102 protein-coding genes (2 of these 102 running past the window's edge) are annotated in these 114,782 nt (G+C 60.8%); 61 read left to right on the top strand and 41 right to left on the bottom strand.

Annotated features, from left to right (window positions below; genetic code table 11):
- The 6 genes from ACYZUM_RS01295 to yaaA all read right to left on the bottom strand — a co-directional run.
- Positions 1-1,057 carry the 5' portion of an alginate export family protein gene (locus ACYZUM_RS01295; protein ID WP_108181746.1) on the bottom strand. 425 nt of this gene lie to the left of the window's left edge, so only the first 1,057 of its 1,482 coding nucleotides appear in the window; its start codon is at positions 1,055-1,057; its stop codon lies off the left edge, out of view.
- On the bottom strand, positions 1,054-2,559 hold the full coding sequence (gene algK / locus ACYZUM_RS01300) for an alginate biosynthesis TPR repeat lipoprotein AlgK (protein WP_473061228.1): 1,506 nt from the start codon (positions 2,557-2,559) through the stop codon (positions 1,054-1,056). Before algK ends, ACYZUM_RS01295 begins: the two co-directional genes overlap by 4 nt.
- Before the next feature lie 15 nt (positions 2,560-2,574).
- Positions 2,575-3,744: an alginate biosynthesis protein Alg44 gene (locus ACYZUM_RS01305; RefSeq protein ID WP_047292670.1), complete on the bottom strand. Its 1,170-nt coding sequence runs from the start codon at positions 3,742-3,744 to the stop codon at positions 2,575-2,577.
- Between the two features lie 35 nt (positions 3,745-3,779).
- Positions 3,780-5,261: a glycosyltransferase family 2 protein gene (gene alg8 / locus ACYZUM_RS01310; RefSeq protein ID WP_217436834.1), complete on the bottom strand. Its 1,482-nt coding sequence runs from the start codon at positions 5,259-5,261 to the stop codon at positions 3,780-3,782.
- A gap of 196 nt (positions 5,262-5,457) precedes the next feature.
- Positions 5,458-6,774, bottom strand: a complete 1,317-nt coding sequence (locus tag ACYZUM_RS01315; protein WP_007965217.1) for a nucleotide sugar dehydrogenase — start codon at positions 6,772-6,774, stop codon at positions 5,458-5,460.
- A gap of 811 nt (positions 6,775-7,585) precedes the next feature.
- On the bottom strand, positions 7,586-8,365 hold the full coding sequence (yaaA, locus tag ACYZUM_RS01320; protein WP_108181747.1) for a peroxide stress protein YaaA: 780 nt from the start codon (positions 8,363-8,365) through the stop codon (positions 7,586-7,588).
- A gap of 298 nt (positions 8,366-8,663) precedes the next feature.
- Between yaaA and ACYZUM_RS01325 the strand changes: the two genes are divergently transcribed.
- The 6 genes from ACYZUM_RS01325 to ACYZUM_RS01350 all read left to right on the top strand — a co-directional run bounded on the left by ACYZUM_RS01325 (position 8,664) and on the right by ACYZUM_RS01350 (position 13,936).
- Positions 8,664-9,740, top strand: coding sequence for a polysaccharide deacetylase family protein (locus ACYZUM_RS01325; RefSeq protein ID WP_420094611.1), 1,077 nt, complete (start codon positions 8,664-8,666; stop codon positions 9,738-9,740).
- 337 nt (positions 9,741-10,077) lie between these two features.
- Positions 10,078-11,472, top strand: coding sequence for a PhoH family protein (locus ACYZUM_RS01330; protein WP_041064814.1), 1,395 nt, complete (start codon positions 10,078-10,080; stop codon positions 11,470-11,472).
- 249 nt (positions 11,473-11,721) lie between these two features.
- Positions 11,722-12,195 carry a cyclic pyranopterin monophosphate synthase MoaC gene (moaC, locus tag ACYZUM_RS01335; protein WP_008080206.1) on the top strand — a complete coding sequence of 158 codons (474 nt, stop codon included), beginning with the start codon at positions 11,722-11,724 and terminating at the stop codon, positions 12,193-12,195.
- A complete protein-coding gene (gene moaD, locus ACYZUM_RS01340; RefSeq protein WP_108181749.1) occupies positions 12,192-12,434 on the top strand; it encodes a molybdopterin converting factor subunit 1 in 243 nt (80 codons plus the stop codon). The genes moaC and moaD overlap by 4 nt, the downstream gene beginning before the upstream one ends.
- A gap of 3 nt (positions 12,435-12,437) precedes the next feature.
- Complete coding sequence (moaE, locus tag ACYZUM_RS01345) at positions 12,438-12,890, top strand: molybdopterin synthase catalytic subunit MoaE (RefSeq protein WP_108181750.1); 453 nt, start codon at positions 12,438-12,440, stop codon at positions 12,888-12,890.
- Positions 12,891-13,159: 269 nt separating this feature from the next.
- Complete coding sequence (locus tag ACYZUM_RS01350) at positions 13,160-13,936, top strand: ABC transporter substrate-binding protein (RefSeq protein WP_041064800.1); 777 nt, start codon at positions 13,160-13,162, stop codon at positions 13,934-13,936.
- Between the two features lie 109 nt (positions 13,937-14,045).
- Here the strand turns inward: ACYZUM_RS01350 and ACYZUM_RS01355 are convergent, their stop codons facing one another.
- The 5 genes from ACYZUM_RS01355 to ACYZUM_RS01375 form a co-directional block, all read right to left on the bottom strand.
- Positions 14,046-14,672, bottom strand: coding sequence for a helix-turn-helix transcriptional regulator (locus tag ACYZUM_RS01355; protein WP_047292678.1), 627 nt, complete (start codon positions 14,670-14,672; stop codon positions 14,046-14,048).
- Between the two features lie 92 nt (positions 14,673-14,764).
- Complete coding sequence (locus ACYZUM_RS01360; protein WP_108181751.1) at positions 14,765-15,892, bottom strand: NAD(P)/FAD-dependent oxidoreductase; 1,128 nt, start codon at positions 15,890-15,892, stop codon at positions 14,765-14,767.
- A 135-nt stretch (positions 15,893-16,027) separates the two neighbouring features.
- The gene (locus ACYZUM_RS01365) at positions 16,028-16,972 is read right to left on the bottom strand and encodes an ornithine cyclodeaminase family protein (protein WP_108181752.1); all 945 of its coding nucleotides are present in this window, start codon (positions 16,970-16,972) and stop codon (positions 16,028-16,030) included.
- 137 nt (positions 16,973-17,109) lie between these two features.
- The gene (gene rhlB, locus ACYZUM_RS01370; RefSeq protein ID WP_108181753.1) at positions 17,110-18,582 is read right to left on the bottom strand and encodes an ATP-dependent RNA helicase RhlB; all 1,473 of its coding nucleotides are present in this window, start codon (positions 18,580-18,582) and stop codon (positions 17,110-17,112) included.
- 96 nt (positions 18,583-18,678) lie between these two features.
- Complete coding sequence (locus ACYZUM_RS01375; protein WP_108181754.1) at positions 18,679-19,335, bottom strand: alpha/beta hydrolase; 657 nt, start codon at positions 19,333-19,335, stop codon at positions 18,679-18,681.
- 468 nt (positions 19,336-19,803) lie between these two features.
- Between ACYZUM_RS01375 and ACYZUM_RS01380 the strand changes: the two genes are divergently transcribed.
- The 9 genes from ACYZUM_RS01380 (at position 19,804) to ACYZUM_RS01420 (ending at position 28,162) form a co-directional block, all read left to right on the top strand.
- Complete coding sequence (locus ACYZUM_RS01380) at positions 19,804-20,835, top strand: amino acid ABC transporter substrate-binding protein (RefSeq protein WP_007965188.1); 1,032 nt, start codon at positions 19,804-19,806, stop codon at positions 20,833-20,835.
- Positions 20,836-20,900: 65 nt separating this feature from the next.
- On the top strand, positions 20,901-22,082 hold the full coding sequence (locus ACYZUM_RS01385) for an amino acid ABC transporter permease (RefSeq protein WP_041064783.1): 1,182 nt from the start codon (positions 20,901-20,903) through the stop codon (positions 22,080-22,082).
- Positions 22,083-22,092: 10 nt separating this feature from the next.
- On the top strand, positions 22,093-23,190 hold the full coding sequence (locus tag ACYZUM_RS01390) for an amino acid ABC transporter permease (protein ID WP_108181755.1): 1,098 nt from the start codon (positions 22,093-22,095) through the stop codon (positions 23,188-23,190).
- Positions 23,191-23,203: 13 nt separating this feature from the next.
- Entirely contained in the window at positions 23,204-23,968 is a 765-nt protein-coding gene (locus ACYZUM_RS01395; RefSeq protein WP_003221897.1) for an amino acid ABC transporter ATP-binding protein, read from the top strand.
- A 232-nt stretch (positions 23,969-24,200) separates the two neighbouring features.
- Positions 24,201-24,860, top strand: a complete 660-nt coding sequence (locus ACYZUM_RS01400) for a FadR/GntR family transcriptional regulator (RefSeq protein ID WP_108181756.1) — start codon at positions 24,201-24,203, stop codon at positions 24,858-24,860.
- The gene (locus ACYZUM_RS01405) at positions 24,850-26,136 is read left to right on the top strand and encodes a CynX/NimT family MFS transporter (RefSeq protein ID WP_108181757.1); all 1,287 of its coding nucleotides are present in this window, start codon (positions 24,850-24,852) and stop codon (positions 26,134-26,136) included. The genes ACYZUM_RS01400 and ACYZUM_RS01405 overlap by 11 nt, the downstream gene beginning before the upstream one ends.
- Before the next feature lie 193 nt (positions 26,137-26,329).
- Positions 26,330-26,800 carry a nuclear transport factor 2 family protein gene (locus tag ACYZUM_RS01410; RefSeq protein ID WP_108181758.1) on the top strand — a complete coding sequence of 157 codons (471 nt, stop codon included), beginning with the start codon at positions 26,330-26,332 and terminating at the stop codon, positions 26,798-26,800.
- Positions 26,801-26,839: 39 nt separating this feature from the next.
- Positions 26,840-27,142: a GIY-YIG nuclease family protein gene (locus ACYZUM_RS01415; RefSeq protein WP_108181759.1), complete on the top strand. Its 303-nt coding sequence runs from the start codon at positions 26,840-26,842 to the stop codon at positions 27,140-27,142.
- Positions 27,143-27,226: 84 nt separating this feature from the next.
- On the top strand, positions 27,227-28,162 hold the full coding sequence (locus ACYZUM_RS01420; protein WP_108181760.1) for a glutathione S-transferase family protein: 936 nt from the start codon (positions 27,227-27,229) through the stop codon (positions 28,160-28,162).
- 89 nt (positions 28,163-28,251) lie between these two features.
- On the opposite strand, the gene ACYZUM_RS01425 is transcribed toward ACYZUM_RS01420, so the two are convergent.
- Both ACYZUM_RS01425 and yejK read right to left on the bottom strand, forming a co-directional pair.
- Positions 28,252-28,602 carry a glutaredoxin family protein gene (locus ACYZUM_RS01425; protein WP_108181761.1) on the bottom strand — a complete coding sequence of 117 codons (351 nt, stop codon included), beginning with the start codon at positions 28,600-28,602 and terminating at the stop codon, positions 28,252-28,254.
- Positions 28,602-29,606 (bottom strand): nucleoid-associated protein YejK, encoded by a 1,005-nt coding sequence (yejK, locus tag ACYZUM_RS01430; protein ID WP_047292700.1) that lies wholly within the window; start codon positions 29,604-29,606, stop codon positions 28,602-28,604. The genes ACYZUM_RS01425 and yejK overlap by 1 nt, the downstream gene beginning before the upstream one ends.
- Before the next feature lie 531 nt (positions 29,607-30,137).
- Between yejK and ACYZUM_RS01435 the strand changes: the two genes are divergently transcribed.
- Positions 30,138-30,419: an HU family DNA-binding protein gene (locus ACYZUM_RS01435; RefSeq protein WP_003221909.1), complete on the top strand. Its 282-nt coding sequence runs from the start codon at positions 30,138-30,140 to the stop codon at positions 30,417-30,419.
- 225 nt (positions 30,420-30,644) lie between these two features.
- On the opposite strand, the gene rlmF is transcribed toward ACYZUM_RS01435, so the two are convergent.
- The 5 genes from rlmF to ACYZUM_RS01460 form a co-directional block, all read right to left on the bottom strand.
- On the bottom strand, positions 30,645-31,664 hold the full coding sequence (gene rlmF, locus ACYZUM_RS01440) for a 23S rRNA (adenine(1618)-N(6))-methyltransferase RlmF (RefSeq protein ID WP_142580161.1): 1,020 nt from the start codon (positions 31,662-31,664) through the stop codon (positions 30,645-30,647).
- 226 nt (positions 31,665-31,890) lie between these two features.
- Positions 31,891-34,737 carry a valine--tRNA ligase gene (locus tag ACYZUM_RS01445; protein ID WP_108181764.1) on the bottom strand — a complete coding sequence of 949 codons (2,847 nt, stop codon included), beginning with the start codon at positions 34,735-34,737 and terminating at the stop codon, positions 31,891-31,893.
- A 251-nt stretch (positions 34,738-34,988) separates the two neighbouring features.
- A complete protein-coding gene (locus tag ACYZUM_RS01450) occupies positions 34,989-35,375 on the bottom strand; it encodes a hypothetical protein (protein WP_041064751.1) in 387 nt (128 codons plus the stop codon).
- A gap of 8 nt (positions 35,376-35,383) precedes the next feature.
- On the bottom strand, positions 35,384-35,812 hold the full coding sequence (locus ACYZUM_RS01455; protein ID WP_108181765.1) for a DNA polymerase III subunit chi: 429 nt from the start codon (positions 35,810-35,812) through the stop codon (positions 35,384-35,386).
- A 60-nt stretch (positions 35,813-35,872) separates the two neighbouring features.
- Positions 35,873-37,363 (bottom strand): leucyl aminopeptidase, encoded by a 1,491-nt coding sequence (locus tag ACYZUM_RS01460; protein WP_047292705.1) that lies wholly within the window; start codon positions 37,361-37,363, stop codon positions 35,873-35,875.
- A gap of 308 nt (positions 37,364-37,671) precedes the next feature.
- Here ACYZUM_RS01460 and lptF point away from each other — a divergent pair, with 308 nt between their 5' ends.
- The 8 genes from lptF to pdxJ all read left to right on the top strand — a co-directional run bounded on the left by lptF (position 37,672) and on the right by pdxJ (position 46,092).
- Positions 37,672-38,793, top strand: a complete 1,122-nt coding sequence (gene lptF, locus ACYZUM_RS01465) for an LPS export ABC transporter permease LptF (RefSeq protein WP_108181766.1) — start codon at positions 37,672-37,674, stop codon at positions 38,791-38,793.
- A complete protein-coding gene (lptG, locus tag ACYZUM_RS01470; protein ID WP_108181767.1) occupies positions 38,786-39,847 on the top strand; it encodes an LPS export ABC transporter permease LptG in 1,062 nt (353 codons plus the stop codon). Before lptF ends, lptG begins: the two co-directional genes overlap by 8 nt.
- A 172-nt stretch (positions 39,848-40,019) precedes the next feature.
- Positions 40,020-41,816 (top strand): translation elongation factor 4, encoded by a 1,797-nt coding sequence (gene lepA, locus ACYZUM_RS01475; protein ID WP_041064736.1) that lies wholly within the window; start codon positions 40,020-40,022, stop codon positions 41,814-41,816.
- 9 nt (positions 41,817-41,825) lie between these two features.
- The gene (gene lepB / locus ACYZUM_RS01480; RefSeq protein ID WP_041064734.1) at positions 41,826-42,680 is read left to right on the top strand and encodes a signal peptidase I; all 855 of its coding nucleotides are present in this window, start codon (positions 41,826-41,828) and stop codon (positions 42,678-42,680) included.
- Positions 42,681-42,863: 183 nt separating this feature from the next.
- On the top strand, positions 42,864-43,553 hold the full coding sequence (gene rnc, locus ACYZUM_RS01485) for a ribonuclease III (protein WP_024011703.1): 690 nt from the start codon (positions 42,864-42,866) through the stop codon (positions 43,551-43,553).
- Positions 43,546-44,448 carry a GTPase Era gene (era, locus tag ACYZUM_RS01490; RefSeq protein ID WP_041064729.1) on the top strand — a complete coding sequence of 301 codons (903 nt, stop codon included), beginning with the start codon at positions 43,546-43,548 and terminating at the stop codon, positions 44,446-44,448. Before rnc ends, era begins: the two co-directional genes overlap by 8 nt.
- A 168-nt stretch (positions 44,449-44,616) precedes the next feature.
- The gene (recO, locus tag ACYZUM_RS01495; RefSeq protein WP_108181768.1) at positions 44,617-45,306 is read left to right on the top strand and encodes a DNA repair protein RecO; all 690 of its coding nucleotides are present in this window, start codon (positions 44,617-44,619) and stop codon (positions 45,304-45,306) included.
- A 39-nt stretch (positions 45,307-45,345) separates the two neighbouring features.
- The gene (pdxJ, locus tag ACYZUM_RS01500) at positions 45,346-46,092 is read left to right on the top strand and encodes a pyridoxine 5'-phosphate synthase (protein WP_108181769.1); all 747 of its coding nucleotides are present in this window, start codon (positions 45,346-45,348) and stop codon (positions 46,090-46,092) included.
- An 85-nt stretch (positions 46,093-46,177) separates the two neighbouring features.
- On the opposite strand, the gene mltF is transcribed toward pdxJ, so the two are convergent.
- On the bottom strand, positions 46,178-47,638 hold the full coding sequence (mltF, locus tag ACYZUM_RS01505; RefSeq protein WP_080963251.1) for a membrane-bound lytic murein transglycosylase MltF: 1,461 nt from the start codon (positions 47,636-47,638) through the stop codon (positions 46,178-46,180).
- A 285-nt stretch (positions 47,639-47,923) separates the two neighbouring features.
- Between mltF and purL the strand changes: the two genes are divergently transcribed.
- The 4 genes from purL to ACYZUM_RS01525 all read left to right on the top strand — a co-directional run bounded on the left by purL (position 47,924) and on the right by ACYZUM_RS01525 (position 54,052).
- A complete protein-coding gene (gene purL, locus ACYZUM_RS01510) occupies positions 47,924-51,820 on the top strand; it encodes a phosphoribosylformylglycinamidine synthase (protein ID WP_108181770.1) in 3,897 nt (1,298 codons plus the stop codon).
- A 5-nt stretch (positions 51,821-51,825) separates the two neighbouring features.
- Entirely contained in the window at positions 51,826-52,137 is a 312-nt protein-coding gene (locus tag ACYZUM_RS01515) for a YqfO family protein (RefSeq protein WP_108181771.1), read from the top strand.
- 1,011 nt (positions 52,138-53,148) lie between these two features.
- Positions 53,149-53,511 carry a DUF6124 family protein gene (locus ACYZUM_RS01520; RefSeq protein WP_108181772.1) on the top strand — a complete coding sequence of 121 codons (363 nt, stop codon included), beginning with the start codon at positions 53,149-53,151 and terminating at the stop codon, positions 53,509-53,511.
- A 244-nt stretch (positions 53,512-53,755) separates the two neighbouring features.
- The gene (locus ACYZUM_RS01525) at positions 53,756-54,052 is read left to right on the top strand and encodes a hypothetical protein (protein WP_108181773.1); all 297 of its coding nucleotides are present in this window, start codon (positions 53,756-53,758) and stop codon (positions 54,050-54,052) included.
- Positions 54,053-54,132: 80 nt separating this feature from the next.
- Here ACYZUM_RS01525 and nagE read toward each other — a convergent pair whose 3' ends face one another.
- The 7 genes from nagE to ACYZUM_RS01560 all read right to left on the bottom strand — a co-directional run bounded on the left by nagE (position 54,133) and on the right by ACYZUM_RS01560 (position 62,853).
- A complete protein-coding gene (nagE, locus tag ACYZUM_RS01530; protein ID WP_108181774.1) occupies positions 54,133-55,848 on the bottom strand; it encodes an N-acetylglucosamine-specific PTS transporter subunit IIBC in 1,716 nt (571 codons plus the stop codon).
- 35 nt (positions 55,849-55,883) lie between these two features.
- Complete coding sequence (ptsP, locus tag ACYZUM_RS01535) at positions 55,884-58,397, bottom strand: phosphoenolpyruvate--protein phosphotransferase (protein WP_473061229.1); 2,514 nt, start codon at positions 58,395-58,397, stop codon at positions 55,884-55,886.
- A 142-nt stretch (positions 58,398-58,539) separates the two neighbouring features.
- Entirely contained in the window at positions 58,540-59,562 is a 1,023-nt protein-coding gene (locus ACYZUM_RS01540; protein WP_108181776.1) for an SIS domain-containing protein, read from the bottom strand.
- Positions 59,543-60,649 (bottom strand): N-acetylglucosamine-6-phosphate deacetylase, encoded by a 1,107-nt coding sequence (nagA, locus tag ACYZUM_RS01545; RefSeq protein WP_108181777.1) that lies wholly within the window; start codon positions 60,647-60,649, stop codon positions 59,543-59,545. Before nagA ends, ACYZUM_RS01540 begins: the two co-directional genes overlap by 20 nt.
- 30 nt (positions 60,650-60,679) lie before the next feature.
- Entirely contained in the window at positions 60,680-61,411 is a 732-nt protein-coding gene (locus ACYZUM_RS01550) for a GntR family transcriptional regulator (RefSeq protein ID WP_108181778.1), read from the bottom strand.
- 282 nt (positions 61,412-61,693) lie between these two features.
- Complete coding sequence (locus tag ACYZUM_RS01555; RefSeq protein ID WP_041063109.1) at positions 61,694-62,209, bottom strand: L,D-transpeptidase family protein; 516 nt, start codon at positions 62,207-62,209, stop codon at positions 61,694-61,696.
- Positions 62,210-62,301: 92 nt separating this feature from the next.
- Entirely contained in the window at positions 62,302-62,853 is a 552-nt protein-coding gene (locus tag ACYZUM_RS01560) for an NUDIX hydrolase (RefSeq protein ID WP_041063112.1), read from the bottom strand.
- A 146-nt stretch (positions 62,854-62,999) separates the two neighbouring features.
- On the opposite strand from ACYZUM_RS01560, the gene ACYZUM_RS01565 reads away from it, so the two are divergent.
- From ACYZUM_RS01565 to purT, 5 genes are all read left to right on the top strand, one after another.
- Positions 63,000-63,599, top strand: a complete 600-nt coding sequence (locus tag ACYZUM_RS01565) for a CoA pyrophosphatase (protein WP_007967803.1) — start codon at positions 63,000-63,002, stop codon at positions 63,597-63,599.
- Positions 63,600-63,646: 47 nt separating this feature from the next.
- Entirely contained in the window at positions 63,647-64,171 is a 525-nt protein-coding gene (locus ACYZUM_RS01570; protein WP_084321873.1) for a gamma carbonic anhydrase family protein, read from the top strand.
- The gene (locus ACYZUM_RS01575) at positions 64,168-64,383 is read left to right on the top strand and encodes a DUF1289 domain-containing protein (protein ID WP_108181779.1); all 216 of its coding nucleotides are present in this window, start codon (positions 64,168-64,170) and stop codon (positions 64,381-64,383) included. Before ACYZUM_RS01570 ends, ACYZUM_RS01575 begins: the two co-directional genes overlap by 4 nt.
- A 136-nt stretch (positions 64,384-64,519) precedes the next feature.
- Complete coding sequence (locus tag ACYZUM_RS01580; RefSeq protein WP_086792211.1) at positions 64,520-64,987, top strand: preQ0 transporter; 468 nt, start codon at positions 64,520-64,522, stop codon at positions 64,985-64,987.
- A 99-nt stretch (positions 64,988-65,086) separates the two neighbouring features.
- Positions 65,087-66,268: a formate-dependent phosphoribosylglycinamide formyltransferase gene (gene purT / locus ACYZUM_RS01585; RefSeq protein ID WP_041063124.1), complete on the top strand. Its 1,182-nt coding sequence runs from the start codon at positions 65,087-65,089 to the stop codon at positions 66,266-66,268.
- A 114-nt stretch (positions 66,269-66,382) separates the two neighbouring features.
- On the opposite strand, the gene ACYZUM_RS01590 is transcribed toward purT, so the two are convergent.
- From ACYZUM_RS01590 to ACYZUM_RS01600, 3 genes are all read right to left on the bottom strand, one after another.
- The gene (locus tag ACYZUM_RS01590) at positions 66,383-67,699 is read right to left on the bottom strand and encodes an MFS transporter (RefSeq protein WP_086792209.1); all 1,317 of its coding nucleotides are present in this window, start codon (positions 67,697-67,699) and stop codon (positions 66,383-66,385) included.
- 357 nt (positions 67,700-68,056) lie between these two features.
- Positions 68,057-69,289, bottom strand: a complete 1,233-nt coding sequence (locus tag ACYZUM_RS01595; RefSeq protein ID WP_108181781.1) for an HlyC/CorC family transporter — start codon at positions 69,287-69,289, stop codon at positions 68,057-68,059.
- A gap of 12 nt (positions 69,290-69,301) precedes the next feature.
- A complete protein-coding gene (locus ACYZUM_RS01600) occupies positions 69,302-70,114 on the bottom strand; it encodes a cytochrome C assembly family protein (RefSeq protein WP_041063136.1) in 813 nt (270 codons plus the stop codon).
- Between the two features lie 195 nt (positions 70,115-70,309).
- On the opposite strand from ACYZUM_RS01600, the gene ffh reads away from it, so the two are divergent.
- From ffh to ACYZUM_RS01630, 6 genes are all read left to right on the top strand, one after another.
- Positions 70,310-71,686: a signal recognition particle protein gene (gene ffh / locus ACYZUM_RS01605; RefSeq protein ID WP_041063139.1), complete on the top strand. Its 1,377-nt coding sequence runs from the start codon at positions 70,310-70,312 to the stop codon at positions 71,684-71,686.
- A gap of 249 nt (positions 71,687-71,935) precedes the next feature.
- Complete coding sequence (gene rpsP / locus ACYZUM_RS01610; RefSeq protein WP_003185073.1) at positions 71,936-72,187, top strand: 30S ribosomal protein S16; 252 nt, start codon at positions 71,936-71,938, stop codon at positions 72,185-72,187.
- A gap of 5 nt (positions 72,188-72,192) precedes the next feature.
- A complete protein-coding gene (gene rimM, locus ACYZUM_RS01615; RefSeq protein ID WP_108181782.1) occupies positions 72,193-72,729 on the top strand; it encodes a ribosome maturation factor RimM in 537 nt (178 codons plus the stop codon).
- Positions 72,730-72,732: 3 nt separating this feature from the next.
- On the top strand, positions 72,733-73,485 hold the full coding sequence (gene trmD / locus ACYZUM_RS01620) for a tRNA (guanosine(37)-N1)-methyltransferase TrmD (protein WP_095138289.1): 753 nt from the start codon (positions 72,733-72,735) through the stop codon (positions 73,483-73,485).
- Between the two features lie 45 nt (positions 73,486-73,530).
- Positions 73,531-73,881, top strand: coding sequence for a 50S ribosomal protein L19 (rplS, locus tag ACYZUM_RS01625; protein WP_003175895.1), 351 nt, complete (start codon positions 73,531-73,533; stop codon positions 73,879-73,881).
- Positions 73,882-74,026: 145 nt separating this feature from the next.
- Positions 74,027-74,440, top strand: a complete 414-nt coding sequence (locus ACYZUM_RS01630) for an acyl-CoA thioesterase (protein WP_108181783.1) — start codon at positions 74,027-74,029, stop codon at positions 74,438-74,440.
- 100 nt (positions 74,441-74,540) lie between these two features.
- Here ACYZUM_RS01630 and ACYZUM_RS01635 read toward each other — a convergent pair whose 3' ends face one another.
- Positions 74,541-76,349 (bottom strand): cation:proton antiporter, encoded by a 1,809-nt coding sequence (locus tag ACYZUM_RS01635; RefSeq protein WP_108181784.1) that lies wholly within the window; start codon positions 76,347-76,349, stop codon positions 74,541-74,543.
- Between the two features lie 108 nt (positions 76,350-76,457).
- On the opposite strand from ACYZUM_RS01635, the gene xerD reads away from it, so the two are divergent.
- The 7 genes from xerD to ACYZUM_RS01670 all read left to right on the top strand — a co-directional run bounded on the left by xerD (position 76,458) and on the right by ACYZUM_RS01670 (position 83,686).
- Entirely contained in the window at positions 76,458-77,354 is an 897-nt protein-coding gene (gene xerD / locus ACYZUM_RS01640) for a site-specific tyrosine recombinase XerD (RefSeq protein WP_108181785.1), read from the top strand.
- A gap of 237 nt (positions 77,355-77,591) precedes the next feature.
- On the top strand, positions 77,592-78,323 hold the full coding sequence (gene dsbC / locus ACYZUM_RS01645; protein ID WP_007967782.1) for a bifunctional protein-disulfide isomerase/oxidoreductase DsbC: 732 nt from the start codon (positions 77,592-77,594) through the stop codon (positions 78,321-78,323).
- Positions 78,324-78,454: 131 nt separating this feature from the next.
- Positions 78,455-79,759 carry a homoserine dehydrogenase gene (locus ACYZUM_RS01650; protein ID WP_007908972.1) on the top strand — a complete coding sequence of 435 codons (1,305 nt, stop codon included), beginning with the start codon at positions 78,455-78,457 and terminating at the stop codon, positions 79,757-79,759.
- A 66-nt stretch (positions 79,760-79,825) separates the two neighbouring features.
- On the top strand, positions 79,826-81,235 hold the full coding sequence (gene thrC / locus ACYZUM_RS01655) for a threonine synthase (protein ID WP_108181786.1): 1,410 nt from the start codon (positions 79,826-79,828) through the stop codon (positions 81,233-81,235).
- 119 nt (positions 81,236-81,354) lie between these two features.
- A complete protein-coding gene (locus ACYZUM_RS01660) occupies positions 81,355-82,707 on the top strand; it encodes a transporter substrate-binding domain-containing protein (RefSeq protein WP_108181787.1) in 1,353 nt (450 codons plus the stop codon).
- A gap of 127 nt (positions 82,708-82,834) precedes the next feature.
- Positions 82,835-83,242 (top strand): response regulator, encoded by a 408-nt coding sequence (locus ACYZUM_RS01665; protein ID WP_086792202.1) that lies wholly within the window; start codon positions 82,835-82,837, stop codon positions 83,240-83,242.
- A gap of 162 nt (positions 83,243-83,404) precedes the next feature.
- Positions 83,405-83,686 (top strand): DUF3509 domain-containing protein, encoded by a 282-nt coding sequence (locus tag ACYZUM_RS01670; RefSeq protein WP_041063178.1) that lies wholly within the window; start codon positions 83,405-83,407, stop codon positions 83,684-83,686.
- Positions 83,687-83,862: 176 nt separating this feature from the next.
- On the opposite strand, the gene ACYZUM_RS01675 is transcribed toward ACYZUM_RS01670, so the two are convergent.
- Positions 83,863-84,822 (bottom strand): TIGR02285 family protein, encoded by a 960-nt coding sequence (locus ACYZUM_RS01675; RefSeq protein WP_232966780.1) that lies wholly within the window; start codon positions 84,820-84,822, stop codon positions 83,863-83,865.
- Positions 84,770-85,969, bottom strand: coding sequence for a CaiB/BaiF CoA transferase family protein (locus ACYZUM_RS01680; protein WP_108181788.1), 1,200 nt, complete (start codon positions 85,967-85,969; stop codon positions 84,770-84,772). The genes ACYZUM_RS01675 and ACYZUM_RS01680 overlap by 53 nt, the downstream gene beginning before the upstream one ends.
- A 146-nt stretch (positions 85,970-86,115) precedes the next feature.
- Between ACYZUM_RS01680 and ACYZUM_RS01685 the strand changes: the two genes are divergently transcribed.
- From ACYZUM_RS01685 to ACYZUM_RS01700, 4 genes are all read left to right on the top strand, one after another.
- Positions 86,116-86,658: a YaeQ family protein gene (locus ACYZUM_RS01685; RefSeq protein WP_041063193.1), complete on the top strand. Its 543-nt coding sequence runs from the start codon at positions 86,116-86,118 to the stop codon at positions 86,656-86,658.
- 55 nt (positions 86,659-86,713) lie between these two features.
- Positions 86,714-88,423 (top strand): single-stranded-DNA-specific exonuclease RecJ, encoded by a 1,710-nt coding sequence (gene recJ, locus ACYZUM_RS01690; protein ID WP_041063196.1) that lies wholly within the window; start codon positions 86,714-86,716, stop codon positions 88,421-88,423.
- A gap of 266 nt (positions 88,424-88,689) precedes the next feature.
- Positions 88,690-89,796, top strand: a complete 1,107-nt coding sequence (locus ACYZUM_RS01695; RefSeq protein WP_108181789.1) for an NADH:flavin oxidoreductase/NADH oxidase — start codon at positions 88,690-88,692, stop codon at positions 89,794-89,796.
- Positions 89,797-89,879: 83 nt separating this feature from the next.
- The gene (locus ACYZUM_RS01700) at positions 89,880-90,413 is read left to right on the top strand and encodes a GNAT family N-acetyltransferase (protein WP_108181790.1); all 534 of its coding nucleotides are present in this window, start codon (positions 89,880-89,882) and stop codon (positions 90,411-90,413) included.
- Between the two features lie 152 nt (positions 90,414-90,565).
- On the opposite strand, the gene ACYZUM_RS01705 is transcribed toward ACYZUM_RS01700, so the two are convergent.
- Positions 90,566-92,194: a glucan biosynthesis protein D gene (locus ACYZUM_RS01705; protein WP_108181791.1), complete on the bottom strand. Its 1,629-nt coding sequence runs from the start codon at positions 92,192-92,194 to the stop codon at positions 90,566-90,568.
- A 393-nt stretch (positions 92,195-92,587) separates the two neighbouring features.
- On the opposite strand from ACYZUM_RS01705, the gene ACYZUM_RS01710 reads away from it, so the two are divergent.
- Entirely contained in the window at positions 92,588-92,773 is a 186-nt protein-coding gene (locus ACYZUM_RS01710; RefSeq protein ID WP_041063212.1) for a hypothetical protein, read from the top strand.
- A gap of 106 nt (positions 92,774-92,879) precedes the next feature.
- Here ACYZUM_RS01710 and ACYZUM_RS01715 read toward each other — a convergent pair whose 3' ends face one another.
- From ACYZUM_RS01715 to ACYZUM_RS01750, 8 genes are all read right to left on the bottom strand, one after another.
- On the bottom strand, positions 92,880-94,364 hold the full coding sequence (locus ACYZUM_RS01715; protein WP_108181792.1) for an APC family permease: 1,485 nt from the start codon (positions 94,362-94,364) through the stop codon (positions 92,880-92,882).
- A gap of 225 nt (positions 94,365-94,589) precedes the next feature.
- A complete protein-coding gene (locus ACYZUM_RS01720) occupies positions 94,590-96,014 on the bottom strand; it encodes a gamma-aminobutyraldehyde dehydrogenase (protein ID WP_108181793.1) in 1,425 nt (474 codons plus the stop codon).
- A gap of 162 nt (positions 96,015-96,176) precedes the next feature.
- Positions 96,177-96,986, bottom strand: a complete 810-nt coding sequence (locus ACYZUM_RS01725) for an ABC transporter permease (RefSeq protein ID WP_007967757.1) — start codon at positions 96,984-96,986, stop codon at positions 96,177-96,179.
- Positions 96,976-97,911 carry an ABC transporter permease gene (locus ACYZUM_RS01730; RefSeq protein WP_041063224.1) on the bottom strand — a complete coding sequence of 312 codons (936 nt, stop codon included), beginning with the start codon at positions 97,909-97,911 and terminating at the stop codon, positions 96,976-96,978. The genes ACYZUM_RS01725 and ACYZUM_RS01730 overlap by 11 nt, the downstream gene beginning before the upstream one ends.
- 1 nt (position 97,912) lies before the next feature.
- Entirely contained in the window at positions 97,913-98,950 is a 1,038-nt protein-coding gene (locus ACYZUM_RS01735) for an ABC transporter ATP-binding protein (RefSeq protein ID WP_108181794.1), read from the bottom strand.
- Between the two features lie 146 nt (positions 98,951-99,096).
- Complete coding sequence (gene ydcS, locus ACYZUM_RS01740) at positions 99,097-100,248, bottom strand: putative ABC transporter substrate-binding protein YdcS (protein WP_095667415.1); 1,152 nt, start codon at positions 100,246-100,248, stop codon at positions 99,097-99,099.
- Positions 100,249-100,331: 83 nt separating this feature from the next.
- The gene (locus ACYZUM_RS01745; protein ID WP_108181795.1) at positions 100,332-101,789 is read right to left on the bottom strand and encodes a gamma-aminobutyraldehyde dehydrogenase; all 1,458 of its coding nucleotides are present in this window, start codon (positions 101,787-101,789) and stop codon (positions 100,332-100,334) included.
- 130 nt (positions 101,790-101,919) lie between these two features.
- The gene (locus ACYZUM_RS01750) at positions 101,920-102,834 is read right to left on the bottom strand and encodes a LysR family transcriptional regulator (RefSeq protein WP_007954670.1); all 915 of its coding nucleotides are present in this window, start codon (positions 102,832-102,834) and stop codon (positions 101,920-101,922) included.
- Between the two features lie 177 nt (positions 102,835-103,011).
- Here ACYZUM_RS01750 and ACYZUM_RS01755 point away from each other — a divergent pair, with 177 nt between their 5' ends.
- From ACYZUM_RS01755 to lysS, 10 genes are all read left to right on the top strand, one after another.
- Positions 103,012-103,734, top strand: coding sequence for a tellurite resistance TerB family protein (locus ACYZUM_RS01755; protein ID WP_108181796.1), 723 nt, complete (start codon positions 103,012-103,014; stop codon positions 103,732-103,734).
- A gap of 417 nt (positions 103,735-104,151) precedes the next feature.
- Entirely contained in the window at positions 104,152-105,774 is a 1,623-nt protein-coding gene (locus ACYZUM_RS01760) for a methyl-accepting chemotaxis protein (protein WP_098967409.1), read from the top strand.
- A complete protein-coding gene (locus tag ACYZUM_RS01765) occupies positions 105,774-106,292 on the top strand; it encodes a chemotaxis protein CheW (protein WP_041063245.1) in 519 nt (172 codons plus the stop codon). The genes ACYZUM_RS01760 and ACYZUM_RS01765 overlap by 1 nt, the downstream gene beginning before the upstream one ends.
- Positions 106,289-107,557, top strand: a complete 1,269-nt coding sequence (locus tag ACYZUM_RS01770) for a CheR family methyltransferase (protein WP_108181797.1) — start codon at positions 106,289-106,291, stop codon at positions 107,555-107,557. Before ACYZUM_RS01765 ends, ACYZUM_RS01770 begins: the two co-directional genes overlap by 4 nt.
- Positions 107,554-108,249 (top strand): chemotaxis protein CheW, encoded by a 696-nt coding sequence (locus ACYZUM_RS01775; protein WP_108181798.1) that lies wholly within the window; start codon positions 107,554-107,556, stop codon positions 108,247-108,249. Before ACYZUM_RS01770 ends, ACYZUM_RS01775 begins: the two co-directional genes overlap by 4 nt.
- Complete coding sequence (locus tag ACYZUM_RS01780) at positions 108,246-110,549, top strand: hybrid sensor histidine kinase/response regulator (RefSeq protein ID WP_108181799.1); 2,304 nt, start codon at positions 108,246-108,248, stop codon at positions 110,547-110,549. Before ACYZUM_RS01775 ends, ACYZUM_RS01780 begins: the two co-directional genes overlap by 4 nt.
- Positions 110,546-111,556 carry a chemotaxis response regulator protein-glutamate methylesterase gene (gene cheB, locus ACYZUM_RS01785; protein WP_041063258.1) on the top strand — a complete coding sequence of 337 codons (1,011 nt, stop codon included), beginning with the start codon at positions 110,546-110,548 and terminating at the stop codon, positions 111,554-111,556. Before ACYZUM_RS01780 ends, cheB begins: the two co-directional genes overlap by 4 nt.
- A gap of 48 nt (positions 111,557-111,604) precedes the next feature.
- Positions 111,605-112,606 carry a response regulator gene (locus ACYZUM_RS01790; RefSeq protein WP_047292797.1) on the top strand — a complete coding sequence of 334 codons (1,002 nt, stop codon included), beginning with the start codon at positions 111,605-111,607 and terminating at the stop codon, positions 112,604-112,606.
- A 203-nt stretch (positions 112,607-112,809) separates the two neighbouring features.
- Positions 112,810-113,905, top strand: a protein-coding gene (prfB, locus tag ACYZUM_RS01795; RefSeq protein WP_096795805.1) for a peptide chain release factor 2 whose coding sequence is annotated in 2 segments (ribosomal slippage) — positions 112,810-112,881 and positions 112,883-113,905 — 1,095 coding nt in all. Because the reading frame shifts where the segments join, the coding sequence is not laid out codon by codon here.
- A gap of 112 nt (positions 113,906-114,017) precedes the next feature.
- Positions 114,018-114,782 carry the 5' portion of a lysine--tRNA ligase gene (gene lysS / locus ACYZUM_RS01800; protein ID WP_041063265.1) on the top strand. It continues 738 nt past the right edge of the window, so the window shows 765 of its 1,503 coding nt (coding positions 1-765); the start codon lies at positions 114,018-114,020; its stop codon lies off the right edge, out of view.

Below are 114,782 nucleotides of genomic sequence, written 5' to 3' on the forward strand. Positions count from 1 at the left end.
CGCCGAAACGGTGCACCCGCGAACGGGTGCCGGTGTAGTTGGAGCGGTTGCTCTCCAGACCGTTCTGTTGGTAATCGGCGCTGGCGCGGGCGTAGGCCGCACCGACCTGCCATTGCGGATCAAGGCGCAAACGCACGCCAAGGTCGGTGGCCCAGCCGTTGATGTCATCACTGCGCTTGGCTTGCGCCGGACGACTGCCATCGGCGTTCAGCGGATTGACCGAATCAAGGTCGCCGCTCATGCCGGTGATGCTGCCCCAGTAGTTGACGGTGTTGGTGTTGCGCCAGTTGTAGGCATCGCTGTCGGCGGTCAGACCGAGCCAGCTGATGTCGCCGTTCTGGGTTTTGTCGAGGGTGTCGCGGGGCACGCCCGGTTCGGCGTAATCGAGCTTGCCGTTGTCGTGGGTGTGATGACCGCGAATGCCGACCCAGTTGCCCGGTGTCCACTGATAGGCGGCATCGGCGTAGGCGTGCAGGCGATCCTTGTCTTTCGGCGCGAGCTCTTTGAGGTCGGTGCGGTATTCGCTGAAGCGTTCGGCGACACCGACGTTGGCGCGCAGCAGGGTGGTGTCGAAGGTCCAGTTCAGCGCTTCGATGTTGGTGTCGCGCCATTGGCCGTCGTCATTGCGCAGGCGCTGGCGACCGAACTTGAGCATCTCGCCGGGGTACGGCGTCAGGCCGCTGTAGCCGACCCAGAATTCGCGTATCGCCAGGTAGTTTTTCTTGGTTTTGCGGTCGCTGTTGTCGGTGGTTTGTTCACCGTCGGACTGCTGCAGGGTGTCGGTTTCGATAATGTCGGTCGAGGTCACGGCCTGGCCCATGGCGTAGGCACTCCACGCACCGCTTTCGCCGTAGATCCATGGACGCAGGTCCAGGCCCACACCGTTGACGTCGCCGCCGCTGGCGGTGCCGAGGTCGCGGTCGTCTTCGGACTGGCCGGTGATTTTCACTTCCAGGCCGAAGTTCTTGGTTTCCGTGATCGCGGCCAGTGTCGGGCAAGACCAGATCAGCGCGAACGTGAGGCCAATGCCAGCCTTCACAAAGGGATTCAACTTCATAGGGATTCCTCGCCGTCTTCTTCTTGCAGGGCGTGCAGTTGCAGCGTGTTCTGGTTCAGGGCGCCACGGCTGGCCTGTTCCTGTTGCAGCAGGCGCTGGGCTTCGGCCAGACGCTCGGGCGGCAATTGCGCGGCCAGGGTGGTCGCCAGTTCATCGGCTTGCGGGGTGTTCTGCGCCTTGGCCAATTGGCTGAATACATAGGCGTTGAGCGGGTCGGGCTTGGTGCCCTTGCCTTGGGAAAACAGTTGGGCGATGGCGAAGTCGGCGCTGTTCTGGCCGTTGCGCGCAGCGGTCAGCAGGTGGTCGAGAGCCTTCTGCGGATAGACCTTGCCCAGGTAACCACGGCGATAGATCTGGCCGAGGTAGTAGTCAGCGGCGACTTCGCGGCCGACGGCTTTCTGGAAGTGTTCTTCGGCGACTTTCGCGTCGGCCGGCACCAGTTTGCCTTCGTAGTAGAGCTTGCCCAGCAACAGTTCGGCGCGCGGCTGGTCGGCGGCGCGGCCGTTGTCCAGGTACTTCATCATCTGATCGACGTCGCCCAGTTCCGGGAAGTCGTAGAGCAGCTGCGCGAGGCTCACCCACGATGCCGGGTAGCCCGGGGCGATCGGTTCGAGCAGCGACTGCGCGGTCTTCTCGTCGGTCTTGCCGAGGGTCGAATCGGCCAGCACGCGGGCCACCGAATCGACGCGCTGCGCGCTGACCGTGCCGCGGCTGTAACCGGCCTGCATCTGCTTGAGCAGCGCGGCCTGTTGCTCCGGCTGGGCCCGTTTTTGATAGACCGTGGCCAGTTCGACGTAGCAGATGTCGGTGGTGTTGAGCGCGGCCTTGCAGATCTTTTCCACGTCATCCAGATGCTGGTCGTAAGTGCCTTGGGTGCGATACAGCAACACCTGCGCCAGACCCGCTTCCGGGTAACCGGATTTGCGCCACTGATCGATCTGCTGCTGCGCGTTGATATTCGGGAAGCTGTGCGGGAATTGCAGGTACAGCATCGCCAGCGGGATCAACGTGTTGCCTTCGCCGTTGGCGGCGGCTTTTTTCAGCAGGCTTTCAGCTTCGTGGTGCTCGGCTTCGGTGGAACCGGGCTTGGCCACCAGCAGGCGACCGAGACGGGCCTGGGCCCGTGGCGACACGTCGGCGGCGGCGCGGTAGGTCGCTTCGGCCTGTTTGATCTGCTCGGGGTCGCGGCTGTCGACCTGGATATCGGCGAGACCGACTTGCGCCTCGCTGTAACCCAGATCCGCCAGCGCACGGTAGTTCTGCGCGGCAGTGGCAGTGTCGCCGCGCTTGAGCGCTTCGTTGGCCAGGCGCTGGTCGGGCAGGCCGGCGCAACCGGCGAGGCTGACGGCCAGTGCCAGCGAGCACACCATATGACCTTTGTGGGAGCTGGCTTGCCAGCGATTCAGGCGGCTCGGTGTGTCAGACAGACCGCGTTGATCCAATCGCTGGCAAGCCAGCTCCCACAGGGATCGCGGTGTTCTCAGGAGACTGATGATGGTCACAGGCATGTCCTCGACTTAAAGACCGGCAGCCATGGCTTTGTCGATCAGCCAGTTCAGGTTCGGGCCACGGTCGCTGTTCACTTCCACCGGACGGCCGGCGAAGCTGCTGTCCAGCGGCTCGTCCGGCTGGATCTGCACGCGAATGTCGGAGGACAGGTCGGCGCTTTTCAGGCTGGTGCTGCTGACGATCTTGCCGGTGCGGGTCTGGTCTTCGCCGGCGATCTGGAAGCTCACTGGCGTCCCCGGACGCACGTCGCCGAACTGGCGATAGGAGAAGCGTGCATCGACGGTGGCCTGGGTGTTGCGCGGTACCAGGGTGAAAATCACGTCGCCTTTGCTTGCGTACTGACCGTCAGCCACCAGTTGCTGGGCCACGGTGCAATCGCACGGCGAGGTCAGGGTGCCGGTCATCTGCTTGCCGAACAGTTCTTCCACCTTGGCCGGTTGCAACTGGTCTTCGTCGAGATGGCCCTTGAGCACGTCGAGCATGCTGGTGCTGAAGGTCGCCAGCGGGGCGCCTTTGGCGGCGACGCCGTCGGACTTGACCAGGCTCTGCACGGTGCCGTCACGCGGCATGGTGATGTTCATTCCCGGTACGCTGACCAGACCGGCCTGCGCATGGCTGACGAAGTACATGCCGTACACCGACTTGAAGACGAAACCGAACGCCACCAGGCCGATGGCGAATACCCCGGCGCTGAAGGTCACCGCTTTCAGACGCCCGAACGGGGTCATGCCGCTGCCGCCGTCCTTGACCTTGCGCGCCTTGGTGAAGTTGTCGCGCTGCAGCGTCGCCAGCACTTCACCCATGCTGACGATGTCGCCGGCCAGGTGCGACGTGATCAGGTGACGCAGGGTCGAGATGTCTTGCGGTTCGAGGTTCTGGAACTGGCAACCAACGCGGCCGCTCTGGCGGTCGTAGGAGCGCACTTGCAGTTCGACGTCCATGGCCAGGCCGAGGTTGTCGATCACGAATTGCAGGCGTGCCTTGTACACGTCGCCGGTCTTGAGCGGCAGTTGTCCGGCGTTGAACGCCAGACCACCGGCTGACAGGTCCAGGACCCGCGCCTCGACCGGCGTCCGGTCCGGGCCGAAGAAGCGCAGTTTGGCCGGGATTTTCACTCGGGCGTGCTGACGCTGGGCTTCGGATTCATGCACTACGTTGGCGTTGACGGCGGTATTCATGGGGGCGATTTCCTTGTTAATTCAATAGGGGCAGGTCAGACCATCATCAGCAGCACGGCGACGAAAATGCTGCCGGCGGAGAAGGTCATGGTCCGAGACGACCAGGTGTTGAACCAACGTTGAAAGCTGGCGAGATCACGGGTCAGGGAAGTGGGTTGGCGCGTCCAGGATTGCTGGTCGAGGCGGAAGAACACGTAGATCTTCACCAGCGCACCGACGATCTGGTTGTAATACAGAATCACGGGATAGGCCGGGCCGATCCGGTGACCGGAGCACGACAGCAGCAAGGTCAGAATCAGGCGCGTGATGCCGATCCACAGCAGGTAGGCGAGGATGAATGCACCGCCGTACTTGAAGCTGGCGATGATCGCCACGGTCAGGCCCAGCAGCGAGGTCCACATCGAAACACGCTGGTCGAACAGCACCACCGAAGTGAAGGCGCCGAGGCGTTTCACACCCAGGCCCAGCGCTCGCGAGTTCTGGCGCAGGTTGTTGCCGTACCAGCGGAACATCAGTTTGCGGCTGGCCTTGATGAAGCTCTTTTCCGGCGGGTGTTCAACGGTGTTGATCGCGGCGTCCGGCACGTAAAAGGTGTCGTAACCCAGACGCATCAGGCTGAACCAGCTCGATTTGTCGTCGCCGGTGAGAAACTTGAAACGGCCCAGGCGCCAGTGTTGCAGCGAGTCGCTTTCGACGTCGGCGATGAATTCCGGATCGGTCACCACAGTGGCGCGGAACACCGACATACGCCCGGTCATGGTCAGCACGCGCTTGGACAGGGCCATCGAGCACATGTTGATGTGGCGCTGAGCGAAACGCAGCTTGTGCCATTCGCTCATGATGTAGCCGCCGCGCACTTCGCAGAACTCGTTGGTGGTCAGGCCGCCGACGTTGCCGAACAGCTGGAACCACGGCACGGTCTTGCGCACGGTGCCTTCGCCGAGCACGGTGTCGCCGTCGATCACGGCCACCACGGCACGGTCGTCTGGCAGGTGACGGGAGATTGCGCGGAAACCGTAGGCCAGGCCATCGCGCTTGCCGGTGCCGGGAATGCGCACGAAGTCGAGCTTCACGCGGTCTGGCGGATTCATCCGCGCCCACAGCGCCTTGACCAGCAGCTCATCGGACATTTCGACGATCGAGCAGACCACGGTGGTCGGCAGTTCGCAGTCGATGGCTTCGCGGATCACCGAGCTGTAGACCTGCGCGGTGGTGAGCGCGTCGATACGGAAACTGGTGACCATCAGAAACACATGCGACGGGTCCGCCGCTTTACCCAGCTTGCGCACTTTGCGGCGCAGGTGCGGGTAAACGATGTAGAGAAAAATCATGCCGCGCACAAAGTGCGTTGCACCCATCGAGTAGCGCCAGATACCCACGGCGCCAATCAGGAAAATGAAGTCCTTCGACTCGGAGTCGAATGTGGACGTGGGCAGCATCAAGGCCAGGCCCATCAACAAACTGAGGTAAAACAGCCAACCGGCGGCCTGAAGTAGGCCGTGCTTTAGCCTGTGCATAATCTGCATCCGTCTCTATCTCGGGCGAGCCTGTCGGGTGGCCCGGTGGGGTTAAGGCAGGCATACAAAAACTTGCAAGGACATGTAGGAGCTGCCGAAGGCTGCGATCTTTTGATCTTTGCGGGTTCACTCAAGACTCAAGTGGCCGGGGTAAAGATCGCAGCCTCGTTTCACTCGTCAGCTCCTACAGGGCTGTTTACCAGCAGATACCTTCAGTGCGAGTACCTGGATTGGTGGCTTTGGCCATGAAGCCGACCAGGTCGATGACCTGTTTGCCCTGCGGTGCTTCCTGGGCCAGCGAGCGGAACTTCTCGTCGCGGTTGCCGAGGATGATCACGTCGGAGTTGTCGATCACCGAATCGAAGTCCGAATTGAGCAGGGACGACACGTGCGGGATCTTCGACTCGATGTAGTCCTTGTTCGCGCCGTGAACACGGGCGTACTCGACGTTGCTGTCGTAGATGCTCAGGTCGTAACCCTTGCCGATCAGCATTTCGGCCAGTTCCACCAGCGGACTTTCGCGCAGGTCGTCGGTACCGGCCTTGAAGCTCAGGCCGAGCAGGGCGACTTTGCGTTTGTCGTGGCTTTCAACGATGTCGAAGGCGTTCTGCACTTGCGATTCGTTACTGCGCATCAGCGAGTTGAGCAACGGTGCTTCGACGTCAAGCGAACCTGCACGGTAGGTCAGGGCGCGCACGTCTTTGGGCAGGCACGAACCACCGAAGGCGAAGCCCGGGCGCATGTAGTACTGGGACAGGTTGAGCGTCTTGTCCTGGCAGACCACGTCCATCACTTCACGGCCATCGACGCCGACCGCTTTGGCGATGTTGCCGATCTCGTTGGCGAAGGTCACTTTGGTTGCGTGCCAGACGTTGCAGGTGTACTTGATCATCTCGGCGACCGCGATGTCCTTGCGGATGATCGGTGCGTCGAGTTCTTCGTACAGCGATTGCAGAACGTCGCCCGAGGCCTTGTCGAACTCGCCGATGACGGTCATCGGTGGCAGGTCGTAGTCCTTGATCGCGGTGGATTCACGCAGGAATTCCGGGTTGACCGCGACGCCGAAGTCGACACCGGCCTTCTTGCCCGAGCAGTCTTCGAGGATCGGGATCACCACGTTGGCGACGGTGCCCGGCAGCACGGTGCTGCGTACCACGATGGTGTGGCGGGTGGTTTTTTCACGCAGTACGAAACCGATCTCGCGGCACACCGCCTCGATGTAGTTCAGTTCCAGGTCGCCGTTCTTCTTACTCGGCGTACCGACGCAGATCATCGACAGGTCGGTGTCACGAATCGCCTCGGCGAAGTTGGTCGTACCGCGCAGACGACCGGTCTCGATACCCTGAGCCAGAAGTTCGCCCAGACCCGGTTCCACAATCGGCGACTTGCCGGCGTTGATCATGTCGATCTTGTCTTTGGCAACATCGACGCCAACCACGTCATGGCCCCGTGCAGACAGGCAACCGGCACACACTGCGCCAACGTAACCCAAACCAAATATGCTGATGCGCATCGCAATTACCTCTGTGTTTTATCAAGCCATTAGATGGCCGGAGTTAATGGTGTTCAGCGGTCATAGTGCACTCGAAAGTGCGGCATACAGGCGCCACAATGCCGTGTGCAGGCATACTAAGTTCCGAGTGTCTAAATAAGTGCACTCAAGATGTGCGCAACTAGGCCTTAGTTGTTATGACTTGCCCTGTTATGCAGCGGATCTTCTTGCTGGAAGACTCTTGTGCATGTGTTCAGTCCACCTGATGTCGGACGAAAGGCCCGTAGATCAAGCGGTTGGGTGCTCAGGCGAGCACAATTACAGGGGCGCAGCCTTGGCCTTGTAGAGGATGTTTATGGTGCGTATCACCTATCCATCGTTAGTTGATCAGATGAGTGAACCATCTAGGCAAGTTGCTATGACAACTTGGTTACATGGTTCTCCGCTCTGCGTAAGTTATCTCGTACAAACTCGGCGAGAATCGTTACCGGTGGTATGAGCTATGCATTTGGACATAGTTCCTACCCGCTCATCGCGAAATCTGAAATTTTTTGAAATATTGACACAGATGGCACTGGTCTCAAATTGATAGCACTTTCGATTTGGGCCTTTATTAATCGGTGCGCAATCGAGCTAGATAGTTTTGTGCCACTACCGTAAAAAAAATTACGTGCCACTACTGAAAAAAAGTGCGGCTGTCGAGTGAAACTAAAATTAGAATTGGGTGGGACGATTTTATGGCGCCAATAAAACGGCGAAATGTGGCGGGGGATTTTTGACGTCGTGCGAGCTGCACGACTCTTTACAGAAAGAGTCGTGCAATGGGCATGCTTTATTCCGGGGCGTGGTCGCGCAGAAACACCAGATTGTCCGGTTTCGATTGCTCGGCGCTGTAGCGATAACCCTGCACATCGAACTGCTTGAGCAGGGCAGGATCGTTGATTTTTTCCTGAATCACGAAACGGCTCATCAGGCCGCGGGCCTTCTTCGCGTAGAAGCTGATGATCTTGTACTGGCCGTTCTTCAGGTCCTTGAAGTCGGTGTTGATGATCCGCGCGTTCAGGGCGCTGCGTTTGACCGCCGAAAAGTACTCGTTGGAGGCCAGGTTCAGCAGCACATCGTCGCCCTGATCGGCCAGCGCTTCGTTGAGCCATTCGCTGATGCGCGTACCCCAGAACGCGTACAGGTCCTTGCCACGGGCGTTGGCCAGTTTGGTGCCCATTTCCAGACGATACGGCTGCATCAGGTCCAGCGGACGCAGCAGGCCGTAGAGGCCGGAGAGCATGCGCAGGTGCTTTTGCGCGTAGTCGAACTGAGCTTCGCTGAACGATTGCGCGTCGAGGCCGGTGTACACGTCACCCTTGAACGCGAGCAGCGCCTGCTTGGCGTTTTCCGGGGTGAAGGCGGGCGTCCAGCTGCCGAAACGCGCGGCATTCAGGCCGCCGATCTTGTCGGACACGTGCATCAGTTCGCTGATCTGTGCCGGGCTCAGTTCGCGCAGCTGCTGGATCAGCTCCTGAGAGTGATCGAGGTATTGCGGCTGGGTAAAGCGCTGGGTCGCCGGCGGTGTTTCGTAATCGAGGGTCTTGGCGGGGGAAATCACCATCAGCATGAAGTCGTCTCCTTTAATCGTGGGGGCGATTCTAGGGGGTTGGCCGGGTTGACTCCAGCTATCAAGCCCATAGGTGATCGATGGTGTGCTGGAAAAGATCGCAGCCTTCGGCAGCTCCTACAGGTTACGGTCGATTGTTGGCTGCTTTTGTAGGAGCTGCCGAAGGCTGCGATCTTTTGATTTTTCTTTTGATCGTCCTGCGATCACCCGCGATATAGTGCCGCGCGGGTTTGGTTATGGAGACACCCCTTTGCGCATTGTTCTTTTATTCACCGCGTGGCTGTTGAGCTTCGGGGCCATGGCGGCGCCGGGCGATGTGGCGACGCTGGATCGCAGCACCTGGCCGGAGCAACTGAGCAGCCCGACGCTGTTCGACGTCGCCTCGCGCGCGGAAATCCTCATGTTCGCCCGGGGCCTGCTCGGCACCGAGGCGCTGGACGAGGCCGCGCTGGCCCAGCGACTTGGGCTGCGCACGGTCAACGTCGACGCGATCAGCCACCTGCGTCAGCGGCTTTGGGAACGTCTGTTGGCCAACTACAACTTCGCCCAGCAGAGCTGCGATCAGGATGCCTCGTTCTGCTTCCTCGTCGAAGACCTGCCGACCCTGCGCGAGCAGGCCGCCAAGTTCGTGGTCAGCGACGACAGTTATTACACCAAATGGGCCGAACCGAGCCGGTTGTTTCATCTGCAGTACCTGGACGAGCTGATGCGCAAGGCCGCGCTGTCGCCGCAGACCAGCAGTGAAGTCGATCGTTTCGGCGACTATGAACGCAGCGGCGACGAGATGCATGACCGGCTGTTTCTGCTGAGTTTCGACAGCGCTGCAAACCTGCAGCCGGACAACACCGACTGGATCGCCGACTACCTGCGCAAAGCCAATCTCAGCGGCACGTTCTTCCTGTTGGGCAAGGACGTGCAGGCGCGACTGGCGGATCGCTCGGTGAGCAATCTGCAATCGGAGTTCTCGAAACAGTGTGTCGGCGTGCAGGGTTGGGAGTTCCGTTCCCACAGTTATTGGCAGGACTGGCAGGACTCGGTGCGCCGCAGCAGTGACTTGGTGAAGAACAAGTTGCCGGAAAACTACGTGCCGCTGTTCCGTCCGCCGGAGGGGCAGCGTCGCTCTGATGCCGGCAGTTTCTTGCGCAATCAGGGCCTGCAAGTGGCGCTGTGGGACATCGATGCCCAGGATGGTGCCGGCAAGCTGAAGGGCGCGCAGAGCGCGCAGCGAGTGCTGACCCTGATGCTGCTATGGCGTCACGGGGTGATCAATTTCAACATGAAACAGGATGCGGTGAAGACCGCGTTGCCGTGGCTGATCACGCAAACTGCGCAAAGCGGCATCGGCTTTGAGGATTGTCAGGACGGGTTTCGCTGAAAAACGAAAAAAGCCCGGAAACATTGGGCTTTAGGTGATTTTTTTTAAGAATTCGATGCTGGAGGACTTCCGACTTTAGCGGGGTCTGAACGGTCCGCCAAGGGCTTTTCGTCACTCTGCAAAATAAACTTAAAAAAACCGTCAAAGTGCTTTTTTATGTCATGGGTTTTGGAGTATTACGAAGACAGACCGCCGAAACCTGCAACACAGGTGGCGTCTTCCAAGACTCCTTTTGTGTGCAGTTCATTCAGGTCCTCGCGGATGAATTCGGCAGTCACTTCGAGGCGCAGCACCGCCCAGGTATTGCGTCGAATGGCTCCCACAAAGGTGACCGAGTATGGATGATCACGGACGTAGCCCTTCTTCCAACCAGCCAATCCTTTATGTACTCGATACCAACGTATTGATTCACGATCCAAATGCCCTGCTGAATTTCGAAGAACACCACGTCGCGATCCCGATGACTGTGCTTGAGGAGCTGGACAAGCTCAAGAGCGGCCATCACAGCGTTGCTGCCGAATGCCGCCAGGCGATCCGCCTGATCGACAAGACCCTGGGCGATGCCTCCCCCGAGGACGTCGAGCTGGGGGTGCCGATCCAGCGCGGCAAGGGCGGGCCGAAAGGCTTGCTGTCAATTCTGATGAGCAAACAGGCCGAATCGAACCTGATTCTGCCCGAGCACCTGAACGACAACAAAATCATCAACCAGTTGATCGACCTGCACACCCGTGATCCGCAGAAGGCGGTGGTACTGGTCACCAAAGACATCAACATGCGCCTCAAGGCACGCGCCTGCGGCATCGATGCCGAGGATTACAGCACCGACCAACTGGTCGACGACGTGTCCCTGCTGCCCAACGGCTACCACAACATGACCGGCTCCTTCTGGGACCGCGTGAGCAAGGTCGATACCCGTCAGGATCATGGCCGCACCTGGCATCAGGTGCAGTTGATCGACAACCTGCCTGCGGTGCACATCAATGAGTTCATCATTGACGAACAAGGCTTTGTCGGCTGGATCAAGGAAATCCAGGAAGACAAGCTGCTGATCCTCGACCTGCACCAGGAACCGCTGCTGCACCAGGAAGCCTGGGGCCTCAAACCACGGGACATCTATCAGAGTCTGGCGCTCTACGCGCTGCTGGATCCGGACATTCATCTGGTCAACCTGTCGGGTGCGGCAGGTTCCGGTAAAACCATTCTGGCGCTGGCCGCGGCGATCGAGCAGACCATGGTCAGCAAGCGCTATCGCCGCATCATCGCGACCCGCAGCGTGCAGGGCCTGGACCAGGAAATCGGCTTCCTGCCCGGCACTGAAGCGGAAAAAATGGAGCCTTGGCTGGGCGCCATCACCGACAACCTCGAAGCCTTGCACATGGATGATGAAAACACCCATGGCAGCGTCGATTACATCCTCAGCAAAGTGCCGTTGCAGTTCAAATCGCTCAACTACATTCGCGGTCGCAGCTTCCAGCAGAGCCTGATTCTGATCGACGAATGCCAGAACCTTACGCCGCACCAGATGAAAACCATCATCACCCGGGCCGGCGCCGGTTCCAAAGTGGTGTGCCTGGGCAACCTGGCACAGATCGACACCCCTTACCTGTCCGCGACCAGCTCCGGGCTGACCTACCTGACCGAACGCTTCAAGGATTTCCCCAATGGGGTGCACATCACCCTGCAGGGCGTGCCACGCTCGATTCTGGCCGAATACGCCGAATCGCATTTGTAACCCTTCCAACAAAACCGGGCGGCCCAAAATCCGCCCGGTTTTTTATGCCTGAACCACAAATCCCTTGATTGATGCACCACTGATCCGATGTAGGAGCTGCCGAAGGCTGCGATCTTTTGATCCTGCTTTAAAAATCAAAGTCAAAAGATCGCAGCCTGCGGCAGCTCCTACACAAAGAGCGTCATATTCGTGGATGCGGAAATTTGACCCACAGGTTTACAATCCCTGCTCCTGATCAGGAGTAATCCCGTGCTGACTCATCTCGATTCCCAAGGTCGCGCCAACATGGTCGACGTCACCGAAAAAGCCGTGACATTCCGTGAGGCGACGGCCCAGGCGCTGGTGCGCATGCTGCCCGAAACCCTGCAGATGATCGTCAGCGGCGGCCACCCCAAGGGTGACGTGTTTGCCGTCGCTCGCATTGCCGGCATTCAGGCCGCGAAGAAAACCAGTGATCTGATCCCGTTGTGCCATCCGCTGATGCTCACCGGTGTCAAGGTCGAACTCAGTGCAGAAGGCGAAGACAGCGTACGCATCGTCGCCCGCTGCAAGCTCTCCGGGCAGACCGGCGTGGAGATGGAAGCACTGACCGCTGCCAGCGTTGCCGCGCTGACCATCTACGATATGTGCAAGGCCGTGGATCGGGGCATGACCATCGAAAGCGTGCGTTTGCTGGAAAAGGTCGGCGGCAAGAGCGGGCATTTTCAGGCGGAGCAACCATGAAACTGACGGTTAAATTCTTTGCGCGTTATCGTGAAGCGCTGGGCGTGGACTCGGTCAAGGTCGAAGGCGATTTCGCCACGGTCGACGATGTCCGTGCGCTGCTCGCGCAACGCGATGGCGCCGAGGTCTTGAGCGAGCAGAACCTGATGTGCGCGCGCAACGAAGACCTGTGCCAGCTCGACGAGCCGGTGAGCGACGGCGACGAAGTGGCGTTTTTTCCCACCGTGACCGGAGGCTGACGGATGGCGATTCGTGTGCAGTCCACGGCGTTCGATCCCGGCGCTGAAGTCAACGCGATGCACGCGGCGAATGTCGGTGTCGGCGCGGTGGTGAGTTTTGTCGGCTACGTGCGCGACTTCAATGACGGGCTGGATGTGGCCGGGATGTTCCTCGAACACTATCCGGGCATGACCGAAAAAGCCCTTGGCAAGATCGCCGTCGAGGCCGAGCTGCGCTGGCCGCTGCTGAAGCTGGAACTGCTGCACCGCATCGGCGCGCTGGAGCCGGGCGAGCCGATTGTGTTTGTCGGCGCGGCCAGCGCCCATCGCCAGGCGGCATTCGACGCCTGCGCCTTTGTCATGGACTACCTGAAAACCCGCGCGCCGTTCTGGAAAAAAGAAAACACCCGCGACGGCCCGCGCTGGGTCGAAGGGCGTGACAGTGATCATGCTGCGGCGGATCGCTGGAAGAAGTAATTTCTGCATCGCCCTCTAGTCAGTCATCGCTGGCAAGCCAGCTCCCACAGTGTTTTGTGTCATGCACATATTCATGTACACCACTGAACCCTGTGGGAGCTGGCTTGCCAGCGATAAGGCCATCCGCAACACCAAATACCTTTCTTCAGCTAATTGACGATTTGTACGTGCGAGTCCAATATGGATTTATAAGTACAAAAAAGGCATTCCTCTTTCCAGCTCTTTTCTTCTGTCTTGCCAAACCAACAACAACCCGCGAGAGAACGAACATGAAGAAACTCCCCCTCATCACCGGTCTGGCCCTGAGCCTGTTGGCGTGCACCCATTCGTTTGCTGCGGAGAAAACCCTGCGCATCGGCATTGAGGCCGCTTATCCACCGTTCGCCTCGAAAACCGACAAGGGCGAGATCGTCGGTTTCGACTACGACATCGGCAACGCCCTGTGCGCGCAGATGAAGGTCAAGTGTGTGTGGGTCGAGGGTGAGTTCGATGGCCTGATCCCTTCGCTGAAAGTGAAGAAAATCGACATGGCGCTGTCGTCGATGACCATCAACGAAGACCGCAAGAAGTCGGTGGATTTCACCCACAAGTACTACTTCACTTCGTCGCGGCTGGTGATGAAGGAAGGCGCCACGGTCGACGACCAATACGCCAGCCTCAAGGGCAAGACCGTCGGTGTGCAGCGCGCGACCACCACCGATCGTTATGCCACCGAGGTGTTCGAGCCCAAGGGCATCATCGTCAAGCGCTATGGCAATAACGAAGAAATCTACATGGACCTGGCAGCAGGGCGGCTCGATGCGATTTTTGCCGACACCATTCCGCTGACCGACTTCCTGTCGATGCCACGCGGCAAGGGTTACGCGTTTGTCGGGCCGGAACTGAAGGATCCGAAGTACGTGGGCGAGGGCGCGGGGATTGCGGTGCGCAAGGGCAATACCGAGCTGGTCAGCGAGTTGAACACGGCCATCGACGGGATTCGTGCCAGCGGCGAATATCAGAAGATTTCCCAGAAGTACTTCAAGTCTGACATTTACGGCGACTGATCTACCGCTTTCGCGAGCAGGCTCGCTCCCACATTGGATCTATGGCATTCACAAATCCCTGTGGGAGCGAGCTTGCTCGCGAAGAGGCCGGAGCTACCGATGAAGATCTCTAGCCCTTCAATTCCTTCAAATGCTTGTACACCGTCGCCCGCCCCATGTTCAGCACATTGGCCACATAGTTCGAGGCACTTTTGCCCTTGAACGCGCCTTCGGCGTGTAGCGCCAGCACCAGTTCGCGCTTGTGATCGCGGGTCAGCAGATTCAGGCTCAGCTGGCGCTCGCGCAGCCAGGCGTGGAGGAAGGTGTTGATGCGTTCCTGCCAGTCATCGCGAAACAGTGAATCCGGCTGCGGGATCAGTTTGCTCGGCGACAGGAACAGGTCCAGCGCAGCCTTGGCATTCTCGAACAACGAAATATTCAGGTTGATGCACAGCACCGCCAGTGGCCGCTCTTCGCTGTCGCGCAGCACGGTGCTCAGGCTGCGTATCTTCTGGCCGTCCCAATTGAGCTTTTCGTACGGACCGATGTTGCGCTCACTGACCTCCTCGCTGAGCATGTCTTCAAGCGATGAATCGTCGCCGATCTCGCGTTTGGACAAGTTGTTGGCGATGTAGTCGACCTTCTGCGTGCGCAAGTCGTGCAGCACCACTTCGGCGTGGGGAAAGAACAGCGTGGCGATGGCGTCGGCGATGGCGCGGAAATTATCCAGTGCCGGATCGAATTCGGGGGCGGTCATGTTTGTGGAGCTCCAGGCGGCGTCAACGCCCCCGTGCACGGGGGCGCTGCGAGTGTGCCGCAATCCGTTGGGCGCGTCATCCGCCAAGGGGTTCAGCCGAGCCTTGCGAGGGAGAGCATGGCGCTGCTCAGGCCGAACTGCTGCAGATGTTCAGGCAAGGCTTCACCGCGTACCAATGCCGCACTGGCCTGGCCCATGGCCGGTGAGGTCTGAATACCGTAACCGCCTTGGGCCGCGACCCAGAACAGCCCGGGCACCTGCGGATCGAAACCGCTGAGCAGATCACCGTCGGCGACAAAGCTGCGCAAACCGGCCCAGGTGCGGGTCGGACGGCGGATGGTCAGGGTCGTGGCTTCTTCGATCTGGTAGATGCCCATGGCGATGTCCAGCTCTTCCGGCTGCACGTCGTGGGGTTCGACCGGGTCGGCGTTGGCCGGCGAGCCGAGGAACATCCCGGCGTCGGGCTTCATATAGAACGACTCATCGAGGCTGACCAGCATCGGCCAGTGATGAATGTCCACGCCCTCGGGACCGGCGAAAATGAACGCCGCGCGGCGCTTGGGTTGCAGGCCCAGCGCTTGGGCACCGGCCAGTGCGCCGATCTGGTCGGCCCAGGCGCCGGCGGCGTTGATGATGACCGGCGCGCTGAAGGTCTGACCGTTGGTCTGCACTTGCCACTGGCCGTCAGTGTCACGACGCAGGCCCAGCACTTCGCAATCGGTGTGCACCTGGCCGTTGTTGCGGCGGATACCGCGCAGGTAGCCCTGATGCAGGGCGTCGGTGTCGATGTCGCTGGCGGTCGGGTCGTAGATCGCGCCGTGGACTTTTTCCCGACGCAGTATTGGCAGGCGAGCGCAGGCTTCATCGGCGCTGAGCAGTTGCATTTCCGGCACCGTGGCTTTGGCACTGAGGTACTGGTTGTTCAGCTCGGCGGCATCACCGGTGAAATCCACGGTCATTTCGCCGCGCGGCGTGAGCAATGGGTGCTCACAGAAACCGCTCGGCGGATGGTCGAAAAACTCGCGGCTGGCCAGCGTCAGCGCGCGCACCTGCGGCGTGCCGTAGGCAGCGGTGTACAACGCCGCCGAGCGCCCGGTTGAGTGATAGGCCGGGTGTGATTCACGTTCGAGCACGATCACTTTGGCGTGGCGCGACAGCCAGAAACCGGTGGAAGCGCCGGCAATCCCGCCGCCGATGATGATGAAATCTGCCTGGCTCATGAAATCTCCCAATTTATCTGGAATCCTGTAGGAGCTGACGAGTGAAACGAGGCTGCGATCTTTTGATCTTGTCTTCTGAAAATCAAAAGATCGCAGCCTCGTTTCACTCGTCAGCTCCTACAAGGGATCGAGGTGTCAGTGCTTGAGGTGATAAATCGCATTGGCCAGCGCAATGTCTTCCAGGCCCAGGCCTATTGAACGGAAAAATACGTGACGGTCGTAACCGGGACGCGGCACTTTCTCGCTGAGCAGATCGGCCAGGTCGCCGATGATCAAATCCTTGTTCCAGCCATGCTGATCGGCGGCGATCAGCATTTCACCCGCCGAGCCCGGCGTGGTCAGCCGATAGTCACAGAACACCTGCATGTCGCCCAAGCTCTGTGGGGGCACCTCATGGGCGCGTGGTGCGTTGGTGCTGATGGAGGTGATCAGTGCCGGTTTGCTCAAGCTGGCCGGGTCGATGACCGGGCCGGCGGATGACGTGCAGAGCATGATCACGTCCGCGTCCGTGAAGGCGACATCGCGGCTGTCGGCAATCTTCACCCCGGGGTAGATCTCTTTCAGCAGCGCCCGGGTTTCAGCGTCTTCAGACAGACTCGGCGAATACACGCTGATGCGCTGCCAGTCGCGCAGCCCTTTCACGTAATGCAGATGCGCCTGGGCAACCTTGCCGCTGCCGATGATCGCCAGTCGTGTGGCATTCAGCGGGGCGAGGGCATCGACCGCCACGGCGGTGGTCGCAGCGGTACGGGCGGTGGTCAGTTCGCCGGCGTCGCACAGCAGCAGTGGCTGGCCGGTTTGCATCGACATCAACAGCGTCCACGCCGTCACCAGCGGCCCTTGTTCGCGGACGATGTACGGCGAGGTCTTGACCCCGTACACACCGTCCTCGGCCAACACCCCCAGGTAGTTGATGAAGTCGCCGGCGCCCTGCGGAAACTCCACCAACTGCTGCGCCGGTTGCACGGCGTGGCCGGCGGCGAGGTCGCGGAACAGTTTGCGCAGGATTTGCGGTACGTCGATGCGCGCCAGCAGCTCGCGGGCCTGGGTGTGGTCGATCACGTAGGGTGTACTGGTCATGTCAGGCTCCACGCTCTGGATATAAACTAATTTGTCCATTATGGACTTTTAGTTGTCTACCGCAAGCGCCTGGTGAAAACGTCGGGCAAAAAAAAGCGCAGTCCGTTGCCGGCTGCGCTTTTTGCGTTACAAGTTGCTTACTGCGGCTGCGGACGCTTGCGTTCGACTGCGCGCAGCAGGTGCGTCGGCGGTGTTTCGCAGCTGATCTTGCGGCCGAGCTTCTCTTCGATGGACGGCAACTGGTACGAGTCGTCCTCACCGGCGAAGCTGATCGACACGCCATCGGCGCCCGCGCGACCGGTACGGCCGATGCGGTGTACGTAATCGTCCGGGACTTCCGGCAGGGTGAAGTTGATCACGTGGCTGATGCCGTCGATGTGGATGCCGCGACCGGCGACATCGGTGGCCACCAGCACGCGGATCTTGCCTTCGCGGAAGCCTTCCAGGGTCTTGATGCGCTTGTGCTGCGGCACGTCGCCGGACAGTTGCGCAGCGTTGATGCCGTCACGCACCAGGCGCTCTTCGATGCGGCGCACTTCGTCCTTGCGGTTGGCGAAGACGATCACGCGCTCCCAGCCGTTGTCGTTGACCAGGTTGAACAGCAATTTGTACTTGTCCGCACCGGCTACCGCGTAGATGTGCTGCTCGACGTTTTCGTTGGCCACGTTGGTGACTTCGATTTCGACGATTGCCGGATCGGTGGTCCATTGCTTGGCCAGGTTCATCACGTCTTCGGTGAAGGTCGCGGAGAACAGCAGGGTCTGACGCTCGGACTTCGGCGGGGTCTGGCGAATGATCTGCCGCACTTGCGGGATGAAGCCCATGTCGAGCATGCGGTCGGCTTCGTCCAGCACCATCACTTCGACCATGTCCAGGTGCACGTCGCCGCGCTGGTTGAAGTCGAGCAGACGGCCCGGAGTGGCGACGAGAATGTCGCAGTGGCGCGCTTCGAGGTGCTTGAGCTGTTTGTCGAAGTCCATGCCGCCAACGAACGTCATGACGTTGAGGCCGGTGTACTTGGTCAGGTCGGCAGCATCCTTGGCGATCTGCACCACCAGCTCACGGGTCGGCGCGATGATCAGTGCACGGGGTTCGCCCATGTAGCGTTCTTTCGGCGGCGGGGTCTGCAACAGCTGGGTGATGATCGAGATCAGGAACGCGGCGGTCTTGCCGGTACCGGTCTGCGCGCGACCGATGGCGTCTTTGCCGGCGAGGGTGAAACCCAGCACCTGCGCCTGAATCGGTGTGCAGTATGGAAAGCCCAGGTCCTGAATGGCGTGCATCAGTTCCGGAGCGAGTTTGAAATCGTGGAAGCGGGTTTTGCCTTCCTGGGGTTCGACGACGAAATCTTCGAGTTTCCAGGGAATGACCGGTGCCTTGGGCTTCGGTTCGCGGCGCGGCCGAGGCGGTTTCGGTGCTTCGGCGCGGACCGGTTCGGTGGCGATGGCAGGCTGCGGCTCGGGCTGGGGTGTCGCTACCGGAGCCGGACGTTCAGCCTTGGGCGCATCGCTGCGAGGGCCGGGGACGTGCGACGGCGCACTGGGGACTGGCGCGAGCTGCTCAGCCTCGCTTTTACCGAACATTTTCTTGAGTGCTTTGAGCACGGTCATCTCATCAATTGGTTAAGGAATGTACGCCGGCCAGTGTAATGCAAGAAGCGGGCTCGGCGTAGTGGGATGATCAAAGGGACGTTCGAACTGAAACGATCAACGCAGGCGTTCACCCAGCCAGGCCCCGATATCGCGAATTTCTTCGGGTAACACTTCATGCTCCATTGGGTATTCCTGCCATGTCACGGTGACACCATGCTTCACCAAATGCTCATAGGCACTTCGCCCCATCGAGTTCTGCACCACGCCGTCGAACTGGCCGTGCAGGCACAGCGCAGGAATACGCTGCTGACTGGCTGAAAGCTCCATCTCGTCAGTGAAGGTCGGGGCGTAGGTGGACAGGGCAAGTACGCCACCCAACGGACCTTGCCACTTTATATAAGCGGTGTGCAGAACGACGGCGCCGCCCTGGGAAAACCCGGCGAGAAAAATCCGCGAGGCGTCTATTCCGCTGGCGCGCTCCTTTTCGATCAATTCGATGATGCGACCCGCCGACACTTCCAATTGGTCACGGTCAATCGACCGCGCCGGGCTCATGGCCTTTATGTCGTACCAGCTCGGCATCGCGTAACCGCCGTTGATGGTGACGGGCAGGGTTGGCGCTTGCGGTAATACGAAGCGCGTACTCAGCAGGCTTTCCTGCAGCGCTTCAGCCACTGGCAGGAAGTCATAGCGGTCCGCGCCGAGGCCGTGCAGCCAGATTACGCAGGCGTCTGCGGGCTTTTCGGGTTGAAGAATCAGGGGCTCGGTCATGGCTGCTCCAAAAATGTGCGGGCGCTCTCAATAAGTGCGTGATTTGCGTGCGCGCCCGGTCGATCCGTTAAGAAGATGTCGCAAGGCTACAAGTTTTGCTATTGACCTGTCGCGCAACCGCTTCAGCAAGCGGTGTGGTACGGGCTTTGCTATGGAGGATTCTGTATGAAGCGTCCTACGCCTTGCGGTAACACTATCAGTGTACGTCGTGCGAAGGGATTGCAAAGAATCCGGTGATGGATGTTCGCCAATGGCCGCTACGGGCAACGCGAACGTGAAAGGGCTACAGCCCGTTCGGCCGACTGGTGAGAAGTGAGTTGTCCATGATGTGGATTTTCTCCTACTAGACTCATAGCGAAGGTCTTACGTCGGTTGACCCCAAAAAAAGCCAACACGGGTCAACAACGCCTCAAAAGGGTGCGACTGGACTCAAGCTCCGACACAACAAGAGCAAAACTGGAGGTTTGAATGAAGATGTTGAAATCCACTCTGGCGGTCGTGACTGCTGCAGCAGTACTCGGCGTCAGCGGGTTCGCTCAGGCGGGTGCAACCCTGGATGCCGTGCAGAAGAAAGGTTTCGTGCAATGCGGCGTGAGCGACGGTCTGCCGGGTTTCTCGGTGCCGGACGCCTCGGGCAAGATTCTCGGGATCGACGCTGACGTTTGCCGCGCTGTGGCCGCTGCCGTATTCGGCGACGCCAACAAGGTCAAGTTCAGCCAGTTGAACGCCAAGGAGCGCTTCACCGCGCTGCAGTCCGGCGAAATCGACCTGCTCTCGCGCAACACCACCATGACCAGCTCGCGTGACGCCGGTATGGGCCTGAAATTCCCGGGCTTCATCACTTACTACGACGGTGTGGGCTTCCTGGCCAACAACAAGCTGGGCGTGAAAAGTGCCAAGGAACTGGACGGTGCAACCATCTGCATCCAGGCCGGTACCACCACCGAACTGAACGTCTCCGACTACTTCCGCGCCAACGGCCTGAAGTACACCCCGATCACCTTCGACACCTCCGATGAAAGCGCCAAGTCGCTGGAATCCGGTCGTTGCGACGTGCTGACCTCCGACAAGTCGCAGCTGTACGCACAGCGCAGCAAACTGGCGTCGCCGAAAGACTACGTGGTGCTGCCGGAAACCATCTCCAAAGAACCACTGGGCCCGGTCGTGCGTAATGGCGACGACGAGTGGCTGGCGATTGTTCGCTGGGTTGGCTACGCGCTGCTGAACACTGAAGAAGCCGGCGTGACTTCGAAAAACGTGCTGGAAGAAGCCAAATCCACCAAGAACCCGGACGTCGCTCGACTGCTGGGTGCTGACGGTGAATACGGCAAGGACCTGAAACTGCCGAAGGACTGGGTTGTGAAAATCGTTTCGCAGGTCGGTAACTACGGTGAAATCTTCGAGAAAAACCTCGGCAAGAGCACTCCGCTGGAAATCGACCGTGGCCTGAACGCGCTGTGGACCAACGGCGGCATTCAGTACGCACCACCAGTGCGCTAATGGTTCTATCACCCGGCGGGCCAACCGCCGGGTGATGTTCTGTTCCATTTTTTCCGGGGCACTTCATGCAAAATTCAATCGGCGCACCAAAGCAGAGGTTCAGCCTCAGCGATCCGCGAGTGCGTGCGTGGCTGTTTCAGATCATCACCGTCGTGGCGGTGGTCGCCATGGGCTGGTATCTGTTCGACAACACCCAGACCAACCTTCAACACCGGGGCATCACGTCCGGTTTCGACTTTCTCGAGCGCAGTGCCGGGTTCGGCATCGCTCAGCACCTGATCTCCTACACCGAAGCGGACAGTTACGCTCGGGTGTTCGTGATCGGCCTGCTCAACACGCTGTTGGTGACCTTTATCGGTGTGATCCTGGCGACCCTGCTGGGCTTCATCATCGGTGTGGCGCGGCTGTCGCCGAACTGGATCATCAGCAAACTGGCGACCGTGTATGTGGAAGTGTTCCGCAACATTCCGCCGCTGCTGCAGATCCTGTTCTGGTACTTCGCGGTGTTCCTGACCATGCCGGGACCGCGTAACAGCCACAACTTCGGTGACACCTTCTTTGTCAGCAGCCGGGGCCTGAACATGCCGGCCGCGCAAATGGCTGACGGCTTCTGGGCATTCTTCATCAGCGTGGTGCTGGCCATCGTCGCCATCGTGCTGATGTGCCGCTGGGCCAACAAGCGATTCGAAGACACCGGCGAACCATTCCACAAGTTCTGGACCGGCCTGGCGATCCTGCTGGTGATCCCGACCTTGTGCGCGCTGATCTTCGGTGCCCCGCTGCACTGGGAAATGCCGCAACTCAAGGGCTTCAACTTCGTTGGTGGCTGGGTGCTGATCCCGGAACTGCTGGCGTTGACCCTGGCGTTGACCGTGTACACCGCAGCATTCATCGCGGAAATCGTTCGTTCCGGGATCAAGTCGGTCAGCCATGGCCAGACCGAAGCGGCGCGTTCGCTCGGCTTGCGCAACGGCCCGACCCTGCGCAAGGTGATCATTCCGCAAGCCCTGCGGGTCATCATTCCGCCGCTGACCAGCCAATACCTGAACCTGGCGAAGAACTCGTCGCTGGCCGCCGGTATCGGTTATCCGGAAATGGTTTCGCTGTTCGCCGGCACCGTGCTCAACCAGACCGGTCAGGCGATCGAAGTCATTGCCATCACCATGAGCGTGTACCTGGCGATCAGTATCAGCATTTCCCTGCTGATGAACTGGTACAACAAGCGCATTGCGCTGATCGAGCGGTGAGGAATAGCGCATGACAACCCATACTTTCAAACCCGACATGCCACCGCCGGCCAAGGTTTTCGGCCCGATGGCGTGGATACGCGCCAACATGTTCTCCAGCTGGCTCAACACCCTGCTGACCCTGTTTGCGTTTTACCTGATTTATCTCGTCGTGCCGCCGATCCTCAGCTGGGCGATCCTCGACGCCAACTGGGTCGGCACCACCCGCGCCGACTGCACCAAGGACGGCGCCTGCTGGGTGTTCATTCAGCAGCGTTTCGGCCAGTTCATGTACGGCTACTACCCGGTGGAACTGCGCTGGCGTGTAGACCTCACTGTTTGGCTGGCAGTGCTCGGCGTGGCGCCGCTGTTCATCTCGCGCTTCCCGCGTAAAGCGGTGTACGGCCTGAGTTTCCTGGTGATCTACCCGATCGTCGCCTGGTGCCTGCTGCATGGCGGCGTGTTCGGCCTCGATGCCGTGGCAACCAGCCAGTGGGGCGGCCTGATGCTGACCCTGGTCATCGCCACCGTCGGTATCGCCGGCGCCTTGCCGCTGGGGATCGTTCTGGCACTGGGCCGTCGCTCGAACATGCCGGCGATTCGCGTGGTCTGCGTGACGTTCATCGAGTTCTGGCGCGGCGTGCCGTTGATCACGGTGCTGTTCATGTCCTCGGTGATGCTGCCGCTGTTCCTGCCCGAAGGCATGAACTTCGACAAGCTGCTCCGGGCGCTGATCGGGGTGATTCTGTTCCAGTCGGCCTACGTCGCCGAAGTAGTGCGCGGTGGTCTGCAAGCGATCCCCAAAGGTCAGTACGAAGCGGCTGCGGCGATGGGCCTCGGTTACTGGCGCGCCATGGGTCTGGTGATTCTGCCGCAAGCCCTGAAGCTGGTGATCCCGGGCATCGTCAACACCTTCATTGCGCTGTTCAAGGACACTAGCCTTGTGATCATCATCGGCCTGTTCGACCTGCTCAACAGCGTCAAGCAAGCCGCTGCCGATCCGAAATGGCTGGGCATGGCCACCGAAGGCTACGTGTTCGCCGCCCTGGTGTTCTGGATTTTCTGTTTTGGTATGTCGCGCTATTCCATGCATCTGGAACGCAAGCTCGACACTGGCCACAAGCGTTAGGAGTTCTCTGTAAATGAGCGAAGCAATCAAAAAGCCTGTGGGCCCTGAAGGCATTATCCAGATGCAGGGCGTGAACAAGTGGTACGGCCAGTTCCACGTGCTGAAAGACATCAACCTCAACGTCAAACAGGGCGAGCGTATTGTTCTGTGCGGCCCGTCGGGTTCCGGCAAATCGACCACCATCCGCTGCCTCAATCGCCTGGAAGAACACCAGCAGGGCCGCATCGTGGTTGATGGCGTGGAGCTGACCAACGACCTCAAGCAGATCGAAGCGATTCGCCGCGAAGTCGGCATGGTGTTCCAGCACTTCAACCTGTTCCCGCACCTGACCATCCTGCAGAACTGCACGCTGGCGCCGATGTGGGTGCGCAAGATGCCCAAGCGCAAGGCCGAGGAAATCGCCATGCATTACCTGGAGCGTGTACGCATCCCGGAGCAGGCGCATAAATTCCCGGGGCAACTGTCCGGCGGTCAGCAACAGCGTGTGGCGATTGCCCGCGCGCTGTGCATGAAACCGAAAATCATGCTGTTCGACGAACCGACCTCGGCACTCGACCCGGAGATGGTGAAAGAGGTACTCGACACCATGATCGGCCTCGCCGAAGACGGCATGACCATGCTCTGCGTGACCCACGAAATGGGCTTCGCCCGCACCGTGGCCAACCGCGTGATCTTCATGGACAAGGGCGAAATCGTCGAACAGGCGGCGCCGAACGACTTCTTCGACAACCCGCAGAATGACCGCACCAAACTGTTCCTGAGCCAGATCCTGCATTGATTCAGGTTGATGCACCAGACAAACCCGGCCCTGTGCCGGGTTTTCTTTTGCCTGCGATTTTCATTTTCCCCTGTAGGAGCTGCCGCAGGCTGCGATCTTTTGACGTTGATCGTTAAGCACAAGATCAAAAGATCGCAGCCTGCGGCAGCTCCTACCCGGGGTTGTGTGAACTGGAGCATCTGACTAAGATGTCAGAAAATTCATCCTATGATTGGATGAAAGGGCGAATTTCATGACAGACACTTCACCTTTGATCAAGCGATCCCTGGTCGATCAGGCCCTGGATCAGTTGCGCCAGCGCATCACCGATGGCGTGTGGCAGGTCGGCGAACGGCTGCCGACCGAGCCTGAGCTGTGCGCCGAGCTCGGCATCAGCCGCAACACCGTGCGTGAAGCCATGCGCGTGTTGGCGTTTTCCGGGTTGATCGAAATCCGGCAGGGCGATGGCAGTTATTTGCGCGCAGTGGTCGATCCGATGGACACGCTCAAGGCGTTGTCCCGCTGCTCGCTGGAGCAGGCGCGCGAAACCCGGCACATCCTCGAAGTCGAGGCGATTGGCTTGGCCGCGTTGCGTCGCACCGATGAAGATCTCGCCGCATTGCGCGCAGCGCTCGGCACCAGCGGCAGCCACTACCACGGCGATCTCGACACTTACATTGCCTGCGATCTGGTGTTCCACCGCCGTCTGGTGGACGCCGCGCACAACCCGACCCTCAGCGAGCTGTATCGCTATTTCTCCAGCATCGTCGGCGCGCAATTGCGCCAGACGCTGAACATCGTCCCGCGCCGTCAGGAAGTGTTCGACCTGCACATCGAGTTGCTCGATGCGGTCGAACAACGCGACCCGGAACGGGCCAAAGCCATATCGAGGCAGTTGATCAATGAACCTTGAAAGCGAGAAAAACCTCCCAATCCCCAAGCGCACGGCGGAGCTCGAAGAGCTGCTGATCGACGCCGAGGCCGACGACGAACACGTGCAGCAAAGCCATCCGCTGGTGCGCCGGCCATGGCTGTTGCTGCTGGGGCTGATTCTGGTGGCGCTGAACCTGCGCCCGGCGCTGTCGAGCATGGCGCCGTTGCTCAGCGAAGTGTCGAAAAGCCTTGGCCTGTCTGCGGCGCAGGCCGGTTTGCTGACCACGTTGCCGGTGTTGTGCCTGGGCTTGTTCGCACCGCTGGCGCCGATTCTGGCGCGGCGTTTCGGCGCTGAACGAGTGGTGCTGGGGATTCTGCTGACCCTGGCCGCCGGGATCATTGTGCGCAGCAACTTCGGTGAGATCGGGCTGTTTGCAGGTAGCGTGCTTGGTGGCGCGAGCATCGGCATCATCGGTGTATTGCTGCCGGGTATTGTCAAACGCGACTTCGCCAAACACGCCGGAACCATGACCGGCGTGTACACCATGGCCCTGTGCCTGGGCGCGGCAATGGCAGCGGGTTCCACCGTGCCATTGAGCGAACACTTCGACCACAGCTGGGCGCTGGGCCTGGGTTTCTGGGTGATCCCGGCGCTGGTGGCGGCGCTGTTCTGGCTGCCGCAAGTCGGGCAGAAACACGGCGCGCACAACGTTGCCTATCGGGTGCGTGGGCTGCTGCGCGATCCGCTGGCGTGGCAAGTTACCTTGTACATGGGCCTGCAATCGTCGCTGGCGTACATCGTGTTCGGCTGGTTGCCGTCGATCCTGATCGGCCGCGGCCTGACTCCGACCCAGGCCGGCCTGGTGCTGTCCGGCTCGGTGATCATCCAGCTCGCCAGCTCCCTCGCGGCGCCGTGGCTGGCGACCCGGGGCAAGGATCAGCGTCTGGCGATCGTGGTGGTGATGGCGCTGACCCTCGGCGGTCTGTTCGGTTGCCTGTATGCGCCGATTGAAGGGCTGTGGGGCTGGGCGATTCTGTTGGGGCTGGGGCAGGGCGGTACGTTCAGTCTGGCGCTGACCCTGATCGTGCTGCGCTCGCGGGATTCGCACGTGGCGGCGAACCTGTCGAGCATGTCCCAAGGCTTTGGCTACACGCTGGCGTCGATGGGGCCGTTCGCCGTCGGCGTGGTGCATGACTGGACTGGCGGCTGGAATGCCGTGGGCTGGATTTTCGGCATCATCGGCACCGGTGCGATCATTGCCGGGCTGGGTGCGGGCCGGGCGCTGTACGTGCAAGTGCAAAGCGAGAAAATCTGACACCTGTAGGAGCTGCGGCACGCTGCGATCTTTTGATGTTGATCTTGACGGTCTTGAAGATCAAAAGATCGCAGCGTGCCGCAGCTCCTACAGGATTTGTGTGCTCCGGGTATTCGGTGCACGAATGCCGATAGTGTTTCTGCGATTTGCAGCTTATCGTGCTGGCAATCTGTCCATTTCCCGGAGTTTGCCCATGAGCGAAGCCCACGCCGCCCTGATCACCCGCTTCTACCAAGCCTTCCAGCGCCTCGACGCCGAGGCCATGGCCGCGTGCTACACCGATGACGTGGTGTTCAGCGATCCGGCCTTCGGCGAGTTGCGCGGGCGCGATGCCGGGGACATGTGGCGCATGCTCACCACTCGCGCCAAGGACTTCTCCCTGACCTTCGACAATGTCCGCGCCGACGAGCGCAGCGGTGGCGCGCACTGGGTGGCGACGTATCTGTTCAGCCAGACCGGCAACGTGGTGATTAACGATATTCAGGCGCGCTTCGTCTTTCGTGACGGCAAGATCTGCGAGCATCACGATCACTTCGACCTGTGGCGCTGGTCGCGTCAGGCGTTGGGTTTCAAGGGCTTGCTGCTGGGCTGGACACCGCTGGTGCGCAATGCCGTTCGCGCACAGGCGCTGAAAGGGCTGAAGGTATTTCAGGCCGGTCGCTGATAAGATCGCGGCCTGTTTCCTGCACGTCCAGATCCCGAAGTGACCAGCCTCAGCGAAAAACCGATTGATGTTGTCGAACCCGTGAGCAAATCCTGGTTCGTCTATCTCGTGCGCGCGGCCAACGGCTCGCTGTATTGCGGGATCAGCGACGATCCGGTGCGGCGCTTTGCCAAGCATCAGAGCGGCAAGGGCGCGCGGTTCTTCCTGTCCAGCCCGGCGATGGCGCTGGTCTTCACCGAACGTTGCCGCGACAAGAGCGATGCGTTGCGCCAGGAACGCTTGATCAAGAAGCTGCGCAAAAGCGCCAAGGAATGCCTGGTCGCGTCTTATCAATCTGACTGATCGGTTCCCATCAGCCAGATCTGTAGGCTGCTAATCAAATGCACGCTAAGCTGCCGATTCACTTTCTGTGCGGCGGAGCCGAGCATGTCCGAGTTGATTCTGCATCATTACCCGACCTCTCCATTTGCCGAAAAGGCTCGTCTGCTGTTGGGCTTCAAAGGCTTGTCCTGGCGCTCGGTGCACATCTCGCCGGTGATGCCCAAGCCGGATCTGACCGCGCTGACTGGCGGCTACCGCAAGACTCCGGTGTTGCAGGTCGGCGCGGACATCTATTGCGACACCTCGTTGATCGCCCGTCGCCTGGAGCAGGAAAAAGCCCTGCCGGCGTTTTTTCCGGAGGGTCAGGAAATGATCAGTGCCAGCTTCGCGGCATGGGCCGATTCGGTGGTGTTCCAGCATGCGGTCAGCCTGGTGTTCCAGCCAGAATCGGTGGCGGTGCGTTTCGGCAAGTTGCCGCCGGAAGCGATCAAGGCGTTCATGGCTGACCGTGCCGGTCTGTTCAGTGGTGGCAGCGCCACGCGGTTGCCGGCCGAACAGGCCAAACACCAATGGCCAACGATCATGTCGCGCCTGGAGCAGCAGTTGCAGCGCGAGCAGGGCGACTTTCTGTTCGGTGAGCCGTCGATTGCCGACTTCGCCCTGGCGCATCCGCTGTGGTTCCTCAAGGCGACGCACGTCACTGCGCCGTTGGTCGATGAATATCCGGCCGTGACGGCCTGGCTTGGGCGTGTGCTGGGCTTTGGCCATGGCGCCGCGAGCGAAATGAGCGCCGAGGAGGCGCTGCAAGTGGCGCGCACCTCGACGCCGGCGGCGCTGCCGGATGAGCGATTTGTCGATCCGAACGGGTTCAAGGCCGGGCAGCAGGTGGCGATTGCTGCGGTCGATTACGGGGTTGACCCGGTGGTGGGGGAGTTGCTGTTTGCTGGCCGCGAAGAGCTGATCCTGCGCCGCGAAGACCCGCGTGGTGGCGTGGTGCACGTGCACTTCCCGCGCTTTGGTTTCCGCATCGAAGCCCGCTAAAAGCAAAAGATCGCAGCCTCCGGCAGCTCCCACACCGATCTCATGTAGGAGCTGCCGAAGGCTGCGATCTTTTGATCTTGATCTTGCTGTTACTGCAGGGCAGCGAGGATTTCGTCCGGGTCGAATCCGCGAATCAGCGTGCCATTCACGTCGATCAGCGGAATCCCGCGCCCGCCCAGCGCCTCGTACGCTTTGCGCGCCTCGGCGTCCTTCTCGATATCGAATTCCCGGAAAGGAATCCCCTTGCTGTCGAGAAAGCGCTTGGTCTGTTTGCAGTAGCCGCACCAGTCGGTGGCATACAGCACGACACGGGCCTGCGCCCGCGTCAGCTCAGAGACCATCTGCGACGGGTTGAACACCCGCTCGATCTTGCCCCAGTTCTGATAGATCACCACCACCAGCAGAACCAGCGCAACCTTCTTCAGCACATTGCCCAGCATCAGTTGCGGCGCTTGAGCTGATCGGTGAGCGAGGTCGGCAGGCCCTTGATGATCAGGGTGCCGGCCTCTTCGTCGTATTCGATCTTCGAACCCAGCAGGTGCGCTTCAAAGCTGATTGACAGGCCTTCGGCGCGGCCGGTGAAGCGGCGGAACTGGTTGAGGGTGCGTTTGTCCGCCGGAATTTCCGGCGACAGACCGTAGTCCTTGTTGCGGATGTGATCGTAGAAGGCTTTCGGCCGTTCTTCGTCGATCAGCTCCGACAGCTCTTCCAGGCCCATTGGCTCGCCGAGCTTGGCCTGACTGCTGGCGTAATCGACCAGAGTCTTGGTTTTCTCGCGGGCGGAATCTTCCGGCAGGTCTTCGCTCTCGACGAAGTCGCTGAAGGCCTTGAGCAGGGTGCGGGTCTCGCCCGGGCCGTCGACGCCTTCCTGGCAGCCGATGAAGTCGCGGAAGTACTCCGAAACCTTCTTGCCGTTCTTGCCCTTGATGAACGAGATGTACTGCTTGGACTGCTTGTTGTTCTGCCACTCGGAGACGTTGATCCGCGCCGCCAGGTGCAGTTGGCCGAGGTCGAGGTGACGCGACGGGGTGACGTCCAGCTCGTCGGTCACCGCCACGCCTTCGCTGTGGTGCAGCAGGGCGATCGCCAGGTAGTCGGTCATGCCTTGCTGATAGTGGGCGAACAGCACGTGGCCGCCGACCGACAGGTTCGACTCTTCCATCAGTTTCTGCAGATGCTCGACCGCGACTTTGCTGAACGCAGTGAAGTCCTGGCCGCCTTCCATGTATTCCTTCAGCCAGCCGCTGAACGGAAACGCGCCGGATTCCGGATGGAACAGGCCCCAGGCTTTGCCTTGCTTGGCGTTGTAGCTCTCGTTGAGGTCGGCAAGCATGTTCTCGATGGCCGCAGACTCAGCCAGTTCGGAGTCGCGGGCGTGCAGAACTGCGGGCGTGCCGTCGGGTTTTTTGTCGATCAGGTGGACGATGCAATGACGGATCGGCATGGGCTTCTCGGCTGGTGGAAGGGAGGAGGGCGGGCTCCCCCGAAAAAGCGCCCAGTGTACCGCAAACTCCATCCGAGGCTCCCTGTAGGAGCTGCCGAAGGCTGCGATCTTTTGATCTTGTTTTTGAAAAATCAAAGTCAAAAGATCGCAGCCTTCGGCAGCTCCTACATGAATGGGGGATGACTTGAAAATTGTGGCCCGTGGTCGCGTAATCACGGGGTTGAAGGCTAAATCCGGGGCAAGCGCCTGTGCTTATGCAGTTTTTTACCGATTTAGAGCAATAAACCTGACCAAATGGGTAGCTAGAGGCGGATATTTCCCCGTCTCTGTGCTAGTTTTGCCCGGTCTTACGCGAAGTCACTGCGTTAAGCGTGCAATCAGCATTTGTCAGGTCGAACCAAACCCTGATTTCGGTATCTATAACCCGACTCGTCGTGGTTATCGCCGAGGGTGCCAGATCCAGAAGATCGGGCTCGATGGCTGACACTGCACTCTGCAATCCATATGAATTTGATAGGGAAGGAACACTACATGGCTCTTACTAAAGACCAACTGATCGCCGACATCGCTGAAGCTATCGACGCGCCGAAAACCACCGCGCGTAACGCTCTGGACCAACTGGGCCAAATCGTTGCCGATCAGCTGGAAAACGGCGGCGAAATCACCTTGCCAGGTATCGGCAAGCTGAAAGTGACCGAGCGTCCTGCCCGCACTGGCCGTAACCCTTCGACTGGCGCTGCCATCGAAATCCCTGCCAAGAAAGTGATCAAGCTGGTTGTGGCCAAAGGCCTGACCGACGCTGTGAACAAGTAAGACGCAGCGATAAAAAAACCGTGCACCGGAGCGATCCGGGCACGGTTTTTTTGTGCCTGCGATTTGGCGACTGACTCCTGAACTCCGCAAACCTTTGTGGGAGCGAGCTTGCTCGCGAAAGCAGTGTGTCAGTCAAAGTCGAATTGACTGATGCGCCGCATTCGTCGGAGCGCCGCCCGGAGCAAGCTCGCTCCCACAATTGATTTGTGTCCGGCGATGCAATGTTTAGCGGACCCAGCGCTCGCGACGCCAGATCTGCTGCTCGGACTTGGTCTGGAAGGTCCACGCCACGAAGCGGCTCTGTTTCTGCCCCTGCGACATCTCCACCACCTGGCTTTCCAGCACGCCGGCCTTTTTCAGGGCGGTTTCGATGGCCGGCAGGTTCGAGGCTTTCGAGACCAGGGTGCTGAACCACAGCACCTTGTGCTGGAAGTTCGCGCTCTCGGCGATCAGTTGGGTCACGAAACGCGCTTCACCACCTTCACACCACAGCTCGGCAGACTGACCACCGAAGTTCAGCACCGGCAGTTTGCGTTTCGGATCAGCCTTGCCCAGTGCGCGCCATTTGCGCTCGCTGCCCTTGGTTGCCTCCTCCATCGAGGCGTGGAACGGCGGGTTGCACATGGTCAGGTCAAAGCGCTCACCCGGTTCCAGCAGGCCAATCAGGATGTGTTTGCGGTTTTCCTGCTGGCGCAGCTGGATCACCTTGTTCAGGCCGTTGGACTGGACGATGGCTCGGGCGGCAGCCACGGCGGTCGGGTCGATTTCCGAACCGAGGAAGTGCCAGCGGTATTCGCTGTTGCCGATCAGCGGATAAACGCAGTTGGCGCCCATGCCGATGTCCAGCACGTTGACGATCGCACCGCGCGGCACCTTGCCGTCGTTCATGCTGGCCAGCAGGTCGGCGAGGAAATGCACGTAATCGGCACGGCCCGGCACCGGTGGGCAGAGGTAATCGGCCGGGATGTCCCAATGCTCGATGCCATAAAACGCCTTGAGCAGCGCCCGGTTGAACACGCGCACCGCGTCGGGGCTGGCGAAGTCGATGCTTTCCTTGCCGTACGGGTTGGTGATCACGAACTTCGCCAGTTCCGGCGTGGTCTTGATCAGCGCCGGGAAGTCGTAGCGACCCTGATGGCGATTGCGCGGGTGCAGGCTGGCCTTTTCACGCGGCTCGACGGCTTTGGCCGGGGTCGCGGCATCAGGCTTGTTGCGCGCAGGTTTGGGGGGGCGGGGGGCGTTCATGGGTGTGATCGATTCGGGTATGGCTGAAAGTGGCGGGTATTGTCCCACATTGATGAGTCATGCGCCGAACGCATGTAGGAGCTGCCGAAGGCTGCGATCTTTTGATCTTGTTTTTAAAAAAATCAAATTCAAAAGATCGCAGCCTTCGGCAGCTCCTACAGGGGATTGGTGTTCTGGAATAAAAAAGGGAGGCCACTTGGCCTCCCTCTTTCATTGCGGCTTGCCCTTACAGGCTGGAAATCCGCGCATGTTGCTCGGCCAGTTTGCCCAAGGCCTGTTCAGCCTCGGCCAGTTTGGCGCGTTCCTTCTCGATGACTTCGGCCGGCGCCTTGTCAACGAAACCGGCGTTGGACAACTTGCCGCCAACGCGCTGGACTTCACCTTGCAGACGCAGGATTTCCTTGTCCAGACGCGCCAGCTCGGCGCCCTTGTCGATCAGACCGGCCATCGGCACCAGCACTTCCATCTCGCCAACCAGCGCGGTGGCCGACAGTGGCGCTTCTTCGCCGGCGGCGAGTACGGTGATCGATTCCAGACGCGCCAGCTTCTTCAGCAGCGCTTCGTTCTCGGTCAGACGACGCTGGTCTTCAGCGCTGACGTTCTTCAGGTAGATCGGCAGCGGTTTGCCCGGGCCGATGTTCATTTCGCCACGGATGTTGCGCGTGCCGAGCATCAGGCCTTTGAGCCATTCGATGTCGTCCTCGGCGGCCGGATCGATGCGCTCTTCGTTGGCCACCGGCCAAGGCTGCAGCATGATCGTCTTGCCTTGAATACCGGCCAGCGGCGCGATGCGCTGCCAGATTTCCTCAGTGATGAACGGCATGAACGGATGCGCCAGGCGCAGCGCCACTTCCAGCACGCGCACCAGCGTGCGACGGGTGCCGCGCTGGCGCTCGACCGGCGCGTTTTCGTCCCACAGCACTGGCTTGGACAGTTCCAGGTACCAGTCGCAGTATTGGTTCCAGATGAACTCGTACAGCGCTTGCGCGGCGAGGTCGAAACGGAACTGATCCAGTTGACGGGTCACTTCGGCTTCGGTGCGTTGCAGTTGCGAGATGATCCAGCGATCCGCCAGCGACAGCTCGTAGGCCTCGCCGTTCTGGCCACAGTCTTCGCCCTTGTCCAGAACATAACGCGCGGCGTTCCAGATCTTGTTGCAGAAGTTGCGATAGCCTTCGACGCGGCCCATGTCGAACTTGATGTCGCGACCGGTCGAGGCCAGCGAGCAGAAGGTGAAGCGCAGGGCGTCAGTGCCGTAACTGGCGATGCCGTCGGCGAACTCGTCGCGGGTCTGCTTCTCGATCTTCTTCGCCAGTTTCGGCTGCATCATGCCGGAGGTGCGTTTCTGCACCAGGGCTTCCAGCTCGATACCGTCGATGATGTCCAGCGGGTCCAGGACGTTGCCCTTGGACTTGGACATCTTCTGGCCCTGGCCATCACGCACCAGACCGTGCACGTAAACGGTCTTGAACGGTACTTGCGGGGTGCCGTCCTCGTTCTTGATCAGGTGCATCGTCAGCATGATCATCCGGGCAACCCAGAAGAAAATGATGTCGAAACCGGTGACCAGCACGTCGGTGGAGTGGAATTTCTTCAGGAACTCGGTCTTTTCCGGCCAGCCCAGAGTGGAGAACGTCCACAGGCCCGAGCTGAACCAGGTGTCGAGCACGTCGTTGTCCTGTTGCAGCGCAACGTCCGGACCGAGGTTGTGCTTGGCCCGGACTTCGGCTTCGTCGCGACCGACGTAGACCTTGCCCGCCTCGTCGTACCAGGCCGGAATCCGGTGGCCCCACCACAGCTGACGGCTGATGCACCAGTCCTGGATGTCGCGCATCCACGAGAAGTACATGTTTTCGTACTGCTTGGGCACGAACTGGATGCGGCCGTCTTCAACGGCAGCAATCGCCGGCTCGGCCAGAGGCTTGGTCGACACGTACCACTGGTCAGTCAGCCACGGCTCGATGACGGTGCCGGAACGGTCGCCTTTCGGCACTTTCAGGTTGTGATCGTCGACGCTGACCAGCAGGCCGGCGGCGTCGAACGCAGCGACGATCTGCTTGCGCGCTTCGAAACGCTCGAGACCGGCGTACTCGGCCGGGATCTTGCCGTCGATGCTGTCGTTCAGCGTGCCGTCGAGGTTGAACACCTGGGCTGCGGGCAGCACGTTGGCGTTCTTGTCGAAGATGTTCAGCAGCGGCAGGTTGTGGCGCTTGCCGACTTCGTAGTCGTTGAAATCGTGGGCCGGGGTGATTTTCACGCAGCCGGTGCCGAATTCAGGGTCGCAGTAATCGTCGGCGATGATCGGGATGCGGCGGCCAACCAGTGGCAGCTCGACAAATTTGCCGATCAGGGCTTTGTAGCGCTCATCGTTCGGGTTAACCGCGACGGCGGAGTCGCCGAGCATGGTTTCCGGACGGGTGGTCGCGACGATCAGGAAATCGTTGCCTTCAGCAGTTTTCGCGCCGTCGGCCAGCGGGTACTTGAGGTTCCACAGGAAACCTTTTTCGTCGTGGTTTTCCACTTCGAGGTCGGAAATCGCCGTGTGCAGCTTGGTGTCCCAGTTGACCAGACGCTTGCCGCGGTAGATCAGACCGTCTTCGTGCAGGCGTACGAAGGCTTCCTTGACCGCTTCCGAGAGGCCGTCGTCCATGGTGAAGCGCTCGCGGCTCCAGTCCACGGACGAGCCGAGGCGGCGGATCTGACGGCTGATGTTGCCACCGGACTGATCCTTCCACTCCCAGACTTTCTCGAGGAATTTCTCGCGGCCCAGGTCGTGGCGGTTCTGGCCGGTGGCTTCCAGTTGACGCTCCACCAGCATCTGCGTGGCGATACCGGCGTGGTCGGTGCCCGGCTGCCACAGGGTATTGCGACCCTGCATGCGGCGGAAACGGATCAGGGCGTCCATGATCGCGTTGTTGAAACCGTGACCCATGTGCAGGCTGCCGGTGACGTTTGGCGGCGGGATCATGATGGTGTAGGAATCGCCCGCGCCTTGCGGTGCGAAATAGTTCTCGGACTCCCAGGTGTTGTACCAGGAAGTTTCAATGGCGTGCGGCTGGTAGGTCTTATCCATGCGCGGCGGGACCCTATTGGCATTTATTCAGGAAAAGCCGGGAAGTATAGCGGGGCATGGGGCCGAGGGCGAGCGGGGGGAGGCTGGGCGGACACTAATGTTGGGGGGAACCCTTGTGGTGAGGGGATTTATCCCCGATGGGCCGCGCAGCAGCCCCAAATAACTCAATCACGCTGCGTATTCGCAGGGTTCACGACTGCTGCGCAGCCGATCGGGGATAAATCCCCTCGCCACAAGGGGATCCATCCGGTTTATTCGTACTGGCTGAGCAACCGCTCCATCCGCGCCTCGAGGCGGCGTTTGATTTCGGTTTCGATGTGCGGTGCGAAGTCGTCGATCACGTCCTGCATGATCAATTGCGCGGCGGCGCGAAGTTCGCTGTCCAGGTGCAGCAGGGCGTCCGGGCCTTTATCCACAGGTGCGGCAGCGGGTGCCGGAGCCGGAGCAGGTGGCGGTTCGATGGTCGGCGGCGTGGCGTCGACGGCCTCGAACAACATCGGAATCTGTTCCTGTTCACCGTCATCGACCGTGTCGGTCAGCAGCGGCGGTTGCAGGTTGTCATCGCCGAGCAACTGACGGATCGATTCGAGATCGTCCAGCAGGTGCGCAGGCTTTTGCAGCGGTTTTGGAGTGTCCATCGGCGTACTCAGAGTCGCTGTAAACGGTGATCTTGCAGAGGATAGCCCTGTTCGCGGTAGAAACGGAAACTCTCCCGTGCCGCCGCGCGAATCGTCGGATCTTCCACCACCACTTCCGCCACGCGGGCGAATTGGCTGGCAAAAGCCGGGACTGTCAGGTCGAGATTGACCAGCAGATCCTGATGCGCGCCGCAGTCCGCGCCCACTCCCAGCACAATCAAACCGTCCGGTTCGCTCTCGGCAGGGCCATGAGGGACGAAGGTTTCGCCCTTGAATGCCCACAGGCGCGCATCGAGATCATCACGCTGAGCAGCATCGCTGCAATGCAGGTAGATGCGGTGGCCCATGCGCCAGGCTTTTTCGGTGAGCTTGCAGGCAAAGTCCAGGCGAGCCGAAGGATCGGCGCTGGGCAGGATATAGAAGTCGACTTTGGTCATTGCGGTTCCTGAGCCTGGAACGGCGTCACCGTAGAGTGACGCCGCCCAGGTTCATCGGTTTCAGGCTTTGGCGCGGTCCAGCAGGTATTGGGTCAGCAGCGGAACCGGACGGCCAGTGGCGCCCTTGTCCTTGCCACCGCTGGTCCACGCGGTGCCGGCGATGTCCAGGTGCGCCCAGTTGAGGTTCTTGGTGAAGCGCGACAGGAAGCACGCGGCGGTGATGGTGCCGGCCTTCGGCCCGCCAATGTTGGCGATGTCGGCGAACGGGCTGTCGAGCTGCTCCTGGTATTCGTCGAACAGCGGCAGTTGCCAGGCACGGTCGTCAGCGGCTTTGCCGGCGCTGAGCAGTTGCTCGATCAGTTCGTCGTTGTTGCCCAGCAGGCCCGAGGTGTGGGCGCCCAGGGCAACCACGCAGGCACCGGTCAGGGTGGCGATGTCGATCACCGCTTGCGGCTTGAAGCGCTCGGAGTAGGTCAGCGCGTCGCACAGCACCAAGCGGCCTTCGGCGTCGGTGTTGAGGATTTCCACGGTCTGGCCGCTCATGGTGGTGACGATGTCGCCCGGACGCGACGCAGTGCCGCTCGGCATGTTTTCCGCACAGGCGAGGATGCACACCAGATTGATCGGCAGCTTCAGCTCAAGGACGGCACGCAGGGTACCGAACACGGAGGCCGCGCCGCCCATGTCGTACTTCATTTCGTCCATGCCGGCGCCAGGCTTGAGGCTGATGCCGCCGGTGTCGAAGGTGATGCCTTTACCGACCAGCGCGTAAGGCTTCTCGGACTTCTTGCCACCGTTGTATTGCATGACGATCAGGCGCGGTGGCTGGGCGCTGCCCTGACCGACGGCGTAGAAAGAACCCATGCCCAGGGACTTGATCTTCTTCTCGTCGAGCACTTCGACTTTCAGATCCTTGAACTCTTTGCCGAGATTCTTCGCTTGCTCGCCGAGGAAGGTCGGGTGGCAGATGTTCGGCGGCAGGTTGCCCAGATTACGGGTGAAGGCCATGCCGTTGGCGATCGCGGTGGCATGGTTCACGGCGCGCTGCACTTCGGCCTGCGCAGCCTTGATGGTCAGCAGGGTGATTTTCTTCAGGGCGCGCGGTTCGGCTTTCTGGCTCTTGAACTGGTCGAAGGTGTATTCGCCGTCCACCAGGGTTTCCGCCAGCAGACGGGTCTTGCCGTAGCTGTCGCGGTTCTTGACGATGATTTCATCCAGGGCCAGCACGGCATCGCTGCCACCCAGACCTTTCAGGGTGTTGAGGATGCCAGCCACGATTTTACGGAACGGACGGTCGCCCAGTTCTTCATCCTTGCCCACGCCGACCAGCAGCACGCGCTCGGCCTTGAGGTTCGGCAGGCTGTGCAGCAGCAGGCTTTGACCGACCTTGCCGGCCAGATCGCCACGCTTGAGCACGGCGCTGATCGCGCCACCGCTCAGCTCGTCGACCTGTCTGGCGGCGACGCCGAGTTTGCGGCCTTCGCCGACGGCAACCACCAGGGTGGCGGTTTTCAACGTTTCTGGGCTAACGCTTTTTACAACCAGTTCCATGTCCGGATCCCTGAATGAATGGTCAACACGCAGGCGTTCGACGGTGTCCGCAGTCGCCTGCTTATAGATAGAAGAGGCGCAGGTCTGTGCCTGCGACGAAGGCGGCAGTTTGAACCTCGCTCACCGCGCCTGACAACCCTCGGTTGTGCGATCTTCAACGGAATCTACGCTTGGGTGAGTGTGCGCAGTGACAGGCGCCCTCAATCACAGGATAATGCCGCATCTTTTTTCGACGGCTCTGCCTTGCGGGTCGCTCGAAACGTTTGCTTGTTTGGCCGCCTTAGCCTGACAACTCTGGAGTGTCTGGTTTGATCGTCTTCCGTTATCTGTCCCGTGAAGTGATGTTGACCCTGAGCGCCGTCAGCGCCGTGCTGCTGGTCATCATCATGAGCGGTCGCTTCATCAAATACCTTGCCCAGGCCGCTGCGGGCCAACTCGATCCGGGATCGCTGTTCCTGATCATGGGTTACCGCCTGCCGGGTTTCATGCAGCTGATCCTGCCGTTGGGCCTGTTTCTCGGGATTCTGCTGGCTTACGGTCGGCTGTATCTCGAAAGCGAAATGACCGTGCTCTCGGCCACCGGTATGAGTCAGCAGCGTCTGCTGCGCATGACCCTGTTCCCGGCAACCCTGGTGGCGCTGGCCGTCGCGTGGCTGAGTCTGAGCCTGGCCCCGCAGGGCGCCAATCAGTTTCAGCTGCTGCTGAACAAGCAGGATGCCCTGACCGAGTTCGATACCCTCGAACCCGGCCGTTTCCAGGCATTGCGTGACGGTACTCGGGTGACCTACACCGAAAGCCTGACCGACGATCGCGTCAACCTTGGTGGCGTGTTCATCTCGCAGAAGAACCTCGGCTCCGATCAGAAAGATCGGGGGATTTCCGTGCTGGTGGCCGAGAAGGGCCGTCAGGAGATTCACCCGGACGGCAACCGCTATCTGATCCTCCACAACGGTTACCGCTACGACGGCAGCCCGGGTCAGGCCGATTACCGCGCGATCAAATACGACACCTACGGCGTATTGCTGCCCAAACCTGATGCCAGCGACGAAGTCACCGACCGTGATGCGATCCCGACTTCGACCCTGCTGAGCGCCGATGACGAGCGTTCCAAGGCTGAATTGCAATGGCGGATTTCACTGCCGTTGCTGGTATTCATCGTGACCCTGATGGCGGTGCCGCTGTCGCGGGTCAATCCGCGTCAGGGCCGTTTCCTGAAGCTGCTGCCGGCGATTCTTCTTTATATGGCTTACCTGACCATCCTGATTGCCGCCCGCGGCGCCCTCGAAAAAGGCAAGATTCCAGCGGTGCTCGGCTTGTGGTGGGTGCACGGGATCTTCCTGGTCATCGGTCTCGGCCTGCTGTACTGGGAGCCGTTGCGCCTGAAGCTGGCCAGCCGTCGCAGCGCTGCGCTGGAGGTGGCCCGTGGTTAAACTCGACCGCTACATCGGCAGTAGTGTATTCGTGGCGATCATCGCCGTGCTGGCGATCATTCTGGGTCTGGCGACCCTGTTTGCCTTCATCGATGAGATGAGCGACGTCAGCGATACCTACACCCTGGCCGACGTGCTGAGCTTCGTCATGCTCACCGCGCCGCGTCGCCTGTATGAAATGCTGCCGATGGCCGCGCTGATCGGCTGTCTGATCGGCCTCGGCAGTCTGGCCAGCAGCAGCGAGCTGACGGTCATGCGTGCCGCGGGTGTGTCCATCGGGCGCATTGTCTGGGCGGTCATGAAGCCAATGCTGGTGCTGATGCTGGCTGGCGTGCTGATTGGCGAATACGTTGCCCCGGCCACCGAAAGCATGGCCCAGGCCAATCGCTCGCTGGCGCAAGGCAGCGGCGATGCGCAGAGCGCCAAACACGGTATGTGGCACCGTCAGGGCGAGGAGTTCATCCATATCAACGCCGTGCAACCCGACGGCCTGCTGTATGGCGTGACCCGCTATCACTTCGACAAAGAGCGCCACCTGCTCAGTTCCAGCTTCGCCAAGCGTGCGGAGTTCGACGGCAAGCGCTGGCTGCTCACTGACGTGACCACCACGGTGTTCCACGAGCGCAGCACCGAGGTGGTGAATGCGCCGAGCGAGGAGTGGGACGTGTCGCTGAGCCCGCAATTGCTCAACACGGTGGTGATGGCGCCTGAGTCGCTGTCGATTTCCGGTTTGTGGGGCTATATCCACTATCTGGCGGATCAAGGCCTGAGCAACGGTCGTTACTGGCTGGCATTTTGGGTCAAGGTGTTGCAGCCGCTGGTCACCGCGGCGCTGGTGCTGATGGCGATCTCCTTCATCTTCGGCCCATTGCGCTCGGTAACCCTCGGTCAGCGAGTGTTCACCGGCGTGCTGGTGGGCTTCACCTTCCGCATCGTCCAGGATCTGCTCGGCCCGTCGAGCCTGGTGTTCGGTTTCTCGCCGCTGTTCGCGGTGCTGGTGCCGGCCTCGGTCTGTGCGCTGGCGGGTGTCTGGTTGCTGCGACGCGCCGGTTGATGACCGCGTTGTTGCCAATGCTTTAACCGCGAAAACGCCTCGGTCGACAGACCGGGGCGTTTTCGTATGCAAGCCGGGTGACAGGCGAACGTGACGCTTGCGCCGTGTATCAGGTACAATTCCCGGCTATTTTTCGGCGGGCCAAGCCTGCAGCCTTTTTGAGTGTTGATCCGTGAGTGATTTGAGTCATATCCGCAATTTCTCCATCATCGCCCACATTGACCATGGCAAGTCGACGCTGGCTGACCGTTTCATCCAGATGTGCGGTGGCCTGGCCGAGCGTGAAATGGAAGCCCAGGTACTGGATTCCATGGATCTGGAGCGCGAACGCGGGATCACCATCAAGGCCCACAGCGTTACCCTCTATTACAAAGCCAAAGACGGCGTCACCTACCAGCTGAACTTCATTGACACCCCGGGTCACGTCGACTTCACCTACGAAGTCAGCCGTTCCCTGGCCGCGTGTGAAGGCGCATTGCTGGTGGTCGATGCCGGTCAGGGTGTTGAAGCCCAGTCCGTGGCCAACTGCTACACCGCCATCGAGCAGGGCCTCGAGGTCATGCCGGTGTTGAACAAGATCGACCTGCCACAGGCCGAGCCGGACCGCGTCAAGGACGAGATCGAGAAGATCATCGGCATCGACGCCACCGACGCCGTCACCTGCAGTGCCAAGACCGGCCTGGGTGTCGACGAAGTGCTCGAGCGTCTGGTCGCGACCATTCCTGCGCCGACCGGCAACATCGAAGATCCGCTGCAAGCGTTGATCATCGACTCCTGGTTCGACAACTACCTGGGCGTTGTTTCCCTGGTGCGCGTGCGTCATGGCCGCGTGAAGAAGGGCGACAAGATCCTGGTGAAATCCACCGGCAAGATCCACCTGGTGGACAGCGTCGGTGTGTTCAACCCGAAACACACTGCCACTGCTGACCTCAAGGCCGGCGAAGTGGGCTTCATCATCGCCAGCATCAAGGACATTCACGGTGCACCGGTCGGTGACACCCTGACCCTGAGCTCGACCCCGGACGTTGAAGTGTTGCCCGGCTTCAAACGCATCCAGCCACAGGTTTACGCCGGTCTGTTCCCGGTCAGTTCCGACGACTTCGAGGACTTCCGCGAAGCGCTGCAGAAACTGACCCTGAACGACTCCTCGCTGCAGTACACCCCGGAAAGCTCCGATGCCCTGGGCTTCGGCTTCCGTTGCGGGTTCCTCGGCATGCTGCACATGGAGATCATCCAGGAGCGCCTCGAGCGCGAATACGACCTGGACCTGATCACCACCGCGCCAACGGTAATTTTCGAGCTGGTGCTGAAAACCGGTGAAACGATTTACGTCGACAACCCGTCCAAGCTTCCGGATGTGTCGGCCATTGAAGACATGCGCGAGCCGATCGTGCGAGCCAATATCCTGGTTCCGCAGGAACACCTGGGCAACGTCATCACCCTGTGCATCGAGAAACGCGGCGTACAGGTCGACATGCTGTTCCTCGGCAATCAGGTACAAGTGACCTACGACCTGCCGATGAACGAAGTGGTCCTGGACTTCTTCGACCGTCTCAAATCCACCAGCCGCGGCTATGCTTCGCTGGATTACCATTTCGATCGTTACCAATCGGCTAATCTGGTGAAACTGGACGTGCTGATCAACGGTGACAAGGTCGACGCCCTGGCGTTGATCGTGCACCGTGACAATTCGCACTTCAAAGGTCGCCAGTTGACCGAGAAGATGAAAGAACTGATTCCTCGTCAGATGTTCGACGTGGCGATCCAGGCGGCCATTGGCGGTCAGATCGTTGCCCGGACAACCGTCAAGGCACTCAGAAAGAACGTATTGGCCAAATGCTACGGCGGTGACGTAAGCCGTAAGAAAAAGCTGCTTGAAAAGCAAAAGGCCGGTAAGAAACGCATGAAGCAGGTCGGCAACGTGGAAATTCCACAAGAAGCCTTCCTCGCCGTGCTCAGGTTGGAATAGTCAGGTCCTATGTCACTAAATTTCCCGCTGTTGCTGGTCATCGCCGTGTTCGTCTGCGGCCTGTTGGCGTTGCTCGATCTGCTGTTCCTGGCGCCGCGCCGGCGTGCTGCGATTGCCTCTTATCAAGGCAGTGTCAGCCAGCCCGAGCCCGTGGTGGTCGAGAAGCTGAACAAAGAGCCGTTGCTGGTCGAATACGGCAAGTCGTTCTTTCCGGTGCTGTTCATCGTGCTGGTGCTGCGTTCGTTCCTGGTAGAACCGTTCCAGATTCCGTCCGGCTCGATGAAACCGACGCTGGATGTCGGCGACTTCATTCTGGTGAACAAGTTTTCTTACGGGATCCGTCTGCCGGTGATCGACAAGAAAATCATCGAAGTCGGTGATCCACAGCGTGGCGATGTGATGGTGTTCCGCTACCCGAGCGACCCGAACGTCAACTACATCAAACGTGTAGTCGGCGTGCCGGGCGACACGGTGCGTTACACCGCCGACAAGCGTCTGTTCGTCAATGGCGAGTCGATTGCCGAGCAACTGGTCGGCTCCGAGCCGGGCACGCTGGGCAGCGCGGAACTCTACAAGGAAAAACTCGGCGCCGCCGAGCACCTGATCCGCAAGGAAATGAGCCGCTACCGCGCGACGCCTGACCATACCTGGACCGTGCCAGCCGGGCACTACTTCATGATGGGCGACAACCGCGACAACTCCAACGACAGTCGCTATTGGGATGATCCGAACATTCCCAAGGATCTGCTGGGCATGGTTCCCGACCAGAATATCGTCGGCAAAGCCTTCGCTGTCTGGATGAGCTGGCCGGAACCGAAACTCAGCCACCTGCCGAATTTCTCGCGGGTTGGCCTGATCAAGTAATCAATCACGGCGCTGTTGACCACAGCGCCGAATGCATTTCTGGCATCGACACAAATCGGCACCAGGGCATGAAGCCACGATATTCAGGACGTCATTTTTGAACACAGCGTTAATTGTCCCAGGCCTGCGCCGTACCCCGGCGATGGCAGTGGAATCCAGCCACGAACTCAGCGTGGGTAAACCGTGAGCGTTTCTCTAAGCCGTCTCGAGCGCCAGCTCGGTTACACCTTCAAGGATCAGGAGCTGATGCTGCTGGCCCTCACGCACCGCAGCTTTGCCGGGCGTAACAACGAACGCCTGGAATTCCTTGGTGATGCCATCCTCAACTTCGTCGCCGGCGAGGCGCTGTTCGATCGCTTCCCGCTGGCTCGCGAAGGCCAGTTGTCGCGTTTGCGCGCACGCCTGGTGAAGGGTGAGACACTGGCCGTGCTGGCCCGTGGTTTCGATCTGGGCGACTACCTGCGTCTGGGTTCGGGCGAACTGAAAAGCGGTGGTTTCCGTCGCGAATCGATTCTGGCCGACGCCCTCGAAGCGCTGATCGGTGCGATCTACCTGGATGCCGGCATGGACGTCGCTCGCGAGCGCGTGCTGGCCTGGCTGGCCGGTGAGTTCGAAGGCCTGACACTGGTCGACACCAACAAGGATCCCAAGACCCGTCTGCAGGAACACCTGCAATCGCGCGGTTGTGAACTGCCACGCTATGAAGTGGTGGACATCCAGGGTGAGCCGCACTGCCGTACCTTCTTCGTCGAGTGCGAAGTGGTCTTATTGAATGAAAAAAGCCGAGGTCAGGGTGTGAGCCGTCGTATTGCCGAACAGGTAGCGGCCGCCGCAGCACTGATTGCCCTGGGCGTGGAGAATGGCAATGACTGATACAAACGCAACTCGCTGTGGCTACGTTGCCATCGTCGGCCGCCCCAACGTCGGCAAGTCGACGTTGCTCAACCACATCCTCGGCCAGAAGCTCGCGATCACCTCGCGCAAGCCGCAGACCACCCGTCACAACATGCTCGGGATCAAGACCGAAGGTGACGTGCAGGCGATCTACGTCGACACCCCCGGCATGCACAAAGGTGGCGAAAAGGCTCTGAACCGCTACATGAACAAAACTGCTTCGGCAGCGTTGAAAGACGTCGACGTGGTGATCTTCGTGGTCGATCGCACCAAGTGGACCGAAGAAGACCAGATGGTGCTGGAGCGCGTGCAGTACGTGACCGGCCCGCTGATCGTCGCGCTGAACAAGACCGACCGCATCGAAGACAAGGCCGAGCTGATGCCGCACCTGTCGTGGTTGCAGGAACAGCTGCCAAACGCACAGATCATCCCGATTTCCGCGCAGCAAGGGCACAACCTCGACGCGCTGGAAAAGGTCATCGCCGATCACTTGCCGGAGAACGATCATTTCTTCCCGGAAGACCAGATCACCGACCGCAGCAGCCGTTTCCTTGCTGCCGAACTGGTGCGCGAGAAAATCATGCGCCAGATGGGCGCCGAGCTGCCGTACCAGATCACCGTCGAGATCGAAGAGTTCAAGCAGCAGGGCAAGACCCTGCACATCCACGCGCTGATCCTCGTCGAGCGTGACGGCCAGAAGAAAATCATCATTGGCGACAAGGGCGAGCGCATCAAGCGCATCGGCACCGAGGCGCGCAAGGACATGGAGCTGCTGTTCGACGCCAAGATCATGCTCAACCTGTGGGTCAAGGTGAAGGGCGGCTGGTCCGACGACGAGCGTGCTCTGCGTTCGCTGGGTTACGGCGACCTGTAATTACCGTTCCAGAGAACACCGATACCCACTGTGGGAGCGAGCCTGCTCGCGAAGGGATGTAACATTCAGCATTGATGTTGACTGTCACTCCGCTTTCGCGAGCAGGCTCGCTCCCACATTTGGTTTTTGGGTGGTGTGTAAAAACTGCGTTTCTTCATCGAGAACTCCATGTCGCAAACCCCACCTCCTGCCCAACTCGCCTACGTCCTGCATTCGCGCGCCTACCGCGAATCCAGCGCGCTGGTCGATTTCCTCACGCCGCAAGGTCGGCTGCGGGCGGTGTTGCGCAGTGCGCGGGGCAAGGCCGGGACATTGGCGCGACCGTTCGTGCCGCTGGAAGTCGAGTTTCGTGGCAAGGGTGAGCTGAAGAATGTCGGGCGCATGGAAAGCGCCGGCAACGCGACCTGGATGGTCGGTGATGCGCTGTTCAGCGGCCTCTATCTCAATGAGCTGCTGATCCGCCTGCTGCCCGCCGAAGATCCGCACCCGGCGGTGTTCGATCACTACGCTGCAACCCTGCTGGCGCTGGCCGAAGGCCGCCCGCTGGAGCCGTTGTTGCGCTCCTTCGAATGGCGCCTGCTGGACGATCTCGGTTACGGCTTCTCGATGAGCACTGACATCCACGGCGAGCCAGTGGCCGCGGACGGCCTCTATCGCCTGCAAGTGGATGCCGGGCTGGAACGCGTCTTCCTGTTGCAGCCGGGTCTGTTCAACGGCACCGAACTGCTGGCCATGGCCGAAGCCGACTGGACCGCGCCCGGTGCACTGTCGGCGGCCAAACGTCTGATGCGTCAGGCACTGGCCGTTCACTTGGGCGGTCGGCCCCTCGTCAGCCGCGAGCTATTTCGCAAGCCCTGATATGCTGTGCGCCGAATCTTTCCCTTCAGGAGCGCATCCGTGACCACCAGCAATCGCATTCTTCTTGGCGTGAACATCGACCACGTCGCCACCCTGCGTCAGGCCCGTGGCACGCGCTACCCGGATCCGGTCAAGGCTGCGCTGGACGCGGAAGAGGCGGGCGCCGACGGCATCACCGTGCACCTGCGCGAAGACCGCCGGCACATTCAGGAGCGCGACGTGTTGCTGCTCAAGGATGTGCTGCAGACCCGCATGAACTTCGAAATGGGTGTCACCGAAGAAATGATGGCGTTCGCCGAGCGCATCCGACCGGCGCACATCTGCCTGGTCCCGGAGACCCGTCAGGAACTGACCACTGAAGGCGGTCTGGATGTAGCGGGGCAGGAAGAGCGGATCAAAGCGGCGGTCGCGCGCCTGTCGAAGATCGGCAGCGAAGTGTCGCTGTTCATCGATGCCGACGAGCGCCAGATTGCGGCGTCCAAGCGCGTAGGAGCACCGACGATCGAGCTGCACACCGGGCGTTACGCTGATGCCGAGACCCCGACCGAAGTTGCTGAGGAATTGAAGCGTGTGGCGGACGGCGTGGCATTTGGTCTGGCGCAGGGCCTGATCGTCAATGCCGGGCATGGCCTGCATTATCACAACGTCGAAGCCGTGGCGGCGATCAAGGGCATTAACGAATTGAACATCGGCCATGCGCTGGTGGCGCATGCGTTGTTCGTGGGCTTCAAGTCGGCAGTGTCCGAGATGAAGGCGCTGATTCTGGCGGCTGCGCTCAAAGGCTGAAGATCAAAAGATCGCAGCCTTCGGCAGCTCCTACAGATGTACGCAAAACCCTGTAGGAGCTGCCGAAGGCTGCGATCTTTTGCTTTTAGAGCGGGGCAGGTTCTTGCGCTGGTTTTGACTTGTCGATCCCCGGCACATGCAGATTACCCTCGGCCACCTGATCGCCCTCGAGCTGCGGCTGAGTCACCCAGGTCAGAATGTCGTAGTAGCGACGGATGTTCGCCACGAAATGCACCGGCTCGCCGCCCCGGGCATAGCCGTAGCGGGTCTTGCTGTACCACTGTTTCTGCGACAGGCGCGGCAGCATCTTCTTCACGTCCAGCCACTTGTCCGGGTTCAGGCCTTCGCGGGACGCCAGTTTGCGCGCGTCATCCAGATGGCCGCTGCCGACGTTGTACGCCGCCAAGGCAAACCAGGTTCGGTCCGGTTCCTGAATCGATTCGTCGAGCTGATCCTTCATGTAGGCCAGGTACTTGGCGCCGCCCATGATGCTTTGCTTGGGATCGAGCCGGTTCGACACGCCCATCGCCTGAGCGGTGTTCTGGGTCAGCATCATCAAGCCGCGCACGCCGGTTTTCGAAGTGACCGCCGGTTGCCACAGCGATTCCTGATAACCGATGGCCGCGAGCAGGCGCCAGTCGATTTTCTCTTTCTTGGCGTAGGCCTTGAAGTGCTGTTCGTATTTGGGCAGGCGCTGCTGCAGGTGCTGGGCGAAGGTGGTGGCGCCCATGTAGCCAAGGACATCGACGTGGCCGTAGTAACGGTCTTTCAGGCGCTGCAGGGTGCCGTTTTTCTGCACCTTGTCGAGGTAGGCGTTGATCTCGTTGAGCAGGCTGTTGTCTTCACCGGCGGCCACCGCCCAGCTCTGGCTGCGCGCATCGCCGAGGTCGAAGGCCACGCGGATATTGGTGAAGTACACCTGGTTCATTGCCACTTCGTTGGAATCAACCAGCGTCAGGTCGATCTGGCCTTCATCGACCATGCGCAACAGGTCGACCACTTCCACGGCGTCGGATTCTTCGTATTCGATGCCCGGAAATTTCTTTTTCAGCTCCGCCAGCTGTTCGGCGTGGGTGCTGCCCTTGAGCACCATGATCTTCTTGCCGACCAGATCGCCGGGATCCGTCGGCCGCGACTGGCCGTTGCGATAGATGATCTGCGGGGTGACTTCGAGGTAGGAGTGGGAGAACCGCACCTGCTTCTTGCGCTCCTCGCTGCTGACCAGGCCGGCCGCCGCCAGTACCGGGCCGTTCGGCTTGCCGATCTGATTGAACAGGTCATCGAGGTTGTCGGCGGTCTCGATCTTCAGTTCAACCCCCAAATCGTCGGCGAAGCGCTTCACCAGCTCGTATTCGAAGCCGGTTTCACCGCTGCGATCCTGAAAGTAGGTGGCGGGGCTGTTACGGGTAATCACCCGCAGCACACCATCCTCCTTTACGCGCTCGAGTGTGTTGGGTTTATCAACACAACCACCGAGCATCAGGAAGAGTCCGGTTGCGATCAGCCATTTGGCGTACCGCGGACGCAAAGCCGTTGGGAAAAACATGTGCGCAGTATACGCAAACGGCTGCGGGCGCCATATCTCGACAGTGAGGGGCTTGTCTGCTAGAGATCACAAAACCGCACGAAACCCCGCAGGAATGGGGATTAGCGGCATTTTGTGACAGAAAAAATAAGCGTTGGCCGCGCACTCTCGAAATTTGACTTCAAAGGCAGAAACACAGATTGGTATCCGAGTGCAACCGTGCGTAGCGTTTCGGGTGATGTTGAGGGCGGTTTAGGCTAGAATGCACGGCCTCAAAGCACACCCCTTCCCGAGGCTGTCCCGAAGATGTTGATCCTGCGCGGCGCTCCTGCCCTTTCTGCCTTTCGCCACAGCAAACTCCTTGAGCAACTGAGCCAGAAGGTTCCAGCTGTCAATGGCCTGTATGCTGAATTCGCTCACTTCGCCGAAGTCACCGGCGTCCTGACCGGCGACGAACAGCAGGTGCTTGCGCGCCTTCTGAAGTACGGCCCAAGCGTTCCGGTACAAGAGCCGACCGGCCGTCTGTTCCTGGTGTTGCCGCGTTTCGGCACTATCTCGCCATGGTCGAGCAAGGCCAGCGACATCGCCCGCAACTGCGGCCTGAGCAAGATCCAGCGTCTGGAGCGCGGCATCGCGTTCTACGTGGCCGGCCAGTTCAGCGACACCGAAGCCCAGCAGATTGCCGACGTGCTGCATGACCGCATGACCCAGATCGTCCTGGGCAATCTGGAACAGGCCGCGGGTCTGTTCAGCCACGCCGAGCCGAAACCGCTGACCGCGATCGACATCCTCGGTGGCGGCCGCGCCGCGCTGGAAAAAGCCAACACTGAACTGGGCCTGGCCCTGGCCGAAGACGAAATCGACTATCTGGTCAACGCCTTCAACGGTCTCAAGCGCAACCCGCACGACATCGAACTGATGATGTTCGCCCAGGCCAACTCCGAGCACTGCCGCCACAAGATCTTCAACGCCAGTTGGGATATTGACGGCGAGAGCCAGGAAAAAAGCCTGTTCGGCATGATCAAGAACACCTACCAGATGCACAACGAAGGCGTGCTGTCCGCTTATAAGGACAACGCCTCGGTGATCGTCGGTAACGTGGCCGGCCGCTTCTTCCCGGATCCGGAAACCCGCCAGTACGGCGCGGTGCAGGAGCCGGTGCACATCCTGATGAAGGTCGAGACCCACAACCACCCGACCGCGATCGCCCCGTTCCCGGGCGCCTCCACCGGTTCCGGTGGCGAGATCCGCGACGAAGGTGCCACCGGCCGTGGCGCGAAGCCAAAGGCCGGCCTGACCGGTTTCACCGTGTCCAACCTGCAGATCCCGGGCTTCGAACAGCCGTGGGAAGTGCCGTACGGCAAGCCTGAGCGCATCGTTACCGCGCTGGACATCATGATCGAAGGCCCGCTGGGCGGCGCCGCGTTCAACAACGAATTCGGTCGTCCGGCCCTGACCGGCTACTTCCGTACCTTCGAACAGTCGATCAGCACCCCGCACGGTGACGAAGTTCGCGGTTACCACAAGCCGATCATGTTGGCTGGCGGCATGGGCAACATCCGTGAAGAGCACGTCAAGAAAGGCGAGATCGTCGTCGGCTCCAAGCTGATCGTCCTCGGCGGGCCGGCGATGCTCATCGGTCTGGGCGGCGGCGCCGCGTCCTCGATGGCCACCGGCACCAGCTCGGCGGATCTCGACTTCGCTTCCGTACAGCGTGAAAACCCTGAAATGGAACGTCGCTGCCAGGAAGTCATCGACCGTTGCTGGCAGCTGGGCGACAAGAACCCGATCAGCTTCATCCACGACGTGGGTGCGGGCGGTCTGTCCAACGCCTTCCCGGAACTGGTCAACGACGGCGACCGCGGTGGCCGTTTCGAACTGCGCAACATTCCAAACGACGAGCCGGGCATGGCCCCGCACGAAATCTGGTCCAACGAATCCCAGGAACGTTACGTTCTGGCAGTCGGCCCGGCTGACTTCGAGCGCTTCAAGGCGATCTGCGAACGCGAGCGTTGCCCGTTTGCCGTTGTTGGTGAAGCCACTGCCGAGCCGCAACTGACCGTGACCGACAGCCACTTCGGCAACAACCCGGTGGACATGCCGCTGGAAGTGTTGCTGGGCAAGGCGCCGCGCATGCACCGTTCGGTGGTGCGCGAAGCCGAGCTGGGCGATGATTTCGATCCGTCGAACCTCGACATCGCCGATTCCATCGAGCGCGTCCTGCACCATCCGGCCGTGGCGAGCAAAAGCTTCCTGATCACCATCGGCGACCGCACCATCACCGGCCTCGTGGCCCGTGACCAGATGGTTGGCCCATGGCAGGTTCCGGTGGCCGACGTCGCCGTCACCGCCACCAGTTTCGACGTCTATACCGGTGAAGCGATGGCCATGGGCGAGCGTACTCCGCTGGCGCTGCTGGACGCTCCGGCGTCGGGCCGCATGGCCATTGGCGAAACCCTGACCAACATTGCCGCTTCGCGCATCAACAAGATTTCCGACATCAAGCTGTCGGCGAACTGGATGTCCGCTGCCGGCCACCCGGGCGAAGACGCGCGTCTGTACGACACCGTGAAAGCGGTCGGCATGGAACTGTGCCCAGAGCTGGGCATCACCATTCCGGTCGGCAAGGACTCGATGTCCATGGCCACCCGCTGGAACGACAACGGTGAAGAAAAAACCGTGACCTCGCCGATGTCGCTGATCGTGACCGGTTTCGCCCCAGTGGCTGACATCCGTCAGACCCTGACCCCGGAACTGCGCATGGACAAGGGCACCACCGACCTGATCCTGATCGACCTCGGTCGCGGTCAGAACCGCATGGGTGCCTCGATCCTCGCTCAGGTTCACGGCAAGCTCGGCAAGCAGGCGCCGGACGTCGACGACGCCGAAGACCTGAAAGCCTTCTTCGCGGTGATCCAGGGCCTCAACGCCGACGGTCACCTGCTGGCTTATCACGACCGTTCCGACGGTGGTCTGTTGACCTCCGTGATGGAAATGGCGTTCGCCGGCCACTGCGGTCTGAGCCTGAACCTGGACAGCGTTGCCGAAAACTCGGCAGAAATCGCCGCAATCCTGTTCAACGAAGAGCTGGGTGCCGTTATCCAGGTTCGTCAGGACGCCACCCCGGACATCCTCGCCCAATTCAGCGCTGCCGGTCTGGGTGACTGCGTTTCCGTGATCGGTCAGCCGATCAACAATGGCCAGATCAACATCACCTTCAACGGTGACACCGTGTTTGAAGGCCAGCGTCGTCTGCTGCAACGTCAGTGGGCCGAGACCAGCTACCAGATCCAGCGTCTGCGTGACAACGCCGACTGCGCCGAGCAAGAATTCGACGCGCTGCTGGAAGAAGACAACCCGGGCCTGAGCGTCAAGCTGAGCTACGACGTCAACCAGGACATCGCCGCGCCTTACATCAAGAAAGGCATTCGCCCACAGGTTGCCGTGCTGCGTGAGCAGGGCGTCAACGGTCAGGTGGAAATGGCCGCCGCGTTCGACCGCGCCGGTTTCAACGCGATCGACGTGCACATGAGCGATATTCTCGCTGGCCGTGTCGACCTGAACGAGTTCAAAGGTCTGGTGGCCTGCGGTGGTTTCTCCTACGGCGACGTTCTCGGCGCTGGTGAAGGCTGGGCCAAGTCGGCACTGTTCAACAGCCGTGCCCGCGATGCATTCCAGGGCTTCTTCGAACGTAACGACAGCTTCACCCTCGGCGTGTGCAACGGTTGCCAGATGATGTCCAACCTGCACGAGCTGATCCCGGGCAGCGAATTCTGGCCACACTTCGTGCGCAACCGCTCCGAGCAGTTCGAAGCGCGCGTGGCGATGGTGCAGATCCAGGAATCGAACTCGATCTTCCTGCAGGGCATGGCCGGTTCGCGCATGCCGATCGCCATCGCGCACGGTGAAGGCCATGCCGAGTTCTCCAGCGAAGAAGCCCTGCTGGAAGCCGATCTGTCCGGTTGCGTGGCGATGCGTTTCGTCGACAACCACGGCAAGGTCACCGAAGCCTACCCGGCCAACCCGAACGGTTCGCCGCGCGGGATCACCGGTCTCACCAGCCGCGACGGTCGTGTGACGATCATGATGCCGCACCCGGAGCGTGTGTTCCGCGCGGTGCAGAACTCGTGGCGTTCGGAAGACTGGACCGAGGATGCTCCTTGGATGCGCATGTTCCGTAACGCGCGCGTCTGGGTGAACTGAGGCCTGTGTACAAGCTCGCGTTTTTTGTTCCCGACAGTCATGTCGAGGTGGTCAAGGACGCTGTATTCGCTGCCGGTGGTGGGCGGATCGGGGACTATGACCACTGTGCTTGGCAGGTGCTTGGGTCTGGTCAGTTTCGACCGTTGGACGGCAGTCAGCCGTTCATTGGCGAGGCGGGGCGGGTTGAGCGGGTCGAGGAATGGAAGGTTGAGCTTGTGGTTTGTGATGAGCTGATTCGTGAGGTGGTGGCTGCTCTCAAGTTGAGCCACCCTTATGAGACGCCGGCTTATGAGGTGTGGCGGCTGGAGGATTTCTGATCTTCCTTTCGCTGGAATGAGAAACCCGCAGATGACTGATTGTCTGCGGGTTTTTTGTTGCCTGCGATTTTCCGGGCAATGGGGTTCCAATGTGGGAGCGAGCCTGCTCGCGAAGGCGTCGGATCAGGCGATGATGTTCTGACTGATCGGGTACATATCCGTTGCTGCGGTAACGGCTGCTTAGGGTTTCGCCCTTACGGCGACTCACTTTTTTTACAAACGCCTAAAAAAAGTAAGCAAAAAAACGCTTGCTCCTGCGTTCGGCCCGCTCGCTGGGGCTCGGGGTCCCTTCGCTGCGGGCTCGTTCCGGGCGCAGCGCCTACGGTTTGCTTCGCTGCACCTCCTCTCGCTGTGTTTGGCTTCGCCAAACGGTCGCTGCGCTCTCACCCCCGGATCAATCCCTCCACTCAGCCTTCCGACGTCGCCCGTGGATCAAGATCAAGAACGACAGCCGAGCTTGCGCTCATCCTGGAGTGGGGCGGCTTCGCCGCATGGCGGTGTTCACAAGTTAAAAATATGGGAGCTGGCTTGTCAGCGATGGCGGCCTGACAGTCGACCATTTTCTATCTGGTGCATCTCCCCTCTGTAGGAGCTGCCGAAGGCTGCGATCTTTTGACTTTGGTTTTTTACAATCAAAGCGCAGATCAAAAGATCGCAGCCTTCGGCAGCTCCTACACGGGATGTTTTGTGTTTAAGAGTGTGTGGAATTACCAGAACCTTCCCACAAGATTTTCAGGTTGTCCCTCGGACGTCCGGTCTCTAGGCTTCGTCTGTCGCTGCCAATTCAGCGACCGGGAGGTGAGATACCCGATTTGGATCCCCAGACAAGTGCCCCCATAATTGCGGCCAGCTTTCGCTGTCAGCAATTCCTTATGGCGGCTATGTACGGGCGGACTTCGGTCCGGCCGGATTTGGGGTCCTTACCGGTAATCTCACTCCGTACATGGCTGCCACCTCTTCTCCGAGTGAGATCGGGAGCAAGTGGCTATGACACTTAAAAGGACTTGTTCGATGGACAAACTGATCCCCGACCCACCCCACAAAACCACAGCGCCACCCGTCGACGCCATCCGCGTCGAAGACCTGACGAAAGACCGTGAAGCCATCAAGCGCGCTGTCGATTTCTACTTCACCCAGCAACCCGCTCAGGCGCATCAGCCCAGCACAATGTTCCTGGTCAACCCCAGCATCGACACCGAAACCCTGCTAGCCCACGCCTACGAATCGTTGGCCTGCGCCAGTGCCATGGCCAGCAACTTCGCCAACGAACTCAGCGGCCTGCAACGCAGCACCGCACTGGCGATCCAGCAAATCGTCATGCTCGCCGAACTGGCGGTAAACCGCGCGCTGGACCGGGTCGATCCGCAAACCTGATTCATCGGATGATCATCGCAAACCGGCTCGTCCCGTCGCGGACCTCATCTCCTTTCTGGGGAGTTGAGAGCTCGCGTGGGAGCGAGCCGTCGGCAACCGACTTTTGGATTCAATACCCAGGTTTGCCTTGATGATGACCAATCATCGGAAACCGCCGCTTACCTGTAATTTCTGACAGTGGTTCGCTTCGGCAAACTTCTGTCTGATGACACTTCCATTCACAACAGGTAAGAAGGATTTTGCTATGTCTACTGAAAAAAACACTGTGCCGGTGATTACCTCCATGAAAAACAGCCAAGGTGAGGAGATTCCAAACGGCGGTATCACCTCGTCCACTGTTGTGCAGTCGAGTGGCTTGGCGTCTGATGGCGATAAACTCCAGATTCTCGACGGTGCTACTGTGATGGGGCAAGTAGTCGCCGACGCTGCAGGCCGTTGGCACTTTCACTTGAGGGATTTGTCAGTGAGCATGCATTCGATCACGGCCAGAGGACAGGCTGGTGTCTCTGCACCACGTACGTTCATCGTCACAGTCGAGTAAACACCCGATAAAAAAGCCGCTGAGCTCCACAGCCCAGCGGCTTTCCGTTTATCAGTGAGGCTGTTGAGTTTCGCTGTGGGTTACACCTTCGCGCGGGCCTCACTGCGATTAACCAACGCCTCAATCGCCCCACTCAAACTCGCGGCTTTCTCGCCAATCAACAGATGCCAGACCCCACCGTCCAGCGAGCTGACACCCTGGCACCCCAACTCTTTCAACTGAGCCTCGGACAACGCTTTGCCATCGGCCAGTTGCAAACGAAGGCGGGTCAGGGCGATGCAGTCCAGTTGCAGTACATTCTCGCGACCGCCTAACGCAGTCAGCCATTGTTGGGCTTCTGGCGCCGTGACCCATGCAGCGTTCGATGCTTCGACCTGCACCGCAGGCGCCGGCACTAACGCACGCCCCAGCGCTGGCATGGCAAGGCGGATTTCGTCGGCGATGCTGTCGGCCAATGGCCCGACCACCACCTGCAAGCTGCCGCCCTTGCCCGGGCGTACCACGGCCATCGCGCCCAATGCCTTCAAGTCAGCGTCGGAAGCCTTGTTGCGATCAACCATTTCCAGACGCAAACGGGTGGTGCAGGCACCGACAGTCACCAGATTCTGCGCACCACCGAGCGCCTTGATGTAAGCCGCGGCGCGCTCATTCTCGGTGAGAACAGCCTTGTCCGCCGCTGCCACATCCTCACGCCCCGGCGTCTTCAAATTGAAGCGACGAATACAGAAATCAAACACCGCGTAATACACCACGGCATACGCCAGCCCGACCGGAATCACCAGCCAGCCATTGGTCGAGCGCCCCCAACCCAACACCATGTCGATGAAGCCGCCGGAGAAGGTGAAACCGAGGTGGATGTTCAGTGCATTGGTGATCGCCATCGACAGGCCGGTCAGCAGCGCATGCAGCAGATACAGCAGCGGCGCGAGAAACATAAAGGCGAATTCGATGGGTTCGGTTACCCCGGTCAAAAACGAGGTCAGCGCCATCGACAGGAAAATCCCGCCCATGACCTTGCGCCGCTCCGGCAACGCATTGCGGTACATCGCCAGGCACGCAGCAGGCAGGCCGAAGATCATCATCGGGAACATGCCGGTCATGAACTGGCCGCCCTTTGGATCGCCAGCGAAGTAGCGTGACAGGTCGCCGGTGACCAGTGCGCCGGTAGTCGGGTCGGTGAAGTTGCCGAACACGAACCACGCCATGTTGTTGAGGATGTGGTGCAGGCCGGTGACGATCAGCAGGCGGTTGAACACGCCGAAGACGAACGCGCCAATGCTGCCGCTTTCCATCATCAGTGCGCCGAAGGCATTGATGCCGTGCTGGATCGGCGGCCAGATGTAGCCGAACACTACGCCCAGACCGACCGCCGCGAACCCGGTGACAATCGGTACAAACCGTCGGCCGCCGAAGAACGCCAGATACTCCGGCAGTTTGATGTCCTTGAAGCGGTTGTACAGCGCGCCGGCCATCAGGCCGCTGACGATCCCGGCGAGCATGCCCATGTTGATGCTTGCGTCGAGCACCTTGAGGGTGGAGATCATCACCAGGTAACCGATTACCCCGGCCAGACCCGCGGTGCCGTTGTTGTCCTTGGCAAACCCGACGGCGATGCCGATGGCGAAGATCATCGCCAGGTTGGCGAAGATCACTTGCCCGGCATCGTGAATGATCGCGATGTTCAAAAGGTCGGTGTCACCCAGACGCAGCAGCAGGCCGGCAATCGGCAGGATCGCGATCGGCAGCATCAGCGCGCGGCCGAGGCGTTGCAGGCCTTCGATGAAGAGTTGGTACATGGTGGTTCTCCCTGCTCTTTATAGAGAGCTTGTTGTTAGTGCAGAGGCCAATGCTGGTGGCAGGCGTGACGAACCGCAGCGGCGCTGTTGAGTTTCAACAGGTCAAGGCTGAGGCGTTGGCATTCGGCCTCGTGCAACTGGCGCACGCGATCCTTGATTTCACCGATTTGCACCGGGCTCACCGACAACTCGGTCACACCGAGGCCGATCAGCACCGGCGTCGCCAGAGGATCCGAGGCGAGGGCGCCGCAGACGCCGACCCAGCGTTTGTGCGCCGCCGCACCTGCGCAGGTCATGGCGATCAGCCGCAGCAGCGCCGGGTGCAAGGCATCGACCCGGGCGGCGAGGCCGGCGTGGTCGCGGTCCATGGCCAGGGTGTATTGCGACAGGTCGTTGGTGCCGATCGACAGGAAGTCGGCGTGCTCGGCCAGTTGTTCGGCCTGCAAGGCAGCGGCGGGGACTTCAATCATCACGCCGATTTCCGGGCGCTGGCTGATGCCCAGTTCCAGGCACAGCGCATCGACGCGCTGACGGATCTGCAGCAGTTCATCGACTTCGGTGACCATCGGCAACAGGATCCGGCAACGGCGCAGCGGGCTGACTTGCAGCAGTGCGCGCAGTTGCTGATCGAGGATTTCCGGACGGGCCTGAGCCAGACGAATGCCACGCAGACCCAAGACCGGGTTGGCTTCGGCAGGCAGCGGCAGGTAGTCGAGTTGCTTGTCGCCGCCGACGTCGATGGTGCGGATGATCACCGAATGGTCACCCATGGCATCGAGCACCGCTTGATAGGCAGAGCACTGCTCTTCGACGTCCGGCGCGGTTTGCCGGTCGACGAACAGAAACTCGGTGCGCAGCAGGCCGACGCCATCGGCACCATTGGCAAAGGCGTCTGCCGCTTCATGGCTGGAGGCGACATTGGCGACCACTTCGATGGTCACGCCATTGCGAGTTTCGGCGGGCAGATGGGCCTTTTTCTGTTGCGCATCGCGGCGTTGCTGACGGTCGATTTGCGCCTGCTGCACTTCGGCCAGACGCTCGGCATTTGGCTTCAGTTCGAGGCGACCGCCATCGGCATCCAGCACCACCGACTGACCTTGTGCTTGATCGAGTAAAGCGGCGCCCAGTGCAACTAGGCACGGCAGGCCTTTGCCGCGCGCCAGAATCGCCACATGCGAGGTCGCGCCACCCTCGGCCATGCACAACCCGGCGACACCCTGCGCGCTGAGTTGCAGCAGATCCGACGGCGTCAGTTCATGCGCAGCAACGATGGCGCCGGCCGGCACGTCGTAATGCCAGGCTTCGCCGAGCACGGCGCGCAGCACCCGTTGCTTGAGGTCGCGCAGGTCGTTGGCGCGTTCGGCCAGCAGCGCGCTGCCGGTGTGTTGCAGTACTTCGCACTGCACGTCGATCGACTGGCTCCAGGCGTGGGTCGCCGCTGTGCCTTGATCGATGGAATGCTGCGCGGCGTCGAGCAGGGCCGGGTCTTCGAGCAGTGCCAGATGCGCGGCGAAGATCGCTTCTTCGTCGGTGTTCTTGTGCTTTTTTGCTTGGGTGAGCGTGGCGTGGATTTCGCCGCGCACCTGCTTCAGCGCCGACTCAAGCACCTGCTGTTGCACCTGCGGATCATGCTTGCCGATATCTGCCGGCAGGCTGATCGCGTTCAGGCGAAACAACGGCCCGCCAACCAGACCCGGTGCGGCGCACACCCCTTGCAGCACGCCCGCCTCGGCCGGGCGTTTGCGCGGTGCGGCGCTGGCCGGCGCAGCGGCGTGATGATCGTCGGGCAGGGCGGTCGCCAGTGCATTGAGCAAAGCTTGCAGCGCCGCTTCGGCGTCCGGCCCCTGACAGCTGACCTGCACTTCATCCTGTTCACCGATGGCCAGTCCCATCAGGCCAATCAGGCTGTTGCACGGCGCCGATTGGCCGGCGAAGTGCAGCTGCGACTGGCTCTTGAAACCTTGTGCGGTCTGGCGAATCAGCGCGGCGGGGCGCGCATGCAAGCCGCCGCGATGTGCCACCAAGACCTGCCCCTGCACCACTGGCCCACCCAGCACTTCAGCATTCGCCGCCGTACTGGTGCGGGCAATGATGTGTAGCAGCGGCTCGCCGACCTTCACCGCTTTGAGCGTGATCGGGCGCACCTGGAAGTCCTGGCTGTTGGTCAGGATCAACAGGCTGACCAGGCTTTTGCACTGTTGGCCGACCTTGTCCAGGTCGTAGCGCAACAACGGTTGGCCCTTGTCGACCCGCGTGCCTTGCTTGACCAGCATCGAGAAGCCTTCGTCGTTCAGTTCGACAGTGTCCAGGCCAAGATGCAGGAGGATTTCCGCGCCGTTGTCGGCGCGCACGGTCAGCGCGTGGCCGGTGCGGGCGACGTGGATGATCTCCCCGGCACAGGGCGAGTACAGGGTGTCATTCAACGGGTCGATGGCGATACCGTCGCCCATCGCGCCACTGGCGAACACCGCGTCCGGGACTTTGGCGAGCGTGAGCACCGGGCCGCTGAGCGGGGCGCTGAGGGTCAGCTCTTTATTGTTGTTGTGCATGGCTCGGTCTCATCAGTAATTTCGCTTTCCCCTGTAGGAGCTGCCGCAGGCTGCGATCTTTTGATCTTGTTTTTTTGAACGTCAAAATCAAAAGATCGCAGCCTTCGGCAGCTCCTACACGGGTTACATGCCTAAACAGTGGTCAGTGCGTACGGGTCACTTTGCTCAGGTGGCGCGGCTGATCCGGGTCCATGCCGCGAGCCACGGCCAGGCCGGCGGCCATCACGTAGAAGCTCTGGATCGCCAGAATCGGGTCGAGGGCCGGGTGTTCGGCGCGGCTCAGGGTCAGGTCGCGTTCGAGAATGTCGTCCGGCGCGGCCAGCAGCACGCGGGCACCGCGTTGACGCATCTCTGACGCGAGGCTGATCAGACCGGCCTGTTCGGCACCGCGTGGGGCGAACACCAGTAGCGGGTAATGCTCGTCGATCAGTGCCATCGGGCCGTGACGGACTTCGGCGCTGCTGAAGGCTTCGGCCTGAATCGCCGAGGTTTCCTTGAACTTCAGCGCGGCCTCTTGGGCGATGGCAAAACCGGCGCCACGGCCGATGACCATCAGCCGTTCACAGTCGCGCAAGGCGTCGATCGCGGTGCTCCAGTCCTGTTTCGCCGCTTCGCGCAGACCTTCGGGCAGGGCGTTGTGCGCTTCCAGCAGTTCGCGGTCTTCTTTCCAGTGCGCGATCAGGCGGGCGCTGGCGCTGAGGGTGGCGATGAAGCTCTTGGTCGCGGCGACGCTGCTTTCGGTGCCGGCGAGCAGCGGCAGGCTGAATTCACACGCCGCTTCCAGTGGCGAATCGGCGGCGTTGACCATCGATACGCTCAGCGCGCCACGCTTGCGCAGCAGACGCAGGCTGTTGACCAGATCCGGGCTTTGCCCCGATTGCGAGAACGCGAACGCGACCTGACCGCTGACCTTCAACGGTGCCTGCTGCATGGTCACCACCGACATCGGCAACGACGCCACCGGTACGCCCAGTTGCTGCATGGTCAGGTAAGCGAAATAGCTCGCCGCGTGGTCGGAACTGCCGCGCGCGACCGTCATCGCCACTTGCGGCGGCTGACGGCGCAGGCGTCCGGCGATCTCGATCATCTGCGGGTCGAGCTGTTGCAATTGGGCTTGCACGGCCTCGAACGAGGACAGCGCCTCTTCAAGCATTTTTGAAGTCAATGTCTTCTCCTTCGACCATGACGGCGGTCAGTGTGAGTGAGCGATCCAGCCGCACGCAGTCGGCCCAGGCACCCGGTTGCAGGCGCCCGCGTTCGGTGATGCCGAGGTAGTCGGCGGGGAATTGCGAAAGACGTTGCGAGGCTTCGGCGATCGGCAAACCGATCTTCACCAGGTTGCGCAGGGCCTGATCCATGGTCAGGGTGCTGCCGGCCAGCGTGCCGTCGGGCAGGCGCACACCGCCCAGGCATTTGGTCACGGTGTGGCTGCCGAGCTTGTATTCACCGTCGGGCATGCCGGCGGCGGCGGTTGAATCGGTGACGCAGTACAGGCACGGGATCGCACGCAGGGCCACGCGGATCGCGCCGGGGTGCACGTGCAACAAGTCCGGGATCAGCTCGGCGAATTTGGCGTGGGCGAGGGCGGCGCCGACGATGCCCGGCTCGCGGTGATGTAGCGGGCTCATGGCGTTGTACAAATGGGTGAAACTAGTCGCGCCGGCATCGAGGGCGGCGACGCCTTCCTCGTAGCTGCCGAGGGTGTGGCCGATCTGCATGCGGATGCCGCGGCTGCTCAGTTCACGAATCAACCCGTCGTGGCCGGCGATTTCCGGGGCGATGGTGATCACCCGGATCGGCGCCAGTGCCAGATACTCTTCAACTTCGGCCATCAACGCGGTGTGGGCGAAATTCGGTTGCGCGCCGAGTTTGCCGGGGTTGATGTACGGGCCTTCCAGATGCACACCGAGTACCCGGGCGGCGCCTTGCGGACGCTGTTCGCAGAACTCGCCGACCTCTTTCAGCACACTGGAGATCTCAGCACTCGGCGCGGTCATGGTGGTGGCCAGCAGTGAAGTGGTGCCGAAGCGCACGTGGGTTTTGGTGATGGTTTCGAAGGCGCTGGCGCCTTCCATGATGTCTTTACCACCACCGCCGTGGACGTGCAGGTCGATGAAACCCGGCAGCAGGTACGGCAGGTCATTCTCGGCCGGATCGCAGGGCACGCCTTCGATCGACACGACTTTGCCGTGTTCGTGAATCAGCCGGCCGCGAACCCAGCCGCTGGCGGTGAGGATGTTGTCTTCGGACATTTTGCTTCTCTCGTTTGGCCTGGCTGCCGGTCAGCGGCGAAGCTCTGCAACAAAGTCGTAGTAGTCGTTGCGGCAATAGGTGTCGGTGACTTCGATCGGCGTGTTGTCTTCCAGATAGCCGACCCGGGTCATCAGCAGCATGGCGGTGCCGGGGGCGATGCCGACCAGCGCGGCGAACTCGTCCGAGGCGTTGATCGCCTGGATGTGCTGCAGGGCGCGGACGATCGGTTTGCCGATGCCGTCGAGGTATTCGTAGAGCGAATCGCCGACCAGGTGCGGCTTGGGCATGATCGAGGCGGGCAGGGTGCTCATCTCGATGGCCATCACCGTGTCATCGGCCTTGCGCAGGCGTTTCATGCGCGCCACCTTGTCGTTCGGCGACAGGCTCAGGCGGATCAGTTCTTCGTGAGTCGGCAGGATGATTTCGCGTTCCAGCCACTGCGAGCTGGGGACGAAACCCTTGAGGCGGAGCATTTCGCTGAAGCCCGAGAGGCGTGACAGCGGTTGTTCCAGACGTGGGGTGATGAAGGTGCCGGAACCTTGCAGACGGCGGATCAGACCTTGATCGAGCAGCACTTCCAGCGCCTTGCGCGCGGTGACCCGGGAGATCCCGAGTTGCTCGCTGAGGTTGCGCTCGGAGGGCATGGCCTGCTCGGCCTTCCACTGCCCGGAATGGATCGCCGATTCCAGATTGCGCGCCAGCTGCAGGTACAGCGGCGTCGGCTGGGAGTCATCTGGGCGTAGGGCCTGGAGGTCGTTCATGTAGGTCATTTCCGACGCGAGTATAGGATTGTTGTGGCTCGCTTGTGGGGCGGAAATTAATACCACTTGAATACCATGTCAACGCAGTGAATTGGCGTGTAGCCCAATGAAATGGCGGGTTTCGGGGTTTGTGGTTTGAAGTGGTATTATGGGTGGGCTGTAAAAAGCAAAAGATCGCAGCCTGCGGCAGCTCCTGCAGTGGGAAGTGGTATCAACCCTGTAGGAGCTGCCGCAGACTGCGATCTTTTGATTTATTTTTTTCAGGTGACCAGTGGTCAGTCGTTAAGGACGAATCTCGATCATCGTGCCGTCCGGCACCAGACCCCAGACTTCACGCATGTCCATGTTGCGCATGGCGATGCAGCCGTCGGTCCAGTCCAGAGTGTGGAACAGGTCTTCGGGGGTTTCTTCCGAATCCGGCGTGCCGTGAATCATGATCATCCCGCCAGGCTCGACGCCTTCGCGGCGGGCGCGGGCCGAGTCGCTGATGTTCGGGTAGGAGATGTGCATCGCCAGGTTGAATTTCTCGCTGACCTTGCGCCAGTCGATCCAATAAAAACCTTCCGGCGTGCGTTTGTCGCCTTCAATCAGTTTCGGACCTTTTTTCGCGCCCTTGCCCAGGGAAATCCGATAGGTCTTGATCGGCTTGCCGTCGGCGATCAACTGCAGTTGATGCGCCGATTTGAGCACCAGGATTTTTTCGATCAGCGGGGTGTTCGACGGCGTCACGGTGGTCACGAAGGACGCTTGGGAGACTGAGACGAATGACAGGCAAAACAGAGCAAACAACCAGCGCATTGAAACAATTCCCCAAAGAGTGACGCAACGTTAAGTGTAGGAGCTGCCGAAGGCTGCGATCTTTTGATCTTTTGATCTTTGGATTTTTTGAGTCAGCTAATGGCAGGCTGAGCCAGCGGCGGAATCGATTCGGAGCGAACCGGGTAGTTTTCGGCGCGGCGATCAGCGAAGAAACATTCTAAGGTACGCCCCACGGTGCGGAAAGCCAGCTCGTCCCAGGGAATGTCGGCTTCGTCGAATAGTTGCACTTCGAGGCTTTCGGGGCCGGCCGCGAAGTCCAGGTCGGCCAGTTCGGCGCGAAAGAACACATGCACCTGGCTGATGTGCGGCACATCGATCAGGGTATAGATGCTCAGATTGCGCACTCGGGCGCAGGCTTCCTCGGCGGTTTCGCGGATCGCGGCCTGTTCGATGGTCTCGCCGTTTTCCATGAAGCCGGCGGGCAGCGTCCAGTAACCCAGGCGTGGTTCGATGGCACGGCGGCAGAGCAGCACCTGGCGACCCCAGGTCGCGACGCAACCGGCGACGATATTGGGGTTTTGATAGTGAATGGTCTGACAGCTGTCACAGACAAATCGCAGTCGCGAGTCGCCTTCGGGAATGCGCTGGGTCACCGGGTTGCCGCACTGGCTGCAAAATTTCATGCTGGGGTTCCTGAATGCTGCGCCTATCTTGGCGTGCAGCGGTGCCGGTCGGCAAGTTGTCGTTTCGCGACATGGCCCGGCGAAGGGCTTGGGCGGCTGCAATGATTGGTGCATGATGCAGGGTAAGGCACAGATCGAGAACACTCATGCTGGACGAGCTACTGCATAGGGTAAGCAACCACACACCGCGCACGCTGGAGACCGATAAACGTTTCCCCGAGGCCGCTGTTCTGGTGCCGATCACCCGCAGTGACGAGCCCGAGCTGGTGCTGACCCTGCGGGCCAGCGGCCTCTCGACCCATGGTGGCGAAGTGGCCTTTCCCGGCGGTCGCCGCGACCCCGAAGACCCCGACCTGATTTTCACCGCCTTACGCGAAGCCGAAGAAGAAATCGGCCTGCCACCGGGGCTGGTCGAAGTCATCGGCCCGCTCAGCCCGCTGATCTCCCTGCATGGCATCAAGGTCACGCCGTATGTCGGGGTGATTCCGGACTTTGTCGAATACCAGGCCAACGATGCCGAGATCGCTGCCGTCTTCAACGTGCCGTTGGAGTTCTTCCGCAAAGACCCGCGTGAGCATACGCATCGTATCGATTATCAGGGCCGCAGCTGGTACGTGCCGAGTTATCGTTACGGCGAATTCAAGATCTGGGGATTGACGGCTATCATGATTGTCGAGCTGATCAATCTGCTCTATGACGAACAGATCAGCCTGCATCACCCGCCCAAAAGCTATATCAACACCTGAAGCCATCGCTCGAATGGCCCGTCATCGTGAGCCCTGAGGAAAACAAGATGAAATACCGCCTGGGCGACGCCCGCGTCGAGACCCATCCACAGAGCTGGGTTGCACCCAATGCCGTGCTGGTGGGCAAGGTCAAGCTGGAAGAAGGCGCCAACGTCTGGTTCAACGCCGTGCTGCGCGGCGACAACGAGCTGATCCTGATCGGCAAGAACAGCAACGTCCAGGATGGCACGGTGATGCACACCGACATGGGCTATCCGCTGACCATCGGCACCGGCGTGACCATCGGCCATAACGCCATGCTGCATGGCTGCACCGTTGGCGACTACAGCCTGATTGGCATCAACGCGGTGATCCTCAACGGCGCGAAAATCGGCAAGAACTGCATCATCGGCGCCAATTCGCTGATCGGCGAAGGCAAGGAAATCCCCGATGGCTCGCTGGTGATGGGGTCTCCGGGCAAGGTCGTGCGTGAACTGACCGAGCCACAGAAGAAAATGCTCGAAGCCAGTGCCGCGCACTATGTGCACAATTCCCAGCGCTATGCGCGTGATCTGGTCGAGCAGGAAGCATGAACACGCCCGAAAGACCGGTTGCCTCGCCGTGCGTGAATATCTGTGCGCTGGATGAGGACGATATCTGCACCGGCTGCCAGCGCACGGTCGCGGAGATCACCCGCTGGGGCCGCATGACCAACGACGAGCGGCGGGTGGTGCTCGGCTTGTGTCATGAGCGGGCGAAGGCCAGTGGGTTGGTGTGGATGATCCCGGCGACCCCAAACAAGTAGCGAAGATCAAAAGATCGCAGCCTTCGGCAGCTCCTACAGGAAGATCGCATTCTCATGTAGGAGCTGCCGCAGGCTGCGATCTTTTGCTTCTGCTTTGCCTGAAGTAACCTGTGCGCCAATTTCCCAGGTCGCCAGCATGATTTTCCTCATCGCCTACATCAGCAGCGTCGTGCTGATCAACTTCGCTTTCTCCACCGCGCCACACCTGGACATCATCTGGTCGGCCTGGGGCGGATTGGTGTTCGTGTTGCGCGACATGGTGCAAACCCGTTTCGGTCACGGTGCCATCGTGGCGATGCTGGTGGCGCTGGTGTTGTCCTACGTCACCTCGGATCCTTCCATCGCCCTGGCCAGCGCCACGGCGTTCGCGATCTCCGAATGCATCGACTGGCTGGTCTTCAGCATCACCAAACGACCGCTGCGCGACCGCCTGTGGATCAGTTCGGCGCTGAGCATTCCCCTCGATACCTTCATCTTTTTCGGCATGATCGACCTGATGACGCCACCGGTGATCATCACGGCATTGGCCTCGAAGTTCGCAGGTGTTACTGCCGTCTGGCTGATCATGGCCTGGCGCGAGCGCAAACAGGCTGTCGCCAGCTGAGCCAAACCCTGCGGTTCATGTAAAATGCCGCGCTTTCTCCCCATGGAAAGCGCGTCTGGCGTTGCTTTCCTCGATGATCCGCTTCTTTGAGGACCTGAGATGACCCGTATCGGAACTCCATTGTCGCCGACCGCGACCCGCGTATTGCTGTGTGGCTGTGGTGAGTTGGGCAAGGAAGTGGTGATCGAGCTGCAACGCCTGGGCGTTGAAGTGATTGCCGTCGACCGTTACGCCAACGCGCCGGCCATGCAGGTGGCGCACCGCAGCCACGTGATCAACATGCTCGACGGCGCCGCGCTGCGTGCAGTCATCGAAGCCGAGAAACCGCACTTCATCGTGCCGGAAATCGAAGCCATAGCCACCGCCACGCTGGTCGAGCTGGAAGCCGAAGGCTTCACCGTGATCCCGACCGCCCGCGCCGCGCAACTGACCATGAACCGCGAAGGCATCCGCCGTCTGGCCGCTGAAGAGCTGGACCTGCCGACCTCGCCGTACCACTTTGCCGACACCTTCGAGGATTACAGCAAAGCCGTTCAGGATCTGGGCTTCCCGTGTGTCGTCAAACCGGTCATGAGCTCGTCGGGCAAAGGCCAGAGCCTGCTGCGCAGCGCCGATGACGTGCAGAAAGCCTGGGAGTACGCGCAAGAAGGCGGTCGCGCCGGCAAAGGTCGGGTGATCATCGAAGGCTTCATCGATTTCGACTACGAAATCACTCTGCTGACCGTGCGCCACATCGGCGGCACCACGTTCTGCGCACCGGTCGGTCACCGTCAGGAAAAGGGCGATTATCAGGAGTCCTGGCAGCCGCAGGCCATGAGCCCGATTGCCTTGGCTGAGTCCGAGCGCGTGGCCAAAGCCGTGACCGAGGCCTTGGGTGGTCGCGGGCTGTTCGGCGTCGAGTTGTTCATCAAGGGTGATCAGGTGTGGTTCAGCGAAGTTTCGCCGCGCCCGCACGACACCGGTCTGGTGACCCTGATTTCCCAGGACCTGTCGCAGTTCGCCCTGCACGCGCGCGCCATTCTCGGTCTGCCGGTGCCGCTGATCCGTCAGTTCGGCCCATCCGCTTCGGCGGTGATTCTGGTGGAAGGGCAGTCGACCCAGACCGCGTTCGCCAACCTTGGCGCAGCGCTGAGCGAGCCGGATACCGCACTGCGGCTGTTCGGCAAGCCTGAAGTCAACGGTCAGCGCCGGATGGGCGTGGCGCTGGCGCGGGATGAGTCGATTGAGGCGGCTCGTGCCAAGGCGACCCGTGCGGCTCAGGCTGTTGTTGTAGAGCTGTAAACCGAGGCGTGGCATTCGCGAGCAAGCTCGCTCCCACAGATTTTTTGGTTGTGCACAAAGTTTGTGATCAACCGAAAACCCTGTGGGAGCGGGCTTGCCCGCGATAGCGATCTATCAGGCAACCTGATTCAAATCGTTGCCACGCGTTTCCTTCAGGCACAGCACCGCAATCAGGCTGAGCACCGCTGCCGCCGACACATACCCGCCGACATAACTCAAACCACCCATCGCCACCAGTTTCTGCGCGAAGAACGGAGCCGCCGAGGCGCCGACGATCCCGCCCAGGTTGTAAGCCGCCGATGCACCGGTATAGCGCACGTGCGTCGGAAACAGTTCCGGCAACAGCGCGCCCATCGGGGCAAACGTCACGCCCATCAGGAACAGCTCGATGCACAGGAACAGCGCCACGCCCCAGGTCGAACCTTGCGTCAGCAACGGCTCCATCAGAAACCCGGACAGAATCGCCAGCACGCCGCCAACGATCAGCACCGGTTTGCGCCCGTAACGATCGCTGGCCCAGGCGGACAACGGTGTAGCCGCCGCCATGAACAGCACGGCAAAACACAGCAGTCCAAGAAACGTCTCGCGGCTGTAGCCGAGGGTGGACACGCCGTAGCTCAGGGAAAACACCGTCGAGATGTAAAACAGCGCGTAGCACACCACCATCGCCGCCGCGCCGAGCAGGGTGGGCGCCCAATATTGGCTGAACAGCTCGACCAGCGGCACTTTCACTCGCTCCTGACGGGCAATCGCGTTGGCGAACACCGGCGTTTCGTGAAGCTTGAGGCGTACATACAGACCGACCATCACCAGCACTGCGCTGAGCAGAAACGGAATCCGCCAGCCCCAGCTGCGGAACTGCTCGTCATTGAGGGTCATGGCCAGGGTCAGGAACAACCCATTGGCCGCTAGAAAACCGATCGAAGGCCCCAGTTGCGGGAACATGCCGAACCACGCCCGCTTGCCCTTCGGCGCATTCTCGGTGGCCAGCAACGCCGCGCCACCCCATTCGCCGCCCAGGCCCAACCCCTGACCGAAGCGCAGCACGCACAACAGAATCGGGGCCCAGGCGCCAATGCTGTCGTAACCCGGCAGCACCCCGATCAGGGTGGTGCACACGCCCATCAGCAAGAGTGAGGCGACCAGCGTCGATTTGCGCCCGATGCGGTCACCGAAATGGCCGAACAGCGCCGAACCCAGCGGCCGGGCGAGGAAAGCGATGCCGAAGGTGAGAAACGCCGAAAGCATCTGCGCGGTGCCGGAAGTCTGCGGAAAGAATACCGGCCCGATCACCAGTGCAGCGGCGGTGGCGTAGACATAGAAGTCGTAAAACTCGATGGCGGTGCCGATGAAACTCGCCGTCGCCACGCGGGTGGCGGAGTTGGTCGGCTGGGCAGGCGCGGTGGCGCTGTAAGCGGTACTGGTCGTCATGCGGTGATCCCTGACAGTCATGGCTCCGTTGGAGCGAATTATTATGGTTGAACACCCAGGGATGTGGGATGAGACGCGAGCGCTGTTTCGAGTAGGAACAGTCGTCGGGGTAGTGCGGAAAATGGCCGAAACCGCTTTAGTGCGGGGTAAGCACAGGGCTCGGCAGCGCTTGGGTAAGCGGCTCGATTATAGGAAGGGGGCTAACGATCAAACAAGAGCAAAAGATTGCAGCGGATTGACGTCGATTGATCTTCCTGTGGCGAGGGAGCTTGCTCCCGCTGGGTTGCGAAGCGACCCCAACACATTTACGGCCGCTGCGCGCCCGAGCGGGAGCAAGCTCCCTCGCCACAAAAGCGCTTAAACCTTGGCAGGCACCGAGCTCGTATGCCAGATCAACACCTTGCTCACCCGGTTGTCCTCGGTCTCGAGAATCTCCAGTCGGTAGCGGCCGATCTTCAGACACACCGCGCTGTCCGGAATGGTTTCCAGCGCCTCGGTCACCAGGCCGTTGAGGGTTTTCGGCCCGTCGCTCGGCAAATGCCAGCCCAGGCATTTGTTCAACTCGCGGATCGACGCGGTGCCGTCGATCACCATGCGCCCGTCGGGCTGCGGATGGATGTGCGGGTTGTCGAGGCTGTGCTCGCTTTCGAATTCGCCGACGATCTCTTCGAGAATGTCTTCCAGGGTAACGATGCCCAGCACTTCGCCGTATTCGTCCACCACCATGCCCAGCCGGCGCTGCTGTTTGTGAAAATTGAGCAGTTGCAGTTGCAGCGGCGTGCTTTCCGGAACGAAGTACGGTTCGTAGCTGGCGGCCAGCAGCGCTTCGCGGGTCAGCTCGCCATCGTTGAGCAGATGGCGGATTTGCCGGGTGTTGAGCACCGCTTCGACCTGGTTGATGTCGCTGTGGAACACCGGCAGGCGCGTGCGTTTGTTGTGGCGCAGTTGTTCGATGATCTCTTCGATCGAGTCGTCGAGGTTGATGCCGTCGACATCGCTGCGTGGCACCAGAATGTCGTTGACCGTGATGTTGTCCAGCGCGTGGATCCCGGGAACCGGGTGGGCGCGAGACGGGTGTTCCGGGTCGTCGTTCGGGTCGGCAGGTTCTTCGTCTTCGCTTTGCTGCACCACTTGGGGCTTGCGGGCGAAGGGACGCAGCAGCAAACCGCTGATGCGGCTCAGTAGCCAGGCCAGTGGATAAAGAATCTTCAGCGGTACTGTCAGCAGGGTATTGCCGAAGGACAGCACGGCCTCCGGATAGCGCTGGGCCACCGTGCGCGGGAAGTAATCGGCAAACACCAGCAACACGGCAGCGGCACCGAGGCAGGCTGCCCACGGGCCGTTTTCTTCGCAAAGAAAGATCGCCAGCAGCGTGGCGATCACTACCGCGAGGGCGCGGCACAGGGTATTGCACAGAATCAGACTGTCGAGCGGGAAGCTCAACTTCGCCAGCGGTTTATCGCTGGCGCGCGAGGCGGCGCGTTGCGCGAGCAGGTGCTGCTGCGCGATTTCGACGGCGGTAAACAGCCCCGACCATAAAATCAGCAGGACAAATACCGCGAGCATCGGCCCTATGGGCAAACCGTCCATTTATGCCGCCCGTCAGATGTGCAGGATGTATTCACGAACCAGTTTGCTGCCGAAATACGCCAACATCAGCAGGCAGAAACCAGCGAGGGTCCAGCGAATCGCCTTGTGGCCGCGCCAGCCGAGGCGGTTGCGGCCCCACAACAGCACGCTGAACACGATCCAGGCCAGGCACGCCAGCAAGGTCTTGTGCACCAGATGCTGGGCGAACAGGTTCTCGACGAACAGCCAGCCGGAGATCAGCGACAGCGACAGCAGCGTCCAGCCGGCCCAGAGGAAGCCGAACAACAGGCTTTCCATGGTTTGCAGCGGCGGGAAGTTCTTGATCAGGCCCGACGGGTGCTTGTGCTTGAGCTGGTGATCCTGCACCAGCAGCAGCAAGGCCTGGAATACTGCGATGGTGAACATGCCGTAGGCGAGGATCGACAGCAGGATGTGAGCGAGGATGCCCGGCTCTTCGTCGATGATCTGCACCGTACCGGCCGGCGCGAACTGCGCCAGCAACACCGTGGCCGCGCCGAGTGGGAACAGCAGCACCAGGAGGTTTTCCACCGGGATCCGCGAGCAGGCCAGCAGCGTCAGGGCGATGACGGCCGCGGCGATCAGGCTGGCGGCGCTGAAGAAGTCCAGGCCCAGGCCGATCGGCGTCAGCAGGTGAGTGAGCAGGCTGGCGCTGTGGGCGAGCACGGCGAGGATGCCGAGCGTAACCAGCAGGCGCTTGTTCGCCTTGGCGCCGGAGGCCAGGCGGGTGCCCTGATAAAGGGTCGCAGCGGCATAAAGGAGAGCGGCGGCGAGCGTGGTCAGCAAACTGGGTGACAAGGGGAGCATAAATCCTGTTAGGCAGGCCCGAAAGGCGCTGAGTTTGGCATAGAACCGCCACACCACGAAAGTGCGAGGTGTCCGCCCGACGCAGTCTTCGCTATAATCCGCGACCTGCCCACGCCGCAGGCTCGCCGAGCACATGTTGAATCCGGTCTGGGCCGCCATTATCCCGGTCTACACAGGGCCTGAAAGGATCGCGCAATGTTTGAAAACTTAACCGACCGTCTCTCGCAGACGCTGCGCCATGTCACCGGCAAAGCGAAGCTGACTGAAGACAATATCAAAGACACCCTGCGCGAAGTGCGCATGGCGTTGCTCGAAGCCGACGTCGCCCTGCCGGTGGTCAAGGACTTCGTCAATTCGGTCAAGGAGCGCGCTGTCGGCACCGAGGTGTCGCGCAGCCTGACGCCGGGCCAGGCATTCGTGAAAATCGTCCAGGCCGAACTCGAAAGCCTGATGGGCGCGGCCAACGAAGACTTGAACCTGAGCGCCGTGCCGCCCGCCGTCATTCTGATGGCCGGTCTGCAGGGTGCCGGTAAAACCACCACCGCCGGCAAGCTCGCGCGCTTCCTTAAAGAGCGCAAGAAGAAGTCGGTGATGGTCGTGTCGGCGGACATCTACCGCCCGGCGGCTATCAAGCAGCTGGAAACCCTGGCCAACGACATCGGCGTGACGTTCTTCCCGTCCGATCTGAGCCAGAAGCCGGTCGACATCGCCAACGCGGCTATTAAAGAAGCAAAACTCAAATTCATCGACGTGGTCATCGTCGACACCGCCGGTCGTCTGCACATCGATGAAGAGATGATGGGCGAGATCAAGGCGCTGCACGCCGCGATCAAGCCGGTCGAAACCCTGTTTGTGGTCGACGCCATGACCGGTCAGGACGCCGCCAACACGGCCAAGGCCTTCGGTGATGCGCTGCCACTGACCGGTGTGATCCTGACCAAGGTCGACGGCGATGCCCGAGGCGGTGCGGCGCTGTCGGTACGCGCGATCACCGGCAAGCCGATCAAGTTCATTGGTATGGGCGAGAAGAGCGAAGCACTCGATCCGTTCCACCCTGAGCGTATCGCTTCGCGGATCCTCGGCATGGGTGACGTGCTCAGCCTGATCGAACAGGCTGAAGCGACCCTCGACAAGGACAAGGCCGACAAGCTGGCCAAGAAGCTGAAGAAGGGCAAGGGCTTCGACCTCGAAGACTTCCGCGATCAGCTGCAACAGATGAAGAACATGGGCGGCCTCGGCGGACTGATGGACAAACTGCCGAGCATCGGCGGCGTCAACCTGTCGCAAATGGGCAATGCCCAGAACGCGGCAGAGAAGCAGTTCAAACAGATGGAAGCCATCATCAACTCCATGACCCCGGCCGAGCGCCGCGACCCTGAGCTGATCAGCGGTTCGCGCAAGCGCCGGATCGCCATGGGTTCCGGCACCCAGGTGCAGGACATCGGTCGCTTGATCAAGCAGCACAAGCAGATGCAGAAGATGATGAAGAAATTCACCGCCAAGGGCGGTATGGCGAAAATGATGCGCGGCATGGGCGGTATGTTGCCCGGCGGCGGCATGCCAAAAATGTAAAGATCTCGCCGGTCGTCGCACCGGCGCAGACCCTGCAAGGACGCAGGATCAACAGCAAACCCGCACTCGGCGGGAGCTGACCGGCCGTTTTCATCGACGGCTCTATATGCAAATCCGCACGGCATGCCATAGGCGCCGGAAAAAGTCATTTGCAAAAGTCCGGATATTCCTTAGAATATGCGGCCTTTCGGGCACCCATGCCCGCTGTGCATTTAGATTTGCAGCACCGACTACAGGAACGATGTTCACATGCTAACAATCCGTCTTGCCCTTGGCGGCTCCAAAAAGCGCCCGTTTTACCACCTGACCGTAACCGACTCGCGTAACCCGCGTGACGGCTCCCACAAAGAACAGGTTGGCTTCTTCAACCCTGTTGCCCGTGGTCAGGAAATCCGTCTGTCCGTGAACCAAGAGCGCGTAGCCTACTGGCTGAGCGTTGGTGCACAGCCTTCTGAGCGTGTTGCTCAGTTGCTGAAGGAATCTGCCAAGGCTGCAGCCTGAGCAGTATGAGCGCGACGCCAGAAAAAGCTGATGACCTGATCGTTGTCGGCAAGATTTTTTCGGTTCACGGCGTTCGCGGCGAGGTGAAGGTCTTTTCCTTTACCGATCCGATTGAAAACCTGTTGGACTACCGCCACTGGACGCTTCGGCGCGAAGGCGTGGTGAAACAGGTCGAGCTGGTCAGCGGCCGGTCCACTCAAAAGGATCTGGTTGCCAAGCTCAAAGGCCTCGACGATCGCGATGAAGCCCGTCTTCTGAGCGGTTACGAGATTTGCATCTCGCGAAGCCTTTTGCCCAACCTGACAGGCGACGAGTACTACTGGTACCAGTTGCAGGGTCTGAGCGTCATCAACCAGGACGAGCAATTGTTCGGCAAGGTTGATCACCTGTTGGAAACCGGCGCGAACGATGTATTGGTGGTCAAGCCCTGCGCGGGCAGCCTGGATGATCGTGAGCGGTTGTTGCCCTACACGGAGCAATGCGTGCTGACAATCGATCTGGATGCAGGCGTGATGAGGGTGGAATGGGACGCGGACTTCTAAGCAATGGCCAGCCTGCGCGTAGACGTCATAACGTTGTTCCCCGAGATGTTCTCGGCCATCAGTGAGTACGGCATTACCAGTCGTGCGGTCAAACAGGGGCTGTTGCAACTGACCTGTTGGAATCCGCGGGATTACACGACGGATCGGCATCACACTGTGGACGATCGCCCGTTTGGCGGTGGTCCGGGCATGGTGATGAAGATCAAGCCCCTGGAAGATGCTCTGGTTCAGGCCAAGGCAGCAGCCGGGGAGGCGGCGAAGGTGATTTACCTGTCCCCCCAAGGCCGTCAACTGACTCAGTCGGCGGTACGCGAGTTGGCAAGATCGGATGCATTGATCCTGATTGCCGGCCGCTATGAAGGCATTGACGAGCGCTTTATTGAGGCTCATGTCGATGAAGAGTGGTCGATTGGTGACTATGTACTGTCTGGCGGCGAGCTGCCGGCCATGGTCATGATCGATGCGGTTACACGACTGCTGCCCGGAGCTTTAGGGCATGCGGATTCCGCTGAGGAAGATTCCTTTACGGATGGTCTGCTGGATTGCCCGCACTACACCCGACCTGAGGTGTATGCGGATCAGCGTGTTCCCGACGTGTTGCTGAGTGGCAATCACGCGCATATCCGGCGTTGGCGTTTACAGCAGTCCCTTGGTCGGACCTATGAACGACGCGCCGATCTTCTGGAAAGCCGCTCGCTTTCTGGAGAAGAGAAGAAGCTGCTCGAGGAATACATCCGCGAGCGGGACGATAGTTAACAACGTATCGATGGTAGATCAGTTGATTTACCTTAGGAGCACAGCATGACCAACAAAATCATCCTTGCACTCGAAGCAGAGCAGATGACCAAAGAAATCCCTACCTTTGCCCCAGGCGACACCATTGTCGTTCAGGTGAAAGTGAAGGAAGGCGATCGTTCCCGTCTGCAAGCGTTCGAAGGCGTTGTCATCGCCAAGCGTAACCGCGGCGTGAACAGTGCGTTCACCGTTCGTAAAATCTCCAACGGTGTTGGCGTAGAACGTACTTTCCAGACCTACTCCCCGCAGATCGACAGCATGGCTGTCAAACGTCGCGGTGACGTACGTAAAGCCAAGCTGTACTACCTGCGCGACCTGTCGGGTAAAGCAGCTCGCATCAAGGAAAAACTGGCTTAAGTCCAGCTTCCGATGCAGAAAAAAGCAGCCTACGGGCTGCTTTTTTGTTGCCCGCAATAAACTGCCCCCACTGTAGGAGCTGCCGAAGGCTGCGATCTTTTGATCTTGCTTGTGTTTCGGGAGCCAGAAATCAGAGCCATTCTTTATGACCACCCGCGACCAGGAAATCCAGCGCCGCACCGAACTCTCGGTAACGCGCGTGACCAAAGCCGTCTTCCCGCCGACCACCAACCATCACAACACCCTGTTCGGCGGCACCGCGCTGGCGTGGATGGACGAAGTGTCGTTCATCACCGCCACACGCTTTTGCCGCCTGCCGCTGGTGACGGTTTCAACCGACCGGATCGACTTCAACCACGCGATCCCGGCCGGCTCCATCGTCGAACTGGTGGGACGGGTGATCAAAGTCGGCAACACCAGCCTCAAGGTCGAGGTGGAAGTGTTTGTCGAGAGCATGAGCTGCGATGGTCGCGAGAAGGCGATCCACGGGCAGTTCAGCTTTGTGGCGATTGATGATGACAAGCGGCCGGTGCCGGTGCTGCCCGGATTTCCTGCCTGATCCGGAACCGAGTCGCGCCATTCGCGAGCAGGCTCGCTCCCACAGGTTTTGTGTTCACCCCGGACACTGTGGGAGCGGGCTTGCTCGCGAAGGCGTCAGTTCAGGTATCGCTGGCCTCCGGCTGAATCAGCGCCAACAAGGTCCACCCGGATCCCGGTTTCACAGCAGTCTCCGGCGTCACCACATGCACCCAGCCGCTGTCATCACGCATGAACAGCAGGGTCGCCCGATTGCCATGCAATGCCTGGTAATCCTCCCAACCGAACCCGTCCGTCAGCGTCGTGCTGTACAGTTCGGCGCCGTTGCTGATCAGGCTGGCCAGCTTGGCATAGGTCAGCGCCTCGCTCCCCAGCTGATTGCCGCGATGTTCCAGGCTTGCCCGATGCTTGTCACTGCGACGACTTTCCTGACCACTGGCCAGACCAAACAGGCGTTGATGACCAAAGTCGTGTCGAAAACGCATTGCCGCCAAAGTATTCAATTCGCCCGAGGGCGATAGCGCCAATAGATGCCCCAGCCCCACCAGATCCAGATGCGCATCGGCATGCTGCGACGCCGGGTTACCGAAGTACGTCGGCAAACCCTCCATGCGTGCCGCGCGAATATTTTCCCAACTCGAATCGGTCAACAGTACGCGGCTGCCCAGTTGCTGCAACGATTTGCCCAGCAGACGCGCCGGGCCGTTGGCGCCGACGATCAGGAAGCCGCTCGGCGCCGGTTCGGCAACGTTCAGCAAACGTGCCAAGGGTCGCGCGGTTGCGCTTTGCAGCACCACAGTGCCGATGATCACCGCGAAAGTCAGCGGCACCAGCAGCAGCGCACCTTCGTGTCCGGCTTGATCCAGGCGAATCGCGAAAATCGCCGACACCGCTGCCGCCACGATCCCGCGCGGGGCGATCCAGCACAGCAAGGCGCGTTCACGCCAGCTCAGGCTGGAGCCGGCAGTGCTCAACAGCACGTTCAGCGGGCGCGCGATCAGTTGAATCACCAGCAGCAGAATCAGCACCAACGGCCCGAGGCTGATCAGTGCATGCAGATCCAGCCGCGCCGCGAGCAGAATGAACAGTCCGGAAATCAGCAAAACGCTCAGGTTTTCCTTGAAGTGCAGGATGTGCCGCACATCCACGCCCTTCATGTTCGCCAGCCACATGCCCATCAGCGTCACCGCCAGCAGGCCGGACTCGTGCATCACCTGATTCGACGCGATGAAAATCCCCAACACCGCCGCCAGCGAGGCGAGGTTGTGCAGGTATTCCGGCAGCCATTGGCGACGGATGATGGTGCCGAGCACCCAGCCGCCGACCACCCCGAATACGCTGCCGCAGACAATCACGCCGCCGAAGGTCAACAGGCTCTGTTCGAGGCCATTACCCTCGGAGCGGGCGATGATGAAGCTGTAGACCACCACCGCGAGCAGGGCGCCGATCGGGTCAATGACGATGCCTTCCCAGCGCAGAATGTTGGCGATCGAGGCTTTCGGTCGCACCACCCGCAGCATCGGCACGATCACCGTCGGCCCGGTCACCAGCGTCAGGCTGCCGAACAGGATCGCTAGCAGCCAGTCGAAGCCAAGCAGGAAGTGGGTCGCGACGGCAATCACCACCCAGGTCGTGAGCGCGCCGATTGTCACCAGGCGATGCACGACGCTGCCGATCTCGCGCCATTCCGACAGATGCAGGGTCAGACTGCCCTCAAACAGGATCAACGCGACCGCCAGCGACACCAGCGGCATCAGCAGCGGGCCGAACATTTCCTGCGGGTCGAGCCAGCCGAGCACCGGGCCCGCGAGAATCCCGGTCAGCAACAAAAACAGAATGGCCGGCAGCTTCAGGCGCCACGCCAGCCACTGGCAACCCAGCGCAGCGGCGCCGATCCCGCCAAATGCCAAGAGAATTTGTTGTTCGTTCATTGAAGCTCCTTGTTCCTTGAAATGGCGGGCTATGAAAGACTAGCGGCCATTCCTACAGTTCACTCGACATTTGCGCGCAGCCCCGGAGGTTGTGTGTCTTGAGCGCCCATGCCTGCCATCGACCATCCGCTGATTGACCAATTCCTCGACGCCCTGTGGCTGGAAAAGGGCCTGTCCGACAATACCCGCGGCGCCTACCGCAGCGATCTGGCGCTGTTCAACGGCTGGCTGCAGGAGAAAAACCTCGAGCTGATCAATGCTGGTCGCGAGTTGATCCTTGATCACCTGTCCTGGCGTCTGGAGCAGAACTACAAACCGCGCTCCACCGCACGATTTCTCTCCGGTGTGCGTGGCTTTTATCGCTATCTGCTGCGGGAAAAGCTGATTACGATCGATCCGACCTTGCGCGTCGACATGCCGCAACTGGGCAGGCCACTGCCCAAATCGTTGTCGGAAGCGGACGTCGAAGCGCTGCTCAGGGCACCGGACCTGAGCGAAGCCATCGGTCAGCGTGATCGCGCGATGCTTGAAGTGCTGTACGCCTGCGGGCTGCGCGTGACCGAACTGGTGAGCCTGACGCTGGAGCAGGTCAACCTGCGTCAGGGCGTGTTGCGGGTGATGGGCAAGGGCAGCAAGGAGCGCCTGGTGCCGATGGGCGAGGAGGCGATTGTCTGGGTCGAGCGCTACCTGCGTGATGGTCGTAGCGAGCTGCTGGGCGGGCGCCCCAGCGATGTGCTGTTCCCCAGCCAGCGCGGCGAACAGATGACGCGCCAGACCTTCTGGCACCGGATCAAGCATTGGGCCAAGGTCGCCGGGATCGGCAAATCACTTTCACCGCACACGTTGCGCCACGCCTTCGCCACGCACCTGCTCAACCACGGCGCCGACCTTCGGGTGGTGCAGATGTTGCTGGGTCACAGCGACCTTTCCACTACTCAAATCTACACCCACGTCGCCCGCGCGCGGTTGCAGGATCTGCACGCCAAACATCACCCAAGAGGCTGATTGCCCCCCCCCTGTAGGAGCTGCCGAAGGCTGCGATCTTTTGATCTTGCTTGTGATTCCAAAAGCAAAGTCAAAAGATCGCAGCCTTCGGCAGCTCCTACATGTCTTGTGTCAGGCGCATTCGGCCACCGTGGCCTTATGTGTTAGGCTTTGCCGGTTTGCACGATGGACGGTTATGACCCGGTGTTCCGGCACGGGCGTTCTGACCGTTTCATTTGTCCGCCTTCAGGAGTTCTCATGCGTCTGACCCAGATTTTCGCCGCCGCAGCCATTGCGTTGGTCAGCACCTTTGCCGTCGCCGATGACGCGGCCGACAAAGCCATTCGTCAAAGCCTGGAAAAACTCGAACTCGAGGTTCCGGTAGAAAGCATCAGCGCCAGCCCGTTGCCGGGCATGTATGAAGTCAAGCTCAAGGGCAGCCGCGTGCTGTACGCCAGCGCCGACGGCCAGTACATCGTTCAGGGCTACCTGTTCCAGCTCAAGGACGGCAAGCCGGTCAACCTGACCGAGAAGACCGAACGCCTGGGCATCTCCAAACTGATCAATGCCATTCCAGTGGCCGAAACCGTGGTGTATCCGGCGGTGGGCGAAACCAAATCGCACATCACCGTGTTCACCGACACCACCTGCCCGTACTGCCACAAACTGCACGCCGAAGTGCCCGAGCTGAACAAGCGCGGCATCGAAGTGCGTTACGTGGCGTTCCCGCGTCAGGGCCTCGGCTCGCCGGGTGACGAGCAACTGCAGGCCGTGTGGTGCTCGACCGACAAGAAAGCCGCCATGGACAAAATGGTCGATGGCAAGGAAATCAAGGCCGCCAAGTGCGCGAACCCGGTTTCCAAACAGTTCGCTTTGGGTCAGTCGATCGGCGTGAACGGCACACCGGCCATCGTTTTGGCCGACGGGCAGGTCATTCCGGGCTACCAGCCGGCGCCACAAGTCGCCAAACTGGCGCTGGGCGCCAAGTAATTCGCATCGTCACGGTCCGCCGTTGACGATCATGGTCAGGCAGCAGCATCGCCGGGCCATTAATAGAGAGCCGCGAGTGCGCGGTTGTTTTCCGGCCGACCTTGCGTCGGCCGTTTCATGGGGAGTTCACAGTGAATCCGGTCAAAGTAGGCATCTGTGGGTTAGGGACCGTCGGTGGCGGTACCTTCAACGTACTTCAGCGCAACGCCGAGGAAATTGCTCGTCGTGCCGGGCGTGGGATCGAAGTGGCACAAATTGCCATGCGCACGCCAAAGCCTCAGTTCCAGACGACCGGTATTGCGATTACCAACGATGTCTTCGAAGTGGCCACGAACCCTGAGATCGACATCGTCATAGAGCTCATGGGCGGCTACACCGTTGCCCGCGAGCTGGTACTCAAGGCCATCGAGAATGGCAAGCATGTGGTCACCGCGAACAAGGCACTGATTGCCGTTCACGGTAATGAGATTTTCGCCAAGGCACGCGAAAAAGGCGTGATCGTGGCGTTCGAAGCAGCCGTGGCCGGTGGCATTCCGGTGATCAAGGCGATCCGTGAAGGCCTGTCCGCCAACCGCATCAATTGGGTGGCCGGGATCATCAACGGTACCGGTAACTTCATCCTCACCGAAATGCGCGAGAAGGGTCGCACCTTCGAAGACGTGCTGGCCGAAGCGCAAGCGCTGGGCTACGCCGAAGCCGATCCGACCTTCGACGTCGAAGGCATCGACGCCGCGCACAAGCTGACGATTCTGGCGTCGATCGCGTTCGGCATTCCGCTGCAATTCGATAAGGCTTATACCGAAGGCATCACCAAGCTGACCACCGCCGACGTGAATTACGCCGAAGCGTTGGGCTACCGCATCAAGCACCTCGGTGTAGCGCGCAGCACCGCTGCCGGTATCGAGCTGCGCGTACACCCGACGCTGATCCCGGCCGATCGTCTGATCGCCAACGTCAACGGCGTGATGAACGCCGTGATGGTCAACGGTGACGCTGCCGGCTCGACCCTGTTTTACGGCGCTGGCGCCGGCATGGAGCCGACCGCTTCGTCGGTGATCGCCGACCTCGTGGACGTGGTTCGCGCGATGACCTCCGATCCGGAAAACCGCGTACCGCACCTGGCCTTCCAGCCGGACTCGCTGTCGGCCCATCCGATCCTGCCGATCGAGGCCTGCGAAAGTGCCTACTACCTGCGCATCCAGGCCAAGGACCATCCGGGCGTTCTGGCTCAGGTGGCAAGCATCCTTTCGGAGCGCGGTATCAACATCGAGTCGATCATGCAGAAGGAAGTCGAAGAGCATGACGGTCTGGTACCGATGATCCTGCTGACCCACCGCGTGGTCGAGCAGCGTATCAACGATGCGATCGCTGCCCTCGAAGCCCTGGCCGGCGTGAATGGTCCGGTTGTGCGGATCCGCGTCGAGCACCTGAACTAAGTCGTTGTCCTGCAATGGCCCCGTGAAAGGGGCCACTGTTGTGCACACTCTCCATTGGAGTCAGTCATGCGTTACATCAGTACCCGCGGCCAGGCACCGGCCCTGAATTTCGAAGACGTCCTGCTGGCCGGTCTCGCCACCGACGGCGGTCTGTACGTCCCGGAAAACCTGCCACGTTTCACCCAGGAAGAAATCGCTTCCTGGGCCGGCCTGCCGTATCACGAGCTAGCCTTCCGGGTCATGCGCCCGTTTGTCACCGGCAGCATTCCTGACGCGGATTTCAAAAAGATCCTCGAAGAAACCTACGGCGTGTTCTCGCACAGCGCCGTGGCGCCGCTGCGTCAGCTCAACGGCAACGAATGGGTGCTGGAGCTGTTCCACGGCCCGACCCTGGCGTTCAAGGACTTTGCCCTGCAACTGCTCGGTCGTCTGCTCGATTACGTGCTGGAAAAGCGCGGCGAGCGCGTGGTCATCGTCGGTGCCACCTCGGGTGACACCGGTTCGGCCGCCATCGAAGGCTGCAAGCATTGCGAAAACGTCGACATCTTCATCCTGCACCCGCACAACCGTGTGTCCGAAGTGCAGCGTCGGCAGATGACGACGATTGTCGGCGAGAACATCCACAACATCGCCATCGAAGGCAACTTCGATGACTGCCAGGAAATGGTCAAGAACAGCTTCGCCGACCAGAGCTTCCTCAAGGGCACGCGCCTGGTAGCGGTGAACTCGATCAACTGGGCGCGGATCATGGCCCAGATCGTCTACTACTTCCACGCAGCCCTGCAGCTGGGCGGCCCGGCGCGTTCGGTGGCGTTCTCGGTGCCGACCGGCAATTTCGGCGACATTTTCGCCGGGTACCTGGCGCGCAACATGGGTCTGCCGATCAACCAGTTGATCGTCGCCACCAACCGCAACGACATCCTGCACCGCTTCATGAGCGGCAATCAGTACGTCAAGGAAACCCTGCACGCCACGCTGTCGCCGTCGATGGACATCATGGTCTCGTCGAACTTCGAACGCCTGCTGTTCGACCTGCACGGTCGCAACGGCGCGGCCATCGCCGGGCTGATGGATTCGTTCAAGCAGGGCGGTGGCTTCAGCGTCGAGCAAGAACGCTGGACCGAAGCCCGCAAACTGTTCGACTCGCTGGCCGTGGATGACGCGCAAACCTGCGAAACCATCGCCGAAGTCTACGCGCAATGCGGCGAAGTGCTGGACCCGCACACCGCCATCGGCGTCAGGGCCGCCCGCGAATGCCGTCGCAGCCTGGACATCCCGATGGTGATTCTGGGCACTGCACATCCGGTGAAATTCCCGGATGCCGTGGAGAAAGCCGGTGTAGGAAAAGCTCTCGAACTGCCTGCACATCTTTCTGATTTGTTTGAGCGAAACGAGCGTTGCACCGTTCTGCCGAACGAACTGAAAGCCGTACAGGCCTTTGTCAGCCAGCATGGCAACCGCGGCAAGCCGTTGTAAGCCGAAAAAGCTGTCACATTTTGAAGCCCGTCTCCTGACGGGCTTTTTTGTTTCTGCTGCCACACTGCTCGGGTTTTCGCCCATGAAGGACGGGTGAGTCGATCACGAAGGAAGTGGCAATGCTGTTTGAAAGAGGATGGAAACACACCCTGAAGCAGGTTCTGCTGTTGTGCCTGTTGTACGGCTGGCGCGTGAGCGCGGCGGCGCATCTGGCGCATGAGGAAGAGAAGTTGAACATCGGCACTGTGGTGCTGGATGAGGCAGAGCGGCAATGGATTCGCGATAATCCGACGGTGATCGTGGCGGCGGAGCAGTACCCGTTGTACCTGTTTCTGGACGAGCACGGTCATTGGAGCGGCCTCAACAGCGATGTGCTCAAGCGCATCAGCGCCATGACCGGCTTGCAGTTCATCTACCGGGAATCCTTTTCCACCGCGCAAATGCTCGAGCGCCTGGAAACCGGTGCTGCGGACATCAGCACAACCCTGGCGATGAATGATGAACGCCGATTGAGCCTGGATTTCAGTCATGCCTTTGGCGGTGCCGGCTGGGTATTTGTCGGCCGCGCCGGCGAGCCGCAGGTGCAGTCACTGGAGCAGTTGGCCAAACGGGTGCTGGTATTGCCGGGTCGGCATGCGCTGGAGGGGGTGATCCGGCGCGATTATCCGTCCATCGAGTTACGTTCGGTGAAAACCTATGCCGAGGCGCGGGCGCTGGTCGAAAGCGGTGAGGCCTATGCCACCATCGAAAATGAAATCGGTGCGCAACTCTATCCCTCCGGCCTGCTGAAGGTCGGCGAATTGCTGGAGGGGAAATGGGAGGCCGATCTTCTGGCCGTGCGCAAGGGTCAGCCGCAATTGCTGAGCATCCTGAACAAGGCGCTTGAAGCGTTCCCGGCTTCCGAACTCCGGGCCATTCGCCTGAACTGGCTGGGCGGCATCGGGCCGAAACCTGCCGCCGCCGGTTGGCAGCACTGGCTCCGCTCGAGCTGCTGGGGGGTGGTTTTGGTGGGGGGCTTTTGCGTGATGTCGCTGTTATGGAATCGGCGAATGGCGGCCGTGATCAAGCGGCATCGAGACGTGCAAAGCGAGCTCGACGATCAGTTGGTCTTCCAGCGTGCATTGATTGATGCCATGCCCGATCCGGTGTTCGTCCGTGACCTGGAAGGGCGCCTGATCCTGTGCAACAAGAGTTACGAAGAGGCCTTGTCGCTCCGCTTTGAGCAGGTGCAGGGATGCCGTTTGATCGAGGTCGATGCGCTACCGCGAGCCACTGCCGCCACGCTGCATGATGAGTTCATGATTCAGTTGAGAACGCGCAGGACCCGCTTCAGCAAGCGCCGTTTGCAATTCAACGATGGCAATCGGGAAATCTACCAGTGGACCGTCCCGTTCTACAGCGCCAAAGGGGAATTGCGCGGCCTGCTCGGGGGCTGGACAGATATCACCCAGCGTGAGGCTGAGGCGGGATAAGGTCCGCATTGATATTGGGAAATTTCCTATGTCTCGCGCCTCTTTTTCCGATGGGGGACTGAAGGAGGCTCGCCTAAAGTGGGCAACCCCTGCGGCGAGTCCGCGATTGCCGTTTCCGAGGTCGCCCATGCGCTCGCTCAAAGTCCTGATTCTCGAACCAGATCCTTATCGAATGATGGCGTTGCACCAGATGCTCAACGCGTTCGGTATCTATGACGTGCTCACGGCGTCATCGCTGGCCTCGGCACGCTGCTCGCTGGAACGTCGTACAAGGGTCGACATCGCGATCTGCGATCCGCAGCTGAAAGGCGGGGAAGGCCTGGCGCTGATCCGGCATCTGGCGGCCGAGCGGGAGGCCAGTGCTGTCATTCTGTTGGGGCGAGTAGCACCGGGCCTGCTGAGCGATCTCGAAAGCCTGCTGCAAACACAGGCGTTGATGCTGCTGGGGCGCCTGCAAACGCCGGTTTCGGCGGTGCTGATGCGCGGGCTGCTGGACCGCTACCTGCAAACGGCAGCCCAGCCGGCCGGTGCCTGAACCGACGGTTATGTTTCTGTCATCTTCACCGTGCATGCTCTGACAGACCGCTAACTGCTTCGTGAGCAGCGCGGCATTCAGAACTTTCTTCTCGGGCCGGTGGTCACTTAATGTGAACACGCCCCAGGCACAATGTTTTCGGACTATTGAGTGGAGATCGAGATGGAAAGTATCAGTCTATTGCTCGGTGAGGCTCTGAGCCCGTATCAGGTGACGTTGACTCCGTGTGGCGCCCATGGCGAATGCCTGGTGACGCTGAAGAACAGCAACGGCGCCCTTGTGGTCGAGCGCGAATTCAATCAGGCGCAGTTGACCGACAAACGCCTGCTGACCGATGTGGTCGACGGTTTGCACCGCGACGTCCTTATCGCCGAAGGGCGGCTGGAGCCCTGTGTCATCGCGGCTTTGCGCAATGCGGCGCTGGATAAGCGTGCGGCACTGTAAAGATGAAATATTTTTTGTGGGAACCTTCCTGCATCCCCGTCAGTCAGACCCCGTAACAGCAGGATCAAGCATTGTGCTCCGGTGCTTGTCGCTTGCTGCTACGGGTCTTTATGTAGACCGCGTTTAACCCCGAGTCGTCTCCCCACTTCTCGGGGTTTCTTTTTGCCCGCAGGTTTTTATTGCGCGGCCTGTTGTTCGAAAAAGATTCGTGCCTGTTGCAGGTAATCCGTGCGCATTTCGGGGTCCAGCCAGTCGGCATACGACTGATTCAGTTGCTCATGGGGCAGGGTACGCAGCAGTTGGTTGATCTCACTGATCGCCTGACGGCCCTGAGGCGTATCGGAACACCCGACATAGCCGGACAGATATTTGCCGGTGCCACGAATCGGATAGAACACCAGTTGGTCTTCGGCGATTTGCGCCTGATGCGCCTGATAGCGGATCTCCGGCCAGTAACCCAACACCACTTGCAGCCGCCCCAGGCGCTGCATCGATAGCAGGCTGCTCAGGGCGTCGTTGCCATAATGCGGCGTCAGCGCACCGTCCGGGGCCTGCTTGAGCAGCGTGTCGAGATACTCGCCGTAACTGCGTTCTGCGACGACGCCGACCTTGATTTCGCCGTTGGCCAGAAATGCCGTCAGATCAACTTCACCGTCGACCAGGTATGGCGCCAGTACCTCGCGATCTTGCTGACGCACCACCAAACCATTACTGACAGCGCGAAACGCCGGAATAGAGAAAGCGATCCATTGCGTGCGCTCCTTGCTCCAGATCAGCGACGGATCGCAAGTGAAGGTCGGCTCGTGCAGCATCTGCATGCCCCGGGCGCGATTGACCCGCATCAGCGTGTGTTCGTATTGCGGCATGCCGGCGATCAGCATCGGCATCAGTTGATCGATGACGCCCTGGCCCTTTTTCGGGCCTTCGAAGATGGTCAGGGGCGGCAAGTCGCGCAGCAACCAGATCAGCGTGGGTTTCGCTTGCGCCCAGGCGGGCAGGGCCAGCAGAAACAGCAGGCCGAACAGCCGCCACGTCCACCAGTGGTGGGCGCGGTTGGCGGCCGATGTCTGGCGATGTTTCAGCTTAAATGGCTCCGTCTGTGCGCAACCGGGCGATCTGCTGTTCGTCGTAGCCAAGATCGTGCAGCACCTGCGCATTGTGTTCACCGAGCTGTGGCCCGACCCATTCGGAAGTGCCCGGCGTCTCGGAGAGTTTCGGCACGATGCCCGGCATCTTGAAAGGCTTGCCGTCCGGTAGTTTCGCCTGCAGGAACATTTCCCGGGCGAGGTACTGCGGGTCGCTGAACATGTCTTCGGCACTGAAGATCCGGCTGGCCGGCACTTCCGCCTGGTTGAGCAGGTCGAGCACGCTTTGCAGCGGCAGCGAATTGACCCAACGGTCGATCACCCCATACAGCTCGTCACGGCGAGTGTCGCGCCCGTCGTTGCTCGCCAGCGTCGGGTCGTTGGCCAGATCCTCGCGGCCGATGATCAGCATGAAACGTTTGAAGATCGCGTCGCCATTGGCGCCGATCTGCACATGCTTGCCGTCGGCACTGGTGTGGATCGATGACGGCGTGATGCCCGGCATGATGTTGCCGGTGCGCTCGCGGATGAAACCGAACACGTCGAACTCCGGCACCATGCTTTCCATCATGGCGAAAATCGCCTCGTACAACGCGACATCGACGACCTGGCCGAGGCCACCGTTGACCTCGCGGTGACGCAGGGCCATCAGCGCACCGATCACGCCCCATAACGCGGCAATCGAATCACCGATGGAAATCCCGGTGCGCACCGGTGGCCGATCCTCGAAACCGGTGATGTAGCGCAAGCCGCCCATGGATTCACCGACCGCGCCGAAGCCCGGTTGATCCTTCATCGGCCCGGTCTGGCCGAACCCCGAGAGGCGCACCATCACCAGTTTCGGATTCAGGGCATGCAGGGTTTCCCAGCTCAGCCCGAGTTTTTCCAGGACACCGGGGCGAAAGTTCTCGATCAGGATGTCGGCTTCGCCCAGCAGTTTTTTCAGGATCGCCAGACCCTCGGGGTGCTTGAGATTCAGCGTCAGCGACTTCTTGTTGCGCGCCTGAACGAACCACCACAACGAAGTGCCTTCATACAATTTGCGCCATTTGCGCAGCGGATCGCCGCCGTCGGGCGATTCGACCTTGATCACTTCGGCGCCGAACTCGCCGCAAATGCGTGAGGCGAACGGCCCGGCAATCAACGTACCCAATTCAATGACTTTCACACCGCTGAGCGGTTTGTTGGCGAACGGCATACTGAATCCTGTAGGACAAGGCTGAGCAGATACAGCGTTTTAACATAGCCGGCTGTCAGACGCCGCAGCTTGATCGCCATCAATTCGATGATTGCCTACCGCATCGGTTAGACTTGCCGACTTTCCTCGTATCAAGAAGCCCGTTCATGGCCCAGCCGTCTACCACTTACAAATTCGAACTGAACCTCACTGACCTCGACCGTGGTGTCTACGAGAGCGTCAAGCAGACTATCGCCCGTCACCCTTCGGAAACCGAAGAGCGCATGACCGTGCGGCTGCTGGCCTACGCCCTTTGGTACAACGAACTGCTGTCGTTTGGCCGTGGTCTGTCGGATGTGGATGAACCTGCGCTGTGGGAAAAAAGCCTGGACGACCGTGTTCTGCACTGGATTGAAGTCGGCCAGCCGGATGCCGATCGCCTGACCTGGTGCTCGCGTCGCACCGAACGCACCAGCCTGCTGGCCTATGGCAGCCTGCGCGTATGGGAAGGCAAAGTGGTGCCGGTGGCGAAGAACCTGAAAAACGTCAACATCGCCGCCGTGCCGCAAGAGGTGCTGGAAACCCTGGCCAAGGACATGCCGCGTGTCATCAAGTGGGATGTGATGATCAGCGAAGGCACGATCTTCGTCACCGACGACCGTGGTCAGCACGAAGTCCAGCTGGAATGGCTGGCAGGCGAGCGCGGCTGATCCCGCGTCGCCTGCAGATTAATCCCACGTATTCAAGAGAAGTTTCCGTTACCCCATGCGTATTGATCCTCGACCGTTGCCTGCCACGCTGCCGTTTCTCGGTGATCTGCCACCTTTGCTGACCCGTTTGTACGCGGCGCGGGGCGTTCAATCCGAGGCCGAGCTGGATAAAAGTCTGGCGCGGCTGATTCCGTTCCAGCAGCTCAAGGGCATCGAGGCGGCGGTGGATCTGCTGGTGACGGCGCTGGAGCAGCGTCAGCGGATTCTGATCGTCGGTGACTTCGATGCGGACGGGGCGACGGCCAGTACGGTCGGCGTGCTCGGCTTGCGTCTGCTGGGCGCGGCGCATGTCGATTATCTGGTGCCGAACCGCTTCGAATACGGCTATGGCCTGACCCCGGAAATCGTCGAAGTCGCCCTGACCCGTGAGCCGCAGTTGTTGATCACTGTCGACAACGGCATCTCCAGCGTCGAAGGCGTGGCTGCCGCCAGGCGCGCGGGACTCAAGGTGTTGATCACCGACCACCACTTGCCCGGCGATGAACTGCCGCTGGCCGATGCACTGGTCAACCCGAATCAGCCAGGCTGCGAGTTTCCGAGCAAGGCGCTGGCCGGGGTCGGGGTGATTTTCTACGTGCTGATGGCCTTGCGCGCGCGCCTGCGCAGTCTCGGCTGGTATGAGAGCAAGCCACAGCCGAACATCGGTGAGTTGCTCGATCTGGTGGCGCTGGGCAGCGTCGCCGACGTGGTGCCGTTGGACGCCAACAACCGGATTCTGGTGCATCAAGGCCTTGAGCGGATTCGCGCCGGGCGCGCACGGCCGGGGATCAAGGCGATTCTCGAAGTGGCCAAGCGTGACGCGGCGCGGATTACCTCCACCGACCTGGGTTTCATCGTCGGCCCGCGCTTGAATGCGGCGGGGCGCCTGGATGACATGAGCCTCGGGATCGAATGCCTGCTCACTGCCGACGCCAATCTGGCGCGGGAAATGGCCGCGCAACTGGACGGCATGAACCAGGACCGCAAATCCATCGAGCAGGGCATGCAGCGCGAGGCGCTGGCCCAGCTCAAGGATTTGCCGGTGGAATCAATGCCGTTCGGCCTGTGCCTGTTCGATCCCGAGTGGCATCAGGGCGTGATCGGCATTCTCGCCTCGCGGATGAAAGAGCGTTATTTCCGCCCGACCATTGCCTTCGCCGATGCTGGCGACGGGCTGCTCAAGGGCTCTGGGCGTTCGGTGCAAGGCTTCCACATTCGTGACGCCCTGAGCGTGGTGGCCGCGCAGCATCCGAACCTGATTGCCAAATACGGTGGTCACGCGATGGCGGCGGGCCTGACCTTGCCACAGGAGAATTTTGCGCTGTTCGCCGAGGCTTTCGATGCCGAAGTGCGTCGGCAACTTCGCGAAGAAGACCTGACCGGGCGGATGCTCTCGGACGGCACGCTCGCCGTCGAGGAATTCCACCTCGAACTGGCCCGCGCCCTGCGCCATGCCGGGCCTTGGGGCCAGCATTTTCCGGAGCCGCTGTTCCATGGTGTGTTCCAGTTGGTCGAGCAGCGCGTGGTCGGCGAGCGCCATCTGAAAGTAGTGCTGAAAAGCGAGTGCGGGTCGGTGAAGCTGGATGGCATCGCGTTCGGCATTGACCGTGATGTGTGGCCGAACCCGACCATTCAGTGGGTCGAGCTGGCTTATAAGCTCGACGTTAACGAGTTTCGGGGCAACGAGTCGGTGCAATTGATGATTGCCCACATCGAACCACGCTGACTCCATTCGCGAGCAGGCTCGCTCCCACAGGCACGGTGTTGTCTTTGTGGGAGCGAGCCTGCTCGCGAAAGCACCCTTTCACCACTGAATCACTCTGAACCCTCCCTCATCCCCGGTTGTCGACTAGGCTCTAAGCACTGCTTGATTGGCCTTGTGACGTCTTGTCGAATTTTTTGCCCGCGGGGGCGGGTGCTGCGCCTTTTTTGTCACTCGTCGACTTTTCAAACAGAACCCTGGAGCCTGCCCACTGATTTGAGAGGTGCCCCATGAGTCTGCTGCTCGAACCCTTTACCCTTCGCCAACTGACCCTGCCCAACCGCATCGCCGTGTCACCGATGTGCCAGTACTCCAGCGTCGACGGTCTGGCCAACGACTGGCATCTGGTGCACCTGGGCAGCCGCGCGGTGGGCGGTGCCGGACTGATTTTCACCGAGGCCACGGCGGTCACTGCCGACGGACGAATCACCGCCGAAGACCTCGGTCTGTGGAACGACGAACAGATCGAACCGCTGCAACGCATCACCCGTTTCATCACGGCACAGGGCGCGGTTGCTGGCATTCAACTGGCCCACGCCGGGCGCAAGGCCAGCACCCATCGGCCATGGATCGGCAAACACGGTAGCGTCAAACCGGAGGATGGCGGCTGGACCCCGGTCGGGCCATCGCCGATAGCCTTCGACCCGCAGCACACGCAACCGAAACAGCTCGATGAAGCGCAGATCGCCGAAGTGATCCACGCCTTCGTTGCCGCCGCCAAACGCGCACTGACCGCAGGTTTCAGCGTGGTCGAGGTGCATGCCGCCCACGGTTATCTGCTGCATCAGTTCCTGTCACCGTTGAGCAATCAGCGCCGCGATCAATACGGTGGTTCGTTCGAAAACCGTATTCGGCTGGTCTTGCAAGTCACCGAGGCCGTACGCGAGGTCTGGCCGCAAGAGTTGCCGGTGTTTGTCCGGGTTTCGGCCACCGATTGGGTCGAAGATGGTTGGAACCCGGATGAAACCGTCGAACTGGCGCGCCGCCTCAAGGCATTGGGAGCGGATCTGGTCGACGTCTCTTCCGGTGGTACCGCCGCCAACGCCGAGATTCCTGTGGGGCCGGGTTATCAGACGCGCTTCGCCGAACGGGTGCGCAAGGAGTCAGGCATCGCCACCGGCACCGTCGGCATGATTACCGAGCCGGCGCAGGCCGAGCACATTCTGCGCACCTGTCAGGCCGACATCATCTTCCTCGCTCGCGAGCTGCTGCGTGACCCTTACTGGCCGCTGCATGCCGACGATGATCTGGGTGGGCGCAAAGCGGTATGGCCGGCGCAGTATCAGCGCGCGACCCATCGTGATCAGCCGATTCACGAATCCGATCTGCGCGATTGATTTCAAACCGGCGCAACGTCTATAAAACCCGCCATTGAACCGGCGGGTTTTTTCTTGCCTGCCATTTGCCAAGGAAGTCGAGCATGTTGATCGAGCGAGAACTGACCGAACACGACTTGCCGCTGCTGGCGCAGATCGACCGCAGTGAGCTGGTGGAGGAATGTTATCGGCTGGAAAACGGTGAGCTGATTCTGTACCCGGTACATTTCGACATGCGTGGCTGGCCGGAAGGCGAAGCTGAGGAAAACGCGCTGGCGCTGGAGAAGTGCTTGCGGCGCGGTGGCTGGTTGTACGGGGTTTTCGATGGGCTGGCACTGGTCGCGGCGGTGGTTGTGGATAACCGGGTTATTCACAATCAGGGGTTGAGCATGCGCCAGTTGAAGTTTCTGCACATCAGCCGTGATTACCGCGGGCAAGGGCTGGGGGCGAAGTTGTTTGCGCTGGCTTGTAAGCAGGGGCGACGGTTTGGTGCCGAGGCGTTGTATGTCTCAGCCACCGAATCGCGCAATACCGTGGAGTTTTATCAGCGTCAGGGTTGCCGGTTGGTTGATCAGGCAGATCCTGAGCTGTTTGCCCTGGAACCCTGCGATATCCATTTGCACTGTCCTCTTGGCTGACAACATTCCCTGTAGGAGCTGCCGAAGGCTGCGATCTTTTGACTTTCACGGGGCATGAACAAGATCAAAAGATCGCAGCCTTCGGCAGCTCCTACAGGGATTCGTTCTGCTCAAAAAAACAATGTAGAGGCCCATGCAGGCGCCTCACATCATCAAGGATACTTGCGCTTGTCCGGCGCCGGCGGGAAGTACTGGTACAACCAGGTCTCGCTCAATGTGCGGTCATTGGTGCGGATGAACAGGCGCAGTTCCACCGGGTCGACGCTGTCGCTGGTCGGGTACCAGTCGAACAGGATCCGGTAACCCTTGATGTCATCGAGCACCAGTACGCTGAAGTCCTGCACCTTGCCGTTGGAGCAGGTGACCACCGGTTCGATCCCGGTGCCCTGCGGCAGGCGATCCAGGCCGCCACCGGTGAAGTCCACGGCAAAGCGCCGTGCCCAGACCGGCGGATAGTGCTCGCCCGGTGCCCAGCCTTCGACGAAGCCCCCCATGCCCGAGCGGGTCGCATGCACCCGCGCCAGCGGTGTGCCAACTGGCGGCAGAGCGCTCCAGTAGAGCTTGTAGCCGTAATTCAGCGAGTCGCCGGCGGCCACCGGCTTCTTCGGGGTCCAGAACGCGACGATGTTATCGAGGGTTTCGCCGGTGGTCGGAATTTCCAGCAGATCGATGGAGCCTTCGCCCCACGCGGTTGTAGGCTCGACCCACAGGCTCGGGCGCTTGCTGTACCAGTCGACAGTGTCCTGATAGTTGGCGAATTCGTGGTCGGTCTGCACCAGTCCGAAGCCCTTCGGATCGGTGTCGGCGAACGCGTTGAACTGCAGGGTCGCCGGGTTGTTCAGCGGGCGGCAGATCCACTCGCCATTGCCGCGCCACATCGCCAGGCGATCGGAGTCGTGGATCTGCGGGTGAATGGTGTCGCACATGCGCCGTTCGTGGGTGCCGCAGCTGAACATGCTGGTCATCGGCGCGATGCCCAGTTGTTCGATGGCGGTACGCGCGTTGATGTGAGCGTCGATCTCCATCACCACGCGCTCGGCCTGGCAATCGATGTCGAAGCGATAGGCGCCAGTCGCACTCGGCGAGTCGAGCAGGGCGTAGACCACAAAACGCGTGGCGTTCTGCTCCGGAGTCTCGAACCAGAACTTGGTGAAGTCAGGGAACTCTTCGCGCTTTTTCGCGTAGGTGTCGACGGCCAGGCCACGGGCCGAGAGGCCATATTGGCCAGTGGCATCCACCGCACGGAAGTAGCTGGCGCCGAGGAACGACACCACGTCGTGACGATCCAGCTCCGGCGCCTTGAACAGCTTGAAGCCGGCAAAGCCCAGGTCGCCCTTGAGCTGCTGGGTATCGACCGAGGTGTTCTCGTAATTGAATAGTGTCGGGCGGAAATGCACTTCGCGCGCGGTGCGAGTCTTCGGATCGACGCTGTACATGCGCACTGGCTGGCGGAAACCCATGCCGACGTGGAAGAACTGCACGTCCAGCTGACCCTTGTTTTCCTTCCACAGCGAATGTTCGCCGTCGTAGCGGATCGCGTTGAAATTCTGCGGGGTCATGGTCGCCAGGGTCGGCGGCAGCACCTGTTTAGTGTCCTGATAGGCCGAACCGGCCAGTTGCTTGGCCTGACGCTTGAGCGCTTCGAAATCGAAGGCCTGCGCTTCGCCATCAGCGGCGCCACCATTGGCGGCCCAGGCACGGGCGGCCAGCAGGCCGGAAGCCGAGAGACCGGTGTAAGCCGCAATGGCCATCGACGCTTTGAGCAAATTCCTGCGGTGCATAAATACAACCTGTCGTGAGCAATCCCGCGCCTTTCCTGGCACGTGCTGGATCAGAAATTACGGTTCGGACAAGCCTTCGGCCAAACGCAACGGACTATAAACAGATGCCGGCTAGCTTAAACGGTTCGCTCGCCGAGCAAAATTCGTTGATACACGATGACAGCGTGTCAATGAAACAAGACATGTCGGTTAAACGTCCTACGGCACTTACTGATTTACAGGGCATATCTGCTTTTTTCGACTAATTACTCTAAAAACCGCTTTTCAGCGCCGATTAAATTTCTATTCTATGGGCATGGCCGGTGCGACCGGCAGGGCACAGGCGCTGCTGTAAGGGGCAGGGCGATGTGGTGATCAAGCAATTCTTCGACGTATCAGAGAAGGACATCGTCCATGGCAAAAATACAAGGCATCGCCGAAATGCTCGGCATCTTTCCCTGCCTGAGCAGCGGACGCAGAAGGCGTCGATTGAGTTCTGAAGAGCTGAAGCTGGTGGAGCGTTATCGCGAGTTGTCGGAGAGTGACCGGATTGCGATGCGCTATCTGGTGGATGCGATGCGCAGTGTTTCGCGGTTTTGAGTGTGTCTAGCCCTGAAACAGGCTTACACCTGTTTCAGGGCTAGACAATTGATGACGGCGCTTCGAGGAGGCCCCGGAATCAAAATTCGATTCCGGGGAACTCGTCTTAGCGACTCACCTTCCACGCATCCCCAGCCGGCGCCTTCCCATGGTCATACGGCTTGCCGATCCACATATAAACCAGCCCCAGTCCAATCACGATCGCCGTGCTCAACACCATCGCATAGTTCACATACCACGCCGCATCCGGTGTGCGAGGCCAGGCCATGTTGATGATTGCGCCGACGCCATACGCCAGCGCGCCGATGTTCACTGGCCAGCCCCACGCGCCGAGGGTGAATTTGCCGCTGGGTTTCCAGCCTTTCATCCGCGCGTACAAAGCGGCCAGCACGATCATCTGGAACGCGAGGTAGATGCCGATGGCGGCGAAGCTGACGATGGTGGCCACGGCGTCCTGCAGGAAGAAACCGAGGGCGATGATCAGGGCGGGCAGGACGCCGGACACGAACAGTGCGGCAACCGGTACTTGGGTTGTAGGAGAAATCTTTTTCAGCAGTCGGCTGCCGATCACCATTTCATCGCGAGCGTAGGAGTACAGCAGACGGCTGGCTGCTGCCTGCAGGCTGATGACGCAGGATATGAAGGAAATCATCACCACGCCCATCACCACTTTCGAGCCGATCGGGCCGAAGGTGTTATTGAGGATGGTGGTGACCGGGTCTTTGTCAGTGCCGTTGATCACCGCTTGCATGTCCGGCACGGCGAGGATCAACGCCAGGCAGGCGAACATCGCCGCGATGCCGCCGATGTAGATGGTCATGCGCATGGCCACCGGAATTTTTGCGCTGGGGTTCGGGGTTTCCTCGGCGACGTCGCCGCAGGCTTCGAAACCGTAGTAAAGGAACATCCCCGCCAGCGAGGCGGTGAGGAACGCCGGCAGGTACGAGCCGTCAACGCTGATGTCGAAGGTGTTGAACAGCACGCTCAGCGGCTGATGACGTTCGAAGACCAGCAGGTAGACGCCGACGATCACCGCGCCGACCAGCTCGCAGAGGAAGCCGAACATGGCGATCCGCGCCAGCACTTGGGTGCCGCTCAGATTGACCAGCGTGGCGAACAGTGTCAGCACCAGCGCGATGACGATATTGGTGTTGTTGCTCGGCTCAAACCCGAGCATCGCCGCCAGATACGGCCCGGCACCGACAGCCACTGCCGCAATGGTCACGCACAGGGCGATGGAGTAGATCCAGCCGACCATCCATGCCCATTTCTTGCCAACCAGGCGCCGCGCCCATGGATAGACGCCGCCGGAAATCGGGAACTGCGACACCACTTCGCCGAAGATCAGGCACACCAGCAGTTGGCCGCAACCGACCAGCAGGTAAGCCCAGAACATCGGTGGCCCGCCGGCGGCGAGGCACAGGCCGAACAGGGTATAAACCCCTACGACCGGTGACAGATAAGTGAAGCCCAGCGCGAAGTTTTCCCACAGGCTCATGCTGCGGTTGAAGTTCGAGGTGTAGCCCAGTTTGCGCAGTTGTTCGGCATCGCTGTCGGCAACGGCGGCCGAGAGTTCGGGTGAGGCACTCATGTGTTTTGCTCCGGGAAATCGGCAGATTTCGGATGGCCGAAACCGTGGCGGGGCTTTGTGGGCGCCGCCCGGGTCGGTAGTTTTTGTTTTGGTTTCGGTGAAGCCTGGTGGTGAATCGCCGACATCATCCGTGTGTCGCGGAAAAAGATCGCAGCCTGCGGCAGCTCCTACAGGGGCACGGCGTCCATCCTGTAGGAGCTGCCGCAGGCTGCGATCTTTTTGCTGTTAATGCTTGAACATCACATGCCGAACCGTGGTGTAGTCCTCCAGCCCATACATGGACATGTCCTTGCCGTAGCCGGACAGTTTCTGACCGCCGTGGGGCATTTCGCTGACGAGCATGAAGTGGGTATTCACCCAGGTGCAGCCGTATTGCAACCGAGCAGACAAACGATGAGCGCGTCCTACATCCGCCGTCCATACAGAGGAAGCGAGGCCGTAGTCCGAATCGTTGGCCCATTCCAGCGCTTGGGCTTCATCGGTGAACTTGGTCACCGACACCACCGGCCCGAACACTTCGCGGCGCACGATTTCGTCATCCTGCTGTGCATCCGCCAGCACCGTCGGTTCGAAGAAGAAGCCGTTGCCTTCCACAGCCTTGCCGCCGGTGATCAAGCGAATGTGTGGCTGCGCCACGGCACGTTCGACAAAACCAGCGACGCGGTCGCGATGTTGCGCAGTGATCAACGGCCCAAGCTCAGTCGACGGATCTTCCTGCAAGCCATACTTGATGCTGCTGACCGCCGCGCCAAGCTTCTCGACGAATTTTTCGTAAATGCCCTGCTGCGCATAGATCCGGCACGCGGCGGTGCAGTCCTGCCCGGCATTGTAGAAACCAAAGGTGCGAATACCTTCCACCGCAGCATCGATATCGGCGTCGTCGAAGATGATCACCGGCGCCTTGCCGCCCAGTTCCATGTGCATGCGTTTGACGCTGTCGGCGGTGCTGGAAATGATGTTCGAGCCAGTGGCGATGGAGCCAGTCAGCGAGACCATGCGCACTTTAGGATGCGTGACCAACGGGCTGCCGACGGCAGGACCGCGACCGAATACCAGATTGAGTACACCGGCTGGGAAGATGTCCGACGCCAGTTCGGCCAGACGCAACGCGGTCAGCGGGGTTTGTTCCGACGGCTTGAGCACCACGGTATTACCGGCAGCGAGGGCCGGGGCGATTTTCCAGGCGACCATCATCAGCGGGTAGTTCCACGGCGCAATCGAGGCGATCACGCCCACCGGGTCGCGGCGAATCATTGAGGTGTGGCCAGGCAGGTATTCGCCACCGGCCGAACCGCTCATGCAACGGCTGGCGCCGGCGAAGAAACGGAACACGTCGGCAATCGCCGGAATCTCGTCATTCAGCGCGGCGCTGTAGGGCTTGCCGCAGTTGTCGGATTCGAGTTTAGCCAGTTCCTCGCCATGGGCTTCGATGGCGTCGGCGAGTTTGAGCAGCAGCAGCGAACGGTCTTTCGGTGTGGTTTGCGACCACTCGGCGAACGCGTTATCGGCGGCGCGCACGGCGGCATCGACCTGGGCCTCGGAGGCTTCGTTGATCTCCACCAGCACACTGCCGAGCGCCGGGTTGAGCACCGGTTGCGCCGGGCCTTCGCCGTTGACCAGGTGGCCGTTGATCAAGAGTCTGGTTTGCATGTCTGTTGTCCTCACTAACACTTTTATTGTTCTGTCGAAACCGAACCATGTAGGAGCTGCCGAAGGCTGCGATCTTTTGATCTTGATCTTGATTTTCAAAGCAACAAGATCGCAGCCTTCGGCAGCTCCTACAGGGATTCGGTTTGTTCAGTGGTTATTCAATTATTTGCCACCGCTACCGGCGACACTCTCGCCACCCCGGGTCAGGTAATACGCGCCTAGGATCGGCAGCATGGTCACCATCATCACCAGCATCGCGACGACGTTGGTCACCGGCACATCCCGAGGACGGCTGAGTTGATTGAGCAACCACAGCGGCAACGTGCGCTCATGCCCGGCGGTAAACGTGGTGACGATGATTTCATCGAACGACAGTGCAAACGCGAGCATGCCGCCGGCCAACAGCGCCGAGCCGAGGTTCGGCAGGATGATGTAGCGGAAGGTCTGCCAGCCATCGGCACCCAGATCCATCGAGGCCTCGATCAGACTGTGCGAAGTACGCCGCAGGCGGGCGATGACGTTGTTGTAGACGATCACCACGCAGAACGTCGCGTGACCAACGATGATGGTGAACATCCCCGGCTCGATCCCCAGCGTCTTGAACGTCGCCAGCAGCGCGATCCCGGTGATGATCCCCGGCAACGCAATCGGCAAGATCAGCATCAGCGAAATGCCCTGCTTGCCGAAGAAGTCCCGGCGATACAACGCAGCTGAAGCCAATGTGCCGAGCACCATCGCGATCAACGTAGCGATGGCGGCAATCTGCAGTGAGAGCTTGATCGCCTCCAGCACATCCGGCCGCGAAAACGCCACACTGAACCAGTGCAGGGTGAAACCCTTTGGCGGAAAACTGAACGCCGCTTCCTCGGTGTTGAAGGCGTAAAGGAAGATGATCAGGATCGGGAAGTGCAGAAACACCAACCCGCCCCAGGCTGCAATGCGCAAACCCAATGAAGCCTTTTCAGAGTGCATCGAAGGCCCCCAGACGTTTAACGATGGACAGGTAAACCGCGATCAACACAATCGGCACCAGCGTGAACGCCGCCGCCATCGGCATGTTGCCGATCGCGCCTTGCTGCGCATACACCATGCTGCCGACGAAGTAGCCCGGCGGGCCGACCAATTGCGGCACGATGAAGTCGCCCAGGGTCAGTGAAAAAGTGAAGATCGAGCCGGCAGCAATACCCGGCACCGACAGCGGCAGAATCACCTGCATGAAGGTCTGGCGCGGCTTGGCGCCGAGGTCGGCAGACGCCTGCAACAGCGACGGCGGCAGGCGCTCCAGCGAGGCCTGAATCGGCAGGATCATGAACGGCAACCAGATATAGACAAAGACCATGAAGCGTCCCAGATGTGAGGTCGACAAGGTGCTGCCGCCGACGCCGGGAATCCCCAGAATGAACTGCAACACCGGCTCCAGTCCCAGATGCTGCACGAACCACTGCGCCACACCGCCCTTGGCCAGCAGCAACGTCCACGCATAGGCCTTGACGATGTAACTGGCCCACATCGGCAGCATCACCGCGATGTAGAAAAACGCCTTGGTCTTGCCCGTGGTGTAGCGCGCCATGTAATAGGCAATCGGGAACGCGACGATGGCGCTGGCGATCGACACCACGATGGCCATGCTCAGCGTGCGCAGGATGATGTCGAAGTTCGACGGCTGGAACAGCGCGGCAAAATTCGCCAGGGTCAGGTCGGGGGTGACCGCCATGGTGAAGTCGTCGAAGGTGTAGAAACCCTGCCACAGCAGCACCAGCAGCGAGCCGAGGTAGATCGCGCCAAACCACAGCAACGGTGGTACCAGCAGCAGCGACAGATACAGATTCGGCTTGCGGTAGAGCAGGTTGGAAAACCGCCGCAACGGCGGTGCTTGAGTCATTGCGAGCGTGCTCATCTCACACCCCGCTCGAGACAGTGTCGTGCAGTGGGATCATCGCTTCCCGCGCCCAGCGTGCGTGCAGGCGCTGGCCGGTCTGGTGCTGCGCGCTGCTGTCGATCCACTGATTGTTGGCGTGGCTGATGCTCAGGGTCTGGCCGTTTTCCAGGGTCAGTTCATAGCGCGTGGCGCTGCCCTGATACTGGATGTCATGCAGCACGCCACTGACTTCGATTTCATGGCTGGCGAGCGGCCCTTCGGCGAAACGCACGTGCTCGGGGCGAATCGAAAACGGCTGCGGATGGCCGCTGAGCTGGCGCGCCAGATCGCCGCGAATCACGTTGGAAGTGCCGACGAATTCGGCGACGAAGGTGGTGGTCGGTTTCATGTACAGATTGCGCGGGGTATCGACCTGTTCGATGCGGCCCTTATTGAACACCGCCACGCGGTCGGACATCGACAGTGCTTCGGTCTGATCGTGAGTGACGAAGATGAAAGTGATGCCGAGCTGGCGTTGCAGCTTCTTCAGTTCACTCTGCATCTGCTCGCGCAGTTTCAGGTCGAGGGCGCCGAGCGGCTCGTCGAGCAGCAGCACGCGCGGGCGATTGACCAAGGCGCGGGCGAGGGCGACACGCTGGCGCTGACCGCCGGACAACTGCACCGGTTTGCGTGCGCCATAACCACCGAGCGCGACCATGTCCAACGCCTCTTCGGCGCGCTTGTGGCGTTCGGTCTTACTCACGCCTTTGACCTTCAAGCCGTAGGCGACGTTGTCCAGCACGTTCATGTGCGGGAACAGCGCGTAGTCCTGGAAGACGGTGTTTACATCACGTTGATACGGCGGCAGACCGGCCGCTTCGGCGCCGTGGATGCGGATCGAGCCGGCGCTCGGTTGTTCGAACCCGGCGATCAGGCGCAGGCAGGTGGTTTTGCCCGAGCCGGATGGGCCGAGCATGGAAAAGAACTCGCCGTCCTGAATATCGATGGAAACCCGGTCAACGGCCTTCACCTCGCCAAACTGCCGGGAAACGTTGGTGAACTGGACTGCAAGCGTCATGGTGCGGTGCTCCGGTAAAGCAGGCTTTCAAAAAGTGATCAGGTGTTGCGTCGAAAAGATCGCAGCCTGCGGCAGCTCCTACAGGAAAGCGGTGTCCATTGATGTAGGAGCTGCCGCAGGCTGCGATCTTTTGATCTTGAAAGGGCTTACCTGCCGCCCATGATCGCGATGTAATCCTGAGTCCAGCGACTGTACGGCACGAATTTGCCACCTTCAGCCTGCGGGGTTTTCCAGAAGGCGATCTTGTCGAACTGGTCAAAACCATTGGTCTTGCAACCCTCGGCGCCGAGCAATTCGCTCTCCTTGCACGCCGCCGGCACGGCTGGCAACGAACCAAACCACGCCGCCACGTCACCCTGGACTTTCGGCTGCAGCGACCAGTCCATCCACTTGTAAGCGCAATTAGGGTGCTTGGCCTCGGCGTGCAGCATGGTGGTGTCGGCCCAACCGGTGGCGCCTTCTTTCGGGATGGTCGAGGCAATCGGCTGTTTCTCATTGATCAGGCCGTTGACCTGATACGGCCAGGCACTCGACGCCACCACGCCTTCGTTCTTGAAGTCGCTCATCTGTACCGTGGTGTCGTGCCAGTAGCGGTGGATCAAAGGCTGCTGCGCACGCAACAGATCGAGCACCGCTTTGTACTGTGCTTCGGTCAATTGATACGGATCCTTGATCCCCAGTTCAGGCTTGGCGGTTTTCAGGTACAGCGCCGCATCGGCGATGTAGATCGGCCCGTCATAGGCCTGCACGCGACCCTTGTTCGGCTTGCCGTCGGGGAAATTCTGCGCGTCGAACAGCACATTCCAGCTGGTCGGCGGCGTCTTGAACACGTTGGTGTTGTACATCAGCACGTTCGGGCCCCACTGATACGGGGTGCCGTAGGTCTGCTTGTTGACCACGTACCATGGCGCATCTTTCAGGCGTGGATCGAGGGTGTTCCAGTTCGGGATCAACGCGGTGTTGATCGGTTGCACGCGTTTGCCGACGATCAAGCGCAATGACGCATCACCGGACGCGGTGACCAGGTCGTAACCACCCTTGGCCATCAGGCTGACCATTTCGTCGGAGGTGGCGGCAGTCTTCACATTGACCTTGCAGCCGGTTTCTTTTTCGAAACCGGTGACCCAGTCGTAAGCCTTGTCACTCTCGCCACGTTCGATGTAACCGGGCCAGGCCACGATATCCAGCTGACCCTCGCCGGCGCCGACGGCCTTCAGCGGCTCGGCGGCTTGCAGACTGGCACTGGCCAGCAGGGCCGTGGTGATTGCACTGAGCAGTGCGGTCTTGTGCACGAACATGGTTGAACCCTCTTCTTTAAATTATGGTCGGGGCAGTTGTGAACGCGGTGAAGCATGCCGTTGATGGCTTGTTATTAGCGTAGTCAGAGATGCTGGCCGTGGCGGGCCATGATGTGCCGCACCACGCTGTAGTCCTGCAGCGAATCACTGGACAAGTCTTTGCCGTATCCGGAGCGTTTCAGTCCGCCGTGGGGCATTTCGCTGACCAGCATGAAATGGCTGTTGATCCAGGTGCAGCCGTACTGCAAACGGGCGGCGACCTGCATTGCCTTGTCCAGATTCTGCGTCCACACCGACGAGGCGAGGCCGTATTCGGAGTCGTTGGCCCAGTCCACGGCTTGCGCGAGTTCGTCGAAGCGGGTCACGGTCACCACTGGGCCGAACACTTCGCGCTGAACGATTTCATCAGTCTGTTTGCAACCGGCCAGCAGCGTCGGCTGGTAAAAGAACCCGGCGCCGGAATGCACCGCCGCGCCGGTCACCCGCTCGATGTGCGGCTGGCCGAGGGCGCGTTCGACGAAACTGGCGACGCGGTCGCGCTGGCGGGTGCTGATCAGCGGGCCGATCTCGTTGTCGGCATCGCGCTTGCCGGCGAAGCGCAGGCTGCTGACCGCTGCGCCGAGCTCGGCGACCAATTTGTCGTGAATGCCTGTTTGCGCGTAGATCCGGCACGCGGCGGTGCAGTCCTGCCCGGCGTTGTAGTAACCGTAGGTGCGCACGCCGTCGACCACCGCTTGAATATCCGCGTCGTTGCAGACGATCACCGGGGCTTTGCCGCCGAGTTCCAGATGCGTGCGCTTGAGGGTTTTTGCCGCGGCCTGGAGGATCTTCTGCCCGGTGACGATATCGCCGGTCAGCGAGACCATGCGCACCTTGGCGTGACCGACCAGATGGCTACCGACGCCTTCGCCACCGCCGCAGATGATGTTGATGACCCCGCGCGGCAGGATCTCGGCGAGTGCTGGCGCCAGTGCGAGGATCGACAGCGGTGTGTGTTCGGATGGCTTGAACACCAGGGTGTTGCCGGCGGCGAGGGCCGGGGCGATTTTCCACGCGGCCATCATGATCGGGTAGTTCCACGGGGCAATCGACGCCACCACGCCAATCGGATCGCGACGCACCATGCTGGTGTAACCCGGCAGGTACTCGCCACTGAGCTGACCGGTCTGGCAGCGCACGGCACCAGCGAAGAAGCGGAACACGTCGACGGTGGCGCTCAGATCGTCCTGCCGCGCCAGGTGCAGCGGCTTGCCGCAGTTCAGCGCTTCGAGGCGGGCGAGGTAATCGGCGTGTTTTTCGACGGCGTTGGCGATGTCCAGCAGCAGACTGGAACGTTGTTGCGGTGTGGTGCGCGACCATTCGGCAAAGGCGCGGTGGGCGGCGAGAATCGCGGTTTCGACCTGCTCGGTGCTGGCCTCGGCGATGTGGGTGAGGATTTCACCGGTGGCCGGGTTGAGGATCGGTTCGACAAAACCCTGCCCGGCGACCAGTTCGCCGTCGATCAGCAACGCGGTACACATCGGGGTCTGCACGCCAGCCATTTTCCGCGATCTCTTTTCTTGTGTGGTCATTGGGGCTCCCGTACCGGGGAACCGACCGTCTTATAGATGCAGCAAGACTAGTGTGCGGCTCCGAGGTCGACAAATTCTAAATACTGAAGGTGGCATTCGATTAAATAGATGGCTTGCGTCCGCCGTGCGGCTGCTCGCGGGCCACGGTCAGGAATGGATCGACCAGAGCGGGGCGCGCTGTCCCACGGCGCCAGGCCAGACCGACGTCGAGGGTCTGGTTGAGGTCGGCAATCGGCCGTGCTTCGATGATGTCGCCCTCCAGTGACCACGGGCGGTAAGTCATGTCCGGCTGGATCGACACGCCCAGGCCGGCTGCGACAAGGCTTCGCACGGCTTCGGTGGATGCCGTGCGCAGGGTGATCTTCGGTTGCAGCCCGGCGCCGCGCCACAGGCGCTGGGCATTGCGATCCATCTCGTCGACGTTCAGTTGAATCAGCGGTTCGCGGGCAACATCGGCGAGATTGATGCTGTCGTGCTCCAGCAGCGGATGCTGGGCCGGCAGCCACAGACGGTGCGGCGAGTGAGTCAGCACTTCGGTTTGCAAGGCGTGGCGGTCTTCGAGGTTGGACAGGATCAGCACGCCGACATCGATCTCGCCGCTGACCAGCAAATGTTCGATGTACGGCCGCTCGTCCTCCATCACCCGGATCTCGACATTGGGATAGGCGCGCTGAAAACGGGTGAGCAAATCGGCGAGGTAATAACCGGCCACCAGACTGGTCACGCCGACAATCAACTGCCCGGCCACTTGGTCGGTGCTTTGTTGCAGGCTGCGCTTGGCGTTATCCACCGTTGCCAGAATCAGATGCGCCTGGCGCAGGAATTGATGACCCTGATGAGTCAAGGTCATGCCCTTGGCGTGACGGTTGAACAGGCTGACGCCGATTTCCTCTTCCAGTTGCTGGATCGCCAGCGTCAGGGTCGACTGGGATATGAACGCGGTTTGCGCGGCGGCGGAGATCGAGCCGGTCTCGGCCACCGCGATGAAGTGACGGATCTGACGCAGGGTCATCATGAGAAGGGTACCCGGTGGGCGGTTTTTATCGATTGGCCTGAGTGTATATCGATTTTCACGAAGGGCCTGCGCCTGCTGAGCAACATCTGGAAGCACACTCGCAGGCCGGGCCAGGGCACTTTCGAACTAGGCTGAGGGCCTGATAGATCCGGATAACCCCTGTTTTGGAGGCGGAACATGAACACCCGTGGATTGCTCGACCAACTACTCAAATCCGGCCAGGATCTGTTGCAGAACAAGGCCGGCGGCGCGCAGAACAAACCGGCGGCTGGCGGCCTGGGCGGTTTGCTTGGTGGGTCTTCAGGCTCAGGGGCGCTGGGCGGTCTGCTGTCGGGAGCCGGCGGTGGTGCGCTGGCGGCCGGGGCGATGGGGCTGCTTCTCGGCAACAAGAAAGTGCGCAAGGTCGGCGGCAAGGTCGCGATCTACGGCGGCCTCGCGGCGCTGGGTGTGCTGGCGTACAAGGCCTACGGCAACTGGAACGCGCAAAAAGGCACCGCCCCACAAACCGAACCGCAAACCCTCGACCGCTTGCCACCGGCGCAGGCCGAGCAACACAGCCAGGCCATTCTCAAAGCACTGGTCGCCGCCGCAAAGGCTGATGGCCATATCGATGATCGCGAGCGCCAATTGATCGAAGGCGAATTCACCAAACTCGACAACGATCAGGAACTGCAACACTGGCTGCACGCCGAACTCAACAAACCCCTCGACCCAGGCGACGTCGCCCGCGCCGCGAGTACGCCGGAGATGGCGGCGGAAATGTACATCGCCAGCGTGATGCTGGTGGATGAGGAGAGCTTTATGGAAAAGGCGTATCTGGAGGAATTGGCAAAGCAACTGAAGCTGGAGCCGGGGTTGAAGGTGGAATTGGAGAAACAGGTGCGACAGGTATCGCTATAGAACTGCCTGAACACGCGGTACTTGTGTAGGAGCTGGGGGGGGGGGGGGGGGTTTTTTTTTTTTTTTTCTCACCCCCCCAACCCCCCCCCCCCCCCCCCCCCCCCCCCCTTTCTCCCCCCCCCCCCCCCCCCCCCCCCAAAAGATCGCAGCGTGCCGCAGCTCCTACAGGTTTTGCGCCAGGCACCGAAGCCTGCTCGCGATTGCGTTTCCAGCCTCACAACAACAGCAATGGCCGATCCATCGCCCCTTTTTGCCGTTCCATCACTGGCACGTCAGCCCCGGATTGTCGGACAGTCCCACCCCAGAGCCTTCCCGCCAACCACCTCGGGTCGGCCCGAGGGTTAAAAAGCGTCTTATAAATGAGACACCGCCCTCGGCTATACTCCCCGCATTTCGACTTAGGCACGAGGAATCACTGTGAAGAACTGGACGTTGCGCCAACGCATTTTGGCGAGCTTTGCGGTGATTATCGCCATCATGTTGCTGATGGTCGTCGTTTCGTATTCCCGCCTGCTGAAAATCGAAGCCAGTGAAAGCAGCGTGCGTGATGACGCCGTTCCCGGCGTCTATTACAGCTCGATGATCCGCGGCGCGTGGGTCGACAGTTATCTGCAGACCCAAGAGCTGCTGGGCCTCAAGGAAGGGCAGGGTATCAGCAGTGAAGATGCGGCGGACTACAAGGCGTTCGAGACGCGCCTGCAGGAGCAGATGGCCAACTACCGCAACACCGTCACCACCGACGAGGACCGGGTCGAGTTCGCTGCGTTCGAGAAGGATCACGACACCTACATGCAGATCCAGGATCAGGTGCTCGACTTGCACAAGCGCAACCTGGAAGCCGACGCGGTCAAGCTGTTCACCGAGAAGCTGACCCCGGCCTGGTACACCGGTCGCATGAAACTCAACGACATCATCGGCGAGAACAAGCGGGTCGCCGATCAGGCCATGGCCAACATCGACGAGGCGGTAGCGGCGGCCAAGGTCAGCATGTTTGTCTCGCTGCTGGTGGCCGTGCTGGCGGCAGGTGCCTGTGGCCTGCTGCTGATGCGCGCGATCATGGCGCCGATGAACCGCATCGTGAAGATCCTCGAAATCATGCGCACCGGTGACTTGAGCAGCCGTCTGAATCTGGATCGCAAGGACGAGTTCGGCGCGGTGGAAACCGGCTTCAACGACATGATGACCGAGCTGACCTCGCTGGTGTCTCAGGCCCAGCGTTCCTCGGTGCAGGTGACCACCTCGGTGACCGAGATTGCCGCCACGTCGAAGCAGCAACAGGCCACCGCCACCGAAACCGCGGCCACCACCACCGAAATCGGCGCGACCTCGCGGGAAATCGCCGCCACCTCGCGGGATCTGGTGCGCACCATGACCGAAGTGTCCACCGCCGCCGATCAGGCCTCGGTACTCGCCGGTTCCGGCCAGCAAGGCCTGGCGCGCATGGAAGACACCATGCACTCGGTGATGGGCGCAGCCGATCTGGTCAATGCCAAACTGGCGATCCTCAACGAGAAGGCCGGCAACATCAATCAGGTGGTGGTGACCATCGTCAAGGTCGCCGATCAGACCAACCTGCTGTCGCTCAACGCCGCCATCGAGGCCGAGAAGGCCGGTGAGTACGGCCGTGGTTTTGCCGTGGTCGCCACCGAAGTACGGCGTCTGGCGGATCAGACCGCCGTCGCCACTTACGACATTGAGCAGATGGTCCGCGAGATCCAGTCGGCGGTGTCTGCCGGCGTGATGGGCATGGACAAGTTCTCCGAAGAAGTGCGCCGGGGCATGGCCGAAGTGCAGCAGGTCGGCGAGCAACTGTCGCAGATCATCCATCAGGTGCAGGCGCTGGCGCCGCGGGTGTTGATGGTCAACGAAGGCATGCAGGCCCAGGCCACCGGTGCCGAACAGATCAACCATGCGCTGGTGCAGTTGGGCGACGCCAGCAGCCAGACCGTCGAGTCGTTGCGTCAGGCCAGTTTCGCCATCGACGAACTGAGCCAGGTGGCCGTCGGGCTGCGCAGTGGCGTTTCGCGATTCAAAGTCTGATGAGCGAAATCACCGCCAAACGCAGCGCAGCGCCGGTGGCGAAGCAGGCGTTGTTCCTGCTGTTTCGCATCGGCAGCGAGCGTTACGCCTTGCGCGCCACCGAGGTGGCGGAAGTGTTGCCGCGCCTGCCGTTGAAGCCGATTGCCCAAGCGCCGAACTGGGTCGCCGGGGTGTTCGCCTATCGCGGTGCGGTGGTGCCGGCCATCGACCTCAGTGCGCTGACCTTCGGCCAACCGGCCGAGGCGCGTACCAGCACCCGGCTGGTGCTGGTGCATTACCGCCCGGATGAACGGCAGCCGTCACGCTGGCTCGGACTGATACTCGAACAGGCGACCGATACCCTGCGCTGCAATCCCGAGGATTTTCAGCCGTATGGTCTGGACAATCGTCAGGCGCCGTACCTCGGCCCGGTGCGCGAAGATGCCCAGGGCCTGGTGCAGTGGGTGCGGGTCAACGATTTGCTGGATGACGCCGTGCGCAGCCTGCTCTTTCCCGCGCCGCATGAGGCGCAGTCATGAGCAGCGATCAGCGTTTTTTCGATTTCCTCAAGGAACGCATCGGTCTGGATGTCACGTCGGTCGGACCGGCGATCATCGAGCGCGCGGTGCGCCAACGCACCACGCTCTCGCAAGCGGCGCACAGCGATGAATACTGGCAACTGTTGCAAGGTTCGCGGGACGAACAGCAGGCGTTGATCGAGGCGGTGATCGTCCCCGAAACCTGGTTTTTCCGTTACCCGGAATCCTTCGCCACCCTCGGCAAGCTGGCGCGCAAGCGTCTGGACGAATTGAACAACATGCGCGCGCTGCGCATCCTCAGCCTGCCGTGTTCGACCGGCGAGGAACCCTATTCGATTGCCATGGCCTTGCTCGATGCCGGGCTCAAGCCCCATCAGTTCAAGGTCGATGGCATGGATGTCAGCCCGCTGTCGGTGGACAAGGCGCGGCGCGGGCTGTACGGCAAGAACTCGTTTCGGGGTCAGGAGCTGGACTTTCGCGAGCGTCATTTCACCGCCGAACAGGACGGCCATCGAGTCAGCGACGCCGTGCGCGAACAGGTGCGCCTGCAGGCCGGCAATGTGCTGGATCCGACGCTGCTGGCGGGTGAGCCGCCGTTCGATTTCGTGTTCTGCCGCAACCTGTTGATCTATTTCGACCAGCCGACCCAGAAGCAGGTGTTCGAAGTGCTCAAGCGTCTGACTCACGTGGATGGCGTGCTGTTCATCGGCCCGGCCGAGGGCAGTCTGCTCGGGCGTCTGGGCATGCGCTCGATTGGCATCCCACAGTCGTTTGCCTTCAGTCGACAAAACGATCCGGTACCGCAACCGCTGTCGCTGCCGACTCCGCCACCATTGCCCGTGCGCCAACCGCTGCGCACGCCGCCGCCACCCGTGCGCCCGCGTCCGTTTGCCAACGTTGCACCGTTGCCCGTCAGCAGCAAAAGCGTCAACCCGGACGCGGCGACCTTGCTCGCCAACATCGCTGCGCTGGCCAACGAAGGCAAAAGCGCCGAGGCCCGTGCGGCGTGCGAGCAGTACCTGCGCAGTCACGAACCGGTGGCGCAGGTGTTCTACTGGCTCGGCCTGCTCAGTGACGTGGCCGGCGCCACCCTCGAAGCCCAGAGCCATTACCGCAAGGCCTTGTACCTTGAGCCGCAGCATCCCGAAGCCTTGATGCACCTGGCTGCGTTGCTGCAGGCCCAGGGCGACAGCGCCGGTGCCAGACGATTGCAGGAACGCGCCGCGCGCAGCGGTCGTACCGCCGACAGTGAGCGTAAACGATGATCCCGTCCGACACCTTGAACGTCACCCACGAAGACGCCCGGGCCATCGATGACTGCTGGAACCGCATCGGCATTCACGGCGACAAGTCCTGCCCGTTGCTGACCGAGCATATTCACTGCCGAAACTGCGCGGTGTATTCCGCTGCCGCCACGCGTCTACTCGACCGCTATGCGTTGCAGCAGGATGAGCGCGACCCGGTCGCCGTGGCGGTCGAAAGCGATGTGAAAACCCGTTCGCTGCTGATGTTCCGCCTGGGCGAAGAGTGGCTGGGCCTGGCCACCCGCAGTCTGGTGGAAGTCGCTCCGCTGCAGGCAATTCACTCGTTGCCGCACCAGCGCTCGCGGGCCCTGCTCGGCGTGGCGAACGTGCGCGGCGCGCTGGTGGCGTGCCTGTCGCTGGTCGAGTTGCTCGATCTGGATGGCAACGCCGCACCGGCCACGGGCGCGCGGATCATGCCGCGCATGTTGATCGTCGCCGCCCACGGTGGGCCGGTGGTGGTGCCAGTGGATGAGGTCGACGGCATCCACGCCATCGATGAAAAAATTCTCGACGCCGCGTCGCGTGCCGGCAGTGAGCACAACAGCACTGCCAGCGCCAAATACACCCGTGGTGTCCTGCAATTCCGGGGGCGCAGCCTGCGTTGGCTGGATGAAGAACAGTTGCTGTCCGCCGTGACCCGGAGCCTCACATGACCCCCGAGCAAATGCGCGACGCCTCGCTGCTGGAACTGTTCAGCCTCGAAGCCGAGGCCCAGACCCAGGTGCTGAGCAGTGGGCTGCTGGCGCTGGAGCGTAATCCGACTCAGGCCGACTATCTGGAATCGTGCATGCGTGCGGCGCACTCGCTCAAGGGCGCGGCGCGGATCGTCGGCATCGACAACGGTGTCAGCGTCGCCCACGTGATGGAAGATTGTCTGGTCAGCGCTCAAGAAAAGCGGCTGTTGCTGCGCCCCGAGCACATCGATGCGTTGTTGCAGGGCACCGATCTGTTGATGCGTATCGCCACACCGGCCAATGCCCCGCAAGCGCCGGACATTGAGGCGTATGTGGCGTTGATGGGCCGCCTGCTCGACCCTTCGACACCGCCCGCCGTGGCGTCGCCGCCCATGGCCGAATTGCAGATGCAGGCACCGTCTGCGCCGATCGAAACGCCACCGCCACCGCCAGCGCCCAGGCCGGCGGTTGATACACCGCAGGAAACCTCCGACCCGGCACCGCGCAAGAACAAACGCACCACCGAAGGTGGCGAGCGCGTGCTGCGGGTCACTGCCGAGCGTCTGAACAGCCTGCTCGACCTGTCGAGTAAATCACTGGTCGAAACCCAGCGACTGAAGCCGCATCTAGCGACCATGCAGCGCCTCAGGCGCATGCAGAACAATGGTCTACGGGCGCTGGAAAGCCTCAATGTGCATCTCAAGGAACAGACGCTGAGCCTCGAAGCCCAGGAAGCCCTTGAAGATGCGCGGCGCTTGCTGGCCGAGTCTCAGCAATTGCTCGCGGAAAAGAACGCCGAGCTCGACGAATTCGCCTGGCAGGCCAGCCAGCGCGCACAAGTGCTCTACGACACCGCGCTGGCCTGCCGCATGCGCCCGTTTGCCGACGTGCTCACCGGTCAGGTGCGCATGGTTCGGGATCTGGGGCGCAGTCTTGGCAAACAGGTGCGGCTGGAAATCGAAGGCGAGAAGACGCAGGTCGACCGCGACGTACTGGAAAAACTCGAAGCGCCGCTGACTCATCTGCTGCGTAACGCGGTCGACCACGGCATCGAAACCCCGGAACAACGCCTGCTCAAGGGCAAGTCCGAAGAGGGCCTGATCCGCCTGCGTGCTTCGCATCAGGCCGGTTTGCTGGTGCTCGAACTGAGTGACGACGGCAATGGTGTCGACCTGGAAAAGGTCCGCCGCAGCATCGTTGAACGCCAATTGTCACCGGCCGAAACTGCCGCGCAGTTGAGCGAAGAAGAACTGCTGACGTTCCTGTTCCTGCCAGGTTTCAGCCTGCGCGACACCGTCACCGAAGTGTCGGGGCGTGGCGTCGGCCTCGACGCGGTGCAGCACATGGTCCGGCAACTGCGCGGTGCAGTGGTGCTGGAGCAGACGGCGGGCGAGGGCAGCCGCTTTCATCTGGAAGTGCCGCTGACCCTGTCGGTAGTGCGCAGTCTGGTGGTGGAGGTCGGCGAGGAAGCCTATGCGTTTCCGCTGGCGCACATCGAGCGCATGTGCGACCTGGAGCCACAGGACATCGTGCAGATCGAAGGTCGCCAGCATTTCTGGCACGAAGGCCGACATGTCGGGTTGGTCGCCGCCAGCCAGTTGCTGAATCGTCCGGCCAGTCAGAGCAGCGGCGAAACCCTCAAGGTCGTGGTGATCCGCGAGCGCGATGCGGTCTATGGCGTGGCGGTCGAACGATTTGTCGGCGAGCGCACTCTGGTGGTGCTGCCGCTGGATGAACGACTGGGCAAGGTGCAGGACATCTCCGCCGGGGCGCTGCTTGACGATGGCTCGGTGGTGCTGATCGTCGATGTCGAAGACATGTTGCGCTCGGTGGACAAGCTGCTCAACACCGGGCGTCTGGAGCGTATTGCGCGGCACGGCAACCAGGCCGCCGAAGTGGCGCGCAAACGGATTCTGGTGGTCGACGATTCGCTCACGGTGCGCGAGCTGCAGCGCAAGCTGCTACTCAATCGCGGCTACGACGTGGCGGTCGCGGTGGATGGCATGGACGGCTGGAACGCGCTGCGTTCGGAGGACTTCGATTTGCTGATCACCGACATCGACATGCCGCGTATGGACGGCATCGAACTGGTTACGTTGCTGCGCCGTGATACCCGTCTGCAATCGCTACCGGTGATGGTGGTCTCGTACAAGGACCGTGAAGAGGACCGCCGTCGTGGACTGGATGCGGGCGCCGACTATTATTTAGCCAAGGCCAGTTTTCATGACGACGCCCTGCTCGATGCAGTGGTTGAGCTCATTGGAGGAGCGCGGGCATGAAAATCGCAATCGTCAACGACATGCCACTGGCGGTGGAGGCTTTGCGCCGTGCGCTGGCCTTCGAGCCGGCGCATCAAGTGGTCTGGGTGGCCGGCAACGGCGCCGAGGCCGTGCGTCTGTGCGCCGAAAACACCCCGGATCTGATCCTGATGGACCTGATCATGCCGGTCATGGACGGTGTCGAGGCCACGCGACGGATCATGGCCGAAACCCCGTGCGCGATCGTCATCGTTACGGTTGACCGCCAGCAGAACGTGCATCGGGTGTTCGAGGCCATGGGCCACGGTGCGCTGGATGTGGTCGATACCCCGGCCCTGGGGGCCGGTAACGCGCAGGAAGCGGCGGCGCCGTTGCTGCGCAAGATCCTCAATATCGGCTGGCTGATCGGCGAGAAAACCCCGCGTTCGCGTCCGGTGCCGACACCGCACCGCAGTTCGGCGTCGTGCAAGCGGCTGGTGGCGATCGGCTCGTCTGCCGGCGGGCCGGCCGCGCTGGAAGTATTGCTCAAGGGCCTGCCGCGCAATTTTTCGGCGGCCATTGTGCTGGTGCAGCACGTCGATCAGGTGTTTGCCGCGGGCATGGCCGAATGGCTGGCCAGCGCCAGTGGCCTGGACGTGCGCCTGGCCCGCGAAGGCGAGCCGCCACAGGCCGGCGCGGTGCTGCTGGCTGGCACCAATCACCATATTCGCTTATTGAAAAACGGCACGCTGGCCTACACCGCCGAGCCGGTCAACGAGATCTACCGACCCTCGATCGACGTCTTCTTCGAAAGTGTCGCCAACTATTGGAACGGCGATGCCATCGGGGTTTTATTGACCGGAATGGGACGCGACGGGGCGCAAGGGCTTAAGCTCATGCGCCAGCAGGGATACCTGACCATCGCGCAGGATCAGCAAAGCAGTGCGGTGTACGGCATGCCCAAGGCCGCAGCGGCGATCGATGCAGCCGTCGAAATCCGTCCACTGGAAAAGATAGCGCCACGATTGCTGGAGGTTTTCCCCAAATGAACAGTGTTTTCCGCAATCCTGGCCCCCGCAGTACTCAGGTGACCGCCCATGAATGATTTACAGATCGACGACATTAAAACCGACGAGAACGCCGCCATGGTGTTGTTGGTGGACGATCAGGCGATGATCGGCGAAGCCGTGCGCCGTGGGCTGTCGAACGAAGAGAACATCGACTTCCACTTCTGTTCCGACCCGCACCAGGCCATCGCCCAGGCGGTCCGGATCAAGCCGACGGTGATTTTGCAGGACCTGGTGATGCCCGGCCTCGACGGCCTGAGCCTGGTGCGCGAATACCGCAATCACCCGGCGACCAAGGACATCCCGATCATTGTGCTGTCGACCAAGGAGGATCCGCTGATCAAGAGCGCGGCGTTCTCCGCCGGGGCCAACGATTATCTGGTGAAACTGCCGGACACCATCGAGTTGGTGGCGCGCATTCGCTATCACTCGCGCTCCTACATGACCCTGCTGCAGCGGGATGCGGCGTACCGTGCGTTGCGCGTCAGCCAGCAGCAGTTGCTCGACACCAACCTGGTGCTGCAACGGCTGATGAACTCCGACGGCCTGACCGGGCTGTCCAACCGCCGGCACTTCGACGAGTACCTGGAGCTGGAGTGGCGCCGCTCGTTGCGCGATCAGAGCCAGTTGTCGTTGCTGATGATCGACGTCGATTACTTCAAGTCCTACAACGACAGCTTTGGCCATGTCGAAGGCGATGAGGCGCTGCGCAAGGTCGCCACGGCGATCCGCGACGCCAGCGCGCGACCGTCGGATCTGCCGGCACGCTACGGCGGTGAAGAGTTCGCGCTGGTACTGCCGAACACCTCGCCGGGCGGTGCCCGGCTGGTGGCAGAGAAGCTGCGCCAGACCGTGGCGGCGCTGAAGATTCCGCACAACACTCCGAGCGAAGGGGCGAGCCTGACCATCAGCATCGGCCTGGCGACCATGGTGCCGCAGGCGGGCAGCGACTGCCGGTTGCTGATTTCGGCGGCGGATCGTGGGTTGTATCAGGCGAAAAACAATGGCCGTAACCAGGTAGGTATCGAGTAACCCATCAATTGCTGTAGGAGCTACCGCAGGCTGCGATCTTTTGATCTTTAAAAGCAAAATCAAAAGATCGCAGCCTGCGGCAGCTCCTACAGGGGCAATGTGTCAAGTGATTCACCCCGACAGCCGCCAGACGGGCTGCCGTGACCGCGTGATTACGTTATACTCGCCGGCTTTCAAAAGTTCGCCAACGAGTGCTGCCCGTCATGGAAATCAACCCGATCCTGAACACCATCAAGGACCTGTCCGAGCGCTCCGAAACTATTCGGGGGTATCTTTGACTACGATCAAAAGCATGAGCGTCTGATCGAAGTCAATCGCGAGCTTGAAGATCCTGCAGTCTGGAACAAACCTGAATACGCCCAGGAACTGGGCCGCGAGCGAGCATCGCTGGCGCAGATCGTCGACACTTTGGATGAGCTGTCCAGCGGTCTGGCCGATTCCCGCGAGCTGCTCGACATGGCCGTTGAAGAAAACGATGAAGGCGCGGTAAACGACGTCGTTGAACTGCTTCAAGGGCTTGAAGAGTCACTGGCCAAGCTTGAATTCCGCCGCATGTTCAGCCATGAGATGGACCCGAACAACGCCTACCTGGACATCCAGGCCGGTTCCGGCGGCACCGAGGCCCAGGACTGGGCCAACATCCTGCTGCGCATGTACCTGCGCTGGGCGGACAAACGCGGTTTCGACGCGACCATCATGGAACTGTCGGCCGGTGAAGTCGCCGGTATCAAAGGTGCGACCGTGCACATCAAGGGCGAATACGCCTTTGGCTGGCTGCGCACCGAGATCGGCGTGCACCGTCTGGTGCGCAAGAGCCCGTTCGACTCCGGCAACCGTCGCCACACTTCGTTTTCTGCCGTTTTCGTCTCGCCAGAGATCGACGACAAGGTCGAAATCGAAATCAACCCGGCAGACCTGCGGATTGACACCTATCGTTCCTCCGGTGCCGGTGGTCAGCACGTAAACACCACCGACTCGGCCGTACGTATCACCCACGTACCGACCAACACCGTGGTCAGTTGCCAGAACGAACGTTCCCAGCACGCCAACAAGGACACCGCGATGAAAATGCTGCGGGCCAAGTTGTACGAGCAGGAAATGCAGAAGCGCAACGCCGCTTCCCAGGCGCTGGAAGACACCAAGTCGGACATCGGCTGGGGTCACCAGATCCGTTCGTACGTGCTCGACGCGTCGCGGATCAAGGACTTGCGCACCAACATCGAACGCAGCGACTGCGACAAGGTACTCGACGGCGATATCGACGAATACCTGGAAGCCAGCCTGAAATCGGGGCTGTAACAGACGCACACAGGATCGCTGACGCAACGCGATCCCTGTAGGAGCCAGCCCTGCTGGCGATTCCCGGGCCGCCAGGCCCGGGGGCAACGAACCTGATGGAATATCTGAAGACATGAGCGACCAACAACTCGACCCGCAAGCCCTGCAACAGGAAGAAAACTCCCTGATCGCCCTGCGCAAGGAAAAGCTGGCTGCCGAGCGCGCCAAGGGCAACGCCTTCCCGAACGACTTCCGCCGTGAAAACTACTGCGAAGATCTGCAGAAGAAATACGCGGACAAGACCAAGGAAGAGCTGGCCGAGGCTGCAATCCCGGTCAAGGTTGCCGGTCGCATCATGCTCAACCGTGGCTCGTTCATGGTGATCCAGGACATGACCGGTCGCATCCAGGTCTACGTCAACCGCAAGACCCTGTCCGAAGACACCCTGGCCGCCGTCAAGACCTGGGACATGGGCGACATCATCGCCGCCGAAGGTACTCTGGCGCGTTCCGGCAAGGGCGACCTGTACGTCGAAATGACCAACGTGCGCCTGCTGACCAAGTCGCTGCGCCCGCTGCCGGACAAGCACCACGGCCTGACCGACACCGAACAGCGCTACCGTCAGCGTTACGTTGACCTGATCGTCAACGAAGAAGTGCGCCAGACCTTCCGCGTGCGTTCGCAAGTGATCGCGCACATCCGCAGCTTCCTGATGAAGCGCGACTTCCTCGAAGTCGAAACGCCGATGCTGCAGACCATTCCTGGCGGCGCAGCGGCCAAGCCGTTCGAAACCCACCACAACGCGCTGGACATGGAAATGTTCCTGCGTATCGCGCCTGAACTGTATCTGAAGCGTCTGGTGGTTGGCGGTTTCGAGAAGGTGTTCGAGATCAACCGC

It is taken from the genome of Pseudomonas sp. m6p, assembly GCF_055760375.1.

What these genes read in the sequence shown, in the direction of transcription:
- ACYZUM_RS01305 (WP_047292670.1), bottom strand. Translation starts at nt 3,744, where the DNA reads ATGAATACCGCCGTCAACGCCAACGTAGTGCATGAATCCGAAGCCCAG.
- alg8 (WP_217436834.1), bottom strand. Translation starts at nt 5,261, where the DNA reads ATGCACAGGCTAAAGCACGGCCTACTTCAGGCCGCCGGTTGGCTGTTT.
- ACYZUM_RS01315 (WP_007965217.1), bottom strand. Translation starts at nt 6,774, where the DNA reads ATGCGCATCAGCATATTTGGTTTGGGTTACGTTGGCGCAGTGTGTGCC.
- yaaA (WP_108181747.1), bottom strand. Translation starts at nt 8,365, where the DNA reads ATGCTGATGGTGATTTCCCCCGCCAAGACCCTCGATTACGAAACACCG.
- ACYZUM_RS01325 (WP_420094611.1), top strand. Translation starts at nt 8,664, where the DNA reads ATGGCGGCGCCGGGCGATGTGGCGACGCTGGATCGCAGCACCTGGCCG.
- ACYZUM_RS01330 (WP_041064814.1), top strand. Translation starts at nt 10,078, where the DNA reads ATGGATGATCACGGACGTAGCCCTTCTTCCAACCAGCCAATCCTTTAT.
- moaD (WP_108181749.1), top strand. Translation starts at nt 12,192, where the DNA reads ATGAAACTGACGGTTAAATTCTTTGCGCGTTATCGTGAAGCGCTGGGC.
- moaE (WP_108181750.1), top strand. Translation starts at nt 12,438, where the DNA reads ATGGCGATTCGTGTGCAGTCCACGGCGTTCGATCCCGGCGCTGAAGTC.
- ACYZUM_RS01350 (WP_041064800.1), top strand. Translation starts at nt 13,160, where the DNA reads ATGAAGAAACTCCCCCTCATCACCGGTCTGGCCCTGAGCCTGTTGGCG.
- ACYZUM_RS01355 (WP_047292678.1), bottom strand. Translation starts at nt 14,672, where the DNA reads ATGACCGCCCCCGAATTCGATCCGGCACTGGATAATTTCCGCGCCATC.
- ACYZUM_RS01360 (WP_108181751.1), bottom strand. Translation starts at nt 15,892, where the DNA reads ATGAGCCAGGCAGATTTCATCATCATCGGCGGCGGGATTGCCGGCGCT.
- ACYZUM_RS01365 (WP_108181752.1), bottom strand. Translation starts at nt 16,972, where the DNA reads ATGACCAGTACACCCTACGTGATCGACCACACCCAGGCCCGCGAGCTG.
- rhlB (WP_108181753.1), bottom strand. Translation starts at nt 18,582, where the DNA reads ATGACCGTGCTCAAAGCACTCAAGAAAATGTTCGGTAAAAGCGAGGCT.
- ACYZUM_RS01375 (WP_108181754.1), bottom strand. Translation starts at nt 19,335, where the DNA reads ATGACCGAGCCCCTGATTCTTCAACCCGAAAAGCCCGCAGACGCCTGC.
- ACYZUM_RS01380 (WP_007965188.1), top strand. Translation starts at nt 19,804, where the DNA reads ATGAAGATGTTGAAATCCACTCTGGCGGTCGTGACTGCTGCAGCAGTA.
- ACYZUM_RS01385 (WP_041064783.1), top strand. Translation starts at nt 20,901, where the DNA reads ATGCAAAATTCAATCGGCGCACCAAAGCAGAGGTTCAGCCTCAGCGAT.
- ACYZUM_RS01390 (WP_108181755.1), top strand. Translation starts at nt 22,093, where the DNA reads ATGACAACCCATACTTTCAAACCCGACATGCCACCGCCGGCCAAGGTT.
- ACYZUM_RS01395 (WP_003221897.1), top strand. Translation starts at nt 23,204, where the DNA reads ATGAGCGAAGCAATCAAAAAGCCTGTGGGCCCTGAAGGCATTATCCAG.
- ACYZUM_RS01400 (WP_108181756.1), top strand. Translation starts at nt 24,201, where the DNA reads ATGACAGACACTTCACCTTTGATCAAGCGATCCCTGGTCGATCAGGCC.
- ACYZUM_RS01405 (WP_108181757.1), top strand. Translation starts at nt 24,850, where the DNA reads ATGAACCTTGAAAGCGAGAAAAACCTCCCAATCCCCAAGCGCACGGCG.
- ACYZUM_RS01410 (WP_108181758.1), top strand. Translation starts at nt 26,330, where the DNA reads ATGAGCGAAGCCCACGCCGCCCTGATCACCCGCTTCTACCAAGCCTTC.
- ACYZUM_RS01420 (WP_108181760.1), top strand. Translation starts at nt 27,227, where the DNA reads ATGTCCGAGTTGATTCTGCATCATTACCCGACCTCTCCATTTGCCGAA.
- ACYZUM_RS01425 (WP_108181761.1), bottom strand. Translation starts at nt 28,602, where the DNA reads ATGCTGGGCAATGTGCTGAAGAAGGTTGCGCTGGTTCTGCTGGTGGTG.
- yejK (WP_047292700.1), bottom strand. Translation starts at nt 29,606, where the DNA reads ATGCCGATCCGTCATTGCATCGTCCACCTGATCGACAAAAAACCCGAC.
- ACYZUM_RS01435 (WP_003221909.1), top strand. Translation starts at nt 30,138, where the DNA reads ATGGCTCTTACTAAAGACCAACTGATCGCCGACATCGCTGAAGCTATC.
- rlmF (WP_142580161.1), bottom strand. Translation starts at nt 31,664, where the DNA reads ATGAACGCCCCCCGCCCCCCCAAACCTGCGCGCAACAAGCCTGATGCC.
- ACYZUM_RS01445 (WP_108181764.1), bottom strand. Translation starts at nt 34,737, where the DNA reads ATGGATAAGACCTACCAGCCGCACGCCATTGAAACTTCCTGGTACAAC.
- ACYZUM_RS01450 (WP_041064751.1), bottom strand. Translation starts at nt 35,375, where the DNA reads ATGGACACTCCAAAACCGCTGCAAAAGCCTGCGCACCTGCTGGACGAT.
- ACYZUM_RS01455 (WP_108181765.1), bottom strand. Translation starts at nt 35,812, where the DNA reads ATGACCAAAGTCGACTTCTATATCCTGCCCAGCGCCGATCCTTCGGCT.
- ACYZUM_RS01460 (WP_047292705.1), bottom strand. Translation starts at nt 37,363, where the DNA reads ATGGAACTGGTTGTAAAAAGCGTTAGCCCAGAAACGTTGAAAACCGCC.
- lepB (WP_041064734.1), top strand. Translation starts at nt 41,826, where the DNA reads ATGTCACTAAATTTCCCGCTGTTGCTGGTCATCGCCGTGTTCGTCTGC.
- era (WP_041064729.1), top strand. Translation starts at nt 43,546, where the DNA reads ATGACTGATACAAACGCAACTCGCTGTGGCTACGTTGCCATCGTCGGC.
- recO (WP_108181768.1), top strand. Translation starts at nt 44,617, where the DNA reads ATGTCGCAAACCCCACCTCCTGCCCAACTCGCCTACGTCCTGCATTCG.
- mltF (WP_080963251.1), bottom strand. Translation starts at nt 47,638, where the DNA reads ATGTTTTTCCCAACGGCTTTGCGTCCGCGGTACGCCAAATGGCTGATC.
- purL (WP_108181770.1), top strand. Translation starts at nt 47,924, where the DNA reads ATGTTGATCCTGCGCGGCGCTCCTGCCCTTTCTGCCTTTCGCCACAGC.
- ACYZUM_RS01520 (WP_108181772.1), top strand. Translation starts at nt 53,149, where the DNA reads ATGGACAAACTGATCCCCGACCCACCCCACAAAACCACAGCGCCACCC.
- ACYZUM_RS01525 (WP_108181773.1), top strand. Translation starts at nt 53,756, where the DNA reads ATGTCTACTGAAAAAAACACTGTGCCGGTGATTACCTCCATGAAAAAC.
- nagE (WP_108181774.1), bottom strand. Translation starts at nt 55,848, where the DNA reads ATGTACCAACTCTTCATCGAAGGCCTGCAACGCCTCGGCCGCGCGCTG.
- ptsP (WP_473061229.1), bottom strand. Translation starts at nt 58,397, where the DNA reads ATGCACAACAACAATAAAGAGCTGACCCTCAGCGCCCCGCTCAGCGGC.
- nagA (WP_108181777.1), bottom strand. Translation starts at nt 60,649, where the DNA reads ATGTCCGAAGACAACATCCTCACCGCCAGCGGCTGGGTTCGCGGCCGG.
- ACYZUM_RS01550 (WP_108181778.1), bottom strand. Translation starts at nt 61,411, where the DNA reads ATGAACGACCTCCAGGCCCTACGCCCAGATGACTCCCAGCCGACGCCG.
- ACYZUM_RS01555 (WP_041063109.1), bottom strand. Translation starts at nt 62,209, where the DNA reads ATGCGCTGGTTGTTTGCTCTGTTTTGCCTGTCATTCGTCTCAGTCTCC.
- ACYZUM_RS01560 (WP_041063112.1), bottom strand. Translation starts at nt 62,853, where the DNA reads ATGAAATTTTGCAGCCAGTGCGGCAACCCGGTGACCCAGCGCATTCCC.
- ACYZUM_RS01565 (WP_007967803.1), top strand. Translation starts at nt 63,000, where the DNA reads ATGCTGGACGAGCTACTGCATAGGGTAAGCAACCACACACCGCGCACG.
- ACYZUM_RS01570 (WP_084321873.1), top strand. Translation starts at nt 63,647, where the DNA reads ATGAAATACCGCCTGGGCGACGCCCGCGTCGAGACCCATCCACAGAGC.
- ACYZUM_RS01575 (WP_108181779.1), top strand. Translation starts at nt 64,168, where the DNA reads ATGAACACGCCCGAAAGACCGGTTGCCTCGCCGTGCGTGAATATCTGT.
- ACYZUM_RS01580 (WP_086792211.1), top strand. Translation starts at nt 64,520, where the DNA reads ATGATTTTCCTCATCGCCTACATCAGCAGCGTCGTGCTGATCAACTTC.
- purT (WP_041063124.1), top strand. Translation starts at nt 65,087, where the DNA reads ATGACCCGTATCGGAACTCCATTGTCGCCGACCGCGACCCGCGTATTG.
- ACYZUM_RS01590 (WP_086792209.1), bottom strand. Translation starts at nt 67,699, where the DNA reads ATGACGACCAGTACCGCTTACAGCGCCACCGCGCCTGCCCAGCCGACC.
- ACYZUM_RS01595 (WP_108181781.1), bottom strand. Translation starts at nt 69,289, where the DNA reads ATGGACGGTTTGCCCATAGGGCCGATGCTCGCGGTATTTGTCCTGCTG.
- ACYZUM_RS01600 (WP_041063136.1), bottom strand. Translation starts at nt 70,114, where the DNA reads ATGCTCCCCTTGTCACCCAGTTTGCTGACCACGCTCGCCGCCGCTCTC.
- ffh (WP_041063139.1), top strand. Translation starts at nt 70,310, where the DNA reads ATGTTTGAAAACTTAACCGACCGTCTCTCGCAGACGCTGCGCCATGTC.
- rpsP (WP_003185073.1), top strand. Translation starts at nt 71,936, where the DNA reads ATGCTAACAATCCGTCTTGCCCTTGGCGGCTCCAAAAAGCGCCCGTTT.
- rimM (WP_108181782.1), top strand. Translation starts at nt 72,193, where the DNA reads ATGAGCGCGACGCCAGAAAAAGCTGATGACCTGATCGTTGTCGGCAAG.
- trmD (WP_095138289.1), top strand. Translation starts at nt 72,733, where the DNA reads ATGGCCAGCCTGCGCGTAGACGTCATAACGTTGTTCCCCGAGATGTTC.
- rplS (WP_003175895.1), top strand. Translation starts at nt 73,531, where the DNA reads ATGACCAACAAAATCATCCTTGCACTCGAAGCAGAGCAGATGACCAAA.
- ACYZUM_RS01630 (WP_108181783.1), top strand. Translation starts at nt 74,027, where the DNA reads ATGACCACCCGCGACCAGGAAATCCAGCGCCGCACCGAACTCTCGGTA.
- ACYZUM_RS01635 (WP_108181784.1), bottom strand. Translation starts at nt 76,349, where the DNA reads ATGAACGAACAACAAATTCTCTTGGCATTTGGCGGGATCGGCGCCGCT.
- xerD (WP_108181785.1), top strand. Translation starts at nt 76,458, where the DNA reads ATGCCTGCCATCGACCATCCGCTGATTGACCAATTCCTCGACGCCCTG.
- dsbC (WP_007967782.1), top strand. Translation starts at nt 77,592, where the DNA reads ATGCGTCTGACCCAGATTTTCGCCGCCGCAGCCATTGCGTTGGTCAGC.
- thrC (WP_108181786.1), top strand. Translation starts at nt 79,826, where the DNA reads ATGCGTTACATCAGTACCCGCGGCCAGGCACCGGCCCTGAATTTCGAA.
- ACYZUM_RS01660 (WP_108181787.1), top strand. Translation starts at nt 81,355, where the DNA reads ATGCTGTTTGAAAGAGGATGGAAACACACCCTGAAGCAGGTTCTGCTG.
- ACYZUM_RS01665 (WP_086792202.1), top strand. Translation starts at nt 82,835, where the DNA reads ATGCGCTCGCTCAAAGTCCTGATTCTCGAACCAGATCCTTATCGAATG.
- ACYZUM_RS01670 (WP_041063178.1), top strand. Translation starts at nt 83,405, where the DNA reads ATGGAAAGTATCAGTCTATTGCTCGGTGAGGCTCTGAGCCCGTATCAG.
- ACYZUM_RS01680 (WP_108181788.1), bottom strand. Translation starts at nt 85,969, where the DNA reads ATGCCGTTCGCCAACAAACCGCTCAGCGGTGTGAAAGTCATTGAATTG.
- ACYZUM_RS01685 (WP_041063193.1), top strand. Translation starts at nt 86,116, where the DNA reads ATGGCCCAGCCGTCTACCACTTACAAATTCGAACTGAACCTCACTGAC.
- recJ (WP_041063196.1), top strand. Translation starts at nt 86,714, where the DNA reads ATGCGTATTGATCCTCGACCGTTGCCTGCCACGCTGCCGTTTCTCGGT.
- ACYZUM_RS01695 (WP_108181789.1), top strand. Translation starts at nt 88,690, where the DNA reads ATGAGTCTGCTGCTCGAACCCTTTACCCTTCGCCAACTGACCCTGCCC.
- ACYZUM_RS01700 (WP_108181790.1), top strand. Translation starts at nt 89,880, where the DNA reads ATGTTGATCGAGCGAGAACTGACCGAACACGACTTGCCGCTGCTGGCG.
- ACYZUM_RS01705 (WP_108181791.1), bottom strand. Translation starts at nt 92,194, where the DNA reads ATGCACCGCAGGAATTTGCTCAAAGCGTCGATGGCCATTGCGGCTTAC.
- ACYZUM_RS01710 (WP_041063212.1), top strand. Translation starts at nt 92,588, where the DNA reads ATGGCAAAAATACAAGGCATCGCCGAAATGCTCGGCATCTTTCCCTGC.
- ACYZUM_RS01715 (WP_108181792.1), bottom strand. Translation starts at nt 94,364, where the DNA reads ATGAGTGCCTCACCCGAACTCTCGGCCGCCGTTGCCGACAGCGATGCC.
- ACYZUM_RS01720 (WP_108181793.1), bottom strand. Translation starts at nt 96,014, where the DNA reads ATGCAAACCAGACTCTTGATCAACGGCCACCTGGTCAACGGCGAAGGC.
- ACYZUM_RS01725 (WP_007967757.1), bottom strand. Translation starts at nt 96,986, where the DNA reads ATGCACTCTGAAAAGGCTTCATTGGGTTTGCGCATTGCAGCCTGGGGC.
- ACYZUM_RS01730 (WP_041063224.1), bottom strand. Translation starts at nt 97,911, where the DNA reads ATGAGCACGCTCGCAATGACTCAAGCACCGCCGTTGCGGCGGTTTTCC.
- ACYZUM_RS01735 (WP_108181794.1), bottom strand. Translation starts at nt 98,950, where the DNA reads ATGACGCTTGCAGTCCAGTTCACCAACGTTTCCCGGCAGTTTGGCGAG.
- ydcS (WP_095667415.1), bottom strand. Translation starts at nt 100,248, where the DNA reads ATGTTCGTGCACAAGACCGCACTGCTCAGTGCAATCACCACGGCCCTG.
- ACYZUM_RS01745 (WP_108181795.1), bottom strand. Translation starts at nt 101,789, where the DNA reads ATGGCTGGCGTGCAGACCCCGATGTGTACCGCGTTGCTGATCGACGGC.
- ACYZUM_RS01750 (WP_007954670.1), bottom strand. Translation starts at nt 102,834, where the DNA reads ATGATGACCCTGCGTCAGATCCGTCACTTCATCGCGGTGGCCGAGACC.
- ACYZUM_RS01755 (WP_108181796.1), top strand. Translation starts at nt 103,012, where the DNA reads ATGAACACCCGTGGATTGCTCGACCAACTACTCAAATCCGGCCAGGAT.
- ACYZUM_RS01765 (WP_041063245.1), top strand. Translation starts at nt 105,774, where the DNA reads ATGAGCGAAATCACCGCCAAACGCAGCGCAGCGCCGGTGGCGAAGCAG.
- ACYZUM_RS01770 (WP_108181797.1), top strand. Translation starts at nt 106,289, where the DNA reads ATGAGCAGCGATCAGCGTTTTTTCGATTTCCTCAAGGAACGCATCGGT.
- ACYZUM_RS01775 (WP_108181798.1), top strand. Translation starts at nt 107,554, where the DNA reads ATGATCCCGTCCGACACCTTGAACGTCACCCACGAAGACGCCCGGGCC.
- ACYZUM_RS01780 (WP_108181799.1), top strand. Translation starts at nt 108,246, where the DNA reads ATGACCCCCGAGCAAATGCGCGACGCCTCGCTGCTGGAACTGTTCAGC.
- cheB (WP_041063258.1), top strand. Translation starts at nt 110,546, where the DNA reads ATGAAAATCGCAATCGTCAACGACATGCCACTGGCGGTGGAGGCTTTG.
- ACYZUM_RS01790 (WP_047292797.1), top strand. Translation starts at nt 111,605, where the DNA reads ATGAATGATTTACAGATCGACGACATTAAAACCGACGAGAACGCCGCC.